We start from the raw sequence: 115,343 nt of genomic DNA on the forward strand, positions 1-115,343 counted from the left end.
TAAGAGACCTGGTCGTTCACGATCACCACGACCGAGCCCGCGGTCGTCGGCAACGTTGTGGCTCAGGGCAACGGCGCATTCTTGACTTCCTGCGGCTGCGCATTGACATCAAGGTAGTTGATGGTCGCCACCGCCCCCGGCGCGCCGAAGACTTCCAGCACCACGTGTTTCGGGTTGAACGGGACGATTTGGTTGGCGAGGCCACTGTTGGCGGACACGTCATTGTGCGATCCGAAGATTCCGTGCAGGCGGTAGATGGCAAATGCCGCGGCTGCGACGACGATCACCGCGACTAACGCCATCCACCCTCGCTTGACCAGGGGCGAAACTGAAAACCTGTTCACCCGTTCACCTTTCGACGGTCGGGCGATTCGGCCACCTGCATGCGGCGCTTCGGGTGTGACCGATGGGTATGACAGTACGGTACTGGACAGTACTGCACAAGAGACGTGACCGTACACTTTACGACCGGGTTGAGGACCGGCGGCATTACCTGGTGCACCGCGTGAGGCCGGGGACGATGAAGTTGTCGACGAGCGTTTGCACCGTGCGACGGGTGGGTGGATGGTCCGGTACGAGGCACCGCCAGATCAAATATCCGGGCAACAGGTCCCACAGGTCGTCGATGACGGCGGACTTGGCGATCTCACCGCGGTCGATGGCTTCTCGAAGGACCTGCTGCATCAAGGCTTTGCGTTGATCGATGAAATTGTGCTGCATCGCGTCGTTGAGCGCGGGGTGCCGCGAGACCTCGACAAGCACCGCACGAATGGTGCCGGCATGCTGCAGGGCTTGCTCGCAGACGACCTCGCCGAGCTTCAGTAAGTCGCCCCTGAGTGTGCCGGTGTTCGGGGGAACCGCGACTTGCCGGATCCCTTCGGTGAAGGCGGCCAGCACCAGTTCGGCTTTCGATGGCCAGCGCCGGTACACCGTGGCCTTGCTGGCCCGGGCGGTGTTGACCACGGCGTCGACCGTCAACCCGTCATAGCCGTGTTCCTGCAGCAGTTGCAATGTCACTGCCAGCAACTCGGCCTCGCGTGGCGACCACGGTGATGCGTCGGCGAACGCGCCGGCAGTCTGCGTCATAGCGCCCACCATAGAACTGCAGCGGTCGTACGGCCGCCTATTGGCTACTCTCCTCCATCGGGGCCGTCAGTCAAAAGCTTTCGGAATCCCTCTTCGTCGAGAATGGGCACCCCCAGCTCAACCGCCTTGTCGTACTTCGAGCCCGGCGAATCGCCCGCGACGACGTAGGAGGTCTTCTTCGACACCGAGCCCGCGGCCTTGCCGCCGCGGGTCACGATCGCCTCCTTGGCCTCGTCGCGGGAGAACCCCGTCAGCGAGCCGGTCACCACGATGGTCAGCCCGGTCAGCGTGCGCGGGATGCTGTCGTCGCGCTCGTCGGCCATCCGAACGCCGGCCGCGCGCCACTTGTCGACAATCTCGCGGTGCCAATCCACGGTGAACCACTCGGTGACGGCCGCGGCGATGGTTGGCCCTACCCCCTCGACCGCGGCCAGCTGCTCGGTGGACGCATTCCGGATGGCGTCGATGTCGCCGAACTCGGTGGCCAGGGCGCGGGCAGCCGTCGGCCCGACATGGCGGATCGACAGCGCCACCAGCACCCGCCACAGCGGTGCGGACTTGGCTTTGCCGAGGTTGGCCAGCAGTCGCTTGCCGTTGGCGGACAAATCGCCGGCCTTGGTCCGGAACAGCTCGGTGCGCAGCAGGTCTTCTTCGGTGAGCGCGAACAGGTCACCCTCGCTGCTGATCACTCCGGCCTGCAACAGCGCGACACCGGCCTCATAGCCCAGCACCTCGATGTCCAGAGCGTTTCGGCTGGCGACGTGAAACACCCGCTCGCGCAGTTGCGCCGGGCAGCGCTGGGCGTTGGGGCAGCGAATGTCCGCGTCGCCCTCCTTCTCCGGCGCCAGTGTGGTACCGCACTCGGGACATGTTGTGGGCATGAGGAATTCGCGTTCGGATCCGTCGCGTAGGTCGACCACGGGCCCCAAGACCTCGGGGATCACGTCGCCGGCCTTGCGGATCACCACGGTGTCGCCGATCAGCACGCCTTTGCGCTTGACCTCCGAGGCGTTGTGCAGCGTGGCCTGGCCCACCGTGGACCCCGCGACTTTCACCGGCGTCATGAACGCGAACGGCGTGACCCGCCCGGTGCGCCCGACGTTGACCCGGATGTCGAGCAGCTTGGTCTGCGCTTCCTCGGGTGGGTATTTGTAGGCGATGGCCCAGCGCGGCGCCCGCGAGGTGGAACCGAGTCTGCGCTGCAACGCCAACTCGTCGATTTTGACGACCACGCCGTCGATTTCGTGGTCCACCTCGTGGCGATGCTCGGCCCAGTAATCGATGCGCTGCTGCACGCCGGACATGTCGTCCACCAGCGTGGTGTGCTCGGAAACGGGCAGCCCCCAGGCCTTCAAGGCCAAATAGCCGTCGTGCTGGGTGGGTGGACGGAATCCTTCCGTGTGCCCCAGCCCGTGACAGATCATCCGCAGTTTGCGGCGGGCCGTGACCGCCGGATCCTTTTGGCGTAGCGAACCCGCGGCGCTGTTGCGTGGATTGGCGAACGGTGCCTTGCCGGCCTCGACCAAGCTCGCGTTGAGCGCCTGAAAGTCGTCCACCCGGAAGAACACCTCACCGCGGACCTCGAGGACCTTCGGTACTGGGTAATCATCACTGGCCGTGAGTCTTTCGGGGATGTCGTCGATGGTGCGGGCGTTGAGCGTGACGTCTTCGCCGGTGCGGCCGTCGCCCCGGGTGGCCGCTCGGGTCAGGCGCCCGTCCCGGTAGACCAGTGACAGGGCGACACCGTCGATCTTGAGCTCGCACAGGTAGTGCGCGCTGTCGCCGATCTCGGCGTGGATGCGGCCGGCCCACGCGTTGAGTTCGTCGCTGCTGAATGCGTTGTCGAGGCTGAGCATCCGTTCGAGGTGGTCGGCCGGCTCAAATTCGGTGGCGAACCCCGCGCCGCCGACGAGTTGGGTGGGTGAGTCGGGCGTGCGCAGCTCGGGGTGCTCGGCTTCCAGCGCCTCGAGCCTGCGCAGCAGTTGGTCGAACTCCGCATCGGTGATGATCGGTGCGTCACGCACGTAGTAGCGGAACTGGTGTTCGCGTACCTCTTCGGCCAGGTCCTGCCACTGCCGCAAGACCTCGGGGCGCAACACGTCGGGCGAGCTCACTCTGGCAGGCTATCGAAGCGCTCCGACAACGTCGTGTGAGGTCGTCACTGCGGCCCCGCGCCCCGCTGGGTCGGGCGTTGACTGTGACCTGACGGCTTTGACTGTGAATTGACGGCTTTCGGTGTGACAGTAGGGCGGGAATCGGCCGCGAAAATTTCCGCCCAGACTTCACACGCAAAGCCCAGACTTCACACCCGAAGCGTCCGCGTACCTCAACCGTGACACCCCTTGCGCGTCAAGCTAATTGATGCATTGGTCGCTCGGAATCCTCAGTCCTCCACATACGCCCGCAGTCGGTCCACTGCGGCATCCCACCGGCGCGACAACTGGGTGAGATAGTCGCTGGCGCGGGCCAGCGGCTCCGTTTGCACGGTCCAGACCCGTTGACGACCGCGCCGGCTGCTGGTCACCAACCCGACCGACTCCAGCAGCAGCAGATGCTTGCTGGCCGCCTGCCTGGTCACCGGAACCACCTGCGTCACTTGGGAAGTCGAACTCGGGCCCGCGTCGCAGAGCCGCACGATGATACGCAGCCGATTGGGGTCGCCGAGCGCGTCGAACAGCGGCGCGCCGACCACAGCGGACGCGCTCACCGGTCCAGATACCTGCGCACGAGATCGGCCTGGATGGCCCAGCCTTCCGAATTGGCCTCGAAGGAGGCGTTGCGGCGTGCTTCGGGGATGGCGTCGAAACCGGATTCGACGATGGTGAGATGCACGCCGTCGGGAGTCTCCGAGAGGGTGAATTCGACCAGCGTGGTCGGCTCCCGGTCGTAGTCGACGTCTGGGTCGATCGCAAACGGATGCCAGCGGTAGGCGAACCGCCGCTGCGGCTCGATCGCGACGATCTGCCAGACGCTTTTCACCCCCGCGTGCGCTTCCTGACGTTCGGCGACGCTTGCGTCGACGGTGGTCGGGACAATCGCGGCGGTGACGGTGCCACCGGCGATGAAGGGGCCGTCGAAGCGCACTCCGAACCACTGCCCGAATTCCTCGGCGTCGCTGATCGCGCGCCATACCCGGTCCAGCGGCGCCCGCAAAATCACTTGCTTCTCGATCCGATCGATGGTCATATGCAACCTCCTGGTTGCCTTTCAGCCAATCATGCCCGACGACAAAACGCAACCTCTCGGTTGCCTATCAGATTGCGTCGGGGTCCTGGCTGAACGCTTCGGCGGCCTTGCGGGCGAGCTCGATCGCGGTGCGTGCCCACCGCGGAGTGGCGCCGGCCAGCCCACACGCCGGGGTGACCCCGATGCGGTCGCGCAGCGCCGAGCGGGCGAAGCCGAGCCGATCGGTCACCGCGACCACGGCGCCGGCCACTTCCTCGGCAGACGGCCGTCGGATCGGGGCGGCGGTGGCCACCAAGCCCAGCATCACGGTGCGGCCCGATTCCACAAATGCGGCAACACCGTCCAGGTCGGAGGCACCCAACGTGCTCGCATCCACCGACACCGCACGGATTCCGCTGCTTTGCAACAAGTTCCACGGCAGTCCGGGCGAACAGCTGTGTAGCAGCACGTCGGCGCCGGCCCCGCTGACACAGGTGTCCAGCAGTGACCGGGCCACCGATTCGTCAAGCGCGGCAACCGGACTCAGTGCGGTAACCCCGGTCAGCCGTCCGTCCAGTGCCGCGGGCAGCGACGGCTCGTCGAGCTGCACCACCACCGGTGTGTCGAGCCGGCGGGCCAGCGCCGCGCGGTGCGCGGCAACGCCTTCGGCCAGTGACGCCGCCAGGTCGCGCACGGCGCCCGCGTCGGTGATCGCCCGATGACCATTGGCCAGCTCCAGCCCGGCGGCCAGCGTGATCGGCCCCGGTGCCTGCACCTTGACCACTCGCCCACCACCGCGCAGGCCGGCCGTCTCCCAGGCCTCTTCGAGGGCGTCCATGTCCTCGTCGAGCAGGCTCACCGCCCTGCGTGTCACCGCGCCGGGCCGCGCGGCGATGCGGTACCCGCGCGGCATCGTGTCGATGGCCACGTCGATCAAGAGCGCACCCGCCCGGCCCAGCATGTCCGCACCAACTCCCCTGGCGGGCAGCTCGACGATGTGGGCCAGCGCATCGGCCAGCTCACCGACGACAACCTCGGCCGCCTGCCGTGCAACGGTCCCGGGCCACGATCCGATGCCGCTGGCCTTCACCGCGAGCGGTGCGAAAACACTCACCTGCCAACCGTATTCGACGTCGTCCGGAACACCGGCCACCAGGGGTGTTTTGCGGTACCAGGCTTGGGTAGGTTCGGGGGGATGGCAGGGTTGGCGCGGTCGCTGCTCTTGTGCGGCGCGGTGTTGGTCACGACGGCCTGCACGCGCGTCGTAGACGGCACTGCCTTGCCCGGATTCGGCCCCGCCGCCAAAGGCATTCAGGGCGTCAACGTCGACCGGATCCTGCTGGAACAGCCCCGGATGGGCGCGATCACCGGCGCCGGTGAGCACCTGACGATCATCCCCACCATGGACGGTCGGTCCCCGGTGGATATCGAGGGACTTGCCCAAACCGCGCCACGGGCGTGCCGGTTCATCTATGCCGAAACCGCGACGTTCGGGCCCGAAGTCGAAGAATTCCACAAGACCACATTCCAGGACCCACCGGACGGCGCCCTGATCTCCGAGGGCGCCGCGGCGTACCGCGATGCCACCACCGCCAGGCGCGCCTTCGACACCCTGGTCAGCACCGTGCACGACTGCGCGGCCACGCCGGACGGCCTGTCCTACATCGGCACCTGGAAGGCAGATACCGATTCGCTGCGTATCCGGCCCGGCGGCTGTGGCCGTGACTACCGCGTCTTGTCGGTGGCGTTGCTCGAGGTCACCTTCTGCGGCTTTCCGCCGTCGGTGTCCGACATCGTGATGACCAACATCGTGGCCAACATCCCGCGTTGAGCTCAGCGCCGCGTGCCGGCGATCGTCGCGCTGCCCAGCACCTCGTCGCCGTCCGGGTCGGGACGGTACAGCACCAGCGTCTGGCCGCGCGCCACCCCGCGCAGCGGGTTACGCAATCCGACGACAAGCTCGTCGCCGACCAATTCGGCTACGGCACTGGCTGTTTCGCCGTGGGCACGGACTTGGACCAGGCACTCGAGCGGTCCCGACGGCGCGACTCCCGCGGTGAAGACCGGGGCACGTCCGGTCAGCTCAGACACGTCGAGGTCTTGTGCGTCACCGACGTGGACCGTCGCGGTGCCGGCATCGATTGCCGTGACATAGCGAGGACCTCCGTCCGGCCCCGGTCCGGCGATGCCCAGGCCTTTGCGCTGGCCAATGGTGAACCCGTGCACTCCGTCATGCTCGGCCAGTATGGCGCCGTCGGCGCTGACGACGGGGCCGCGGCGCACCCCGATGCGCTCGCCCAGAAACGCACGGGTATTCCCGGACGGGATGAAGCAGATGTCGTGGCTGTCGGGCTTGGCGGCGACGGCCAGGCCGCGCCGGCCCGCCTCGGCACGGATCTGCGGCTTGGGAGTGTCCCCGATCGGGAACGCGGCGTGACGCAACTGCTCGGCGGTCAGCACCGCCAGCACATAGGACTGGTCCTTGTCCCGGTCGACGGCGCGCCGCAGGCGTCCCTGCGACAGCCGGGCGTAGTGGCCGGTGGCTACCGCGTCGAAGCCGAGCGCCAGGGCTCGTGCAGCCAGGGCGGCGAACTTGATTCGCTGGTTGCATCGCACGCAGGGGTTGGGGGTTTCCCCGCGGGCGTAGGACGAGACGAAGTCGTCGATCACGTCCGCCTTGAACTTTTCCGCGAAATCCCAGACGTAGAAAGGGATTCCCAGTACATCGGCGACCCGGCGGGCGTCGGCGGCGTCTTCTTTCGAGCAGCAGCCGCGCGAGCCGGTGCGCAGCGTACCGGGCGCGCTGGACAACGCCAGATGCACACCGACCACGTCGTGCCCGGCGTCGACCATTCGGGCGGCGGCGACCGACGAGTCGACGCCGCCGCTCATCGCGGCGAGAACCTTCACCCGGACGACCCCGCGGCGGCCAGGGCGGCACGGCGGGCGCGCTCGACGGCCCCCGGCAGCACCCGCAGAGCGGCATCGACGTCGGCTTCGGCACTGGTGTGGCCCAAGGAAAGACGTAGCGACCCACGCGCGCTGGCCGCGTCTGCTCCCATCGCGATCAGCACATGCGACGGCTGCGCCACGCCCGCGGTGCATGCCGACCCGGTCGAACACTCGATTCCGTTGGCGTCCAACAACATCAGCAGAGCGTCGCCCTCACAGCCGCGGAAAGTGAAGTGCGCGTTGCCCGGAAGTCGCAAGGCGCTGCCTGCGCCGTTGAGACGGACGTCTTCTATTTCGGCCAGTACGCCCTCGACCAGCCGGTCCCGCAGCGACCGCAGCCGCGCGCTGTTGGCCTCGAGTCCGTCCACCGCGATCTGTGCTGCCGCGGCCATCCCGACGGCGCCGGCGACATCGGGCGTGCCGGAACGGATGTCACGCTCCTGCCCACCACCGTGTGACAGCGGCACACAGCTGACATCGCGGCGCACCAGCAGCGCTCCCACTCCCGGCGGGCCACCGAACTTGTGGGCGGCCACACTCATCGCCGAGAGCCCACTCGCGGGGAAGTCGACAGGTAGCTGACCCACCGCCTGAACTGCGTCGCTGTGCATCGGAACACCGAATTCGGCCGCGACAGCAGCGAGTTCGGCGATAGGCATGATGGTGCCGACCTCGTTGTTGGCCCACATCACCGATACCAGCGCGACGTCGTCATAGGCCTCCAGCGCCTCGCGCAGCGCGGCCGCCGACACCGAGCCCTCCGGCGCGGTGGGCAGCCAAGTCACTTGAGCGCCTTCGTGTTCGGCAAGCCAGTTCACCGAGTCCAGCACCGCGTGGTGTTCCACTTCGGTGGTGATGATGCGGCGGTGCCGCGACTCCGCGTCACGGCGGGCCCAGTAGATGCCCTTGACGGCCAGGTTGTCGCTCTCCGTGCCGCCGGCGGTGAAGATCACCTCCGACGGGCGCGCACCGAGTTTGTCCGCGATCAGCTCGCGGGATTCCTCGACTCGCCGCCGTGCTGCGCGACCGCTGGTGTGCAGCGACGAGGCATTGCCGACCGTGCCGAGCGCAGCCGTCATCGCCTCGACGGCAGCGGGGTGCATCGGGGTGGTGGCAGCGTGATCCAGGTAGACCATGACGCGCCCCAGAATACCGGCCGGCCGATACGACCAGCTCGCTCAGGCCACCAGCGCGTGCTCGTGACCCGATTGCCGCGAGATCCCCAGCTGCACCGCGCTCTGGCAACGCCTGGCCAGCTCGCGACGGTCGCTACCCGGCAGCTGCAGGGATTCCACCCGCACCTGCGCCACTGTGCGGCCCGCCGACAGCAGCCGGCCGACGGACCGCAGCAGGCTGTCGTCGCCGACATAGGCCGGGACGGTCGACACGGTTCCGTCGACGTGGTGGTACGTCAGCCGAAGAGGCTGCACCGGACGGCCGGTGTCGATTGCGGCCTGGAACATTGCCGGATAAAAGTTTCCCGACGCCAGACCGCACCAGGTGGTGCCCTCCGGGAATACCACCACGGTCTGCCCGGCCCGCAGCCGGCGGGCGACGGCGTCCACCACCCCGGGCAGGCGCCGCAGACTGGCCCGCTCGATCGGGATGATCTTCAGGACGCGGGCCACGACGCCGGTGGCCGGCCCGGTGAACATGTCGGCGCGGGCGACAAAGGAGCCGGGCAGCACTGCACCGATGGCGAAGCCGTCCAGCCAGGAAATGTGGCCGCTGACCACCAAGACGCCGCTCAGGTTGCGAATCGGGTTGCCCGACACCGTGATTCGAACGCCGAAACAGCGCAGCACCAACCGGCAGTAGGCGCGCTGCACCCGGGTGCGGCCCGGTAGCGGCGCAGCCAGCAACGGCAGTCCCGGCAACAGCAGTAGCGCTGCCACGGCGCGGCGCGCCACCCGCAGATACCACAAGCACCGCCGCCACCCAGCGACGTCGCGAACATCCACGCAGCTCACGTTGCACGAGGCGCGCGGCAGCCAGGCATGGCCGGTGTTCACGATGCCATGCCGCCGGCGATCTTCGAGGCTGCTGACACGGACCGCAGCCGCTTCAGGTACCGGGTGTCGGCGTTCTGCTTGCTCAGCAAGACGCAGAAGTCACCGACGCCGAAATCCGGGTCGTGGGCGGGTTCGCCGCACACCTGGGCACCCAGGCGCAGGTAACCACGCATCAGCGGCGGCACCGACGGCCGTTGCGGCGGCGGAATGTCGTCGAGGGCTTTGCCGTTCACCCGCACCGACCGGTAGGGGCGCACCCGGTACTGGCGCGCAACGGCATGGCGGTTCAGCACGAAGTCCCGCACTCCGCGCAGCTCGGCGCCCGGATTTTGGCCATTACCGCCGGCGTCGATGGGCACCGACACGCACCCTGTGACGTAGTCGTAGCCGCAGTGGTCCAGGTAGGCCAGGATGCCGGCCCACATCAGCAGCACCACACCGCCGTTGCGGTGGCCCTCCCGTACCGCGGCGCGGCCCATCTCGACCAGCGAGGGGCGCAGCGGGTCGAACGCACGGACGTCGAATTCCGTGGCCGTATAGAGCCCGCCGGCCGCGATGGCGCCCGTCGGCGGCAGCATCCGATAGCAGCCCACCAGCTCACCGGTGTTGTCCTCGCGGACCAGCAGGTGGTCGCAGTATTCGTCGAAGCGGTCTTCATCCCGTCGCGTGTCGCTTGCCAGGGTGAAGCCGGGTGCGCTGCTGAACACCTGGTAGCGCAGTCGCTGCGCCGCCTCGATCAGGCTGGGGTCGGTTGACAGCAGCAGGGAATAGCGCGGCCCGTCAGCCGACCCCGAAGGGGAAGCCGACGAGCCGCAGGGTTTGTCGCCGGCTATGAGAACAGAAGCAATGCTCATAAGCACCAACGTGTCGCAATCGATGATCTGGGCGGCATCGATGCGCTGACATGTCGGTGCACGTCAGATGACTATTTATGCGGGCCGAATCCGGGGGATCCGTGATGCGTTCGGCAAAACCTCGCCGGTGTGACGGAGATCGCTCTCCGCTGTTTTCCTACGGGACGATCCGCAGCGGGCAACCTGGTGTTTCTCTGGCTGGATGCTCGGCGCCGGCTGTTGCCATAAGCCATTCCCTTGAAGATCTGCTCTCAGCGTGTTCAGACGGCTTTCAGTGTGAACTGACGGCTTTGCGTGTGAATGCAGGGCTTTCAGTGTGACTCTGCGGCGGTGATCGACGCGAATCTGCGCCAAGCATTCACGCCCAAAGGCCTGAGACGAACAATGCCGGCGCCACGACACGAACCTCTTTGTCCGGCTCGCAGCGACAAATTGCTTGGCGCGCAGTACTTGTCGCTACGAGACAGGAGAACTCGCGCAGGAAACGCTAGCCCTTGCGAGCCTTGATCGCCTCCGTCAGCTGCGGGGCCACCTTGAACAGGTCCCCGACCACGCCGTAGTCGGCGATCTCGAAGATGGGCGCCTCTTCGTCCTTGTTGACCGCGACGATGGTCTTGGAGGTTTGCATGCCGGCGCGGTGCTGGATCGCCCCGGAGATGCCCAGCGCGATGTAGAGCTGCGGCGACACCGTCTTACCGGTCTGGCCCACCTGGAACTGGCCGGGGTAATAGCCCGAGTCGACCGCGGCACGTGATGCGCCGACGGCCGCACCCAGCGAGTCGGCCAGCGCCTCGACCACGCTGAAGTTCTCCGCGCTGCCGACGCCACGACCACCGGACACCACGACCGTGGCCTCGGTGAGCTCCGGCCGGTCACCGGCGACCGCGGGTTCGCGGGCGGTGACCTTGGTGGCGTTCTCGGCAGGCTCCGCCACCTCGACCGTGACCTGCTCGCCCGCGCCGTCAGCCGGCTCCGCCTCGACGGCGCCGGCCCGCACCGTGATCACCGGGGTGTCGCCGTTGGCTTGCGCCTCGACGGTGAACGCGCCACCGAAGATGGAGTGCACGCCTTTGCCGCCCTCTTTGACCTCGACCACGTCGACCAGCAGGCCCGACCCGATCCGCGCCGCCAGCCGGCCGGCGATCTCCTTGCCGTCGGCGCTGGCGGCCAGCAACACCGCAGCCGGAGCCGACGATTCGGCCAGCCCGGCCAGCACGTCGACCACCGGGGTGATCAGGTACTTGTCGACGGTGTCGGACTCGGCGACGTAGATCTTGGCGGCCCCCGCCGCCTTGAGCCCGTCGATCAGCGGGGCGGCGGTTCCTGGCGCACCGGCGACGACGGCAGCCGGCTCGCCCAGTGCGCGGGCGGCGGTGATCAGTTCGGCGGTGACCTTCTTCAGCGCACCTTCAGCGTGCTCGACGAGCACGAGTACTTCAGCCATGGGTTATTCGCTCTTCTCGTCTTGGATGGATCGTCTTGGGGATGGATCGTCTTCGGGAATCGACTTGGGAGGCTCGTTCAGATGATCTTCTGGCTAACCAGATACTGCGCGATCTGATTGCCGCCTTCGCCCTCGTCGGTGACCTTCTCACCGGCTGTCTTGGGCGGTTTCGGCGTGGACGACAACACCGTCGACCCGGCGTTGGCCAGCCCGACCTCGTCGGATTCGACCCCGATCTCGGCCAGGGTCAGCACCGTGACCTCCTTCTTTTTGGCGGCCATGATGCCTTTGAAGGACGGGAAACGCGGTTCGTTGATCTTCTCGTTGACGCTGACCACGGCGGGCAGGGTGGCTTCGAGGGTGAAGACGCCGTCGTCGGTCTCGCGCTCGCCGGTGACCTTGCCGCCCTCGACCGACAGTTTGCGCAGGTGGGTGAGCTGCGGTAGGCCCAGGTATTCGGCGATGATGGCCGGCACCGCGCCGCCGGTGCCGTCGGTGGCCTCGTTGCCGGCAATGACCAGCTCGGTGCCCTCGATGGTGCCCAGCGCGCGAGCCAAAGCCCAAGCGGTTTGGACTACGCAGGAGCCGTGCATGCCGTCGTCCTTGAGGTGGACGGCCTTGTCGGCGCCCATGGAGAGGGCCTTGCGGATCGCCTCCGTGGCGCGCTCCGGACCGGCGGTCAGTACCGTCACCGACCCCTCGACACCGTCGGCGGCTTCTCTCTCGCGGATCTGCAGCGCCTCTTCCACCGCGCGCTCGTTGATTTCGTCCAGCACGGCGTCGGCGGCCTCGCGGTCCAGCGTGAAGTCGCCGTCGGTCAGCTTGCGCTCCGACCAGGTGTCTGGGACCTGCTTGATCAGGACCACGATGTTCGTCATGAGTGTGGTTCGTCCTCCTCGAAGGGCGTCCCGCAGCGGTCGGCTGCAGGACCTCGGTCAGGCATTCAGCAACCGCACGTCCCGGTTACTAGCGGGTAACTTTGCGCGGTTCGCCTTCACACCATAGCGGGTCGCATCTGCCGAATTGCCCGCTGCTCCTCCGTCCGGCGCCCCGGAAGGCTGGAATGGATCGGGGTCGCCGGGCGGCGAGTTCTGTCACCTGGATTCACTGTCCGGTTCGCGAATCGCCCGGTAGGGGTTAGCCTGCCTATGCAATGAGCGCATTCGTCCCCGATGTTCCCCGCCGGACCCTCGACGACATCTCGTCGGCGGCCACCCCGGCGGTCCCGGCGGCGTTGACGCTGACGGGCGAGCGCACCATCCCGGATCTGGACATCGAGAACTACTGGTTCCGCCGCCACCAAGTGGTCTACGAGCGGCTCGCGCCGCGCTGTGCCGGCCGGGTCGTGCTGGAAGCCGGCTGTGGCGAGGGTTACGGCGCCGACCTGATCGCCGACGTGGCCAGCCGGGTCGTCGCAGTGGACTACGACGAGTCCGCGGTGGCCCACGTCCGCAGCCGCTACCCCCGGGTGGAAGTAACGCAGGCCAACCTGGCCGACCTCCCGTTGCCCGACGCGTCGGTAGATGTAGTGGTGAACTTCCAGGTGATCGAGCACCTATGGGACCAGGGCCAGTTCGTCCGGGAGTGTCTGCGGGTGTTGCGCCCCTCTGGCCTGCTGATGATGTCTACCCCGAACCGGATCACCTTCTCACCGGGTCGCGACACCCCCGTCAACCCGTTTCACACCCGTGAGCTCAACGCCGACGAGCTCACCGAGCTGCTGGTCGAGGCGGGCTTTTCCGACGTGTCGATCAGCGGGGTGTTCCACGGTCCGCGGCTGCGCGAGATCGACGCCCGCCATGGCGGGTCGATCATCGACGCGCAGATCGCCCGCGCGGTGGCCGACGCACCCTGGCCCGCCGACCTGATCGCCGACGTCGCGTCGGTTACCACGGCCGACTTCGAAATCGAAACACGCGATATAGACAACAGCCTCGATCTGATCGCGATCGCGGTGCGCCGGTGAGCACGCCCACCGCATCCTCGAGCCCGGTACCGGGCCTGTTCACCCTCGTTCTGCACACCCACCTGCCCTGGCTTGCACACCACGGCCGGTGGCCGGTCGGCGAGGAGTGGCTCTACCAGTCGTGGTCGGCGGCCTACCTGCCGCTGCTGCGCGTGCTGCGCACCCTGGCCGACGAGGACCGGCACCGCTTGGTCACACTGGGCGTCACGCCGGTGGTGAACGCTCAACTCGACGACCCGTATTGCCTCGACGGCATGCACCACTGGCTGGCCAACTGGCGGCTGCGCGCCTTGGAAGCCACCACCGTAGCTGCCAGCGTCAGGAAGGCTCCCGAGTCGAAGTCGGCCGGCTATTCAGCGTGTGCGCCAGAAGCGTTGCGGGCGTTCGGAATTCGCGAAAGCGCCGAAGCCGACCAGGCCCTCGACGAGTTTGCCACACTGTGGCGGCACGGCGGCAGCCCGCTACTGCGGAGCCTGATCGACGCCGGCACGGTCGAGCTCCTCGGCGGCCCGCTGGCGCATCCGTTCCAGCCGCTGCTCGCGCCGCGGCTGCGCGAGTTCGCGCTGCGCGAAGGTTTGGCCGACGCGGCGTTGAGGCTTGCGCACACCCCGACCGGGATCTGGGCGCCCGAATGCGCCTACGCCCCGGGCATGGAACACGACTACGCCGCCGCCGGAGTCACGCACTTCATGGTCGACGGCCCGTCGCTGCACGGGGACACCGCCCTTGGCCGACCGGTCGGTGCCACAGACGTGGTCGCTTTCGGCCGTGACCTGCAGGTCAGCTACCGGGTGTGGTCGCCCAAATCCGGCTACCCGGGTCACGCCGCCTACCGCGACTTCCACACCTACGACCACATCACCGGCCTCAAGCCGGCCAGGGTAACCGGCCGCAACGTCGCCTCGGAGGCCAAGGCGCCCTATGACCCCGAACGCGCGGACCACGCGGTCGACGTGCACGTCGCCGACTTCGTCGACGTGGTCCGCACCCGGCTGCTCGCCGAGTCCGAGCGCATCGGGCGTCCCGCTCACGTCGTCGCCGCTTTCGACACCGAGTTGTTCGGCCACTGGTGGTACGAGGGACCGACGTGGCTGGCGCGGGTGCTGCGGGCCCTGCCCGCCGCCGGCGTGCGGGTAGGTACCCTGAGCGACGCGATCGCCGGCGGGTTCGTCGGCACCCCGGTCGAATTACCGCCCAGCTCTTGGGGTTCCGGCAAGGACTGGCAAGTGTGGGCGGGCGAGAAGGTGGCCGATCTGGTTCAGCTCAACACCGAGGTCGTAGATACGGCGCTGAGTACCGTCGACAAGGCGCTGACCCAGACGGCGTCACTGGACGGGCCCATCCCCCGCGATCACGTCGCCGACCAGATCCTGCGCGAGACACTGCTCACCGTGTCCAGCGACTGGCCGTTCATGGTCAGCAAGGACTCCGCCGCGGGCTACGCCCGCTACCGCGCCCACTTGCACGCACACGCCACTCGGGAGATCGCCGGGGCGCTCGCCTCCGGGCGGCGCGACAACGCGCAGCGACTGGCCGACGGCTGGAACCGCGCCGACGGACTGTTCGGCGCGCTGGACGCCCGTAGGCTGCCGCGATGAGTTGCTTCTCGTGCCGCGAGCGTGCGTGTTCGTACAACGACACGCCGGTGTGCGTGGCATTCTGTGCACCCTCGCGCAGGGGGTGGGCCCGGGCATGAAGATCCTGATGGTGTCGTGGGAGTACCCGCCGGTGGTGATCGGCGGCCTTGGCCGGCATGTGCATCACCTGTCCACCGCACTGGCCGCGGCCGGCCACGACGTCGTCGTGCTATCCCGGCGCCCGACGGGCACCGATCCCAGCACCCATCCGTCGTCCGACGAATTCAGCGAGGGTGTGCGGGTGGTCGCGGCCGCTCAGGACCCACACGAGTTCACCTTCCGCAAGGACATGATGGCCTGGACCCTGGCGATGGGCCACGCGATGGTCCGCGCGGGGCTGTCCCTGAGGCAACACGGCAGCGACCGTCCGTGGCGGCCCGACGTCGTGCACGCACACGACTGGCTGGTTGCCCACCCGGCCGTTGCACTCGCCGAGTTCTACGACGTACCAATGGTTTCCACGATTCACGCGACTGAGGCCGGACGGCACTCGGGCTGGGTTTCCGGAGCGCTCAGCCGCCAGGTACACGCGGTCGAATCGTGGCTGGTTCGGGAATCCGATTCGCTGATCACGTGTTCGGCATCGATGAGCGACGAGATCACCGAGTTGTTCGGTCCGGGCCTGGCCGAAATCACCGTGATCCGCAACGGAATCGACGCGGCACGCTGGCAGTTCGCGCTTCGGCGTCCCCGTACCGGACCACCCGAACTGCTCTTCCTCGGCCGGCTGGAATACGAGAAGGGTGTGCACGACGCGATCGCCGCGCTGGCCCGGATCAGACGCCATCACCCCGGTACCACGCTGACGATTGCCGGAGAGGGCACCCAGCAGGACTGGCTCGTCGAGCAAGCGCGTAAACACAAGGTGCTCAAGGCTACTCGGTTCGTCGGGCACCTGGGCCACGCCGAGCTGCTGGCCATGCTGCATCGGGCCGACGCCGCGGTACTGCCCAGCCACTACGAGCCGTTCGGGATCGTCGCCCTGGAGGCGGCCGCCGCAGGAACTCCGCTGGTGACCTCGAACATCGGCGGTCTGGGCGAAGCGGTGATCGACGGCCAGACGGGGGTGTCCTGTCCGCCCCGCGACGTTGCGGCACTGGCCGCCGCCGTGTGCAGTGTGCTCGACGATCCCGCCGCCGCGCAGCGGCGCGCGCGTGCCGCCCGCGAACGCCTCACCTCGGACTTCGATTGGCACACCGTTGCGCAGGAGACCGCCCAGGTGTACCTGGCCGCCAAACGCGGCGAACGCCAACCACAGCCGCGGCCGCGCATCGTCGAGCATGCATTGCCCGATCGCTGAGCGTTTACCGGCACCCCGACGGGTAGCCCGGTAGCGTCGTGAGATGGGGATCAAATACTGGAGCGTTGTCGACGCGCCGCGCGACGAAGTCTTCGCGTGGCACGCCAGGCCTGGGGCATTCAACCGCCTGTCTCCGCCGTGGCAGCCCATGCGGCTGGTCACCGAAGCGGCCTCACTGAAGGACGGGCGTGCCACGCTGGCGCTGCCCGGTGGTCTGCGCTGGGTCGCCGAACACCAGCCCGACGGCTACGATCCGCCACGCCGTTTCGTCGACACCATCGGCAGCGACGGGCCGGCTTCGCTGCCGGCACGAATCGTGGTGCGTTGGAGGCACGTCCATGAATTCGAAGATGTCCATGAATTCGAAGACGTCGCCGCATCCCAAACCCGGGTCATCGACCGGGTTGACACACCGGTTCCCGCGTCGGCTTTGCGACCCATGTTCGTCTACCGGCACCGGCAGTTGGCCGACGATCTGGCTGCGCACCGAGTGGCGGCCGAGCATGGTCTCGCTCCGGCGACCGTGGCGGTCACCGGGTCGTCGGGGCTGGTCGGTTCGGCATTGACCGCATTTCTGAGCACGGGCGGCCATCGCGTCGTCCGGCTGGTACGCCATACCCCGCGCACCCCGGATGAGCGGCAGTGGAGGCCCGACGACCCCGACCCGCAACTGCTGGCCGGCGTCGACGCGGTGATCCATCTGGCCGGCGCCTCGATCGCCGGACGCTTCACCGACGAGCACCGGAAGGCGGTGCGCGACAGCCGGATCGGCCCGACGCGGCGGCTGGCCGAACTGGTGGCTAGTACTCCCGTCAAGGCGTTCGTGTCCGCTTCGGCGATCGGATACTACGGGTACGACCGCGGCGACGAACCGCTCAGCGAAGACAGCGATCGCGGCGACGGATTCCTCGCCGACGTCGTCGCGGATTGGGAGGACGCGACCGCCCCGGCGCAGCAGGCCGGTGTGCGGGTGGTCCGGGTGCGCACCGGCATCGTCCAGTCGCCACGCGGCGGAACGCTTCGGTTGATGCGTCCGCTGTTCAGCGCCGGATTGGGTGGGCGGCTCGGGGACGGCCGGCAGTGGTTGTCCTGGATCGGGATCGACGACCTGGTGGACATCTATCACAGGGCGGTGTGGGACAGCGCATTGTCCGGCGCGGTGAACGCTGTTGCGCCGCAACCGGTCCGCAACGTGGATTACACCCGCACCCTGGCTCATGTGCTGCGCCGTCCCGCGGTGTTGCCGGTGCCGCCGCTGGGGCCGCGGCTACTGCTCGGTGCGCAGGGTGCCCGCGAACTCGCATGCGCCAGCCAGCGGGTTGTCCCAGGCCGCCTCGACAAAGCCGGGCACCGGTTCCGTCAGCCAGACCTCGATCGGGCGTTACGCCATCTTCTGGGTCACTGAGGCGGCCACGAGCGGCCCGTGAGAGGCGTTGTCGGTCAACCGCTTAACTCGCGTCCCTGCCCTCGCGGCTGCGCTGGTAGGCGCGCGCTCGCAAATCGGCCAGCCATTCCGGGTAGAGCTTCAGTCCGGGCGCTGTGTTGACGACCGGGTCGAACGACACGTCCTCGCCGTACTGTCCGTCGAGAACACGAGTGAGCGTCAGTCGGGCCAGCAGTACGAAATCGGATGTGCCACAGGCCTGATCGAGCACCACCTCGACTCCGCCCTGTTCGATCCGTTCTCGGAGCGCGTCCAGCGACACGCCCGGTCCTGGAATTTCGGTGGTGATCCGGGCCCGCAGCCACCAGTACTTCCCGCCGTAGCGCAGCGGCATCAGGGTGGTCATGTGCTGCCCGGTCCACGACGTCACCGGCCGTAACGCCAGCGTCCGGCCGAGAACCCCAGATCCGGCCGACACCAGCAGGACGTCCCAGGGTGTCGCATCCGCCGGAACGCGGAGAGCCAGGCCGATGAAGTCGGGCAATGCTGCTGGAGTCCCGGTGGCTTTGGACAGCCGGGCGACGACACCTGACGACGGGATCGGCAGCCCGTCGGCCGCCGGCGCGATGCGTTCGACAGTTCCGTCGGCAAGCACACCAATCGGATGGAAGAACCGTTTGCCTCGAATGGCGGATCCCCAGCCGAAGGGGCGCGCAAGGAGATCGGAAAGGTTCACTGGCGGCGAATTCCCGTTCTGCGCGGGCCGAAACCAGATCGCTGGTCGATGAATCAGATGACTTAACTGTCAAATTTCTTAACTGAAGCTCACCCTGTCCTGTATCTTCCGGAAGATCCCGGACTCACCGCAGCACCGCCAGGTCACTCGCCGCCTTGACAAGCGCCGACCCGAGGTTGGCCGCCCCCGCGTGAGTTTCGCCGATAAGCTGATCTGCGAATCGCTAAGAAGGATGCGGATCAAGTGACCAAGCGCGGCGCCGCTGAGCGACGACCAGACCGAGCCGAACTCGAAAAGCTGATGTCGGCTGACCTGCGGGCTCTTACTGCTCAAGCCGACCGCATAGGACGGCACTTCGCGCGCGGACACGACGTCAGCGGTAGCGATTTCCACGCCTTGCTGCACATCATGGTCGCCGAGTCGGCCGGAACGCCGTTGACGCTGGCCCAGTTGCGACAGCGGATGGACATGTCGGCTCCCGCGATCACCTACCTGGTGGATCGGATGATCGACTCGGGACACATCAGGCGCGAGGCTGACCCGGCCGACCGGCGCAAGTCCCTTCTTCGCTATGAGAAGTCCGGCATGGCGCTGGCCCGTGCCTACTTCACTCCGCTCGGCGGCGAAGTGCGCTCCGCCATCGCCGAGCTGCCCGATCGCGATCTGGCCGCCGCGCATCGAGTTTTCACGGCAATGATCGCAGCGATGACAGCGTTCGAAGCAAAGGCCGCCAAACAAGCCGAATCGTCATCGACGGGTGCCAAGCGCGCCCCGGTCAAGGCGCGACGCCGCGTAGTTCGGTGAAAGCTGGTGCCGCAACGTACTCATCCGGGCCCAGACCCCGCGACGGGCGGCACGTCCGGCTCGGTTGGCACAGCAGTGCCCGTGTTGCCGTCAGGCCGGCGCTGAGCGGAGCGCTGCCATAACTTCCACGCCGCGACCACGCCCACGACAGCCAGCGTTATGACGGCCGGCCAGAGCGCCAACTGGGCAAGCCACAAACGTCTTTGAATGCGTAACACTTTGCGTTCGGCACGCAGCACACGTCCCGACGCCGCTCGCACGTCCACAGGGCGCAAATACCCAGACGCCAAGGGTTCAAAACGGCCAATGAGTCCGCTTTGAGACGACGCTCACTCGGTGCGCAGCTCCCGCCGAACGATGTTTGACGAACAGTGCCCAATGGGAATGGTGAGTTATCGGCGGGCGAGCCGACGCCGCCTATGGGAAATATCGGGGCATGTCGAGAGGCATCAGGAGGTAGAAGTGGCAGAGCGAAGTGGACCCTTGGAGGCCGTCAGCGGCATCGTCGAGGGCGTGAAGGGAAAGGTCAAGGAAGTCGTCAGCATCGTGACCCGTAACGACCAGCTGGGTCGCGAGGGCAGGGCGCAGCAGGACAAAGGCGAGGCGCAACGCGACGCGGCCAAGAGGGAAGCCGAGGCGGAGTCGGCCCGAGCCAGTGCCAAAGCCGCTGAGGAGCGGCAAAAGAGGAACCAGTAGCTCACTCTTACCCGTGATGGGCCCAGCCGGTTTTCCGGCTGGGCCCATCACGTTTGTTTTGCCGAGGCACGTGCCCTCTGGACAGCGCATCACACTATTCAGTAAGTTAACGTTTAAGATGCTGAACTTATGCTGCGGCTCAACGGTCAGACGACGGCGCAGGCTCAAAGCGGATCGTGCGAGCCAGACGTCCGGCGTTTAGCGCTGCCGGGGCAGGGTATGACGGCGGGTGTTCGAGCGATTCAAACCGTGCCGCCCAAGCCATTCGAAAGGGGGTAGCGGGGTAAATGCGTGCTGCGTCACCGAGGATGGGGCTGGTCCCCACGCCGGCGGGCTGGTCGGTCGCTGACGACTTCGGCGCTTGGCGTTCGAGTGTGCGAAGGGCTGTCCTCGCGGCACTCGCGGACTTTGTCGCCTCACGCCGCGCCGCCGATCTTGACGCCGTGTGCATCGATGCTGTCGGCGACGTGTTGGCGGAGTTCGTCCGTGGCGGCAAATGCCTGCGATCCACCTTTATGTACCTGGGGTGGTTGTGCGGCGCGCCGCCGAGTGATGCGGCGTTACGCGCCGCGGCGAGCTTGGAGTTGCTGCACACCTTCGCGCTCATGCACGACGACGTGATGGATGATTCGGCGCAACGGCGTGGCCGGCCCTCGGCGCACGTTAAATTCGCGATCTGGCACCGCGAACGCGGCTTGCCCGGCTCGGCCCGGCGGTTCGGCGAATCGTCGGCCATTCTGCTGGGCGATCTCTGTCTGATCTGGGCCGAGAAGATGCTGCGGGAAAGCGGTGTCGACCCGCGGTGTCTACAGCGAACCTGGTCGCGCTACGACGCCATGCGCATCGAGCTTGCGGTGGGCCAGTTCGCCGACTTGACGTCCGATGTCCGTCAGATGCCGACCCTGAAGGATGTGCTGGACGTGGCACGGCGCAAATCCGGCAACTACACCGTGCGCCGCCCGCTGGAAATCGGCGCGGCGATGGCCGGCTGCGACGATCGCACCTTGTCCAGCCTTGGCCGCTACGGCGTCGCGGTCGGCGAAGCGTTTCAGCTTCGTGACGACCTGCTGGGGGTCTTCGGCTCACCCGAGCTAACCGGAAAGCCTTGCGGTGGAGACCTAATCGAACGCAAGGCGACCAGCGTCATCGTGGCCGCCCACCAGATGGCCGAGGGGCCGGCCCGACGAGAGCTGGCCGAACTTGTGAACAGCGACGTGCTCGACAACGCAGCGGTGGAGCGCTGGAAAGCAGCGATTTTCGCAACCGGGGCAGTGCAGTGGATTGAAGACATGATCAGTCGTCGCGTGGTGGCTGCCCGGAAGGCGTTGAGCGACATGGCTATCGACGACGAGATTCGCACCGCGTTGGCGAATATGGCCGTCGCCTGCACGGAACGCCGCGAATGACAATGCGAACAATTGGCGGACGAGGCGACCACGTCGTCGTGATCGGCGCGGGCCTGGCGGGCCTCTCGGCGGCGCTGCACCTGGCCGGCCGGGGCCGGCAGGTCACCGTGGTAGAGCGCCACCCATGGCCGGGCGGACGGGCCGGCCGGCTCGATATCGACGGCTACCGGATAGACACCGGCCCAACCGTGCTCACGATGCCCGAGGTCATCGACGAGGTATTCGCGGCCGTAGGCGAGACCATGTCCGACCATCTGGATCTGCTGCCGGTCGATCCCGCTTACCACGCCGTGTTCGCCGACGGCAGTTCCCTGCGGGTCCATGCTGATCCCGACCAAATGGCAGCAGCCGTCGAGGAATTCGCGGGTCCCCGGCAAGCCGCGGGCTACCGGCGGCTGCGCGGATGGCTGGAGCGCCTGTACCGCACCGAATTCGACGGTTTCATCGCCGCCAACTTCGACTCCCCGCTGTCCTTGCTCAACCCGCAGTTGGCGCGGCTGGCCTCGATCGGCGGCTTTCGCAAGTGGGACCGAATGGTCAACCGCTACATCTCCGACCCGCGGTTGCAGCGGGTCTTCACTTTCCAGTCGCTCTACGCCGGGGTGGCGCCGCGGGACGCCCTGGCGGTCTATGCGGTCATCGCCTACATGGACACCATCTCGGGTGTGGTGTTTCCGCGCGGCGGAGTGCGGGCACTCCCCGAAGCACTCGCCGCTGCCGCCGTCGGCGCCGGCGTCAGGTTCTGCTACAACACCGCAGTTTCCGGGCTGGAAAGCGGCGGTGGGCAGGTCAGCGCCGTGCACACCGACAACGAACGCATCCCCTGCGACGCGGTGGTGCTCACCACCGAACTGCCGCAGACCTATGCGCTGCTCGGTAGAACACCACGCCGCGCGGTCGCACTGCGTCCGTCGCCATCGGCCGTTGTGGTCCATGCCGGATGTCGCAGCACCGTACCGGAAACAGCGCATCACACCATCTTGTTCGGTGAAGCGTGGAATGACACGTTCACCGACATCATTCGAGACGGTCAGCTCATGCGGGATCCATCGTTGCTGGTGACCCGTCCGACCGCGACCGACGCAACGCTGGCGCCGGCCGGACGCGATCTGCTGTATGTACTGGCACCCGCGCCCAACCTCACCCGGGGCCGCATCGATTGGGACGGGGCCGGTAAACCCTACGCGGACAAGATGTTCGAGTGCGTCGAGCAACGGCTGATACCCCGCTTGCGGGAGCATGCAAAAGTACTCGACGTCGTCACACCTGCCGACTGGGCCCGTCAGGGCATGGCGGCCGGCAGCCCATTCGCGGTTGCTCACACCTTCGCGCAGACCGGTCCGTTCCGGCCGGCGAATATGGTCCGCGGGATTGACAACGCGGTGCTTGCCGGGTCGTCCACCGTGCCCGGCGTCGGCGTGCCCACCGCGCTGATCTCGGGGCGACTCGCCGCCGATCGCGTCACGGGCTCAGCCCGATCCGCCACTCGCGCACAGACGCACCTCGATCTGAAGGCCGGACGATCGTGATCCGCAGCGAGTTGGACGCCGCAGGAATCGACGATCCCCGGCTGCGAGACGGCTATCGCCGCTGCCGGGAAATCAATGCCGCCCATGGCCGTACCTTCTTTTTGGCGACCCGGCTGCTCGCCCCCGATCAACGGCCGCCGGTACACGCGCTCTACGGATTCGCGCGTTACGCCGACGACATCCTCGACGACCTCGATCCGGACATCGGCGGTGAAATACGGGCCCGACGGTTGCAGCAGCTTGCGGACCAGTTCTTCGAAGACGAAGAACACCAAGCCAATCCGGTACTCGTCGCGGTGTCCCACACCGCGCGCCGCTACCAGATCAGCACCGAGTTGTTCGACGACTTCCTGGCGTCGATGCGAATGGACCTCACGGTCACCGACTATCCCGACCGCCGGGCGCTCAACGTCTACATGCGTGGCTCTGCCGAAGCCATTGGCCTGCAACTACTTCCGATACTGGGCACGGTGTGCGCCCGCGAACAGGCCGCACCCTATGCGGCCGCACTCGGCAGGGCGTTTCAGCTCACCAATTTCCTGCGCGACATCGACGAAGATCTGCTACGCGGCCGGGTTTATCTGCCTGCCGACGAATTGTGCGCTTTCGGCGTCAACCGCGACCTACTGATGTGGTGTCATACGCAGCGCCGCACCGATCGGCGGGTCCGGCAGGCGTTGGCAGCCCAGCATGAAATCGCGCGGGAGGCTTACCGGTTCGCTGCAGCCGGAATCGGTACGCTCACGCCACGCTCGCGACCCTGCGTGGCGACAGCGACCGCGCTGTATTCGGAAATCCTGGATTGCATCGAAGCAAGCGACTTCGCAGTGTTCAGTCACCGGGCAACCGTCGGCAGAGCACGACGGCTGCAGGTGGCCGGCGCCGGCCTGATGCGTGCGTGGCGGGCACGAAACGGCGCCGCATGAGCGATCGTTGGCAATACCTTCTGGTCCTGGCGGCATGCCTGGTGATCACCGCGCCGCTGGAGCTTTTCGGTGCCGGCGTCTACCGCAGATGGCGGCGCGCCGCCCGGGCCGTTCTGCCGGTGGCTGTGCTGTTTCTCGTCTGGGACGAGATCGCGGTCGCAGGACATGTATGGAACTACGACAGCCACTACCTCACTGGCGTGAGCATCCCGTTCGGAGTGCCGATCGAAGAGGTGTTGTTCTTCCTCGTCATTCCGCTGTGCGCGCTGCTGACCTACAACGCGGTGAGCACCATCCTCGGTCGGTTCAAACGCCGATGACCGGTCTCGGCTACACCGTTCCGGCGGCCGCGGCCGTCGTGATTGTCTGCACATCAGAACTGATGCTGTTGCGTACCGGTCTGTTTCGGCGTCCGGCCTACTGGCTGTCGATGCTGATCGTGCTCGGCTTCCAGATCCCGGTCGACGGCTGGCTGACGAAACTGAGCTCCCCCATCGTCAGCTACGACCAGCGCCATATCATCGGTCTGCGGTTTCCGTTCGACATACCGATCGAAGATTTCCTGTTCGGGTTCGCATTGGCCACCGCGGTGCTGCTGTTATGGGAGCGGCAACATGGGCGTCCATGAAGCGCGCTTGCGCCTCGGCGGCCTGTCGGATGCGTTCGACGTCGGCGCCGCCGCATACGACCGATTGGTCGGCGCCAGTCCGGGCTACCATGCGGATTTGTGTCTCTCGGCGCGGCGCATGCGAATCCCGTTACGCGGCAGGGGTTTGCGGCTGCTGGACGCCGGATGCGGGACCGGCGCATCGACTGCCGCATTGCTTGCAGTCGCACCCGAAGCCGACGTCATCGCGGTCGACGCGTCACGCCGAATGCTAGACATGGCGCTCGCCAAGAACTGGCCCGCCTCAGTGCGATTCGTGCATGCATCCGTAGCGGAACTCGATGCGCACGGCATCACCGGACCGTTCGACGGTATCTTTGCCGCCTACCTGGTGCGCAATCTGGCCGACCGGGACAGCCAGCTGCGCAGCTTTTTCAGGCTGCTACGGCCGGGTGGCACTTTGGCAGTCCACGAGTATTCGGTGCGTGATTCGCCTGCGGCAGCCGGAGTTTGGCGGGCGGTCTGCTGGGGCATCATCATCCCGGCCGGCTGGTGGTACACCCGCGACACCACACTTTATCGGTACTTGCTGCGTAGCGTTCTGACATTCGACGGCGCCGCACAGTTTCGCCGGCGGCTCGCCGATGCCGGGTTCACCGCCGTGCACAGCGAAACGATGCCCGGCTGGCGGACCAACATCGTGCACACCTTTCTGGCGGATGCGCCATGACGAGCGTCCGCCGGAGTGACCGTCGCCGCCAGAGTCATTTAGCACCAGCGGGATTCTTCAACCCAAGTCGGCTGCCGGCGCGGCCCCGGGCCGTCGTGGTCGGTGCGGGGATAGCCGGGCTGACCGCCGCCACCGGACTGGCTGAACGCGGTGTCTCCGTCGAGATCGTCGAACGCGAGCCATACCTCGGTGGGCGCGTCGGCGGCTGGACCGAGCAGCACGACGGCGCGGCCTTTGCGATGAACCGTGGGTTCCACGCGTTCTTCCGGCAGTACTACAACTTGCGAGAGCTGCTCCGGCGCGTCGATCGGCGACTGCGCATGCTGACCCCTGTCGACGACTATCCGCTGGTCGACGGTGCCGGCCGGCGCGACAGCTTCCGCGGCCTCCCCCGCACCCCGCCGTGGAACGCGCTGGCGTTCGCGGCACGCAGCCCGACCTTCCGGCTTCGTGACTTCGCGCGTATCGCCGCTCGGGCTGCCGCGCCGCTGGCCGCGGTGTCGGTGCCGGAAATCTATCGGAGGCTCGATCACCTCGACGCCGAAACCTTCCTGAAGAGTATTCGTTTCCCAGAGGCGGCCAGGCATCTCGCGTTCGAGGTGTTTTCCCGCAGCTTCTTCGCCGACCCGGCCCAGCTGTCGGCCGCCGAGTTGGCAACGATGTTCCACATCTACTTCCTGGGCTCCAGCGAAGGACTCATCTTCGATGTCGCCAACGCGAACTTCGACACCGCCCTCTGGCAGCCACTGCAAAGCTATCTCGAGGAGCGCGGCGTGCGGTTCCGGCTCGGTGCCAGCGCGCTGCGTGTCGACGAACGCGGGACGAAAGGCTTTCGGGTACATACTGATTCCGCCGGACATCTCGATGCCGACGCGGTAGTACTGGCCACGCACGTGGCGGGGCTACAGCGCATCCTTGCGGCTTCGTCAGGTTTGGCCGACGACACCTGGCGCGCACGCATAGCAGCTATGCGCACCGCGCCCTCGTTCGCAGTGCACCGGCTCTGGCTCGACCGCCCTGTCGCGACCGGCCGGCCGCCGTTCTTGGGCACGGCGGGCCACAAACCGCTGGACAACATCAGTGTGCTGGAGCGATACGAACGCGAAGCGGCGCAGTGGGCCAGGGCGCACCGCGGGTCCGTCGTCGAACTGCACTCCTATGCCCTCGAATCCGCGCCATCCACCGCGGCCGCCAGACGACAGCTGCACCGGCTCTATCCGGAAACCGCGGCGGCGCAAGTGGTTTTCGAGCAAGTCCTGCATCGCAGCGACTGCCCGCTTTTCGCGCCCGGGACGTATGCGGACCGGCCAGGGGTGGTCACCCCGGTAGACGGCCTGGTACTGGCCGGCGACGGGATCCGAGTCGATCTGCCGGTGGCACTCATGGAACGCGCCGCAACCACCGGCTGGTGCGCCGCCAACCGATTGTTGCGGCGATGGGATCTGGCCGGACACCGGTTGCAAACGGTACCCAACCACGGCCGCGTGCCACTGCTGCGCTGGCTCGCCACCCGTGAAGGATCGGATCGACGATGAATCTTCTGCAACGCCTGGGCCAACGACTGCCCAAAGACCTGCCATTGCAAGCGGTCCCGCGAATACCTTGGGCCGATCAGCGCCCGACCTATCGGGAGGCACAGCCTTCGATTATCGACGCCGCGCTGAGGCGATCCCAGTCCAGGCCCACCGGCAATTGGTACGCGTTCGCGGCAAGTCGCTCCATCCGAACCGGTCGGCCGTTCGGGTCCTGTGTCGCCGGAATCGAGGTCGTGGCCTGGCGCGACGCGCAGGGCCGTTTGCGCGTCGGTCCCCGAAGTTGTCCGCACCTCGGTGCTGATCTGGCCACCGGCACGGTGCACCGCAGCTCGCTGATTTGCCGCTGGCACGGACTGGCCTTGAGCGGCACGGCATGCGAATTGGGCTGGAAGCCGCTGCCCAGTCACGACGACGGCATCCTCGCCTGGGTGCGCCTTGACCGGGTCGGCGGAGAGAAGCCGTTGGACGAGCCGGTGATCCCGGTCAGACCCGGTGGCGGCACGATCGCTGCCGTTACCCGGCTGGTCGGTGTGTGCGAACCACCGGACATCATCGCCAACCGACTCGACCCGTGGCACGGCGCATGGCTTCACCCCTATTCCTTCACCCGGCTCGAGGTTCTCACCACACCCACCGAGCATGCCGATCGATTCCTGATAGCGGTGACCTTCCGAATGGGCCGGGTGGGCGTACCCGTGATTGCCGAATTCAGCTGCCTCGATGCGCGCACCATCGTGATGCGGATCGTGGACGGCGAAGGAAGCGGCAGCGTGGTCGAAACCCACGTCACGCCAATTGGTTCGGGGCCGGACGGTCGGCCGCGTACCGCCGTACTGGAAGCGACCATCGCGCATTCCGACCGTCCGGGTTTCAGACGGGCATGCGGAGCGGCCCCGCTGGTCGCACCGCTGATGCGCTATGCGGCCAGCAGACTCTGGCGCGACGACCTCGTCTACGCGGAACGGCGTTTCCACCTGCGCTCCGGCGAAAGACATGCTTAGCCCGGCGCATGAAGGGGTAGACACAACCATGAAAAGTCGACCTTCCGTTTCAGCCAAGCGGAGCTCCGAATCCGATTCTGTGGCTGGCACATCGAGAACCGGGGCTTCACCGTTTAGCAGGCTCTCGGCGGCCTGGTGGGCGGTTGTGGTCGGGTTGCTGATCCTCGTCGTCTTGCTCATATTCGTGGCGCAGAACACCGAGTCCGTCGCCGTGCACTTCCTCGGATTTCAGTGGAGTTTGCCCGTCGGTGTTGGCTATTTGTTGTCCGGCGTTGCCGGGGGGAGCATCACGGTGCTGATCGGTGCGGCGCGAATGATTCAACTGCGCCGGGCGGCGAAGCGAACCATCCGGTCGGTCTGAACGTTTGGCCCGGAATACAACGCGTCGTCGCAACGTGGTTCCGGAATACTACACAAGCCGTCGCTTTCTTCGCGGCTGCCGTGTCATGGGCGGTACTCGCCTCATGGCGAGGCAATGAAAGGTGCTGCGCGGCAACCAATCATGGAAACAGCCTGCGGAGCATGGCGGCCCTGGCCGGCTCGCGCGGTTTCATATTACTCACTTAACTATTAACCTAATGAATAGCGCACGTCCCGGGGGTTCGGCTCGCTCGGGGGACCATACGACTCCAACCGGGAGGAAAGCGATCACGATGGATACACCGCAGCGCGCCACCGTTCGGTTGAGCATCAAGCGCAATGGCGAACACGCAAGTCAGGCAACCGAAGACGCGCAGGCACGGGATGCCGCGGTGCGGGCGGCCGGCAAGATGTCCGAGGCGCTCGAGACGATCGAGCGGGCGCGTGGCCACCTGTACGCGTTTCACCAGCTGACCGGCCGTGCCGACCTGCAACTCGATGCAGTGGTGGAAGAGCTGTGTGAAATGGGACAGGACGACTTGGCGGAGCGCATCAGCCACGAGCTGATCGGTCGCAATGTCCTGCCCGGGCGATGGAGTTTCCAGGTCGTCGATGATTACGACGACGGCTACTACCAGTGCTTTCAGGAAATTGAACGGCTGACCCGAGCCCGGCTCACCGGGGGGCGGCGCCACGTGTTCGAAGCCGAGATGAAGGAGCGCCGGCGCACTGCGGGCCACCCCGCCCATACCGCGGCGCCCGATGACCACGCCAAGGACTAGTCAGCGCGACGCCGGCATCGTTGGGTCAGCAGACGCCGCTCGACAGGCGCGCGCCGCGGTCGGCCCGTAAGCCAGGATCACCGACATCCCCGTTTTCTACGTGATCGGTGTTGCACCAAAGCCGTGCAGTGTGCGCAGATCGCGCGCGCCGCACCCGTGCAGACACACACGAAGCTCGTCGATGAACTGCCGCAACCACGCGGTTGCGGCGGCAGCGGACTCGACCGCGGCACCGAGCAATGGTCGCGAAACCGCCACCACGTCAGCGCCGAGGGCGATCGCTTTGGCCGCGTCCATACCGGTCCGGATTCCACCGGAGGCCACCAGCGGAATGTTTGGCAGCGCGGCACGCACGTCCAATATCGCTTGGGCAGTGGGTATCCCCCAGTCGGCCAGATCCGGATAGCGCACTTCGCCGTAGCGCACCAGTTGCTCGACCCGCGACCATGACGTGCCACCCGCGCCCGCGACGTCTATGCCCGCCACTGGCGGCTCACCCGTATACCGCAACAATTCAGCGACGGCGGCGGCGCCAATCCCGTGGCCGACCTCCTTCAACAGCACCGGATAGCCGAGCATGGGGGTTACGTCGTGCAACCGGTCCAGCGAACCGCCGAAGTCGGTGTCACCGTTGCGCTGCATCGCTTCTTGCAACGGATTAGTGTGCACGGCAAGGGCATTGGCGCCAACCCGGTCGAGTGCGCGGACAATGTCGGGCACCGCGTCCTTGGTCAATTGGGATAGTCCGAGGTTGCCGAACAACAACACCTCGGGTGCGACATCACGGACGGCGAAGCTTGCGGCGGCCCTTTCGCCTTGCGCGCTGTCGAGCATGACGCGCTGCGACCCGAGCATCATCCCGACACCGAGCCGCTGCGCTGCGATGGCCAGATTCCGGTTGATAGTTCCGGACAGCTCCGCCCCGCCGGTCATGGCGCCGATGAGAACCGGCGCCCCCAACCGTGCACCGAAGAATTCGACGGAAAGGTCGACGTCGTCGAGGCTGGTCTGGGTCAGTGCGTTGTAGGGCAGCCGGTATCGTTCCAGGCCTGTCGTGAGACGGTGATAACCCACGTCGCCGTCGAGGCACACGTCGATATGGCGGAGCTTGCGAGTTGTCAGCGCGCCGCGATCATCCGCCATGATTGTTACCGATCCGTCGATTTGGTGTTCCGCCGAGCATTCGCACCTTAGTTAAGCATATGAATGATTCATTGACTTAACTAGTCCTGCCCTACCGAAAACTGCGCCCCCGCCAGTCGGGCTGTCTCAGGCCGTATTTCGCAGGCAAACTACTACCGGTGCTGATGCCCGTTCCACGACGCTATGCGCACCGGACCCCTTCCAGGAGACTGTCCGTCGATGTACAGCTGCTGCATGACGGCCTGCCAGGACTCCGCCGTCGGACCCGAACCCGCTGTGCCCTCGTACAACCCGACGATCACGGCATGGTTGTCGTCGGCCAGGGTGTATACCGGTCCCCCGGTGTCGCGTCCGTCCGAAGCCACCCCCGTGATGCCGAACCGGTTGTTGTTCACCGTGCCCACGCGGCCACAGGTCTCACCGGTAGAGATTCCGAAGTGGCACACCCAATCGCCTTGCTGCGCGCGCGCTCCGGGCTTGGACTGCAATTGACGTCCGGTAGGCAGCACATCCGACGCCTTCACGTCGTCGGCCAACTTGATCACTTCGTACTCCACATCTGACGACGCGCCGTCTCCGGCCGGGGTGGCGGCGTCGTGACGCGCGGTGACCACTCCGCCGAGCACGTTTCCGTGATTGTCGGTCACCACCGACCCGCCGTCGCATTGACCGGTGGCCAGCGCAATCCGCAGCGTCATCTCAACCATTCCCAGCGTGCATATCGTGCTGCCCTGACGAATTTCCATGCCGGGAAACACGTTCGCAACAGGGTCGGCGTGTGCCGGGCCGGTGACACCCAAGGAAGCGGCGGCGAATGCGCTTGCCAAACAGCAGAAAGCCCGGTGCACCGCCTTCATTGATCCGCACCGTCCCTCGCGCTGAAAAGGATGAACTCCAAACTTGTCATTCGGGCCACACATGCCATCCGGTTCACGCCGAATACCCGGTACTCACCGGCCCAAACCGCCGACAGATAGACGAATTCGAAACTGATTCCCCAAGGGTACCGAAGAATGCGGTTTGCCGACTCTTTTCACGTATATGCCGAGCGTGTCAGGATGCGTGGGCCACACCGAAGATCGGAGCCGCAGGATGACCCCACAAGACGAAAACGGCCGCTACTTTCCCTATCGTTACGATCCCCGGCTGGCTCCGATGTGGCTACCCTTCCGGTGGCCGGGGCGGCAAGGCGTGATCCTCACCGACGATGGCCGTTTCCTCGCCCGCTACGGCCCATTTCGTGTCGAGGCTCCCCTGTCTTCGGTGGTCGACGCCCATGTCGCAGGTCCGTATCGGTGGTGGACTGCCGTCGGCCCCCGGCTTTCGATGGTCGACGACGGGCTCACATTCGGAACCAATGCAACGGCGGGCGTGTGTGTCCATTTCGACCCCCGCATTCGTCGTGTCATCGGGCTGCGTGACCACTCGGCGCTGACCGTCACGGTCGCCGATACCGCAGGGCTGGCAGCTGCCCTCAAAGGCAGTAGTTAGCGGGCCCATCCGGCGTCGAGGCGCCGAGTTCGGCCTGGAATCGGCGCATGGCGGCGATCAGCGCGGCGAAGACCCGGTGGGCGGCCGCCAAATCGTCGTCGGGGAGACCCTCTAGCTCGACTTGGGTCAGGATTCTCAGCGGATCGAAGAACGACCGTGCTGTCTCGAGTCCGGATTCGGCATAGCGCAGGATGACCTTGCGGCGATCGTCGGGATGCGAGTCACGCCGCACATGCCCGGACTCGATCAGCCGGTCCACCAGGTAGGTGATCGCGCCCCCGGACAAACCCATCCGCTGGGTGAGATCACCCGAGGTCATCGGCCGCCCGGCGGTTTCGGCGACCATGATATGCAGCAGCGCACGGAAATCGGTGGGCCGCACGCTATGCGCCGCCGCGAACAACCGGCCGATCTGGTCAGATTCGGCGGATATCTCGCGCACGTCGGCCGAGATCAGCGACTCCAGCTCCACCCGTTCCTCAGGGTTCATAGCGTCTTGCAGCATATCCGCATCTGGTCGATCATTTAAGTTGATTAATGTTTTATTTATTGAAATGCTTACCGGCGTGTGGGATCGTCTCGCAGCGTCCGTGACGGGCCGGCGCTCGTGGCTGTGGGCGGTAGGGGTAGTGCTGCTGGCGAGCGTTTTCATGGTGTTGATCGGCGGAAACGCGGCCGCGGGTCAGCCACCGCCGGAACTGCCGGCCGGCTCCGATACCGCGCGAGTCGAGGCGCTGGCGCGACAATTCCCCGACGGCGACCGGGCTCCGCTGATTGTGGTGGTCACGCGCACCGATGGCGCGATCCTCAACTCCACCGATGTCACGAGCGCCAAAGGAGCCCGCGACCGGATGCAGGCATTGGCGCAGCGCGCCTCGGCGTCCGGTCCGCCGATTGTGTCCGCCGACGGCAAGGCCGCGATCGGCATGGTGAACATCAGCGCCGACTTGACTGGTCTGGCCCTCAACAACTGTGTCGCCGAGTTGCGCAACGCCGCACACAGCGACCTTCCGACCGGCCTCGACGCGCATGTCACCGGCGGACCCGCATTTGGTGCCGATATCGCCAACGCGTTCGCGCACGCCGACATCACCCTGCTGGCGGTGACGGCGTCGGTGGTCGCGCTGTTGCTGATCGCCACCTACCGTTCACCGGTGCTGTGGCTGCTGCCGCTGCTGGTGATCGGATTCGCCGACCGGACCGCGGCCGCGGTGGGCACCGCGGTGGCATCGGCAACCGGCCTGAGCTTCGACGGCGCCACCTCCGGCATCACCAGCGTGCTGGTGTTCGGCGCGGGCACCAACTACGCACTGCTGCTGATTTCCCGCTACCGCCAAGAACTTCGGCGCCTCACCGATCACCACGACGCGCTGCGGCGCGCCGTGCGGATGGCCGGACCGGCCATCGTCGCCAGCAACGCCACCGTGGTGCTGGCGCTGCTGACCCTCACCCTGGCCGCCAGCCCGAGCACCCGCAGTCTGGGTGCGCTGGCCGCTTGTGCGCTGGTGGTTGCCGCGGTGTCGGTTCTGGTGGTGCTGCCGCCGCTGCTGGCACTGTTCGGCAGGCGGCTGTTTTGGCCCTTCATTCCGCAGCCGGACAGCGAAGGTGCCGCAGTGGAGGCGGGGCTTTGGCACCGCGTCGCCGAACGGGTGGCCCGGCGTCCGGCCCTGGTCGCCGCGATTGCGATCACCGTGCTGGGCACACTGGCGACCGGCCTGCTGGGAGCCGAAATCGGTCTGTCACGCACCGAGCAATTCCGGGTTGCGGCCGACTCGGTTTCCGGATTCGACGTGCTGGCAAGGCATTTCCCCGCCGGCTTGACCAACCCGACGGTGGTGGTCGGTGCGAGCGCAAGGGCTCCGCAGCTGCAGAATGCCATCACTACCACTCCCGGTGTGGTCTCGGCGGCCGAGACCGGCCGGTCGACCTCCGGGCTGACAAAATGGTCGGTAGTGATCGACGCGCCGCCGTCATCCGGCCAGGCGTTCAAAACGATTGCGGCGCTGCGTCGTTCGGCTGCCAAGGTCTCTCCCGACGCGCTGGTGGGGGGGCCTGACGCGCAAGCGCTCGATGTGCGCGATGCGGCGCAACACGACCGTCTGCTGCTGATCCCTGCGATTTTGGCCGTCATTCTGGTTGTCCTGTATGCGCTGCTGCGGTCGGTGTTGGCGCCGCCGACCCTGCTGGGCGCGACGATCCTGGGTGCGCTGGCCGCGCTCGGAATGGGTAGCTGGGCCAGCGTGCACATCTTCGGTTTTCCCGCCCTGGACCAGAGCACGCCGTTGTTCGCGTTTCTGTTCCTGGCCGCCCTCGGCGTTGACTACACCATTTTCCTGGTGACTCGCGCCCGTGAGGAAGCCGCGGACCACGGCGCCTCCCAAGGCATGATCCGTGCGGTGTCGGCCACCGGAGGCGTGATCACCAGCGCCGGAATCGTTTTGGCTGCGGTCTTCTGCGTGCTGGGCGTATTGCCCCTGATCGTGCTGACCCAGTTGGGCATCATCGTCGGCCTGGGCATCCTGCTCGACACATTCGTCGTGCGCACGCTGGTGATCCCTGCCCTGTTCGCCCTGATCGGTGACCGCATCTGGTGGCCCAATGACCCGACCAAAGCCAAACCCGTTGAGCAGCAAGCGGAACCAGCCCAAACCCAACCTCACCGGAGGCCGTCATGAACAAGTCCACCTTGGCCGGCACCGCCCTGGCGGTCGCCGCGGCTGCAGTCAGCGGCAGCATTGCCAGCCCGAGCCGCACACCCGGCTGGTATGCGCTCGTGCGCAAGCCGTCGTACCAACCACCCAGCACCGCCTTTCCCATCGTGTGGACCACGCTGTACGGCGACATCGCGGCCACTTCCGCGGTGGCCATCGACCGATTTCGTGCGTCGGGCCGACACGACAAGGCACGGCGCTACATCACCGCGCTGAGCGTCAACCTGGCGCTCAACGCCGGGTGGAGTTGGCTTTTCTTCCGCTACCACAAACTCGGTGCGTCCGCGCTTGGCGCCGCGGCGCTGACAGCGAGCAGCGCCGACCTGGCCAGGCGGGCTGCCGAAGCGGACCCGCGGGCCGGAGCCGCGCTGTCGCCCTACCCCCTGTGGTGTGCATTCGCGACGGTGCTGTCCACCCACATTTGGCGCCTGAACAGCCACTGATCCTATGCCCACACTCTTGTGGTTTCGACGCGACCTGCGGCTGCGGGATCACCCTGCGCTGGCGGCCGCGGCCGACGGCGAGGAGGTGCTCGCCTGCTTCGTCCTCGACCCGCGGCTGGCGGCTTCGTCGGGTGAGCGGAGGCTGCAGTTTCTGGGTGATTCGCTGCGGCAGCTGCGCGACGACCTCGATGGGCGGCTGTTGGTGACCCGTGGGCGACCCGAAGAGCGAATTCCCCTCATCGCCAAGGAAATCAGCGCTTCCTCGGTGCACGTCTCGGAGGATTTCGCGCCGTTCGGGCGGCGTCGCGACGAACGGGTGCGCGCGGCGCTGGGTTCGGTGCCGCTGGTCGCCACCGGGTCGCCGTATCTGGTGTCCCCGGGCCGCGTCATTAAGGACAACGGCACCCCGTACAAGGTGTTCACACCGTTTCTCCGCTCCTGGCGCGACGCCGGATGGCGAGAGCCGGCGCGATCGGGCGTCCGTTCCGCACGCTGGCTGGACCCGGCCGACCTGAGCGTCGACGGGTGCGAAATCCCCGATCCCGGAGCCACTCTCGCGTTCCCGGCCGGCGAGAGGGCGGCGCGCTCGCAATGGGCGGCGTTCGTCGCCGACGGACTGCACCGCTACGCCCAAGGCCGTGACCGGCCCGACCTCGATGCCACCAGCGGCATGTCGGCGCATCTCAAGTTCGGCACCATCCATCCGCGCACCATGGTCGCAGACTTGGACCTGCGTCATATCGGCTCGCAGAAATACCTGCGGGAGTTGGCCTTTCGCGACTTTTACGCGGCGGTGCTGTACCACTGGCCGGACAGCGCATGGCGCAACTGGAACAGCGACTTCGACGCCATCCAAACCGACACCGGCGCGGAGGCGAAACGGCGTTTCGAGGCTTGGCAGGCCGGCCGAACCGGGTTCCCGATCGTCGACGCCGGGATGCGTCAGCTTCGTGCGACCGGTTTCATGCACAACCGGGCACGGATGATCGTCGCGTCGTTCCTGGTGAAGGACCTGCATCTGCCGTGGCAGTGGGGCGCCGGCTGGTTCATGGATCAGCTCACCGACGGCGATCTGGCCAGCAATCAGCACGGTTGGCAGTGGTGCGCGGGATGCGGCACCGACGCCGCGCCCTACTTCAGGGTGTTCAACCCCGCCGCACAAGCCGAAAAGTTCGACCCTTCAGGGGATTACATTCGGCGCTGGGTTCCCGAGCTGAGGGGCGCGAGCGACGTCTTCCTGCGCAAAGGTGAACGCCCGCAAGGGTATCCGCAGCCGATCGTCGACCATCGCGCCGAGCGGGCCGAGGCGCTGCGCCGCTACCACAGCCTGGCCTGAACCGCTGCTATCGGGACGCCTTCTTGCGTTCGATGTCGGCCAGCGCGGCGGCCAGTTCGGCGCGCTGTGCTGCCGAGCTCTCCCAGGACAGTTTGCGGTTCTTGACGATCTTGGCCGGTGCGCCGACCGCGATCGAATAGTCGGGGATGACGCCGCGGACCACCGCGTGCGATCCCAATACGCAGCCCCGTCCGATCGACGTGCCGCGCAGGATGGTCACCTTGGTGGCAATCCAGGTGTCCGGCCCGATCCGCACCGGGGATTTGACGATGCCCTGGTCCTTGATCGGGACGTTGATGTCGTCCATCCGGTGGTCGAAGTCGCAGACGTAAACCCAGTCGGCCATCAGCGCCGAATCGCCGAGTTCGATGTCGAGATAGCAGTTGATGACGTTGTCACGCCCGAGCACCACCTTGTCGCCGAACCGCAGCGAGCCCTCGTGGGCGCGGATGGTGTTCTTGTCGCCGATGTGCACCCAGCGGCCGATCTCCAGCTGCGCGAGTTCCGGCGTGCAGTGGATCTCGACGCCCTTGCCGAGGAACACCATGCCGCGGGTGATGATGTGCGGGTTCTTCAGTTTGAACCTCAGCAGTCGCCAATACCGGACGAGGTACCACGGGGTGTAGGCCCGGTTCCTCAGCATCCACCTCAGCGAAGCCAGAGTGAGAAACTTCGCCTGACGCGGATCCCGTAGCCGCGAGCCACGCCAGCGGCGATGCAGCGGCGCCCCCCACATGCTCGTCATGGCCGGAAAGCTTAGCCCGGCGACGATGCGCGCCGAAACGGCGGGCTAGCGCCAGTCGATCAGACTGCGGCCGACCTTAACGCGTTACCCTCACCTGTACTCGATAGCTGCTCATGACGAAGCGTGTATCGGAACCGATACGAAAGGAATTTCGGAACCCTGCGAAGGCAAGAGGGGCTTGCGCGACGTCTGCTGGTGGCCGGTGTCGCGGTCGTGCTCGTGATCGGGCTCGGCGGATGCGGCAACACCGACGCGTGGGTCGACGCGGCGCCCGCGCAGGGCTGGTCCGCACCGTACGGCGATGCCGCCAACAGCAGCTACACCACGACGAACGGCGCCACGAGACTGGCATTGCGGTGGACGCGCTCGGCCAAGGGCAGCCTGGCGGCCGGACCGGCGCTGAGCGCGCGCGGCTATCTGGCGCTCAACGCGCAGACCCCGGCCGGATGTTCGCTGATGGAGTGGGAGAACAACGAGAACGGACGGCAACGCTGGTGTGTCCGGCTGGTCCAGGGCGGCGGCGTGGGCGGCCCTTTGTTCGACGGGTTCGACAACCTGTATGTCGGTCAGCCCGGAGCGATGGACTCCTTTCCGCCGACCCAATGGACCCGCTGGCGCCAACCGGTGATCGGGATGCCGTCCACCCCGAGATTTCTGGCGGGCGGTCAGCTACTCGTCACCACGCACCTCGGACAGGTCCTGGTTCTCGACTCCCACCGCGGTATGTCGGTCGGCCCGCCGCTGGATCTGGTGGACGGCGTCGACCCCACCGACGCCACCCGCGGCTTGGCCGACTGCGTACCGGCGAAACAGGGCTGCCCGGTCGCGGCAGCTCCGGCGTTCTCCGCGGTCAGCGGAACGGTGGTGCTGGGTGTCTGGCAGCCGGGCGCACCGGGCGCGGGTCTGGTGGGACTGAAGTACCACCCGGGGCAGACGCCGCTGCTGACTCGGGAGTGGACCGGCGACGCCGTTACCGCCGGTGTTTTGGCCAGTCCCGTGTTGTCCGCCGACGGGTCGACCGTCTATGTCAACGGCCGAGACCAACGGCTGTGGGCATTCCGCGCCGCCGACGGGAAGACGAAGTGGTCGGTGCCGCTCGGGTTTCTGGCGCAGACGCCGCCTGCGGTCACTCCGCAGGGCCTCGTGGTGTCCGGCGGCGGCCCGGACACCCGGCTGGCAGCGTTCCGGGATGCCGGAGACCACGCGGACCCGGCCTGGCGCCGCGACGATGTGACCCCGCTATCGACGTCGAGTCTGGCCGGGAGCGACACCGGCTATGCCGTCGTCAGCGGCCCACCGCGGGACAACGCGCCCGGCATGTCGTTGCTGGTGTTCGATCCCGCCAACGGCCACACCGTCAACAGCTATCCACTGCCGGCGGCCACCGGATATCCCGTGGGGGTTTCGGTCGCCAAGGATCGCTCGGTGGTGACCGCCACCAGCGACGGACAGGTTTACAGCTTCGCGCCGGCCTGATGGCGAGCCCTTAAATCGCCAGTGGCGGAATGGAACTGCGCGGCACCTGGGCCTGAGTTGCGCCGGCGAACGACGGCAGCAGCTCACCCGGCGAGAAGTAGAAGATCAGCGCGTCGTCGGTGATGGCGAAGTTCTGGTAATGCGATGAGTCCAGACCCGACGACGGCAGTATCGCGGCGCCCAGCGCGTTCTCGTGCTCCAGCTCGCGCTGGACGATGGGAAAGATGCTTTCCAGCGGAGCGGTCCCGGGCGCGAACAGCGTGTCGAAGGTGATCGGCTGCTTGGTCCCCAGGTTGTAGTTGAAGGCCTTGAACCAGGTGGACGGCCGCGTCCCACCGAGATCCTGGAAGAACTTCAGCACCACACTGCGAGTGTTGTGCGGGGGTTGGCCGGAGCTGTGCTGCTCGCTGGTGGCGTCCATCTGGTAGGGGTGATCGCGTGCGCCGGAGCCCTCCGCGACGTTGACGAATCCGTCGCGATTCTGCGTGATGTAGTCGGTCAGCGCCTGCTCGTCGGGATAGTCCGTCGGGAACGTCATGTTGAGCGTGTACGTCGGACCGGAGGCATGCACACGGCAGGTCTGCGCAGCCACGACGGTTCCGCCCAAGCCGGCGCACGACGGCGGCTCAGCGGCAGCCGGACATGCGGCCCAGACTGCGAACGCCAGCAGCGCGGCCGATATTGAATAACGCATTGTCGAGTTGTCCTCGCAGACTCGAGGGGTGCCTGGAAGAGATTGCCGTCAGCTTACCGGTCGCTACCGCGAGGGCTGGCAGACGAAGACGGTGGCATGACCTGCGGGCCCCGAACCGATGCGAGTGACCACTGCGGACAGCTGCCGGTCGCCCCGCAGCCGCAGGCGCCGCCGCAGCGCGTCGGGGTCCACCCGCACACCGCGGACCAGGACTTCGAGCGCACCGCACTCCAACGCTGTCAATGCCTGCCGCAGCCGGCGCTCGTCGAAGGCCAGCTGCTCGAGCACCTCGAAGCCCCGCACCCCCGGCGGCAGCCGGTCTCCGGACAGGTAGGCGATGTCGGGGTCGAGCTGCCACAGCCCGTGCCGCGCGCCGTAGTGGCGGACCAGGCCCGCGCGCACCACGGCGCCGTCGGGGTCGACGATCCATCGCCCGGCGGACCGCACCTCGCAGTCGTCCGAGTCGGCGTCGGTGATCTGCTCGTCGCCGTCCAGGATGCTGGCCCGACGGCGCACACCACGCGCGGCCAGCCCCGCTGACCACAGGCATGCCTCGCGGACCGAACCGCGAAACGACGTCACTTCTATCTCGCCGTCGAATTCCAGCCGCTGCAGGTGCTCGAAATCGATTCCGGGGGAACACTTTACGACCAAGTCCCGGCCGCGGTATCGGTCCATCAGCTCCCCCAGGCCAGGCTGATAGTCGTCGGGGTTGAAGCGCCGCCGCCCGCCGCTGCGACGTCCAGGGTCGACGACGATCACGGTGTCGCGGGTCACTGGGGCCAGCGCGTCGGCGCGACACAGGCCCGCCGCCGACCCCAGGTTGTGGCGTGCCATCGCCAGCCGCACCGGGTCGATGTCGCTGCCTACCGCGCGGATTCCCGCGGCCAGCAGCGCCGCCAGTTCGGTGCCGATGGAACAGGTCGCGTCGTGCACCCGACCGCCGTGTCGGGCCAGCCGGCCGGCCCGGTGCCGGGCCACCGGCGCCGCGGTGGCTTGCTGCAACGCCTCGTCGGTGAACAGCCAATTGGTCACGTCGTAAGGCGGGCCCAGCTCGCCCAGTTTGGGTACCGCGCGGCGGCGCAGCAGCGTCGTCTCCACAAGTACCGCCGCCCGTTCGTGGAACCGGGCGCGCGCCGCGGCGACATCGGCGATTCGGGTGACCTGCGTCAGCGGGAATTCAGCGACCTCTTGCAGCGCCGCGGCACCGGTCTCGGACCGCAGGTACTTGACGTCCTCCGTGCTGAAATGCAACGGGGTGGCTCAGGACGGCTTGACCCCGGTGATCATCACGTTGTAGAACCAGCCCTTCGGCACCAAGTGACGCCATACGTTCGCGTCCACCCAGCTCAGCGTCTTCCAGCTGGTGAAGGCAAACTTCGCCCAGCCCCAGCCCAGCTTTCCCGGCGGCACCGTCGACTCGAAGGTGCGCAAGGGCCACCCGAGCATCGCGGCGGCGAACTCCTCGGTGGCGGTGTGGACCTGCACGGCGCCGGCATTGGTCGCCATCGTTTCCAGGTCTTTCGGATCAAAGGTGTGCAGGTCGACCACCCACTCGAGGGCTGCCGCACGAGAGTTCTCGTCGATCTCGGCCTGTGGCCGGCGCCAGGCGCCCAGCCCGGGCAGCTTTACCGCGCGGATGGTGACATTCCAGGTCAGGTCCGCAAGCGCACGGGCGTATCCATTGCCGACGTTGGTGGGCTCGCCGGCGAAGACAAACCGGCCGCCGGGCTTCAGCACCCGAAGCACCTCACGCAGCGACAGCTCGACGTCGGGAATGTGGTGCAGCACCGCGTGCCCGACCACCAGGTCGAAGGTGTTGTCGTCGTACGGGATGCCCTCCGCGTCGGCGACCCGGCCGTCGATGTCCAGCCCGAGCGACTGCCCGTTGCGGGTCGCGACCTTGACCATTCCGGGTGCGAGGTCAGTGACAGACCCGCGCCGCGCCACCCCGGCCTGGATCAGGTTCAGCAGGAAAAACCCACTCCCGCAGCCCAGTTCCAGGGCCCGGTCGTAGGGCAGCTCGCGAATGACCGCATCTGGCACGACGGCGTCGAAGCAGTGGCGAGCGTATTCCACGCACCGCTGGTCGTACGAGATGGACCACTTCTCGTCATAGCTCTCGGCTTCCCAGTCGTGGTAGAGCACCTGGGCCAGCTTGCTGTCGTGCCGTGCGGCTTCCACCTGTTCCGCGGTCGCGTGCGGGTTGGGGGCGGCGTCGGCGGGGATTTTGGAACTCCTCGTCATGCAGGGCAGCCTAACGGCCGCCCGGATCGCCCGCGTCGGCAAGGGCCTGACCAGCGGCGAACACCTCGACATAGCGGTCGCGTTCGGCGGCCAGACGCGCGGCTGAATCCAGCTCCCAGATGTCGTTGATCCCGGCCTTCGCGGCGGCCAGCGCGTGCGGGGGTCCGTCCAGGAAGCGGCGCGCCCAGGCCGCGGCGCCGTCGTACACGTCGTCGGGAGCCACCATCTCGTCGATCAGGCCCAGCGCCATCGCCTCCTTGGCGTCGAAGAAGCGTCCGCTGAACACCAACTCCTTGGCCCGGCTCGTCCCAGTGGCGCGGGTCAGGCGGGCCATCCCGTCACCACCGGGAACCAGGCCGGCCAGGATCTCGGTGGCGCCGAACTTCACGTTGTCACCGCTCACCCGCCAGTCGGCGGCCAGCGCCAGCGTCAGGCCGGCGCCCAGTGCGTATCCCGTGATCGCGGCGACGGTCGGTTTCGGGATCGCCGCGACGGCGTGGATGGCCGCGCGCCGGACCCGGTCGGCGACACCGGCCTCCGCGGGGCTAAGCGTCCGCAATTCGGTCATGTCGTCGCCGGCCGAGAATATCTCGTGGCCGCCGAACAGGATCACCGCGGCCACATCGTCGCGCCGGCCCAATTCGTCTGCCGCAGCGGCGATTTCGCGGTAGACCTGGCGGGTCATGGCGTTGGTGGGCGGTCGCGACAGCAGCAGCATCGCCAGACCGGCGTCCTGTGAGCCGTCACTGACCACGACGCTGACGAACTCGCTGACGGTCACAGCGGCCACCCCATGGTTCCGCCCTTCTTGCGGGCAGCGTGGTAGCGGTCGGAGTCGAAGAACTCGAAAATCCAGTTGTCGCCCTGGATTTCCAGATGCGGTTGTACCGCGACGATCTGACGCTCCACGGCCAGGATGTCGGCGACGGTGCGGCCGGCCAGCGAATCGAGCTGCGTCCAGGTCGGCGGCAGCAGGAAGTTGCGGCCGGCTTCGAAGTCCGCGATGGCGTCCTGCGGCGTCACCCATTCGGCACGGTCGGATTCGGTGTTCTCGCCGTCGGCACGCTGGCCTTCGGGCAGCGCTCCGACGAAGAAATAGGTGTCGTAGCGACGGGTCAGCTCGGCCTCCGGGGTGACCCAATTCGCCCACGGCCGCAACAGATCCGAACGCAGCACCAGGTTCTCCCGGCGCAGGAAGTCCGCGAACGACAGCGAGCGGTCGGCCAGCGCCTGCCGGGAATCGCGGTATACCGAGGCATCGCGGACGATACTGTTCGGTGCCGAGACGGCCTGGTTTGCCGGCCCGGCGAACAGCACCCCGGACTCCTCGAACGTCTCCCGGGCCGCGGCGCAGACCAGCGCCTCGGCCAGGCCGGGTTCGATGCCGAACCGCTGCGCCCACCATTCCGGCGGCGGCCCGGCCCACGCGATATCGGCGTTGCGGTCGCGGTCGTCGACGCCGCCGCCGGGAAACACCATCACCCCGGCCGCGAACTCCATCGCGGAATGCCGCCGCATCAGGAACACGCTTACGCCTGCTGCGGCATCCGGCTCGGCGTCGCGGACCAGCATCACCGTCGCGGCCGGTCGCGGCGTAAGGGGCTCCTGCGTTGGGTTCATGACAGCCTCCGGTGAGCTGCGCGGGTGCGGACCCGCCTGGCGAAATAGCGTCCGTCGACGACGTCCAGGGCGATCGACTGACCGAAGGCGATGGACAGGTTTTCGGCGGTGAGCACGTCGGGCAGCAAACCCGCGGCAACCACCTGGGCCTCCGAGAGCAGCATGCAGTGGCTGAAGCCCGGCGGCACCTCCTCCACATGGTGGGTGACCAGCACGAGCGCCGGCGCGTCGGGATCGGCGGCCAGGTCGGTCAGCCGCGCCACCAGCTCCTCGCGGCCCCCGAGGTCCAGGCCGGCGGCGGGTTCGTCGAGCAGCAGCAGTTCAGGATCGGTCATCAGCGCCCGGGCGATCAGCACCCGCTTGCGCTCGCCTTCCGACAGCGTGCCGTAGGTACGGTCGGCCAGGTGCTCGGCACCCAGGCTCTCCAGCATGTCGACCGCCCGGCGGTAGTCGACCTCGTCGTAGCGCTCCCGCCATCGGCCCAGCACCGCGTAGCCCGCCGACACGACCAGGTCGCGGACCAGCTCGTCGTCGGGCACCCGTTGCGCCAGCGCCGACGAGCTCAGCCCGATCCGCGCGCGCAGCTCGGAGACGTCGACGCGGCCGAGCCGTTCGCCGAGCACATAGGCGGCTCCCGACGACGGGTGTTCGGTGGCCGCGGCGATGCGCAGCAGCGACGTCTTGCCTGCCCCGTTGGGGCCGATGATCACCCACCGCTCGTCGAGTTCGACGGTCCAATCGACGGGCCCGACCAGAACGCGGCCACCGCGGCGCAGCGAAACGCTTCTGAAATCGATCAGCAGATCCGGGTTCACGGTTTCACGGTCGGTTTCGGGGCCGGTTTCGGGCACCCGATCATCGTGCCGTATGCCGGGCGAGCTTGAGCGGCCCCCCCGGATCCGCGAGCGTGCGTGTCTGTACGACGACACGCCCGTCTCAGGCGTACATCTACGCACCTTCGCGTTAGCTGCCAGGCGGGATCTCGACGCGGCGGACCACTCCGTCGACCGCGTCTGCGGCCTCGATCTCGCCGCGAGTGACACCCAGCAAGAACAGCACCGTATCCAGGTACGGATGGCTCAACGACGCGTCGGCCACTTCGCGCAATGCCGGCTTGGCGTTGAAGGCCACTCCGAGGCCCGCCGCCGCCAGCATGTCGATGTCGTTGGCGCCGTCGCCGACGGCGACCGTCTGCTCCATCGATACCCCGGCCTGCTCCGCGAAGTCGCGCAGCGCCTTGGCCTTGCCGGCCCGGTCGATAATCGGGCCCGCCACCCGGCCGGTCAGCACGCCGTCGACGATCTCCAGCTCGTTGGCGGCGACGAAGTCCAGCATCAGCTCGTGCGCCAACGGATCGATGACCCGCCGGAATCCCCCGGACACCACGCCGCAGCGAAAACCCAAGCGCCGCAACGTCCGTAACGTGGTACGCGCACCGGGCATGAGCTCCAGCTGATCGGCGACCTCGTCGAGCACGCTGGCCGGCATGCCCGCCAAGGTGGCTACGCGCTGCACCAACGACTCGGCAAAGTCCAGCTCGCCGCGCATCGCGGCCTCGGTGATCGCCGCGACCTTGCCCTGGGCGCCCATCCGGGCTGCCAGCATTTCGATGACCTCACCCTGGACCAGCGTCGAATCCACATCGAACACGATGAGCCGCTTGGCGCGCCGGTCCAGCCCGTAACTCTCGACCGCCACGTCGACCTGTTCCTCGGCGGCGACCCTGGTCAGGGCGGTCTGCAGGTCGCCACCGACCTCCGGAGGTGCCGACACGCGCAGTTCCAGCCCGGTAACCGGGTAGTCCGATACGCCACGGATCAGGTCGATGTTGACGCCGAGCGCGGCTACTTCGCGTGCCACCGCGGCGAACGCCTCGGCGGTGATGGGCCGGCCCAGCACCATGATGATGTGGGTCGAGGGCTCCCGGATGATCGGCAGGTCGTCGCTGCGCTCGATCGTGACGTCGAGGCCCACCTGGTGAATCGCGGCCTCGACATCGCGCCGTAGCGCGGTGTCCTCGGCGACGTCCGTGGCCACCGACACCAGTACCCCTAGTGTCAGGCGGCCCCGGATCACCACCTGCTCGACGTTGAGCAACTCGACCTTGTGCTGCGAGAGCACGTCGAAAAGCGCGGACGTCACACCTGGCTGATCCGCGCCGGTGACGGTGATCAGCACCGACACCTTGGGTGGCGAGTTCACTCGCGGCGGCCGCCGCTACTGGTCACTGGTGGAGCGATCCGGTTCTGTCCGCGGGCCGAATCCCTTTGGCGACTCACCGGCCGTGGCGTGGCGCCCGACGTGCGCTTCGGCGCGAAGTCGTTCCACCATGTGCGGATAGTGCAGCTCGAACGCGGGACGCTCGGAGCGGATCCGGGGCAGCTCGGTGAAGTTGTGCCGCGGCGGCGGGCAACTGGTCGCCCATTCCAGGGAATTGCCGTAGCCCCACGGGTCGTCGACGGTCACCACCTCGCCGTAGCGCCAGCTCTTGAAGACGTTCCACACGAACGGCAGCATCGACGCGCCCAGGATGAACGCCCCGATGGTCGAAACGACGTTGTACGGCATGAAGCCGTCGCTCTTCAGGTAGTCCGCGTAGCGGCGCGGCATGCCCAGGTCGCCGACCCAGTGCTGCACCAGGAACGTGGTGTGGAACCCGATGAACGTCAGCCAGAAGTGCAGCTTGCCCAACCGTTCGTCGAGCAGGCGGCCGGTCATCTTGGGGAACCAGAAGTAGATCCCGGCGAACGTGGAGAAGACGATGGTGCCGAACAGCACGTAGTGGAAGTGGGCGACGACGAAGTAGCTGTCCGTCACGTGGAAGTCCAGCGGCGGGCTGGCCAGCAGCACACCGGTCAGACCACCCAGCAGGAAGGTGACCGCGAAGCCGATCGAAAACAGCATCGGCGTCTCAAATGTCAACTGGCCCTTCCACATTGTGCCGATCCAGTTGAAGAACTTGATCCCGGTGGGGACCGCGATCAGATACGTCATGAAGGAGAAGAACGGAAGCAGGACGGCACCGGTGGCGAACATGTGGTGCGCCCACACCGCGACCGACAAGGCGGCGATCGACAGGGTCGCGTAGACCAGCGTGGTGTAGCCGAAGATCGGCTTCCGGGAGAACACCGGGAAGATCTCGGAGACGATCCCGAAGAACGGCAGCGCGATGATGTACACCTCGGGGTGGCCGAAGAACCAGAACAGATGCTGCCACAACAGAACTCCGCCGTTGGCGGCGTCGTAGACGTGGGCCCCGAGGTGGCGGTCGGCGGCCAGTCCGAACAGCGCGGCGGTCAGCAGCGGGAATGCGATTAGCACGAGGATCGACGTCACCAGGATGTTCCAGGTGAAGATCGGCATCCGGAACATGGTCATGCCCGGGGCGCGCATGCAGACCACGGTGGTGATCATGTTGACCGCGCCCAGGATGGTGCCCAGACCCGCGACGATCAGACCCATGATCCACAGGTCGCCGCCGGCGCCGGGCGAGTGGATGGCGTCGGTCAGCGGGGTGTAGGCGGTCCATCCGAAGTCGGCGGCCCCGCCCGGCGTGATGAAACCGGCTGCGCCCATCGTGGCGCCGAACAGGAACAGCCAGAACGAAAACGCGTTCAGCCGGGGGAATGCCACGTCGGGGGCGCCGATCTGCAGCGGCAGCACCAGGTTGGCGAAGCCGAAGACGATCGGGGTGGCATAGAACAGCAGCATGATCGTGCCGTGCATGGTGAACAGCTGGTTGAACTGCTCATTCGACAGGAACTGCAGGCCAGGAACGGCCAGCTCGGTCCGCATCAACAATGCCAGCAGCCCGCCGATAAAGAAGAAGATGAAGCAGGCGACGCAGTACATGATGCCGATCAGCTTGTGATCGGTGGTCGTGACCAGCTTGTAGACCAGGTTCCCCTTGGGCCCCGTCCGGGGCGGGTAGGGACGGACGGCTTCGAGTTCTCCCAAGGGGGGCGCTTCGGCTGTCAACAGCTCCTCCAAACATCCGTCCAGGGCAGAGGCCCATAAACCAATGGGGCCCAAAAAACCAAATGAGGCCCAAAAACCAACACTGCCCAGAATCTTAGCCTTCGATCAGGCCAGTGGAAGGTTTGGTCCTACAAACTGTCGTAATTGCTTCTGACGTGCATTCGGCCCGTTTCGGCGGGCAGGCCCGGGGCGAGCGGATGTTACCGTCGAAGCCGTGCGTTTCGGCCGGATGCGACTCACTGTGTCCGCAGCCTCGATAGCCGCGGCAGTCGCGATTCTGACGTGCAGCGCATGCGGGTCCGATCAGCCTCCCAAGCCGTCGCGGTCGGTGCCCACCCCGACGACCCAGATCGCGGGGGCCGGCGTGCTGGGCAACGATCGCAAGTCCGAGGAATCGTGCGCGCGCGATGCCGCCGCCCCGGACCCGGGACCGCCGACCCGTCCGGCCCACAATGCCGAGGGCGTCACGCCCGACGTCGTGCAAGTGCCGTCCGACCCGCAACGCATCGTGGTGCTCTCCGGCGACCAGCTCGACGCGCTGTGCGCGCTCGGCCTGCAGTCGCGGGTCGTGGGCGCCGCGCTGCCGGACGGCTCGTCCGGTCAGCCGTCTTACCTGGGCAACGCGGTGCACGGGCTGCCCGGCATGGGCTCCCGCAGCTCCCCCGACCTGAACGCCATCAAGGCTGCCCACCCCGATCTGATCCTCGGCTCGCAGGGCTTGACGCCGAAGTTGTACCCGCAGCTGGCGGCGATCGCACCGACGGTGTTCACCGGGGCCCCGGGCGCGGGCTGGCAGGACAACTTACGTGGCATCGGGGCGGCCACCGCGCGCGGCGCGGCAGTCGACGGGCTGATCGGTGGCTTTTCCCGGCGGGCGAGCGAGGTCGGGGCCAAGCATGACGCGGCGCACTTCCAGGCATCGATCGTCGAGCTGACCGACAACACCTTGCGTGTGTACGGGTCCAAAAACTTCCCGGCCAGTGTCCTGGTCGCGGTCGGGGTGGACCGGCCCGCGTCGCAGCGGTTCACCGACAAGGCCTTCATCGAATTCGGCACGACGGACGCCGACCTGGCCAAGTCGCCGGATTGGTCGGCCGCGGACGCCGACATCATCTACGTGTCCTGCGCGTCATCTGCCGTGACGGAGCGCGCCGCAGGCATCTTCGACAGCGACCCGTGGCGCAGGCTCTCCGCGTATCGCGACAACCGGGTCTTCGTCGTCAACCACGAAATCTGGCAGACCGGCCAGGGTTTGATAGCGGCCCGCGGCATCGTCGACGACCTGCGCTGGGTCAACGCGCCGATCAACTAGCGTCGATCGGCCGGCCTGCCACTCGGGGTTACCAGCGGCTTCGAGATTCACTGGCTTTCCGAAAAGCGGGTATGGCAGCGGTCGTCATAAGCTGACAAACAGGCCCCAACCTGGGCGGCTGGAAAAATAACTTTAACCTAACTAAACTTTTCTGCGACTCCCTAGACGAAGAGAAGAAGGCTGTGATGAGCACTGTTTCCGCATACGCCGCGACTTCGGCCACCGCACCGTTGACCAAGACCACGATCGACCGCCGCGACCCGGGTCCGCACGACGTGGCGATCGACATCAAGTTCGCCGGCATCTGCCACTCCGACATCCACACCGTCAAAGCCGAGTGGGGCGTACCTAACTACCCTGTCGTCCCCGGCCACGAGATCGCCGGCGTAGTGACCGCGGTGGGCTCTGAGGTCACCAAACACAAGGTGGGCGACCACGTCGGCGTGGGCTGCATGGTGAACTCCTGCGGGCAATGCCGCAGCTGCAAGGCCGGGCTGGAGCAGTACTGCAAGCCGGGAGCGACGTTCACCTACAACTCCATCGACAAGGACGGCACCCCGACGCAGGGCGGCTACAGCCAGGCCATCGTCGTCGACGAGAACTTCGTGGTGCGAATCCCTGATTCGCTGCCGCTCGACGCCGCGGCGCCGCTGCTGTGCGCGGGTATCACGCTGTACTCGCCGCTGCGGCACTGGAAGGCCGGGTCCGACACCCGTCTGGCCATCATCGGCCTGGGCGGGCTCGGTCACATGGGCGTCAAGCTGGGCGCCGCGATGGGCGCCGAGGTGACGGTGCTGTCCCAGTCGCTGAAGAAGATGGAAGACGGATTACGTTTGGGTGCAAGCAATTACCACGCGACGGCCGACCCGGACACCTTCCGCAAACTGCGCGGCAGCTTCGATCTGATCCTGAACACCGTGTCGGCGAACCTGGATCTGGGCGACTACCTGAACCTGCTCGACGTCGACGGCTCCCTGGTCGAGCTGGGCATCCCCGAGCACCCGATGCCGGTACCGGCGTTCGCGCTGGCACTGGCGCGGCGCAGCCTGTCCGGGTCCAACATCGGCGGGATCGCCGAGACCCAGGAGATGCTGGACTTCTGCGCCGAACACGGCGTGACGCCCGAAATCGAGGTCATCACACCGGATTACATCAACGAGGCCTACGAACGGGTGCTGGCCAGCGACGTGCGCTACCGCTTCGTCATCGACATTTCAAAGTTGTGACGAAGCGCGTGCCTGCCACGCGACCTCTTCGGCGGCCTCCCCGTCCTCGTCACCCGGGATCACCTCGCTGACGTCGATGCCGGCCAGCGGCCAACCGGCTGCGGCCAGTGTGGCGGCTACCCGCCGGACGTTCTCCGGGCCAGGATCGTGGTTGGTCAACTCGGCGATGTACTCGGCGATCTCGTTGCCGTCGATCACGCCGTCGGCAACAGCGGGCGACCCCGTGGCGGTGAGGTTGCCAACCACCTCTTTGAGCTGCTCGGAGGTAAGCGGCGTGCTGCGCAACAGGGCCAGCAATGGCACCCGATCGGGCCCGGGCACGCCGTCGGGATAGCCGGCCTGCAGCCAGCGCACTACCGACCGCACAAAGCTGGGGTGACTACGAGGGGAACCAGATGTCATCACCCCATCAGTGTCACGGCTGTTGATTCACCCCCGCTCGTCCGATCCAGACAATTCATGCGCCGTTCATTCTCGAAGTCCAATTGGCCAAGCGGAATCGGTGCGCGACTACTGGGAAATGAACAGTTGCGCGATCCCGATGAGCACGAGCAACCCTATGACCGCGCCGCTGATAGCTATACCGGCGATCGCCATGCCGCGACCGTCCTGACCGGTCTGCTTGATCTGGCCCAACGCGACGAAGCCGAAGATCAACCCGAGGATGGGCCCGATGATGCACATCCAGCCGACCAGGGAAGTCACCAACGACGCGATGGCCATGCTGTTGGTACCGGCGCTGCCCTGCTGCGGATAGCCATAGCCGCCCGGCGCCGGCGGGGGATACCCGTAGCCACCCGATGCGGGCGGGTACCCGTGATCACCCGGCGGCGGCGGAGGCGGGTAGCTGGGCGGTTCCGACACGGCGACCTCCTTCGGGACCAAGCGAAGTTAGTACTTTACCTCGCGAATTGTGCTATTCCCGGGTTCCTTATGCCGCACGACATTAACGTGCGCAAATCCGTTGCGGCGCTTCGCATGTGAGGCCCTAAACTCCTTAGGTGAAGAAATGGTCCGGTCCGGAGGCTCGTACGTTGGAGGGTCAGTCAGGGTGCTTGCCTCAATTGAATAGTGTGCTTCCACGTCCCTGTTCCGTGTCCGCAAGCTGGCACCGTGTAGGTGACTTTGGCTGTGCCTGCGAGCGTATTTGAATCCCAGGAGTAGTGGATGTCCTGGGCGCTGGGAACTTGAGTACCGTCTCCGCAGTCGGCAGCGTCACCTGCTACATCCATTACCCATTGACCGTTCGTGAATCGCGCTTGGGAACTCATTCCGTTGCCGAGGTCTACGTTCGCGCATTCGTCACCGCACGGCGTGAAGTACCAAGTCGACGTGGTGCTTCGGCCTGCCGAGCTGGTATCTGTCGCAGAATAAGGACCGCTCATCGTCGTCTCAGCCCACCCGTTGCCAGCTGTATCGACAGCTAACCCGGCGAGCACGGCGGTTACGGCGAACACTCGTTTGATTGCCAATTTCTTTGAACCTCCGCTGAGCTATGTATGCCGAGTCACCAGCGAGCAAATTCGGAGAATAGCATCGGTGGATTCTCGGCAAATCCACAAGAGTGATAGCCCGCTAATGTCGGCGGGCAAAGCCGCAGATAGCCCCGGTCGCCGGCAGCCTCAGAAGTCCCAGTCCTCGTCCTCGGTGACGACGGCCTTGCCGATCACATACGACGCCCCGGAACCGGATAAGAAGTCGGTTCTACTCAGGTGTGGACGATCCAGCCCGCTTCGGTGTAGGGAGCGAGTTGCTCGGGATCATTGATCGTGATGTACAGGTCGCCTGCCGTGGGCATAGCGAAGCCGACGAATCCATGTGCGGTCTGTCCGTCGTGAAGGCCGCCCGCTTGCAGCGGGGGCATCTTGTCGAGCCTCTGGTAGTCGACCGCAAGCGTTGCAGGCTGGGGCGCATCGTCGGGATGGGTCCAAGGCTGATTGCCGCCGCCGTATCCGGCGAATATGTAGCGCTGGTCGAACTGGAAGAATCGATGGGACGTCGCTGTGATGGTCAGTTCCACCACGTTGCATGCGGAGCCATTCGTCGGATTCGCAAAATGAGAGGTGCACCCCGGCGGTAACCACGTTGCACTGTTGACAGTGATGTCGGCGGTCGCGCCGCCGGCCGCCCGCGCGTGCAGGGGCACGCCCATCTGACCGATCGGGAACGGTGGACCGTCGGACGTGGGGTCAGCCGAACTGGTGGGACACGAGGATGCGGCGATGACCACGGCGACCGCGGCCGCCGCAATTACAGATTGCGCGCGCACCCCGGGAGGTTACCCGCAGCGCTGCCGCGAAAACGCGCGTCATCCGTGAGCGATCGGGTTGCCCTGCTGGATGAACGCCGCGAGCTGGCCGCTACCCGGTTTCGACCACCGTGGCACCGAGTGCGTTGGTCTGCACCGACTTGATGCGACCCTAGCCACCTGCTCGTTTCGTTGCGACGGTTTTCTCAGTCATGTTGTCTCCCACAATCATTAGTTAGCTGCCGTTCAGATTGGTCACGATGCAGATTGCGGATCTAGAGGCCGTAGCAACCGCATTAGATCAGGGTCGGTCACAGGAAATTGTGCGTCTGACCAGCGACCTCAGAAGTCCCAGTCCTCGTCTTCGGTGACGACGGCTTTGCCGATCACGTAGGACGACCCGGATCCGGAGAAGAAGTCGTGGTTCTCGTCGGCATTGGGTGACAGCGCCGAAAGGATCGCCGGGTTCACGTCCGTTTCGTCGCGCGGGAACAGTGCTTCATAGCCCAGGTTCATCAGCGCCTTGTTTGCGTTGTAGCGCAAGAACTTTTTGACGTCTTCGGTGAGCCCGACTTCGTCGTAAAGGTCCTGGGTGTACTCCACCTCGTTGTCGTACAGGTCGAAAAGCAGCTCGTAGGTGTAGTCCTTGAGCTCGGCGCGCTTGGCCTCGTCGACCAGCTGCAGGCCGCGCTGGAACTTGTAGCCGATGTAGTAGCCGTGTACGGCCTCGTCGCGAATGATCAACCGGATCATGTCGGCGGTGTTGGTCAGCTTGGCCCGGCTCGACCAGTACATCGGCAGATAGAAGCCGGAGTAGAAGAGGAAGCTTTCCAGCAGCGTGGAGGCCACCTTGCGCTTCAGCGGTTCGTCGCCGCGGTAGTACTTGAGCACGATCTCGGCTTTGCGCTGCAAGTTCGGGTTCTCCTCCGACCAGCGGAAGGCGTCGTCGATCTCGGCGGTCGAACACAGTGTGGAGAAGATCTGGCTGTAGCTCTTGGCATGCACCGATTCCATGAACGCGATGTTGGTGTAGACGGCTTCCTCGTGCGGGGTCAGCGCGTCGGGAATGAGGCTGACCGCACCCACGGTTCCCTGGATGGTGTCCAGCATGGTCAGACCGGTGAAGACGCGCATGGTCAGCTGCTTCTCGCCGGCGGTCAACGTGCCCCACGACGGGATGTCGTTGGACACCGGCACCTTCTCCGGCAGCCAGAAATTACCGGTCAGCCGGTCCCAGACTTCGGCGTCCTTTTCGTCTTGCAGCCGATTCCAGTTGATCGCCGAAACGCGGTCGATCAGCTTCATGTTCTCGGTCACCGAAACCCCACTTCACACGCTCGATTTGGCTGCCGGATTGGTTGCCGTGCTTGGACTTCAAACACTACCCCTGGGGTCCGACAAGGCGAGGCAACACAAGAAGTTGTGTCTGCCGTGTCGCTTAGGGCGCCCAGCACGACGTGGCGCGAGCAGACGGAAAAGCGCCCAATTCGGCACTGAACCGGGGGCTTTTGCGTCTGCTCGGCGGGACTAACTGGCGGCCAGCGCGCGCTGATCGGCCTGTGCGCTCTTCCCCACCCCGAAGAACTGGTACTCGGCGGGCTTGACCCCGCGGGTCGCCCTCCAGTACTGCCAGGTGTAGCCGCCCCACAGCACGGTGTTCTTGCCGTGTTCGTCGAGGTACCAGCTGCTGCAGCCACCGCTGTTCCACACCGACTCCGACAGCTTGGCCTGCAGCTCGTCGTTGAATCGGTCCTGCGCCGCGCGCGTCGGGGCCAGCGCCTGGGCGCCGAGCTTGTCGCAGGTAGCGATCGCGTCGGCAACGTAGTGGATCTGCGATTCGATCATGAACACCACCGAGTTGTGCCCCAGACCGGTGTTGGGCCCGAGCAGGAAGAACAGGTTGGGCATGTCCGCGACGGTGATCCCCCGGTGTGCACCGATGCCTTCGCGATTCCAGCGGTCCACCAGGTCCTCGCCGTGGCGGCCCTTGATCTGGACGTAGGTGTAGGAGTCGGTGACGTGGAAGCCGGTGGCATACACGATCAGATCGGCCTTGTGTTCGGTTCCGTCGGCGGTAACGATGCCATCGCGGGTGATCCGGGTGATCCCGTCGGTGATCAGTTGCGTCTTCGGGTCCGCGACGGCGCCATAGTAGGTCGAGGAGTTCAGAATGCGCTTGCAACCGATGCGGTACTTCGGGGTCAGCTTGCGGCGCAGCTCGCGATCCTTGACCGAGCGCCGGATGTTGTATTTGCAGTAGGCCTCAATGAACTTCAGCGCGTTCGGCCGCTTCGTCATACCGTAGGCGAGCGCCTCCTGGGCCCAGTAGATACCGAGACGCGTCAGTGCTCGCAGTCCGGGGACGTTCGCCATGGCCCGACGCAGCGAGAGCGGCAGGTCAGGGTTGGAGCGCGGCACCACCCACGGCGGGGTGCGCTGGTAGAGCTGCAACTCGGCGACCTGCCCGACGATCTCCGGCACGATCTGGATCGCGCTGGCGCCCGTCCCGATGATCGCCACCCGCTTGCCGGTGAGGTCGACGCTGTGGTCCCACTCCGCAGAGTGGAACGCCGGACCTGCGAATTCCTCACGACCCTCGATGTCGGGGAAGGACGGAATGTGCAATGCGCCGGCCCCCGAGACCAGGAACTGAGCGACGTATTCGCGCCCGTCGGTGGTGAACACGTGCCAGCGGTACTCGTCCTCGTCCCAGTGAGCACGGTCGACCAGGGAGTTGAACTCGATGTAGCTGCGCAGCCCGTACTTGTCGGTGACGCCCTTGAGGTAGTCCCAGATCTCGGGCTGATACGAGAACGGATTCTTCCAGTCCGGCTTCGGCTCGAACGAGAACGAATACAGGTGCGACGGGATGTCGCATGCGCAGCCGGGGTAGCTGTTGTCCCGCCAGGTACCGCCGACGTCGTCGGCCTTCTCCAGAATGACGAAGTCCACACCTTGGCGCTGCAGCGCGATCGCCATGCCCAGGCCGGAGAATCCGGTCCCGATTATGACGACGCGGGTGTGCACCGGCGTTTGGGAAGCGTGGGAAGGCGCGGACTCCGTCTCGGTGAGGGGGGTCGCAATGTCAGTCATTGATCGGTCTTCCTATTGAGGCCTGTGTTTCGGCTGGGGCGTTTGCTGGCGCGTCTGTGGCTGTAGACGCGGGCCTTGCAACTACCGAACAAATACCCAGTACCCAGGGTATCGGTTAGGAGGAATGTTATCGAATGCCCCGAGTATGTCAACGGCGATCGAGGCGGCCCGTGGCTCAACTCACAGCGGGTTTACTCGGTACCACGTGGTGGATCGGCTGGTCAGGATCCATGGAAATCCCCAGCGTCTCGGCGGTGCCGACAATGACGCCCATCATGATGGTCGTCAGGTGTGCGACGAACTGGTCGGCCGGCATGCGTCGCGGGCTGTCGGGTTCCGGGCCCAGCCACCACTCGGTCGCCGACGCGGCCGACCCGAACGCGGCGAACGCGGCAAGTTCCAACGCGTCGCGGCTCAGCTCCATCTCGCGCAGCTCGTTGTTGAACATTTCGGCCATGGTCAGGGTGATCTCGCGGCCTTCGTTGAGCGTGCGCACAGCGGCCCCGGACTGGGCGACAAAGCGGCCCTGGATGAAGACGCGCACCACGTTGGGGTGCTTGTCGACGAGGTTGGCGTACTCCTGGACGCTGCGCCGGATCACCTCGCGGGCCGAGTCGCGGGTGAGGTCGATGTTCGGGAAAATCGCGCCCCATAGCATGTCGCGCAGGCGTTCCCCGATCGCCTCGAACAGGTCGGACTTGTCGTGGAAATGCCGGTAGATCTTGGGCTTGGCGGTGCCGGCCTCCTCGGCGATCTCCCGCACGCTCACATCTGGGCCCGAGCGTTCGATCGCGCGGAAGGCGGCCTCGACGATTTCGCCGCGCACCTTCTTGCGGTGTTCACGCCAGCGTTCGCTGCGCGCGTCGACCTTCACTCCTGGCATCGGGGCGGAGTGGTGCGGTCTAGCAGGTCGAGGGATTCTCACCACGCCAAGCACCTTACCGCGCTGCGCTGACTGACCTGCGCAGACTGGCGCCGGGCCGTGGCTCCTCGCCGAGAGTGAATCTGACGACTAGACACGCCGCCCAGCCGTCGTCTGATTCACACTCGGCGAGCGCGGTGGATTGATATTCGCGCCCGCTGCGCCCCGCGAACGGGTCGAACGCTGCGGGTGGATGATCAACGCCATGCAGACAGATGGGACCGGTCGAGATCGCGACGTCGAGGTGCCACCTGACCTCCTAAGCGCCCTGAACGCACTCATCGAACGGCTCCCTGCAATCGACGTCGGCACCGGGTGGACCGACGGCGAGCGGTGGGCTGCGCGGCTCACCGCCAGTCGACGGCGGATAGCCCGCGGAGACCCGTACGGAGTCAACGACCTGCTAGCTGCATTCGGCGGGATGGGCAGCTTCAGCGACCTCTACCTTGACGATGACCTCGACGGGCTGCGCTCGCGCGTGGCCGCCATCGCCTATGAGACGGCTCGACGACTCGGCATCCAGGCCTGACCAACCCACCAACTCCGGCGTCCTGGCCTCCACACCTTGCAGGCCGCAACTGGGCCGGGTCAAGGGACATGCGGACGGTGAGAACGCAGGTGAAAAATGGCGCCGCCGAACTCAGTGGAGCCCAACTCAGTGGAGCCGAACTCACAGCATGCAGGACACGCAGCCCTCGACCTCGGTGCCTTCCAATGCCATCTGCCGCAGCCGGATGTAGTACAGCGTCTTGATGCCCTTGCGCCAGGCGTAGATCTGCGCCTTGTTCACGTCGCGGGTGGTGGCGGTGTCCTTGAAGAACAACGTCAACGAAAGCCCTTGGTCCACATGCTGAGTGGCCGCGGCGTAGGTGTCGATGATCTTCTCGTAACCGATTTCGTACGCGTCCTGGTAGTACTCCAGGTTGTCGTTGGTCATGTAGGGCGCCGGGTAATAGACCCGGCCGATCTTGCCTTCCTTGCGGATCTCGACCTTCGACACGATCGGGTGGATCGACGACGTCGAATGGTTGATGTAGGAGATCGACCCCGTTGGTGGCACCGCCTGCAGGTTCTGGTTGTAGATGCCGTGCGCCTGCACCGACTCCTTCAGCCGGCGCCAGTCGTCCTGCGTCGGGATGCGGATGTCCGCGTCCGCGAACAACTGACGGACCTTGTCGGTCTTGGGTTCCCACACCTGCTCGGTGTACTTGTCGAAGAACTCCCCCGACGCGTACTTCGATCGCTCGAATCCCTTGAAATGCGTGCCGCGTTCGATGGCGATGCGGTTGGAGGCCCGCAGCGCGTGATACAGCACGGCATAGAAATAGATGTTGGTGAAGTCGATACCTTCTTCGGAGCCGTAGAAAACGCCCTCGCGGGCCAGATAGCCGTGCAGGTTCATCTGCCCCAAGCCGATCGCGTGGGAGTCGTTGTTGCCCTGCTCGATCGACGGCACCGACGTGATGTGGGTCTGGTCGCTCACCGCCGTCAGCGCGCGGATCGCCACCTCGATGGTCTGGGCGAAGTCCGGCGAGTCCATCGTCTTGGCGATGTTCAGCGAACCTAGGTTGCACGAAATGTCTTTGCCCACTTTGGCATAGGAGAGGTCGTCGTTGAAGACGGACGGCGTGGACACCTGCAGGATCTCCGAGCACAGGTTCGAGTGCGTGATCTTGCCCTCGATGGGGTTGGCCCGGTTCACCGTGTCCTCGAACATGATGTACGGGTAGCCCGACTCGAACTGCAACTCGGCGAGCGTCTGGAAGAACTCCCGCGCCTTGATCTTGGTCTTGCGGATGCGCGCGTCGTCGACCATCTCGTAGTACTTCTCGGTCACCGAGATGTCGGCGAATGGGAGGCCGTAGACCCGCTCGACGTCGTAAGGCGAGAACAGATACATGTCGTCGTTGCGCTTGGCCAGCTCGAAGGTGATATCCGGAATGACGACGCCGAGCGACAGCGTCTTGATCCGGATCTTCTCGTCGGCGTTCTCCCGCTTGGTGTCCAGGAAGCGATAGATGTCTGGGTGATGCGCGTTCAGGTAGACCGCCCCGGCGCCCTGGCGCGCGCCCAGCTGGTTGGCGTAGGAGAACGAGTCCTCGAGCAGCTTCATGATCGGGATGACACCCGACGACTGATTCTCGATGTTCTTGATCGGCGCGCCGTGCTCGCGAATGTTGGTCAGCAGCAACGCAACTCCCCCGCCGCGCTTGGATAGCTGCAGGGACGAGTTGATCGACCGTCCGATCGACTCCATATTGTCTTCGACGCGAATTAAAAAGCACGAGACCGGCTCTCCCCGTTGTTTTTTGCCCGAGTTCAGGAACGTCGGTGTGGCCGGCTGGAACCGGCCGTCGATGATCTCGTCGACCAGCTTCTCGGCCAGCCCGGTGTCCCCGGCCGCCAACGTGAGCGCGACCATGACGACCCGGTCCTCGAAACGCTCCAGATAACGCTTCCCGTCGAACGTCTTGAGTGTGTAGGAGGTGTAGTACTTGAACGCGCCGAGAAAAGTCGGAAACCGGAACTTCTTGGCGTAGGCACGGTCCAGCAGCGTCTTGACGAAGTTGCGTGAGTACTGGTCGAGAACCTCACGCTCGTAATAGTTCTCGCGGATCAGGTAGTCGAGTTTCTCGTCCTGATTGTGGAAGAAGACGGTGTTCTGGTTGACGTGCTGCAGGAAGTATTGGTGGGCCGCTTCCCGGTCCTTTTCGAACTGAATCTTGCCGTCCGCGTCGTACAGATTCAGCATCGCGTTGAGCGCGTGGTAATCCGTTTCGTCGGGCAGCGCGTGGGCGGGGGAGGTTACAGGCTCTGCAGTGACGGTTGGTGGCACGTCTCTTCCTTCCAAAATTGCGCCAGGCCCACACGGACGGCGTCGACGTCGTCGGGAGTTCCCATCAGTTCGAAGCGGTAGAGGTACGGAACGCCGCACTTGCGGGAGACCACGTTCCCCGCATAGGCGAATTCGGCACCGAAGTTGTTGTTGCCCGCAGCGATGACGCCGCGGATCAACGACCGGTTGTGCTCGTTGTTCAAGAACGCGATGACCTGCTTGGGGACATAGCCACCGTCGTTGACGTCCGGCGTGGCGCGGCCGCCGCCGTACGTGGGCAGTATCAGCACGTACGGCTCGTCGACCTCGATTCGGCCATGCAGCGGTATCCGCGTGGCGGGAACACCCAGCTTCTGGACGAAGCGGTGGGTGTTCTCCGACACGCTGGAGAAATAGACCAGGTTGCGCGAGTGCACCGCAACCTCCTTACCAATCGTCTGCCGCTCAGGCGCTCAGCGCGGCCGCCGCGAGCGCCTTGATCCGATCCGGCCGGAAGCCCGACCAGTGGTCGTCGCCTGCCACCACGACGGGAGCCTGCAGATACCCCAGCGCCATCACGTAGTCCCGCGCCTCGGGGTCCAGGGTGATGTCGACCGTGTCGTAGGCGATGCCTTGCTTGTCCAGCGCCTTGTAGGTGGCACTGCACTGCACACATGCGGGCTTGGTGTAGACGGTGATGCTCATCGGAGATGCCGCTCCTTTGCGGGAAGATGGCGGAACTGGTCGGGAACTGTCACGAACTGGCAACTACTCTGGTGATGCGTCTGCGCTGTATTCAGCGGCCCGTCAAGCCCCCAAATTCCCATCCTGCGACCATCCCGTCGAAGCCGTGGCTGCGAACTGTTCAAGCCGATTCCGGGAGTTCCACCAGGCCTGGCTGGCTCGGTGCTGCTGGGTTCTGCCGGCCCTCGAAACACTACACCTAGGGGGTGACAAGTTGTCGAGATACAAGATGTTCTGAATAACATTTTTGAAATTCCCTGGTCGGGAGGCTGTCTGTCGTGCGGCGCCCGGCGTGTCGCAGATCACATCTCTTCCGGGCGCTGCGTGTACATACCGGTATATCAGCGGCCACCGACAAACACCGCTGCACACGTTCCGCAGACCAGGCGCCAGCAAAGTCCCCGCGACTACCGCTGTCAGCCGGCTTCGGCGGCGAGTTTGCCGACGACGTCGCGCACGTTCGCGGAAAGTTCGGCATTGTCCGCAACGGCATTGCCATCCAGCGTTTGGAAGGGAACCGACAGCTTGATGGCATCGATCACGCGGGCGCCGGCGATGCCGAACGACTTACGGGTTTCGTCGTGCGCCCACACCCCGCCGTAGCGGCCCATCGCGCCGCCGATGACCGCTAGCGGCTTGTCTTTCAGCGCCGCATCGCCGAAGGGCCGCGAGAGCCAGTCGATCGCGTTCTTGACCACCGCGGGGATGCTGCCGTTGTACTCCGGGGTGACCACCAGCGCCGCATCCGCATCGGCCGCCGCGGCACGCAGAGCAGCCACCCCGGCCGGCGCCGCTCCGGCAGCGGCATTCATCGCCGGGTCGATGTCCTCGTTGTAGAACGGCAGCTCGCCCAGCCCTTCGAAGACGGTGACGACGACGCCGTCCGGAGCCACCGCCGCCGCCAGCTCCGCGATCTGGCGGTTGATCGACGCTGCGCGCAGGCTGCCCACGAGCGCCAAGACTTTGATGTCGGCCATATCCGGTTCCCTTCGTAGTTGCTCTACATCTTTGCACGACCAAACCGGACTATAGTCCGCTTTATTCCATTCGCGTTACAGTGCTGATGTGGACGAGCGGTTGACTGAGTTGCTGGTGTCCGCTCCGCAGGAGCTGACCCACGAACGTCCAAAAGGGAGAAGCGACGCGGCGCGCAATCGCGAACTGTTGCTGAAGGCGGCCCGCGACCTGGTCGCCAAACGCGGCGCGGACGCGGTCACGATGGACGACATCGCCGCGGCCGCCGGCGTCGGCAAGGGCACGCTGTTCCGCCGCTTCGGCAGCCGGGCCGGACTGATGATGGTGCTGCTCGACGAGGATGAGCGGGCCAGTCAACAAGCTTTCCTGTTCGGCCCGCCGCCCCTGGGCCCCGACGCGCCGCCGCTGGACCGGCTGCTGGCGTTCGGCCGCGAACGGATGTGCTTCGCGCATGCTCACCACGCGCTGCTGTCGGCGGCCAACCGCGCCCCGCTGAGCCGTTACGGACCGGCCGCGGCGGTGACCCGGACACACGTGCGGGTGTTGCTGCAGTCGGCCCAGACCACCGGTGACCTCGACGCACAGACAGACGCACTGCTGGCGCTGCTCGACGCCGACTACGTCGAACACCAGCTCACCGACGGCGGTCACACCCTCGAGACGCTGAGCGAGGCGTGGGGAAGCCTGGCGCGCAAGCTCTGCGGTCGATGAGTTCCGTAACAACCGGGCCGGCACCGCCCTCGATCCTGCACATCGACCTGGACCAGTTTCTGGCGTCCGTCGAACTGCGCCGTCACCCCGAACTGGCCGGCCTGCCGGTCATCGTCGGCGGCAACGGCGACCCGAACGAACCCCGCAAAGTCGTCACCTGTGCCTCGTACGAGGCTCGCGAGTTCGGGGTGCGCGCCGGCATGCCACTGCGACAGGCCGCACGCCGCTGCCCGGACGCCACGTTCTTGCCGTCCGATCCCGCTGCCTACGACGAGGCGTCCGACCAGGTGATGGGATTGCTACGCGACTTGGGACACCCGGTCGAGGTGTGGGGCTGGGACGAGGCGTACGTCGCCGTGGCGGCTCCTGCCGATCCCGCCGAAGTTGCCGAACAGATCCGCACCGTCGTGTCCACCGAGACCGGGTTGTCCTGCTCGGTGGGTATCAGCGACAACAAGCAGCGCGCCAAAGTCGCAACCGGCTTCGCGAAACCGGCCGGGGTGTTTGCCCTCACCGACGCGAACTGGATGACGCTGATGGCCGACCGTCCCGTCGACGCCCTGTGGGGCGTAGGTCCGAAGACAGCGAAAAGGCTTGCCGCCCTGGGCATCACAACTGTCTGGGAACTGGCGCACAGCGACGCCGAGCTGTTGACGTCGGCGTTCGGCGCGCGCACCGGACTGTCGCTGTTGCTGCTTGCCAAAGGCGGCGGCGACACCGATGTGAGCGCCGAGCCGTGGGTGCCGCGCTCTCGCAGCCACGTCGTCACCTTCCCGCGGGACCTGACCGACCGAACCGAAATGGACTCGGCCATAACCGAATTGGCACGACGAGCACTCGAGGAAGTAGTCGCAGCGGGACGTATTGTCACGCGGGTGGCGGTGACCGTACGCACCGCGACGTTCTACACCCGCACCAAAATCCGCAAGCTGGCGGCGCCCACCACCGACCCGTCCGTGATCATCGCGACCGCGCTGCGCGTCCTGGACCTGTTCGAGTTGGACCGGCCGATCCGGTTACTGGGCGTGCGGCTGGAGCTCGAGATGCCTGACTAACGCCGCGCCGGGCTGGGTCGAAGCGCTCGGGAGAACAAAACGTTGACCTGCCGCATCGCCACGCTGTACGGCCACCACGCCAGCCGTTTGAAGGCGTACAGCGCCCGGATGTCCGGCGATGTGTAGATCAAGTATCGGTTCTTGGCGACTCCGGCCACGATTTTCTCGGCCGCCCTTTCCGGCGATACCGCGTGACCGCTGAACCGGTCGATCCACCGGCTGACGTTGGGGTCTTCGCGATCCACGCCGGCGATTTCCACCGTGTTGACCAGGGGTGTCTTGACCGCCCCCGGCACGACGACCGACACCCCGATGCGGTGCCGCGCGAGGTCGAAACGCAGCACCTCGGAAAGCCCGCGCAATCCGTACTTGCTCGCGCTGTAGGCGGCATGCCAGGGCAGTGCGACCAGGCCCGCGGCGGACGACACATTGACCAGATGTCCACCCCTGCCGGCTGCCACCATCGGCGGCAGGAATGCCTCGATAACGTGGATCGGGCCCATCAGATTGATCGAGATCATCCGCTTCCACTGGTCGTGCGTCAGCCGGTCGACGGTCCCCCAGGCCGACACGCCCGCAATATTCATCACGACGTCCATGCTCGGGTGGGCGGCATGGATGTCATCCGCGAACGCGGCCACCTCGTCGTAATCGGAGATATCCAGAGCGCGGTATTCAGGCACTTCCGCGCCCAGCGCGCGGGCGTCGGACACGGTCAGTGCCAAACCCTCTTCGTCGCGGTCGGTCAGGTACAGCTCGGCGCCCTGCGCCGCCAGCCGCAATGCCGTGGCCCGGCCTATGCCACTGGCCGCACCGGTGACAAAACACCGCTTTCCGGTGAAATACCGCTCCTTAAATTGCCCAGCCGTCTGCGCCATGCCGGTGACCATACCGGCGGTATCGATTACGGCTTGGGTGAGCCGCCCCATAGCGCGGTGAGCCACAACTGTTCGAGCACCCGAACGCGTCGCTCCAGGTCGCTGTCGCGACCGACCAGGAGATGGTCGCCGGTCAACATCAATGCGGTGGTGCCGGCCAGCGTTCGGATCAGCGTCGGCAGGTCATCGCTGATCGGGTTGGCGGTCCCGGCTTTCACCTCGGCGTCGACAATGGCGACGATCTCCTGCAGCACCACTTGGAACTGCTGTTCGAGAATGTCGCGGATCTCGATATCGGTGTGGCGGGCGGTATTGCACGCCATCATCACCGGATCGTTGTGCGCGTAGACGGCTGCTGCGCTGCCTACCATCCGCTTGGCGAACTGCTCCGGCGACTCCCCGGGCTGGCGGGGAGCGAAATACTGCGTGCGTTCTTCAAGCTCTTCGGCGGCCTCGGCCAGAATCTGCGCCAGCACCGAGTACTTGGAGTCGAAATAGAAGTAGAAGCCGGATCGGGCCACCCCGGCTCGCAGGCTGATGGTGCTGACGGAGAGCTCGGCGAACGGTCTTTCCTGGACTAGTTCCCGCACCGCCTGCAGGATCGCCTGGCGCTGCTTGTCACCACGCCGCCGCAGCGCCGGCGCGGACTCCTCCTGGTTGATGGCGTTGGCGGCCTGGCTATCCACCCTTGATCACACCCTGACCTTGCACCAAGACGATCGAAAAGCAAACTTGACAGCCGTCAAGTTTATCCGAAGTATAAGTGAAATAAGTGACACCGCTCACCCGTAGCGGAAGCGCAAAGGAGCGTTAATGGTCGCCACGATCAGCACCCCGCAATACCTGCTCGACCAGGCGCGGCGCCGTTTCACCCCGTCGATCAACAACTTCCCCGGCATGGGATTGCTGGAGCGCAGGCTGCTCAGCACTGAGTTCCCGGAGAGAAAGCTGGCCGAGCCGCCGGAGGGCAGCGGACTCAAGCCGGTTCTCGGCGATGCCGGTCTACCGGTCATCGGGCACATCATCGAGATGTTGCGCGGCGGGCCGGACTACGTGCTGCACCTGTACCGCACCAAGGGACCGGTCGTGTTCGGTGACTCGCCGGTGTTGCCGGGCGTCGCGGCGCTAGGTCCGGACGCCGCGCAGATCATCTACTCCAACCGCAACAAGGACTACTCCCAGCAGGGCTGGGTACCTGTGATCGGGCCGTTCTTCCACCGCGGCCTGATGTTGCTCGACTTCGACGAGCACATGTTCCACCGGCGGATCATGCAGGAAGCCTTCGTCCGCTCCCGGCTGGTCAGCTACGTCGAGCAGATGGATCACGTCGTGTCCCAGGTGGTCGCCAAGGACTGGGTGGCCAACGATGCGCGTTTCCTGCTTTATCCCGCGATGAAGGAGCTCACCCTGGACATCGCCTCGATGGTGTTCATGGGTCACGAGCCCGGCACCGACCACGAGCTGGTCACCAAGGTGAACAAGGCGTTCACCGTCACCACCCGGGCGGGCAACGCGATCATCCGCACCAGTGTGCCGCCGTTCACCTGGTGGCGGGGCCTCAAGGCCCGCGAGCTGCTGGAGAACTATTTCCGCGAGCGAGTCAGGGAACAGCGCGGAAAGCAGGGCAACGACCTGCTGTCGGTGCTGTGCCAAACCGAGGACGAGGACGGCAACAAGTTCTCCGACGAGGACATCGTCAACCACATGATCTTCTTGATGATGGCGGCGCACGACACGTCGACGTCCACCGCGACCACGATGGCCTATCACCTTGCCGCCCACCCGGAGTGGCAGCAGCGCTGCCGGGACGAGTCCGACCGCCTGGGCGATGGTCCGCTCGACATCGAGTCGCTGGAGAAGCTGGAGTCACTCGATCTGGTGATGGATGAGTCGATCCGGATCGTGACGCCGGTGCAGTGGGCGATGCGGCAGACAGTGCGCGACACCGACCTGCTCGGCTACTACATCCCCAAGGGCACCAACGTGATCGCCTATCCCGGGATGAATCACCGGCTGCCAGAACTGTGGACGGATCCGCTGAAGTTCGACCCGGAACGGTTCCTCGAGCCGCGCAGCGAGCACAAACGACACCGCTACGCGTTCGCACCGTTCGGCGGCGGCGCGCACAAGTGCATCGGGATGGTGTTCGGCCGGCTGGAGGTCAAGACGATCATGCACCGGTTGCTGCGGCGCTACCGCCTGGAGCTGCCGCGGCCCGGTTACCAGCCGCGCTGGGATTACGGTGGCATGCCGATACCGATGGACGGCATGCCGATCGTGCTGCGTCCGCTTTAATTGCGCGAGCAGACGGAGAAGCCCCCGATCTCTCCATGAGATAGGGGCTTTTCCGCGTGCTCACCGTAGGGAGGGGTTAAGGATGGCAGTGTTGCGAGCCGGGCTGCGCTCCAGGCGCAAAAACGGGGTCAGGCGTCCACGCAAGACAAGCCCGTCGCCATTTACACCGGACTGGACGCCCAGACCGGCGACGTACGGCGTGGGGGTTCGGCACAACGTCGCGGTGCCGATGAGCGACGGCGTCGTACTTCGTGCGGACATCCACTACCCCACTGTTCCGGAGACCGGACAGCCCGCCGCCGGTCCGTTCCCGGTACTGCTGTCGATTACGCCCTATGGCAAGAAAGCGCCACCGCCGGCCGCCCAGATCGGCGGCGGCGCCACCCCGTACCTGGTCAAACGCGGCTACATCGAGGTGATGGTCGACGTTCGGGGTACCGGCGCGTCGGGGGGTTCCTTCGAGATGTTCGGCGATCGGCAAGCGCAGGACGGGGCGGAGCTAGTGACCTGGGCTGCCGCGTTGCCCGGCGCCAGCGGGCGAGTCGGCATGTTCGGGATCTCCTACCTGGCGATCAACCAACTGTTCACCGCGGCCGCGGTCGGCGCGGACTCGCCGCTGAAAGCGATCTTTCCGGTGATGGCCGCCCGCGACTTCTACCGAGACGCTGCCGCGATGGGTGGAGTGCCGCACCTGCGCACGGTACGCGCGTACGGGGCCGTCTACCGGTTGCTCAACGTGGTGAACCCGACACTGGAGTTGTTCACCCGCGGCGGGCACACGCGACCACGGTCGGGTGGCTTCGCTGCCGTGCGCCAGCGCGGGCGCGACCAGCGACAGTACTTTCGCCCGCTGATCGCCAACGCGATGTCGGGCGGCGAGACCGCCTGGGACGGGCCGTTCTGGGATGCACTGCGACCGGGCCTGGTGCTGCCGAAGATCGCCGCCAACGGTGTGGCCGTCTTCCTGGTCGGCGGATGGCACGACGCGTTCCAGCGTGGCGCGCCGCTGAACTACGCGGCGCTGCAGAACGCGTTCGCAGGCCTGCCCGGCGAGGCGCCGATGCAACCTGGCCAGCCGCTGTCCGATCGGGTGCGGCTGATGATGGGCCCCTGGTATCACGTCTCGGACTTCGGCGGACTACACCTCAATGCGCTGCAGTTGCGCTGGTTCGATTACTGGCTCAGAGACGAGCCTGCCGCCGAAGTCTCCGGGCCGCCGTTCGTCTTCCAGGCGATCGGGAGCTCGCAGTGGTACCGCACCGACGGCTACCCCCTGGCCGAAGCGACGCCGACCCGCTTCTACCTGTCCGACTCGGGCCGTCTGAGCCAGGACGCCTCACCGGACACCACGACGGCGACGCTCGACTATCTGGTTCGGGGCCCACTGTCGGGGCGCAGCCTGGAGCAGTGGACGCTGGGAATGAACAGCTACATGTTCTCCCGCGGAGGCCGGGTCATTCGCTACGACCAGGACAACCGGCGCCTGCAACGCGATGCGCTGACCTACACCACCGAACCGTTCACCGATGCGCGTCTGGTCGCCGGGCCGATCGCGCTCACCATCCACGCGACGGCTACCACCACCGAGACCCTGTGGGTCGCCCATCTCGACGACGTCGCCCCCGACGGCGCCAGCCGTCCACTCACCCAGGGAGCGTTGCTCGGTTCACATCGCGCGCTGGACCCCGAGCGCACCTGGTACCTGCCCGACGGCACCGTGTTGCGGCCCCATCACTACAGCACCCAGTCGGCGGCGCTGCCCGTCGTCCCCGGCGAGCTCACCCGCTACGACCTGGAGATCTTCCCGACGGCCGCGCTGATCGCGCCCGGCCACCGACTGCGCCTCACTGTCACCACTTACGACTTTCCGCATCTGGTGCCCCCAAGGCCCGCGCGCCGCGCCCTGGTTGGCGGTCGCTACCAACTGCATCAGGGTGGCGCGTCGCCGTCGCACATCGTCATCCCACTGGCCGATCCGGACGCGCTTTAGCTGGCCGAGCAGACGCAGAATCGCATGCGGGAGTGCGGATTTGTGCGATTCTGCGTCTGCTCGGCATACCTAGGTGAGCAGGCGGTTGGCGCAGGCGATCAGTGCCCGCAGCGCGGACTGGGTGGGATCGTTCGACCAGCCCATCGCCCACTCCGCACGGTCGCCGTTCGTGCCGCGGATGAAGGTGGCGATATCCCTGTCCGACCGCATCTGATGGAACTTCAACGTCTCGATCTTGATCCCACGCTCATGCAGCATCGCGGTGAGCGCCGCGATCGGCCCGCTCGCCGAGGCCGTCGAGGTGTTGATGGAATCGCCGACGGCGATCATGGCCCGGAAATGGCGGGCCTGCGGACCCAGCCGTCCGGCGGACCGTTCCGCGTCGGTGCAGGCCCAGTGGCCCAGCCGGAGCGGCCCGGCGGTGTGGCCATAGGTGGCGACGAAGCTCTCCCACGAGATCGCCTCGGCTTGCTCGCGCAGACCGAGCGGCAGCGCAGCGCCGAAGCGCTCGCCGAACCAGGCGCTGGCGCTGCACCGACATGCCGCATCACTCGGGGTTCGAGGTAGAGGTGCCATGGTGCCGGGTCTTCTCTGGTCAAAGGGGTGACCGACGGCAGTAGCATCCGACCCACAGCGGGGGGTCGGTCTGGATCAGACCCCGCTGCGGGTGCTGGCTACTACGGCACGCTCAAGAAGACGCACGAGGTCCGAGGCTAGCCGTCGAGGGGCGGCCGTGCAACTGTCTTTCGCGACTTCTGCGCCCGCTACCAGCGCTAACGCAGCTTCAGCACGAAGCCGGCCAAACAGACCACCGTGAGTATTGCTGAGAACGCCACATTGATACGGGTCGGCAGAGCGGTGCTCGATGCGTCTGCGCGCAACAGCTCAAGGCCCAACCTGCCAATTCCATACGCTGCGGCCGAACCCAGAAACAACAGTCCCGGGCGATCGGACGGAGTATATAAGCACAGTCCGACGCCCAAAATTATCGCTGACCAAGCAGACTCGAAGAGTTGCGTCGGATAACGACGCTTCCATTCGCCACGCTCATCGGGTAACCACCATCCGATGAGTCCATGAGTTTCGCGTCCCGAACAGCAACCATTCATCAGGCAACCGATACGCGTGACGGCCATCCCGACCAGCATGATAATTCCCGTACCGTCCCAGACCCGCCAGAACTCCAACCCCATAAGCCGCAGTAGCGGCCAAGACACCGCGAAACTGAGCACCAAACCGCCGTAAACTCCGGCACCCGCGTTTGTTAAGCGCACGCTACCGGTCCGGTCGGTGACATATTTCGGATGACCGATGAGGAACCAGATCCTCGCACCGGCCAGCGCAAATACGAGAAGGATTACGGCCGATACCGCGAAACGCGAGTAGCCGAGGCCCGTTTCATATCCGCCGAGTATCACCCCGCAGGCGAAACCGAGGTACAGCAGTGCCGCGAAGGTCGGAACACGCAGTCGCCCAACGCGAAACAGGTACCGCCGCCCCAACCACCGCGACGACCGCGTCGACGTCGGTGTGCTCACGTCAGCCCGCTCGCTGACCAGATTGCTGCTCGGTATGCAATCAGATCAATCATGTAGCTCATGCCGCCGATCGCGATGTCTTCCGGGACAAAGGTCAAGATATCGCACAATCGCGACCCGAATCCCAAATCGCGCGATCTGCCTTAGCCAACTGCCGGTGTCGTCAAGCTGGGCGGCTGCGGGCGGACACTGTCTACGGCTCTGCGGGGAGATCGACCGTCAATGCTCGCGCACAATGCACGCCGTGCTGCAAAGTTATCCAAATGGGGCGAGTAGCACCGACCCCGGGCGCTGAACCTAACGACACTCGGAGCCTTGCGTCCACGTCCATTTCATGGAGACGCTGCTAGCCGGAATGGCCGCATTCACGCCCGGCGCGGTGGGTATATCCAACGCGGGCGATCAGGCCGATTAAGTTATTGGACTCAAATAGAATAAAGCATTCCCCGATGCCGCGTAAAGGGATAGCATCCATGGGTGGTCATAGCTGCAAATGTGGCCATTCGCCCGCAATTGAAAGGCACTACCGTGAACGCAAAGCGCAAGAGGATTCTGACGGCCGCCGCGACAATCGCGGCCGGACTGGTCGCGATGTTGCTGCCGACCGGGTGCCAGGAACAAGCGCCGGCGCCGGAAATAGGTGCCCAGGGATCACCTGACACAGTCATATCCTCGCCCGCGGTCGACTGATCGATTGAGGCGCGGTTCCTAGACGGTCGGGCCGGCGGAGACTTCCTGAAGTGCTTCGTCGAGCAGGCCGCGCACAGCGTCGGCGATCTCGTTGAGCCCCGGCTCGTCGGTCACGTCGGCCATCAGTTTGGGGTCCATCGCGTCGACGATCACCGAATCGGGTGCGTCCGGGTCTTTACGGACAACGACATTGCATGGCAGCAGCACGCCGATAGGCCGGTAGATGTTGACGGCTTTCTGCGCGAACGAGGGGTTGCACGCGCCCAGGATCAGATAGTCCTCCATGTCTACCCCGAGCTTTGCTTTCAGCGTCGCTTTCATGTCGATCTCGGTCAGCACGCCGAAGCCCTGTCGGGCCAGCGCCGCCCGGGTTCGCTCGACGGCCTCGTCAAACGACGTATGCAGGGTGGTCGACAGCGAGACGCCCATCGTCTTCTCCCATTGCGTCTTAGCCGACTGGCCCAGGCGACGGTTCGAACCGGAGATACGCCTGGATGGTCGTGCCGTCGGCGGTGGTGTGGGTACGCACCAGATCGGCGATGGCGTTGACGAGGAACAGTCCGCGGCTGGCCACGCCTTCGGCGCCCGGTGGACGGCGTCCGGTCAGCGGATCGTCGAATCGTCCGTTGTCGCGTGCTTCACACACCAAATGGTTGCCGTGTCGCCAGAAAGCCAGCCGACAGGCCCCCGGCGTGTACATCAAACTGTTCGTGGCCAGCTCGGTTGCGATCAACTGCAGGTCCTCGGTGCCGCCCCGGGACAGTCCGACCCAGTCGGCATAGTCGACGGCGAACGATCGTGCCGGACGCAGGTCCGCGCTGTCTCTGACCATGTACGTGACGGCGCCCGGATTGGAAGGTAACGGTTGATTGCAACGCGCCACCACTTGATGCGGCGCATAGTCGGCGCTCGGGTGCGCCGACCCGCCCCGCCATAGCATCGGGTGGGTGGCGCACGCATCCGCCAGAACATCGGCGTCCAGTCCGCTCGCGTCATACAGGCACAACTGCGTGATCAGGTCGCCCGACAAATCCACGTTGATCAACGCCTCGTGCTGCGCGCAGGCGAGACGTTCGTCCACGCTGCGGCCGGGCCATACGACCTCGCTGACCACCCGCACCCGCCGATCCGGATATTCCTCGGCGAAGGAACTCGCAAGCGTCAGCAGCCGGCTGGGGTTGCGGGCCACCTCGTTGATGTCGACCAAACGCAGATCGGCGGGCAGTCCGTCACAGGTGCGCCACAGCCAGCCGGCCAGCAACGCCAACTCGTCGCCAGGCACGGCCACCAGCACCGGCTCACCCGCCCTCAGGCCGTCCACCACGAAACCCACCACGAAGTCCACGTACTCACGCCGAGAGCGGTACAGCAGCGCCGAGTGAACGAAGTTTCGTTGCGTGGTCTCGGTGCACTCGATGGTCAACGTCATTTCAGCGTCCCCGCCCTTGGTGTACGCCGGCGCGATTCTGCACCGGCACTTATTGTGTGCGGGTACCCCAAGCGGGCATTCGATATACCTCTTAACGTCCCGGGCCCGACGAGAATCACATTCGCCGGCCAACCAACCCCGGCGCGCTGGACCGGCCCTATAGCCACCAGGAGGCCGCGGCGTCCAGATGACGGCGGATGCGGTGGCGGGCCAGGCTTTCGTCGCCGGCGGCGATCGCGTCGAGAATCCGGGAGTGAGCGTGCTCGACGGCGACGACGTCGCTCCACGTCGGCGGCGCCTGCCCGGTACTGGCCCAATGCCGCCGGAACAGCTCGACGATTATCCGCAGGAACAGATCCAGTACCGCGTTGCCCGCCAGCTGCGACAATCCGCCGTGGAACCGATACTCCTCGACAGCGGCCTGACGGACGTCCCTGGTGGCTTCTTTTGTGGTGGACTCGAAGTCGGCGTTGCGCGGCTCGCGAGCGGACTCGAGGAAGGCCGCTACCTCAGGTTCGGCAACCTCGGCCACCATCGCGGTGACTTTCGACACGTTGTCGATTTCGATCGCGTCGCGGACACAGCGCAGGTCCTCACGGCTCGGCTTGCGGTATTGCAGGTAGAGCGCGATGGTGTCGATGCTGGCCTGCGCCTGGGGTTTCGCCACGATCAAGCCGCCGCCGGGCCCGCGGCGCATGTGCGCGACGGCATGAAATTCCAGCAATCGCACCGCTTCACGAAACACCGCTCGGCTCACCCGATAGCGTTCCAGCAGGGCCGTCTCGGTACCGAAAACCGAGCCCACTTGCCAGCCGGCGGCGGCGATCTCGTCGCCGATGGCCGCCGCCAGGACCTCGGCCAGCTTTCCGCGGGGTGCGTCGGCATAAGGAACCCGCCGTGGCTGCCGTGCCCGCGCCGCGCCGGTCGGTGCGCCGGAGCTTTGGAACCATGCGCTCACCGATTCAACGTGGTGCTCGGTGAGCGTCTTGGCCCCAGCGAAATCACCGGCGGTGACGGCGGCGACGATTCCCGCATGGTCTTCCGAACAGCGCCGGCGCATCCGGTCGATCGCTTCAGCGGCTGCTCCGCTGCCCCGGTCCCGCAGGTAACGCCGGGTCATGCGCATCAAGACGTCGACGAACAACTGCAAGACAGGGTTTCTGGATTGCTCGGCCAGCGCAACGTGGAATTCGTCGCGCGGCGCGGGTTGACCGGGTTGCCAGTGCGCTTCCGCGCGCAGGACAGCTCGTAGTCGCGCGATCCCGGGTTCGTCGAGGTGTTCGGCGGCAAGAGAGGCCGCCAGGGGCTCGAGCACAAGCCGTGCTTTGAGCACTTCTTCGATAGTGGTGCCCAGGTGCTCGAGGTAGATGACGACGGCGCGGGTCGCCGGGCCGGCGTCCGGCTCGCAGATGAGCAGTCCGCCGTTGGGTCCGCGCCGCATCCGCGCGACCTGGTGGTGTTCGACGAGGCGAACGGCTTCCCGCAGCACCGACCTGCTCACGCCGTAGCGCTGTTGCAGGGATTGTTCGGAGCCCAGCGATTCGCCGACGGTCCAGCCGCGGCGGACGATGTCCGCCTCGATGCTGCGGGCGATCTGCGAAGCTCGCTTATCACCTCGCCCGGTGACCGGCTGGACGCTCAATTAAATGCTCCCGCAAGCGCTTTCAGCATGTGAGCAACATGCATCCCGCGACGGGACCACCGCCCACGGAAACCACGCCGACCTCCGGTCGTTGCGACACTTGCCGCTCACCCGCCTCGCCACGCAACTGCAGGCAGCCCTCGTGCAGCGCCCAGTAGCCGTGCATGCGTCCGGCTGACAACTGCCCGCCGTAGGTGTTCAGCGGCAGTTGACCCTCGCGCGCGATGCGCGCACCGCCTTCGACGAACGGGCCGGCCTCCCCATCGCCGCATATCCCGAGGGCCTCCAGCCAGGCGAGGGAAAGAAACGTGAATCCGTCGTACAACTCGGCGACGCCGACGTCGGCAGGTTGCAGCTCCGTTCGGGACCACATCTGCGCCGCCGCATCCGACATGGCCATCTTGGGATAGTCGTCGCGGTGGAACCATCCGCCGGCCCCGTCGGACCCGCCGATCGCCTCCACCGCCACGGCGCGGTGCGGGCAGTCGGGTCCGTATTCCGAACTCGAGACGACCACCGCGATCGAGCCGTCGATGGGGACGTCACAGTCGAGCAGCCCGAACGGCGTCGATACCGGCCGCGCGCCCAGATAGTCGGCCATCGTCATCGGCTCGCGGTAGACCGCAAGCGGATTCAGCGCGGCGTTGCGCCTGCCATTGAGCGCTACCCAGCCCAGCTGCTCTTTGGTGGTTCCATACAGCTCCATGTGCCGGCGACAGTTCAGCGCCAGCCAGTTTGCCGCGGAATAGGCTTGGGCCGCAACGAGATCCGTGACATCGTCCATTGCACCGACCGCCGGTCGCGGGGCGCCCTCGGGGGTTTCGAACATACGCGCAAGGGCTGGGGCGGGCGCGTTCTCTTCCTGCTTCACCGGGACTGTGCCGCCCAGCATTTGGATCGTCCGGTAGATCACCACATGGCGGGCCCGGCGCTCCGCGACCGCACGGCAGGCCGACATCACCGGACTGAGCAGGCCGCCGGTACCGAATCCGCTTCCGCAATCGGCAGCTTCGATGCGCAGGGCGGCGTTGACCTCACCGGGCGGTGTGTCACCGAGGGTGGCGATGCCGTCGACGTCGGCGACGGCCAGGCCGGCGTCCTCAATGGCGGCCCGCACCGCCTCCATGGTCAGGTCGAATCCGGGAATGCCGGTGCGACGGCCGATTCGCGAGATGCCAATGCCGGAGATGATCGCGTCTTTTTCGAAATAGCTCATCGCACCCGTCCGTGAGACCCGGATCCACCCAAACTAATAGAGTGTACTGTATTGGTCGTGTCTGCCGAGCCGACGTCTGAGCTACTTGTCGACCACTGCGACGCATGCGAGCACTGGGTGCATCCTTCCGCCGGTGAATGCCGCGACTGCGGAGGTGCGTTGGTGGCCCGCCCGGTATCGGGACGCGGCACGGTGTTCACCTACACGATCAACTACCACCCGTACAACCCGGACATCCCGACTCCCTATGTGATCGCCATCGTCGAACTCGCCGAACAGCGCGGGCTCCGAGTTGCGGCCAATATCGTTGACTGCGAACCTGATTCGGTGAAGTGCGGGATGGCGGTGGACGCCCGGCCCGAGCGCGGCGCCGGCGGCGCGCCATTGTTCGCGCCGGCTTGATGGCTTGGTGACTTTGCCGCGAGTCCGCTTATAGTTGCGCGCACGCTTGCGTGAGTGTGCATACTGTTCCCCAATGACCGATCGGGGCCGGCCGTGTGCGGCTCCTGCTCACCGGCGCTTGCCCGCTGTCTTGCAGTGTGCACATCAGAGGTTGGAGAAAGGGCGTCCGCGCTTGATGAACACGTTGACGTTGATGATTCCGAGTGACGGTTATGTCCGGTTTGCGGCGGTATCCGCGGTTTTTCTCGTCATTTTGGGCGCCGTCGCCGCCTGGGTTTACCTGGACGCCAAAGAGCGGGCGCAGCGGGGAAACCCGGTTGTGTACTCGATGGAGTCATTCGAAGTGCGTACGCCGGCCGGGTGGTCCGTGTGCTGTCTGTTGTTGGTGGAGCTCTTCTTTCCGCTTTACCTGGACAGCCGGAGCATGACGGGCTAGACCCGCCGGCTTACCGCTTTCGCGCGGTGACCAGTAGGAACTCCCAATCCATCGCAGCTGTCCCGGCCAGGTACCGGTCGCCGAGTTCGGCCAGCTCAGCATCCAGCGCATCGACCCGCTCCGGGTTGCCCTCGAGCCCACGGTAGGCCGCTATCGTCGGCCCGTAATTCGCCTTGAAGTAGTCGCGGAACGCCGCTCCGTCGGCGAACCGGTCCACCCGCAGCTTGTGGCGTTCAGCGATGAAGTCGGTGACCCGGTCGCCGAGTAGTCGGCGCACGTGGTCTGGGCTGCCCCACAGCGGTGGCGGCTGCGCACCCGGCGGCGGTGCGGCCATGAACGGCTTCATCGTGGCGAACATCTGGCCGATGAAGCCTTCCGGCGTCCAGTTGATCAGCCCGATGAGCCCACCGGGCCGGCATACCCGAACCAGCTCGTCGGCAGCGTCCTGGTGGTGCGGGGCGAACATCACGCCGACGCAGGACAAAACCGCATCGAACTGGTCGTTCTCGAACGGCAACGCTTCGGCGTTGGCCTCTTGCCAGGTCAGGCGCGCGCCGCGGGCTTCGGCGATCGCGCGGCCGCGCTGCAGCAGATCCGGGCACAGGTCGCTGGCGATTACGTCGGCACCGGTCAGCGCCGCGGGTATGGATGCGTTCCCGGAGCCGGCAGCGACGTCGAGCACGCGGTCGCCCGCGCCGATTCCGCTGGCCTGCACCAGCATCGGTCCCAGCGGTGCCACGACTTCGGCAGCGACATTGGCGTAATCACCCAGCGCCCAGAGCGCCCGGTGCTTGCTTTCATATCCCCGATCGGCGGTCGCCGGGCCGGTCCCTGTAGCTGCGGTCATGTCGAGATTCCTTCCGTGTGGCGGCCACGATTCGTCTGGCTCGCCGATGAATCAATTGCACTGCCAAAAGTGAACCAGCGGAAGTTCAACATCTGTACTAGTGAATCTCGCCGCCACAGCGTCTACTGGACGCAGTCCGAGTAAGAGGTGGTGATATGTCGACATACAGCCAGTTCTGCCCAGTGGCCAAGGCCATGGAGTTGCTCGACGAGCGGTGGACGTTGCTCGTGGTGCGCGAGTTGCTCAAAGGCAGTACGCATTTCAACGACCTCCGGCGGGGGCTGCCCAAGATGTCGCCGGCGCTGCTGTCCAAGCGGCTGAAGTCGCTGAGCCGGGCCGGCATCGTCGAACGCAATGAGCACGACGGTCGCACGTCGTATGCGCTGACTGTCTGCGGCCAGGAACTCGCCGGTGTGGTGAACGCGCTGGGCGAGTGGGGCGTTCGCTGGATCCCCGAGATCGGCGACGACGACCTGGATCCGCACCTACTGATGTGGGACATTCGCCGAACCGTGCCCGTCGAAGCCTGGCCAAGGGCGCGCACAGTGGTGGCATTTCGGTTGACCGGCGTCGCGGCCAAGGCCTCGCGCTGGTGGCTGATGGTGTCCGAGGGAACGGCGGACGTCTGTGATTTCGACCCGGGCTATGAGGTAGCCGCGACGGTCGAGACCAGTCTGCGCACGCTGACCCAGCTGTGGCGCGGCGACGTGTCGTGGTCGCGCGCGATGCTCAACGGCAGCGTGACCGTTCACGGTGCCGCCGATGCCCGACGGGCGATTCCGCGCTGGCTCGGCCAATCGACCTTGGCGGCGGTTCCCCGCCCGGCTTAGCGGGCCGAGCTGCGTTCAGTGTGCGCTGATCGCGTACAGTGTGAACTGACGGCTTTCATTGTGAGCTAACGGCTTTCGGTGTGAATGCAGGGCGGGAATCCGCGTGGATTTTCGCCCGGGCTGCACACTCAAAGCCCACGATTCACACTCAGGGCCCGCGATTCACGCTCAACGCCAACGATTGTCGCCGCGGGCCGCCTCGCAACGACAATTCGCTTGACGCTCAACGGCTGTCGCTGCGCGGACAATGCCTTTGATCCGCGGGACCTCGGAATGAAGGCGCACGCTTAATTGATCAGCGGGTCGCGGGGCATGCCCAGAATCCGCTCGGCGATTTGATTGCGGGTCACCTCCGACGTGCCCCCGGCGATCGCCATGCCGCGGGCGCCCATGATCATCCGCCCGGCCAGCGCGCCGGGCCCGTCGGTCAGTGCAAGCTCGGGACCCAGCAGGGCCGCCGAGATCGCGGCGCCTTCGATCATGTGATCAGCCAGCTTGAGTTTGGTGATGTTGCCCTCGGGACCCGGACCCGCTCCTTCGACGCTGCGCGCGGCGCGGCGCAGGTTCAGCAAGCGCAGTGCGTTTTCCTCGGCGAGGTAGCGGCCGACGCGAATCCTGGCACCGGCCAAGTGATCTCCACGCTGCGTCGCCAGCTGCACCAGTTGTGGCGCCAACCCCTCGTAGAAAGACCCACTGCCACCGATACTGACCCGTTCGTTGCCCAGGGTCGCGCGCGCCACCGTCCAGCCGGAGTTGGGCGCTCCGACGACATCCTCGTCCGGGACGAACAGATCGTTGAAGAACACCTCGTTGAACTCCGCACCGCCGGTGATCTGCCGCAATGGCCGCACCTCGACTTCGGGCGCCTTCATGTCGACGATCACGGTGGTGATACCGGCATGCTTGGGAGCCTCCGGGTCGGTGCGGACGGTGGCCAGCCCGCGCGCGCAGTACTGCGCCCCACTGGTCCACACCTTCTGCCCGTTGATCTTCCAGCCGCCGTCCACCCGGGTGGCGCGGGTCTTGACCGACGCGGCGTCCGAGCCCGCGTCGGGTTCGGAGAACAGCTGGCACCAGACCTCGTCCTTACGCAGCGCCTTCTCCACGAATCTTTCGATCTGCCAAGGAGTTCCGTGCTGAATCAGGGTGAGGATCACCCAACCTGTGATCCCGTAGTCGGGGCGCTTGATGCCCGCGGCACGGAACTCTTCCTCGGTCACCAGTTGCTCCACCGCATCGGCCGCGCGGCCCCACGGCTTGGGCCAGTGCGGCATCAGATACCCCGTTTCGATCAGCTTCTCGCGCTGGGCCGTCTTGTCCAGGGCAGCGATCTCGGCGGCATCGGCACGGATGCGGGTACGCAATTCTTCGGCCTCGGGCGGCAGGTCCAAACTGTTTTCCCGGGTGACGCCTGCCGCGGTGCGATCGAAGACGTCGCCGACCGGCGCGTCTCCCCCGAACAGGGCGGTGAGCACCAGCGCCCGACGCAGATGCAGATGCGCGTCGTGCTCCCAGGTGAAGCCGATACCGCCGTGTACCTGAATGTTGAGTTCGGCGTTGCGCGCGTAGGCGGGGAATGCCAGCGTCGCCGCCACCGCGGCGGCCAACTGGAACTGCTTCTCGTCCTCCCCCGCCGCCCGCGCCGCGTCCCATACCGCCGCGATACCCGATTCGGCGGCAACCAGCATGTTGGCGCAATGATGCTTCACCGCCTGGAAAGTGGCGATGGTGCGCCCGAATTGCTGGCGCACCTTGGCGTAGTCGACGGCGGCTTCGACGCAGTCGGCAGCCCCCCCGACGGCCTCGGCGGCCAGCAACGTCCGCGCGCGGGCCAGGGCGGACTCGCGCGCCCCGGGCAAGATGTCGTCGGCCGTCACGGTGACCTGCTGCAGACGCACCCGCCCGGAGCGCCGCGTCGGATCGAAATTGTCGGGAACCTCCACCGACACGCCTTCTCGATCGCGTTCCAGCACCAGCACGTCATTCCCGGCAACGATCAGCAGCAGGTCAGCCAACCCGGCGCCCAGCACGATCCCGGCCTCGCCCTCAGCTATGCCGTCCGACACCAGCACGCCCCCGTTGAGACCGATGCCCGCCGCGACCGTTCCGTCGACCAGGCCGGGCAGCAGCCGCGACTTCTGTTCAGGGGCACCATCTTTGGCGATCACCGCCGAGGCGATCACCGTCGGCACGAACGGACCCGGCGCCACCGTGCGACCAAGCTCCTCGATCACCACCACGAGTTCGGGCAGCCCGTAGCCCGAGCCGCCGTACTCTTCGTCGACGTGCAGCCCGAGCCAGCCCAACTCAACCAGGTCGTGCCAGAAGCCGGGCCGGGCTTCCTCGGCGGCATCGAGCAGCGACCGCGCCGCCCAGCGCGCTTTTTGCGAGGTCAGGAACCCGCGCGCAACCTCCGCGAGTTCACGATGGTCGTCGGTCAGTGCGATACCCATCGGGGCCTCCTCGCGGCTGTACACGGCCGGCTTCGTTGCCGGGCTCGGTAGATCGCCCCGCTCCTCCTCAGGCCGCTTGGCAGCCCGCATCGTCGTCGGGGCGGTTTGGAAAGAGTGTACTTATTCCGCTCGAGCGCGAACCCGGCCCCCGGCGCACCAGGCCGGTCACCCAGCCGATTAAGGCGTCTTACTTGGGAGCGAACCGCTGCCCGGCGTCCAGTCGCAGGCACTGGCCGTTGAGCATCGGGTTGTCCACGATCGCCGCCACCAGCTTCGCGTACTCGATGGGCCGGCCCATCCGCTTGGGGAATGCGGCGTCCCGGGTCAACATGGCCGCCATCTCCTCGGGAACCATCTGCGTCAACCCGGTGAGGAAAAGGCTGGGGGCGATGGCCAGCACCCGGATGCCCAACGAGCCCAGGTCGCGAGCCATCGTCAGACACATGCCGGCGATCCCGGCCTTGGCTGCGGTGTAGGCGACCTGCCCGATTTGGCCCTCGAAGGCGGCGATCGACGCGGTGTTGATGATGACGCCGCGCTCGCCGGTTTCTTCGGGGTCCTCGGGCTCGTTCTTGCTCATGTGCGCGGCCGCCAAGCGGCTGATGTTGAAGGTGGCGATGAGGTTGAGGTCCACCACGGACCGGAAGGATTCGAGGTCATGGGGACCGGACTTGGTCATCGTCCGCTTGGCGATGCCGCCGCCGGCGGTGGTCACCACCACGTGCAGGCCGCCCAGGTCGTCGACCGCGCTCTGCAGGGTCTCCTCGGTGCCGGTGAAGTCGGTGACGTCGACCGGGTAGAACTTGCCGTCGATACCATCTGCGACGGTCTTGCCGTCCGAATTCTCGCGGTCGAGCACCGCGACCTGCGCGCCACGTTCGTGCAGCAGTTCGGCGCTGGCGCGCCCCATTCCCGAAGCGCCGCCGATGACGACGACCTTCTTCCCGCTGATCTCCATCCGGACCTCCTCAATTGGCTTGTCAGATTCCTAGGAATTTGTAACGTTACGTAGGCACGCTAGCGTGTCCGGCCCGACGAGTTGTCACCGAGCCGTGCCAAGCTTCCAAATGTGCTCCTCCTCGACGTGGCGACCACGTCTGTTGACGTCGGTGGCACCTCGTCGCGCCTGACCAAGGTCGCGCGCATCGCCGAGCTGTTGCGGCGCGCGGCGCCAGATGCGGCCCTGGTCGCGATCCTCGTGGCCTGGCTCTCCGGGGAGCTGCCGCAACGCACCATCGGGGTCGGCTGGGCGTCGTTGCGGTCACGACCGCCCCCGGCTGGGCAGCCGTCACTGACCGTCGCCGCCGTGGACGCCACCTTCACCGAGATCGGCGCGCTATCCGGCAAGGGCTCCCAGGCCCGGCGCGCCGAACTCGTCGCGGCCTTGTTCGCCGCCGCCACCGAAACCGAGCAGACCTTCCTGGTGCGGCTGCTCAGCGGTGAGCTGCGCCAGGGCGCACTGGCCGGCATCATGGCCGACGCGGTCGCCAAGGCCGCCGAGATTCCCAATGCGGCGGTGCAGCGTGCGGCGATGCTCGGCGGAAATCTGCCGGCGGTGGCGGCAGCGGCGCTGTCCGGCGGAGTCCCGGCGCTGGACGCGTTTACCCTCCGCGTGGGCCGGCCGGTCGGACCGATGCTGGCGCAGACCGCGACCAGCGTCGAAGATGCACTCGAACGCCACGGCGGCACAACAATTTTCGAAGCAAAGCTGGATGGCGCGCGGGTACAGATCCACCGCGACGGCGGCGACGTCACCGTGTACACCCGAAGCCTCGACAACGTCACCGCCCGGCTGCCGGAGGTGGTGGAGGCGACGCTGGCGTTGCCGGTGCGCAGCCTGGTCGCCGACGGCGAGGCGATCGCGCTGCTCCCGGACAACCGGCCGCACCGCTTCCAGGTCACCGCGTCGCGATTCGGCCGATCGGTCGATATAGCGGGGGCCCGTGCCGCGCAACCACTTTCGGTGTTCTTCTTCGACATCCTGCACTCCGACGGCGTCGACCTGCTCGACGCGCCCACCACCCAGCGGCTGGCCGCGCTGGACACTCTGGTACCGCCGCGCCACCGCGTCGACCGGCTGGTCACGTCCGACGAGTCGGCCGCCGCCGGGTTCCTGGACGCGACGCTGAAAGCCGGCCACGAGGGTGTCATGGCGAAGTCACCGTCCGCGCCCTACCAGGCGGGCCGTCGCGGCGCGGGCTGGCTGAAGGTGAAGCCGGTGCACACGCTGGACCTGGTTGTGCTCGCCGTGGAGTGGGGATCGGGGCGGCGGCGCGGGAAACTCTCCAACATCCACCTGGGCGCGCGCGATCCGGTCACCGGCGAATTCGTCATGGTGGGAAAGACTTTCAAGGGCATGACGGACGCCATGCTGGACTGGCAGACCGCCCGGTTCACCGAGCTCGCCGTTGGCGGTACCGACTCATACGTCGTCCGACTGCGTCCAGAGCAGGTGGTCGAGGTGGCGCTGGACGGCGTGCAAGCGTCGCCGCGCTACCCGGGCGGACTGGCACTGCGGTTCGCCCGCGTGGTGCGCTACCGCGACGACAAGAGCCCGGCCGAGGCCGACACCATCGACGCCGTGCGCACGCTGTATTGAGCCCGCGCGCGAGTGAATCCCACGCCACGACGCGCATCAGGCGTAAGTAGATTCATTCGCTGCCGCCGGGAAACTACAGGCGGGCGAATTTCGCTTTGTCATCGGCGAATGCGGCCAGGATCGCAGCCGTCAGCGTCGGCCGGACATCGGCGATCGCCGTTAGATAGTCCTCTGTGGCGGCAGGCTCTCCCCGGCCACGCGCCATCTCGCGATCGAACGCCACCTGAGCACCTTTGCGGGCGGCGAACTCGATGTCGGCCGGAGTGAACAGCTCCGTCGCATCCACCAGCCGGTCCACGTCGATCCCCGAATCGGCCTCGCGAAGATAGCGTTTCCACACCGCCTTGCGTGCCGGCGGGTCCGGCGGGCCAACCGGAATGACGTAGTCGAACCGCCCGGGCCGCAGAAACGCCGAGTCCAGCGACCGCACCGAATTGGTGGCGCAGACCAGCAGGCGCCCATCGTGCTCACGGAACGACGGAATCAATTTCAGCAACTCGTTGGTGACACCGGTTTCGGTGATGCTGGCCCCTGCCCGGGCCAGCGCGATCTCCTCGACCTCGTCGATGAACAACACCAGCTCGTCCAGCGCGGCCAGCTCTCCGAAGACTTCCCGCAGCGACGCCGCCAGGCCGCCCTGTGCCGTCGCGGCCAGCCGGGACGGAAACAGCTCTACGAAGGGCCACCCCAGTCGTGACGAAATCGCTTTGGCGAAGCTGGTTTTTCCGGTTCCCGGTGGCCCGAACAGGATGACCGCCTTGGGTGGGCGCACGCCATAGCGCTCAGCTACGTCGAGGTGGGTCAGCGGTGCGATGATGCGCTGCTCGATGATCTGCTTCTCCTGCTCCATCCCGGCCAGTTCCTGCCACAGCCCCGGTGGCAACAGCCGCCCGCCCAGCTCCGCCAGCACGTTGGCCTGTTCCGGTCGCAGGTGTTCGATCGTCTCGTAATAGATCATCCCGCTGCGGCGCGTGTAGCCGGAATTGTCCAGCGCCTGCGAGCCCGTCGCGCCCTCCGGCAGAATCGTGCAAATCTTGCGGACCCCCGCCGAGCGCAGCCGCCGTTCCAGATCGGCCAGCAGCGCGCTGCCAATACCGCGATGGCGCCACCGCGATGCCAGGGCGATCAGCAGCACCCACGCCCGCTCGCCGTCGGTCCGCGCGACCGCCATGCCGACCACCTCGTCGCCGACCGCGGCGATCACAGCCGGCTGGCCGGCCCGCGCCGCCGCCATCACCTCGGCGACGCTGAATACCGGCTCTGCAGATCCCGGGGTTCGACTTTGATCCCAAACTTGGATCACCTGGTCCAAGTCGTCATCGTCGTAGTCACGCAGTCGCCATAACGGCATCACCTCACGGTAATCCCTCGTTCGGGTCCGGACATCGCCGTCGTGCGAGGACGCCGGAACGAAACTATGCGTAGGCACGCCGGGTGCTGAGTCGTACCGAACTCCCCGGCGTGGCCCTAGAATCGAGCGGGATGAGAGTCGGTATCGACTTCGGCACCACCCACACTGTCGTTGCCTTGGTCGACCGTGGCAATTACCCGGTCGTCTCGTTCGACGGCGCCGATACCTGGCCTTCGCTCATCGCCGCCAGCACCGCCGGGGAGTTGCGTTTCGGCGCGGCCGCCGCGGCCGTCCGCCACCATCCGGGCTGGTCGGTCCTGCGTTCGTTCAAGCGCCTTCTCAACGACGCCGGACCGCAGACCGAGGTGGGCCTCGCCGGCCGCAACTACCGGCTGGCCGAGCTGCTGACCGGCTTTCTGGCTGCGCTCAGACGCGAGCTGTACGACTGCTCGAACGCCGGCCTGGAGCCGGGTGAAACCCTCGAGGCTGCCGTCGGCGTTCCGGCCAATGCCTCCAGCGCCCAACGCCTTTTGACCCTGGATGCCTTCCTGGCGGCGGGATTTCACGTCGTCGCGATGCTCAACGAGCCCTCCGCCGCGGGCCTCGAATACGCCCATCGGTACCGCTCGACCATCACCGCCAAACGCGAGTATGTCCTCGTCTACGACTTGGGCGGAGGTACCTTCGACGCCTCCCTGCTGAGAATGACCGGGCCGCTGAACGAAGTCGTCATCAGCGAGGGCATCCAGCGCCTCGGCGGCGATGATTTCGACGACGCGATCGTGCGCCTCGTGCTAGACAGATCGAAGCTCAGCGCCGACTTGACCACACAAGACCTCCTCAAAGAAGAGTGCGCGGTCCGCAAGGAGGCCGTCGGGCCGCAGACCCGCCGTTTCCTCGTCGACCTGAGCGCCGTGGACCGGCCACCATTCTCCTGCGGCATCGACGACGTGTACTCGGCGTGCGCGCCGCTCGTCGATCAGACGATCGCACTTCTCGATCGTGTCCTGCGCGACCCGACCCGAGGCGGCCGCGATGTGCCGTGGTCTGAGGTGGCCGGCACCTACGTGGTGGGCGGCACCGGCGGGTTTCCGCTTGTCTCCCGGATGCTGCGCACAACCTTCGGAGAAAAGCGCGTGAAGCGCTCGCCGTACCCGTTCGCCGCAACGGCCATCGGTCTGGCGGTGTTCCTCGACAAAGAAGCCGGTTTCGAGTTGTCCGAACGCTTTTCGCGCCACCTCGGAGTGTTCCGCGAAGCGCAGGCCGGCGCCGACGTCGTCTTCGACCCGATCGTGCCGAAGGACGCGTCGCTGCCCGCCGACGGACGTAGTCCCCTTGTCGTCAGGCGGCGGTACCGGGCGGCGCACAACATCGGCCATTTCCGGTTCGTGGAGTGCAGCAGGCTGGTCAACGGCCGCCCCGATGGCGACGTGACGCCCTACGATCCTGTCCTCTTCCCCTTCGACCCGGAGCTTCGTGAGCGGGAGGATCTCGGACGCCAGCCCATCGGCCGGTGGAACGACGGCCCGGACGTCGAAGAGCGCTACATCGTCGCCCCCAGCGGCGCGGTCGAGGTGACCCTCACGACGCAGCCGGCCGGATTCGAGCGCACCTTCCGGCTCGAGCGGCGCGCCCCGGGCGGGCGGTAAGACGTCGACCATGGAGCTCTACGACGTCATGCGAACAACGTTCGCGGCGCGTGAGTTCACCGGGGACGACCTGCCCGACGACATGTTGCGGCGGATCTTCGACAACGCCCGGTTCGCCCCGAGCGGCGGCAACCGTCAAGGCGCCCACATCACCGTGGTGCGTGACGCCGACGCCCGTCGCCGGTTGGCCGAGTTGGGCGCCGGTGCCGCCCGTCGCTACTTCGCCCAGCTGAATGCCGGTGAAAAACCTTGGAACTCAATACATCCCAGCTCAGTTTCGCAAGGCGTCATCGATACCACGGAGATTCCCGAAGCGTTCGTTGCGCCGTTCTTGCATGCCCCGGTGGTGCTCGTCGTCTCCGTGGACCTGGGCGTCGTGGCGGCTATCGATCAAGAACTGGACCGCGTCGGACTGGCCGCCGGCGCGTCGGTGTATCCCCTGGTGTGGAACATCTTGTTGGCCGCCCGAAACGAGGGCTATGGCGGCACCATCACGACGATGGCGATCGCCGAGGAGGCGCAAGTTCGTCAACTGCTGGGAATCCCTGACACGCACGCGGTCGCCGCGTTGGTACCGCTCGGCAGGCCTGCCCGGCAGCTGACCAAGTTGCGCCGCCAGCCGATCGGGCAGTTCGTCACCCGCGAACGGTTCGACGGCGCCGCATTCGACGACTGATGCAGTCCGTGGCGCTGATAGCTTAAATAGATGAAAGAGATAGATCTGGAAGCCCTTTCGACGCCGGAACACGGCTACACCGTCATCGACGAGGACGAAGACGACCCGGTCTTGTGCGACCAGGACGGCAACAACATCGACACGTGGCGAGAGGGATATCCCTACGACCACAGAATGCCGCGCGACGAATACGAACACGTGAAGCGGCGGCTGCAAATCGAGTTGCTGAAGCTGCAGAAGCACAGCCAGGCCACCGGCACCCGGCATGTGGTCGTGTTCGAGGGTCGTGACGCGGCGGGCAAGGGCGGCACCATTCAGCGGTTCATGGAGCATCTCAATCCACGCCACGCCCGGGTGGTGGCGTTGGAGAAGCCCAGCGAGCGCGAACAAACGCAGTGGTATTTCCAGCGCTACATCACCCATCTGCCTGCCGGCGGTGAGATCGTACTGTTCGACCGGTCGTGGTACAACCGCGCGGGCGTCGAGAAGGTGATGGGATTCTGCACCGACGATCAATACCGCGAATTCATGGAGCAGGCACCAGAATTCGAACGGATGCTGGTCGACAACGGCATCAGCCTCACCAAGTTCTGGTTCTCGATTTCCCCCGCCGAGCAACGCACCCGGTTCGCCGTCCGATTGGTCGACCCGGTTCGGCAATGGAAGTTCTCGGCGATGGATATCGAGTCGGTGAACAGGTGGGACGACTACACCGCGGCGAAAGAAGCCATGTTCGAAGCGACCGATACCGACGTCGCACCCTGGATTGTGGTCAAGAGCAACGACAAGAAACGAGCCCGGATCAACGCCATGCGCTACGTCCTCGCCAAATCCGACTACGCCGACAAGGACGATGAGGTTGTCGGCGAGCCGGATCCACGAATCGTGGGCCGGGCCTTGGCCGACTGAGAGTCAGGCGTCCCAACTGGTGAGGTCGCGGGTCGGGATGCCGTTGTCCGCGCAGTAGCGGGTATAGCGATCGATGGACGTCTTGGGGTTTTCCTGCCAGAGGATCTTGTTGTCCTGATCGAGAAAGAGCAATTCCCCGACCATGTAGAAGAAAACCTCTGTGTCCTCGAAGCTTTCGGGAGTGTGTGAGGATCCCGCAACTTCGTAGAGGGTGTCGCCGGCACGCGAGATCCAACTGCTTTCCTTGTAGCGCCAGGCTCCGCTGACTGTGTGCGCCACGACAATGCCGGTATGGTAATGCGTCCCCAGTTCCACGTCGGCGGGAATCTTCATCGAGACGATGATCTCCGCACGCACCGGGTCGATCTTCCAGTATTTCAGGAAGACTCGGTCGCTGAGTGGCGTAAACGGTACCCACGGGTTATCGGCGCCGCTCATGTAATTGACGTCGAGCTCTTGCAGAGTTTCCATGAACCTTCTCCTCGTCTCGGTGTGGCCCACTAAGGGCTGGTCCCAGACGTTAGGAGAGGCGGTGGCGAATACGCTCGGGGCCCCGCAACAAAGTTGGGCCATCCGCTTGTGCTGTGCGCACAGTTCCTCACCGCTGCGTCGTCAGCCCGCGCATCGCGGGTAACAGCGCTAGCGCGACCGACAGGTCGAGGGAATTGGTGTCGATCGGGCGGCCGAGAAGTTCTTCAGCCTGGTGGACCCGGTAGCTGACGGTGTTGGCATGCACCGTAAGCCGTTGCGCGGCTTTGGCGGGACTCCGGTTTTCCTCGAGATAGGCCGCGAGGGTGGTCGCGATCCGATACGTCCCTTCGTCATTGGCGGCCAACGGACCCAAGATGCGTTTGACGAACGCCACCGCATGCTCGCCGTCTGCGCTGGCGAGCGCCGCGACGGCGACATCGCGGTAGCGTGTCACCGCGGGGGCGCGGTCGCCGAGCAACAACGCCACCCGGTGAGCGTGCGAGGCCTCGAAGTGAGTGCGGCGAAAACCGCCCATCCCCCATCCAGGTTCACCGATGGCCACCGAAACGCCTTCCGGTAGAGAAGTTTTGCTGCAAATGTGCGCTACATCCAAGTCGTTGGTGGTAAACGGCTGTGGCCGGCTGAGCCAGGCCGCAATAGCGATGGCACCGGCTGGGTGGACCAAGTTGCTTTGTGCAGCGACGGTACGCGTGAGCTGGGTCAGCGCCTCGGTAAGCGTTTGCGCGTCATGGTCGTCACGCGCCGTCTCCAGCCACGCGCTGACGCCGACATGATGGCGATTAATGTCGTAGCGTAACCGCTTCGACGCCCGCTGCGGGTCGTCTTCGCGTTCGGCGAGAATGTCGTCAACCGCCCCGGCGCGCGCAGCGGCGGCACCTCGCAGCCACGCCTCCCGTTCGGTTTCGTAGAGATGTTCAGCCTGAACCAGGAACGCGTCGCAATAGGCGAACAGCAAGTTGGTTGCCAAATCGAGCGCCCTGGGCTGCGCGGCCATCGGCGAGTTCGCGGTTATCCGCTCGAACAGCCATTGCCACGTGTGCTGCTGCCCCAGACGCACGGAACGAAGGAGCTCGTTGAGCGGAGTGTTCCGTTGCACGCCAGAGCGGGCGATGACGGCGGTTGGCGGCGCAATGTCGAATCGACGCGGGTCGTCGCCGATTTCGATGCACTGAGCGATTTGGCGGAGAATGGCTTCGACGCTGGCGAGCTGTTCGGCCACGGCCGACGCGTCGGGAACTATCTTCGGCAGCTCAGCCTGTAAGCGCTCGACTATGCGAACAGCCAATTGCGGTGCGCACGTTTGCAACTCAGCGGCGACGGGCTTCAGCACCTCGTTCCATGCATCGCGGGCGATCGGATCCTGCAGGGGTGGCCACCGGGGCTCCATGTCGGCAAAATCTAATCTGGTTGTGCTGCCGGCACAACGACCGCGGGCCCCCGACTGGAAGGACTAACGCCATGTCCACCTGGCTCATCACAGGCTGCTCGACCGGACTCGGCCGCGCGCTGGCCGAAGCCGTGATCGACGCCGGCCACAACGCCGTCGTCACCGCCCGCGATGTCAACAAGGTGGCAGACCTAGCCGACAGCGAACCCGAGCGGGTGCTCGCCGTCGCACTGGACGTCACCAAACCCGATCAGATCACTGCCGCCGTGCAGCAGGCCGAAGACCGGTTCGGCAGCGTCGACGTGCTGGTCAACAATGCCGGGTACGGGTACCGGGCCGCGGTGGAAGAGGGGGACGACGCGCAGGTCCGCGAGTTGTTCGAGACGCACTTCTTCGGCACCGTCGCGATGATCAAGGCGGTCCTGCCCGGAATGCGGGCCCGCCGCAGCGGCGCCATAGTCAACATCTCGTCGATCGGCGTGCAGCTGACCCCGGTGGGATCCGGCTACTACTCGGCGGCCAAAGCCGCCGTCGAAAGCCTCAGCGGAGCCCTGTGCGGCGAGCTGGCGCCGCTCGGTATCTCGGTGATAGTCGTTGAGCCGGGCGCATTCCGGACCGACTTCGCCGGACGCTCGCTCATCGAGTCGCCGACGAGGATCGACGACTACGACGGCACCGCCGGAAAGCGGCGCAAAGAGAACGACATCATGCACGGAACTCAGTCCGGCGACCCCGCCAAGGCCGCCGCCGCGATCATCGGCGTGGCCGAGGCAACCGATCCGCCGTCATTCCTGCTGCTGGGACCCGACGCACTGATTGCCTACCGCTACATCGCCGATCGCCGTGCGAAAGAGATCACCAAATGGGAGGCGGTCACCACCGCCACCGACTTCGACTGACACCAGGCAGACGCTTCCGTTGAGGGATTAACGCGCGCACCATGGAGGGGTCCGCGATCTCACAGGATCGAGAAGGGAGCGGGCGATGAAGGCCCAGGTCGGCGATTTCCTCGTGGTCAAAGGCACGACCACGGAACGACACGATCAACATGCGGAAATCATCGAGGTGCGTTCGGAAGACGGTTCGCCGCCGTACGTCGTGCGGTGGCTGGTGACCGGGCACGAGGCGACGGTGTACCCCGGCTCTGACGCGGTCGTCGTGACCGCCGCCGAACACACCGAGTCCGCGCGGCGTGCCGCGGCGCGGGCCGGGCACGGGCCGAAATAGCGTCGCCTCGCCAGCGCCGAACCCACAGAACGGGACATCCCGGTAATCAATTCGCCCGGTCGGAGAACACTATTCTCCTCAGACGAGAAACATATTACGATCGCTTCTGATCCATGGACGGCGATGCAAGGAGATCGGTCGTGTGGGACACAGTCGGTCTCGACCGATCGCGCGACGGCGTCGCCATGCTGCAGCTCAACCGGCCAGAGCGTCTCAACGCCATCAACGAGGCGATGCAGGGCGAATTACGGTCAGCCTTAAGCGATTTGGCCGCCGATCGGTCGGTGCGTACCGTCGTCTTAACCGGCGCCGGCCGCGGCTTCTGCGCCGGCATCGACCTGCGCGATTTCGGAGCCAGTGCCCCGGAAGCCACCGCGCCCGCACTGGATCGGATGCGCTTCCAGGAGAGCATGGCGGCCCTCACCGAGGCCATCCGTCAGCTGCCGCAGCCCGTCATCGCCGCGGTCAACGGTCCGTGCGTCGGAGCCGGATTCGCGCTGTGTCTGGCATCAGATATCCGGATCTGTTCGGCGACAGCGTCTTTCGGCAACGCGGCCATCCTCCTCGGTCTCTCGGGCGCCGAGATGGGGATGAGCTATCACCTGCCCCGCATCGTCGGCACCAGCGTGGCCGCCGACTGGATGCTTACCGGCCGGACGGTATCGGCGCAGGAAGCCGATCGCCGTGGTCTGGTCAGCGAAATCGTCGAGCCCGACCGGTTGATCGACCGTGCGGTGGAGTTGGCGACGCTGGTCGCGGGTCTCGCTCCGCTGGGTGTGCAGCTGACCAAGCGGGCCCTGCAAGTCAACACCGACGCGGCCAGCCTGTCGTCCGCGCTGGAACTGGAGAACCGAAACCAAGTGCTCTCCCATGCTACCGACGACGCTGCCGGACGCCGCAAGAAGTGGTCTTCATGATCAGAGAGGACGACAGATGTCGTGGGATTTCTCCACTGACCCACAATGGGCGCAGCAGCTCGAGTGGGTGGAAGACTTCGTGCACACCGAATGCGAGCCGATCGACCTGATCGTCAAGGAATCTCACGACCTCGACGACCCGGTTCGCCAAGCCCTCATCCCGCCGCTGCAGGAGATCGTCAAAGAGCGTGGCCTATGGGCCACCCACCTCGGGCCGCATCTGGGTGGTCCCGGCTACGGCCAAGTGAAGCTGGCGCTGCTCAACGAGATTTTGGGCCGCTCGGAGTGCGCGCCCATCGTCTTCGGCTCGCAAGCACCAGATTCCGGCAACAGCGAAATCCTCGCCCACTACGGCACACCCGAGCTCAAGGAGCGTTACCTCGAGCCGTTGCTGGACAACCGCATCGTGTCCTGCTTTTCGATGACCGAGCCGCAGGGCGGTGCGGACCCGAAAGTATTCCGCACCAACGCCGTTCAAGACGGCGACCACTGGATCATCAACGGCGAGAAGTGGTTCTCGTCGTTCGCCTCGATGGCCTCGTTCATCATCGTGATGGCCATGACCGACCCGGAGGCACCGCCGTATCAGCGCTACTCGATGTTCGTCGTGCCCGGAGACACCCCGGGTATCAACGTGTTGCGCAACGTCGGACTCGGGTATCAGCCACTCAGCGGCGGTGGCCGTGAGGGTTACGTCCGCTACGAGAACGTCCGGGTGCCAGACGATCACATGCTCGGTCCGCGCGGCGGGGCGTTCGTCGTCGCGCAAACCCGCCTGGGCGGCGGCCGAATTCACCACGCCATGCGGACGGTCGGGCTGGTACGGCGCATCTTCGACATGATCTGTGAGCGCGCGGTGTCGCGCTATACCCAGGGCGAGGTACTGGCCAACAAGCAACTGGTGCAGGAGATGGTCGCCGACTCCTGGATGGAGATCGAGGCCTTTCGCCTGCTGACCCTTCAAACAGCCTGGAAGATAGACCAATTCAACGACTACAAGGCGGTTCGTGCTGACATCTCGGCGGTGAAGGCGATGATGCAGAAGGTGCTGCACGACGTGTCGTCACGTGCGCTGCAACTGCACGGATCGCTGGGTACCACGCACGAAATGCCCTTTGTGCAGTACCTGGTGGAGTCGTTCGTACTCGGCCTGGCCGACGGTCCGACCGAGGTGCACAAGGTGACGCTGGCCCGCCTGCTGCTCAAAGACCGCCCCGCTGCGCCGGATCTGTTTCCCTCCGAACACCTCCTGCGGTTGCGCGAGGCTGCGGAAGCGAAGTTCGCCGACAAGCTGGCGGGCATTGCCCGGCAATAGTCGGCTCAGACCGCCTTGGTGACACCGACATAGGACAGCACCACGTCGGATTGATCGGTGATTCGAGTCAGCGTCGCATAGGAGCGAATGAACGACTGGCCCACACATCCGTCGATCTTGATGTGGAAGTTGGAGATCATGACCCAGGGGTCGGGGCCCTTGAACTGTTTCTTGACCACCGGCACCGCGATCACGAGGCCGGGTTTCATGCCCACGGTCATCACACCGTTGACCGGCGTGGTGACAAACGGCAGCAGCGGCGGCAAGGTACCGGTGGTGTCGAATGTCGGCGTGACGCCCGGGGCGACGCCGGCGTTACCACCCATCGTGACACCGTTGGAGGTGCTCATGTCGATTCCACAGCCGATTTGGTAGCCCACCTCCAGCGAGCCCCGAGCCAATTCTGGTCCCCTCAGCGACGCGACGAATATTCCGCTGGACAGGTATTCCCGGGAAGATACCGCAGTTGTCAACGGCGCAACGGGAACCTGCATTTCATCCTTTGCTCCGAGCGCCAAGGTCCATCCGTCGGGAGTGTTGACGGTTGCCGGCGGGTTGGACGCCACTCGCCCGTCGGCCGGCAATGCCGCATCCGGGGGCGCGGGCGCAGAGTTGGGGTCAGCACCGGTGCAAGGCGCCGTTGCCACCGACATGACGAGGCAAACGGAGACAACCAGAGCACGACGAACGACCACGTGAATCGGCCTCACGGCGCCACCGTATGCACTGTCCGATTCGCGGCGCGAAATTTGCTGGCTAACAAACTGAAGTTGTTGCGCGTTCGTAATAGGTACGCGATATGTGTGCCGAATGCTTGGGACGGGCGGCCTTGCGTGCCTGGCCAGCAATCTTTCGTCACTCCGATTGCCGAGGCGTAGAATCGTGGCATTGATGCACGGCAAACGAAGAAGGCGACGATGAAGTCTCGTGCGTGCGCTCGCGGACTGGTTGCCGGTGCGATCGGTCTGTTCACCTTCTTAGGCGGCACCGGCGTGGCGCGAGCCGACCCAGACATCGACCCTATGCCGGGCCCGGATCCAATCGAGCAGCTGGTAGCGGAGACTCCGGCACTGGTGGTGGATACACAGGACGAAGGCGGTCCTGGACTGGACTGGGACGGTGTCGGAATGTATTGCCAGAACCTCTTCGTCCGCTGCCGGTGAGTCGCCGATCTCATCCGTTCGGTTTCGACCAGCCCACTTCGGCAAGGAACGACTGGGTGTGCGCGATGCGCCCGGTCATCGTCTTCGGATCACAGGTGCACAACCGCAGAGCGGTCTCGGTGATCAGTTCGATGTCTTCGGTGTCGGTCTTGGCCAGATCGAGGGTGCCCGCCCCGGGAGTGGCTACCGGATTCGACGGCGCGGCGGCGTTGACCGCGATCCCGTCGTCGTAGAGTTCGGCGGCAAGGCTTTTCGTCAAGCGGTTGAGTGCCGCTTTGGCCGTTCCGTAAATGCCGAACCCGGCGGTGCGGTCGAAGTCGGAGAACGGTGGCCCCGGCGGCAGATCGCCACCCACGGAGGTGACGTTCAGAATCCAGCCCCGGCCGCGGTCGCGCATCTTCGGAATCGCCAACTGGATCAAGTGCAATGGCCCGAAAAGATGCATCTCCATCATCAGCCGGACACGCCGGTCCGGGAACTCGTCAAGCGGACGCAGGAATGTCACTGCGGCGTTGTTGACCAGAATGTCGGGGGCGCCGACTGCGTTGACCACTTCGGCGAAAAGCCTTTCACGCTCTTCGGCCTTGGATAGGTCCGCCTGGATGGCGACGGCCCGGCCGCCGGCGGCGGTGATCTCGTCGACGGTCTGCTGCAGGGAACCCTGATATTTGGGATCGGGGTCCAGGGTGCGTGCGGTCAGTGCCACCGTGGCGCCGCGTGCGGCAAGCCGCGCCGCGATCGCCTTGCCCAGCCCGCGACTGCTTCCGGTGACCAGTGCCACCTTCCCGTCACACCGATCGTCACTCAACGTCTGGCCTCCTTGTCAGCGGATGGATTCCCTAAGGCATTGCGAAGCAAGGAGTTTCGTCAGGCTCGCAACGTTTTCCGGGTGCGCACCATATCGATCGAATAAGCGCCCGGACCGATGAAGACCAGCAAAAAGAAACCGAAGCAGAAGAGTATCGCCAATGCCCCGCCATTGCCGCCCGGCGGATCACCGATCGGCCACAGCGCCCGAGGTTGATGAATCCAGAAGTAGGCGACCGCCATTTGTCCCGAGGCAATGAACGCGGCCGCCCGGGTGAACAAGCCGCCCGCGATCAGAAGGCCAGTGATCAGTTCGATCAGTCCGGCATACCATCCCGGCCAGGATCCGACTTCGATTGCATACGGAGGCGGCACGGGCCAGTCGAAGATGATGTTCGAGCCGTATCCGGCGAACAGCAGGCCGTAGACAAATCGGAACAGGCTGATCACGGCCGGTGTGTAGCGGGCTACGCGTGGTGTCAGAGTTTTGATCACGATCCAACTTTAAGGGCTGCGAAATACCCGGATCCGGTGCGGCTATTCCGTACACTCTTGCCAACTTTCGGGCAGCAACCCCCTCCCCGGGCAGGCGGTCCGCCACAGCGCGCTTGGATGAGGACACACCATGATGGGCACCGGCATCAGGACCGCGGGCCTCGCGATCGCCACAGCGCTGGGACTGGGTTTGGCGCCGGGCACAGCCCACGCCGGGCCCTACTCGCCGAGCCCAGCGGAAGCCAGGGGCACGCTCTACGGCGATCCCGCAGCGGCCGCCCGGTTCTGGCGGCACCAGGAGTACGACGACGACTGCGTGCCGATGGCGGTCGCCGACGTGGTGGGTCAGCTGACTGGCGACCAACCGACCGAGGAGGCGATTGTCGCCGTCGCGCACTCGTCTCCCAGCACGGTGCACAAGGGACCGATGTATACCAAGCCCACGAAAAACCGGCCCGCGCAAGGCACTTCGTTTGCCGATGAACCGGCGCTGCTTGCCCACTACGGCATCCACGCCGTGAACTCCTACATGAACGACGGCCCGAAGGGCGGTGCTCCCACGGGGATGGATGTGCTCGAACAGGCCCTGGCCAAGGGCCGCAAGGTGATCGTCGCAGTCAACGCCGAACTCATCTGGGGCAGGCCCGTGCAGACCAAGACCCGCAGCGGCGCGCCCGACGCCAACCATGCCGTCGTGGTGACCGGCATCGACATCGCGGCGGGCACTGTGCACCTCAACGACAGCGGCAGCGTCACGGGCCGCGATGAGCAGGTACCCATCGACGTCTTCGCCCGATCATGGGCCAGCAGCGGCGACCAGATGACAGTCACCGACTGACTGCGCTTACCGTTCCCGTCCAGCCGAGCAGCGGGCGCCACAACTGGTGCCGGCTGGACGACATGCTGTGGCAGTGCGCGCTGCCGTCCAGGATGACCGTGGTGATCTCGGGGCTGCAGGAATACAACCCGGCCTCGGCGCGTGGATCTGGTGAGACATCAATCGGCGAAACCGAAGTCGCGCAACGGTTTCGAGCTCTCTCCGGTGCCCAACGAATCGATGGTCAGGACGGCGTAGCCGTTCTCGGTGGCGAATTCGGCGAAGCTGTATCCACGGTGTCCCGCAACGTTGAGGTCCCAGTAGTCGCGGCGGTAGGTGCCGCTGGGCAGGCAGACCAGTACGGCGCCGACGGGACCTTGAGTGCGCGCCGAATAGTAGGTCGCCGCCAACGATGCTTCCTCGCCGACCACGTCGCTGACATCGAAGCGCATCGACGATCGGCGCAAGACACCAGGAGTCATAGAGCGAGAATAGGTTGCCGCGCTGCCAAGAAGACGGGTGTGCCCGGCCGGGTTCGCCGGCACCCGTCGACAGCGAAACCGTCCCCAAAGCTTTGGTTTGCTGTGTATCGTCACACCCAGTCAACCTGACAACATACCCGCTCGTCAGCGGCTCGCGCCGCAGGACAAAGGAGTTAACAATGAACAGCTCGGCCGCACCCACCGCAGGCATACTTCGGCTACCGTCACGGGTCCGGCGGCCGAGAGCATTGGCTGGTTTGCTGGCAGCAGCCGCCTTCGCTGCGGCCGCCGCACCGCAGAGCATGTTGCCCACGGCCGCCGCCGACTCGCATCACACCGTGACCTATCAAGTCACCGGCGCCGGTGACGCTTTCTCGATCATCCCCGACCCCGGGACTCCGGTGTATCCGGCGAACACCAACACCTGGGTGCCGCTGCCCTGGTCGCAGACGGTGAAGGTGACCGGAAGCCCATATCTGGCGTTGAACTGGACCGACCACAACGGCACCCACGACTGCGTGATCACGGTGGACGGCAAGCCTGTCCCGCTCACCGAGCACTCGCCGGGTCGGTGCGCATACCAGATTCCCGGCTAGTCGCGCGCCAGCGCTCGCTGCGGCCCTTCAGCGTCTTCTCAGCAGCCCACCGGCAAACTGAGGGCAGAACTGCTCGGGAAGGGCCCAGCACGTGAACGTGTTCGTACGTCTACGGCCGCGCTATTGGGGCATTGCCACCCGCGCAGCGGCGGTATCCGCGGCGGTGGTCCTTGCCGCGCTCGCCTTGGCAACCGCCGGCCTGCTGGCCTTGCTTTACTTCTTGTTGCTTTCCGGCGTCGACGACGCCACGGGCGCCCGGGTCACCGATATCGTCACCGCTCTTCGAGTAAAAGCTCCCGCTCAGCTCGACGAGAGCCTCATGACCACGAACCAGCGGGTGGCGGCGGTGCAGGTTGTCGACGGCGACGGGCACGTGGTGCGCAGATCGTCGGGGGCGCCGACCTCGGCGTTGGCGCCCGCGGGACTATTCGGCCCCACACTTAAATCAGGCCTGCCCGACGATGTTTCACCGGGTGATGACATGCGCCTGGCCGGTCAGACCGTTGGCACCCCTGCCGGCACTTACACCGTCGTGGTGGGCGGTGCCAGCGAAGCGGTCGAAGGCATCGTTCGCACGGTGGCGATTCTGCTGGCGGCGGTTTCCCCACTCATGATCGCGGTGGCGACCTTTGGCAGCTATGCGCTCGTCAAACGCTCGCTGCGCTCGGTGGATGCGATTCGTAGTCGCGTCGCCGAAATTTCGGTGTCGGATCTGTCCGAGCGCGTTCCGGTGCCCGAAAGTCGTGACGAGATCGCGGCGCTGGCCGGGACGATGAACGCGATGCTCGAGCGTGTCGAGGCAGGTCACCTGGCGCAGCGTCAATTTGTCGGCGACGCTTCCCATGAGTTGCGCAGTCCGCTGACCACCATCATCTATGCGCTCGAGCTCGTCGAATCACATCCCGAGCTGCTCGACATCGACATGGCCACAAGCACTTTGCTGCCCGAGGCGCATCGGATGAAGGTGCTGGTGGAGGACTTGCTGTTATTAGCCCGCGCTGACGAGATAGGTTTGGCGATACCCACCGAGGAGGTGCGCCTCGCCGACATCGTCGAGTCGGCGGCCGCGCGGCTGCGCCGCGAAACCACGCTGGCGATCGACACCGACATCGACGGGCGCACCCGGGTGATCGGTGACGAGGCCGCGCTGGCACGCATGGTGCGCAATCTCGCCGACAACGCTGCCCGTCACGCCGCTTCGCGAATCGAGCTGTCGGTACACGAAGCCAACGGCGTCAAAGGCCAAGTCGTGTTCGTCATCGCCGACGACGGCCCGGGCATACCGGAGGCCGAGCGCAATCGGGTGTTCGACCGCTTCGTGCGCCTCGACACGGATAGATCACGCCAAAGCGGCGGCAGCGGCCTCGGGCTGGCGATCGTCGCGGAAATCGTCCGCGCACACCACGGCAGCATCACCATCAGCGATCGGCCGGGTGGGGGCGCCCGCATCACCGTTACGATCCCGTCAGGGCAATAGCCGGTATCCGACGCCCCGTATCGTCTCAATACTGTTGGTACCGAACGGGGTATCGATCTTGCGCCGCAAATAGCCAACGTAGACTTCCACCACGTTGGCCGGCCCACTGTAGTTGACGTCCCACACGTTGGCCAGGATGTCGGATTTGGTGAGCACCACGTCCTTGTTGCGGATCAAGTACTCCAAGACGCCGAACTCGCGTGCTGTCAAAGAGATCTCAGTGCCATCGCGGGTGACCAGGCGCCGGGACGGGTCCAGCGACAACCTGCCCGCGGTGAGAACCGTCGGGCGTTCCGGCGCACCGCGCCGCACCAATGCCCGCAGCCGGGCGACCAGGATCTTGAATGAGAACGGCTTGGTCAGGTAATCGTCAGCGCCCAAGTCGAATGCGTCGGTCTGGTCGTACTCGCCGTCCTTGGCGGTCAGCATGATGACCGGAGTCCACACCTTGGCGCGGCGCATCCTGCGCAGTACTTCGTAACCGCTTTGGCCGGGCAACATGATGTCCAGGAGTATGACGTCGAAATCGTTCTCCAGGGCTTCGTGCAGGCCATCGTCGCCATTTGCGGCAGTGACCACGACAAAGCCTTCGGCGCGTAGGCCCTTCGCCACCATGGACGACAGGCGGTCCTCGTCCTCGACGAGTAGAACCTTCACCGCGCCACTCCTCGATTCTCCGGCGCACACGCGCTGCGACGCATGATCTGATTCTGCAGCGCCTGCCCTCGGCGGAGAACACCGAACCCGCGAGTTTTCTCAGCGACGTCTCAGCGAGGCTCTCCTACGCTGGCGCTGCCATGTTCAGAAGGGCCCGCCCCCGGATCGCATCTGTCGTTGCCCGTCAGCTGCTGGACTGCAAGGCGCGTCCGTTGGTAGAGGTTGAAATCGCTACCGACACCGGCCATGTCGGTCGAGGCGCATCGCCGACCGGCAGTTCGGTCGGCTTGCACGAGGCGTTCGTGCTGCGCGACGGCAACAGCGCAGAGTACGACGGGCTGAGCGTGCACCGCGCCGTCTCGGCAGTGCGCGACGAAATTGCTTGCGCTCTCGTGGGCGCCGAGCTCGACGATCCGCGAACTCTGGATCGGATCATGATCGAACTCGACGGCACGCACGACAAGCATCGGCTCGGCGGAAACGCGATCTACTCCACCTCGGTCGCGCTGCTGCGAGCGGCATCCGCGGCGGCGGGCATGCCCACCTACTCCTACGTCGGCGCACTGCTGGGACGCGAACGGCCGACCACCGTGCCGGTGCCCACTTTCAACATGATCAACGGTGGCCGCTACGGGGAGACGTTCCAGGCCTTCTCAGAGTTTCTCGTCGTGCCGTACCGCGCCGGCTCGATCGAGTCGGCGGTCGAGCTGGGGGTGCGCTTGTTCAGTGTCCTGGGTGATGTGCTCACCGACCGCCTCGGCCGGCCGCCGCAGCTCGCATCGTCGTACGGCTATGTCGCACCGTCCAGCGACCCGCGGGTGGTCATGGAGGTGCTTTCCGAAGCCGTTGAGCGCGCCGGCAGCGCCGACGTCATGGCGTTCGCGCTGGATTGTGCGTCTAGCCAGATGTACGACAAGCGCACACACACTTACCCACTCAACGGACAGCGGGTGACGGCGGAGGCATTGATCGACTACGCACGGACACTGTCAGAGGACTTCCCGATGGTGTTCATCGAGGACCTGCTCGACGCCGACGACTGGGACGGTTTCACCAAGGCGGTCGAAACCATCGACCGAGCAATCATTCTCGGTGACGATCTGATCGTCACCAACCGCGATCGCCTGCAACGGGCAGTGGAGCTTTCCGCCGTCGACGGGTTCATCCTGAAGCCCAATCAAGTGGGCACCATCGCTGAGGCGCTGGATTGCTTCGAATACGCTTCGGAGAACGGTATTCTGGCGATCCCGTCGGGCCGGTCGGGCGGTGTCATCGACGATGTCGTGATGGACCTGGCGGTGGGATTAGGGACACCGTTTCAGAAAAACGGCGCGCCACGATCCGGCGAGCGCATCGAGAAGCTCAACTTCCTGTTGCGGGCGGCCGAGCGAATCCCGAACTGCGGGCTGGCGGATGTGCCGGCCTTGGTGCGATTCTGACCCCGCGTGCAGATCCTTCACGTTCGACGCGCTCTAAGCTAGCAGGGCGGCGACGCACACCGCGAAAACGATCGAAAGTGCCAGCCAATCAGCGAATTTCGGGCGCGATGGGGCAGCCGAGAGCTGACCGGCACCGCCGCGGGCGGTGATCGCATCGCCCATCTCGTCCGCGCGCCGCAATGTCACGGTGATGACCGCGACGACCAGGTCGATCACTTCTGCGACCAGCTGCCGCAGACGGGCCCTGCGGCTTCCCGGTGTCTGTTTGGGCCGCATCCGGCGCACAGCGTAAAGCACCCGAAATTCGTCGATAAGCATCGGGAAGGTGCGCAGCGCGAGCGCCAAGGCAACAGACCAGTCGTCGATCGGGATCCGCAGCGGCCGCAGACGGCGCCCCAAAGTGGCTACCGCCGGCGCGATTTCGGCGACGTTGGTGGTCCACGACACCAGCGCGCCCAGGCCGAGCAACACGATCGACAGCGTGCCGATGCGCAGGAAGTCCAGCAGGCCGCCGAGTCCGAGCGAGAGCGGGCCCAAATGTATCTGCGGACTGCCGCCGGCGAATGCCGCAGTGGTACCGACGATGGCCAGCAGAATCCACAACCAGCGCGGGACCGAGGGCAGGGCCCCTCGGGGAATCCTGGCGACCCACACTCCGGCCAGTACCAGCGCAGCCATCAGCCCGATCGCCACCCAGCCCGGGTTGACCGTCAAGAACGCCGAGATGCCCAGTGCAGCAAGCAATTTAGTTCCTGCCCACAGCTGGTGAATACGGGATCGCCCGGGCACCGGGCGCAGCAACACGATCGGGCGCGGCGAGCGGCGGGCCGGGTGTTTGGCCGGCGCGGTCGCGGCCACGTCATGGCTTCGGGCCTGCCCCCCGGCAAGAGCCGGCGGCGGCACCAGCATGCCGTCACGCAGGTGCAGGGTGCGCGGGCAAAGCTCCTCGAGCCCCGCGAAGTCATGCGAAATGACCACCACGGTCAGACCGGTCGCGCGGCGCCGAGCCGCTAGCAGCCGAACAAGACCGCGCTGGCTGGCGGCGTCCAGTCCGGCCAGCGGCTCGTCGAGAATTAACACCCGAGGCGACCGCGCCAGCAGGCCGGCCAGGACTACGCGGCGCATCTGGCCGCCGCTGAGCTGATCGATGGGCCGCTTCGCCAGCGCGGCATCCAGGCCGACGGCGGCCAGCGCTGCTGTCACCCGGACGTGGTCGTCAGGCGAAAAGCCCGCCGCCGACGCCACTTCCAGGTCGACACGGCTGCGCATCAACTGCAGCCGGGCCGCTTGGAACTGTAGCGAGACGGCGCCGACCTGCTCAGCGGCGAGCCGCCCGTCGAGGAGACAGGTGCCGGACGTGGGCATGGTCAACCCCGCCATTATCCACGCCAGCGTCGACTTACCGGAGCCGTTGCCGCCGTGGATCAGCAGCCCGTCGCCTTCGTACACAGTGAAGCTGATACCACGCAGCGCGGTCTGCGCCCATGGGGTGCCGCTGCCGTATTCGTGGGCCACGCCTGCCAGTTCGAGCACCGGCGCATGGGACTGGCGGCCCGTCGCAACGGTCGGCGCCGGCGCGGCCGCGGTCTCGACCATGGCGGTGTTGTCGAGCGAGTCGCTGAGGTTGATTGTGCGGTCGGCGTAATTGGCTTCGTTGTTGTAGTGGGTGATGTGCACCAGCGCGGTCTGATGACGGTTGGTCAGGTTGGACAGCACGTCGAGCAGAGCGTCCCGGCCCCGCTGGTCGATCATGCTGGTCACCTCATCGGCGATGAGCAGTGCCGGCTCCCGCGCCAGCGCCGCGGCCACGGCCAGGCGCTGCAGTTCACCGCCGGACAGGCCGCCGGTGTCGCGGTCGGCGAGGCCGTCCAGCCCAACCTCGCGGAGTAATCGGTCGACATCCGTGGTCTTGCCGGGCGCTAGGCCCCAGACCACGTCGTCGGCAACTCGCGTGCCCAGTACCTGGCTTTCCGGGTGCTGCATGATGACGGCGGTGCCACCGATCTCGCCCAGACCCACGGCGCCGAGCCGCTCCACGGCGCCCGATGTCGGTTCGCGGCCGGCGAGCACCAGCATCAGTGTGGTTTTCCCCGACCCGTTGGCACCGGTTATTGCGACGTGTTCGCCGGCGCGCAGGTCCAGGCTGACGCAGCGCAGTGCGTCGTGGTCGGTGTGGGGGTAGCGCAGGCGTACCTGGTCCAGCCGCACCGGGACCGGCTGAATTGGCCCGCTGCCAACGGACGCGTCGAGCTTGTGCACATCGGGAACGACGCGGAGCCGTTCCAGCGCCCGGGACAGCGTCCACCAACCGATCATGGAGGCGCCCACGATCGCGACGACGGCATATCCGAGCACGAGCCACTGCCAGTAATTGAGTCCCTCGGCGAAGAACCGCTTGAGCTCCTGCGCGATCGTCTGCAGGTGGGGCACCCGCGCGACGAGCGTCGCGACTCCATCCACCGTGGCGGTGATCGTGTGGAATACCAGCTGCCGGAGCTTGGTCAGGACGGTCAATGCGACAACCCCCACGGCACCGACGACAGCACCGGCGCCGACGGACACCGCGAGCACGGTGGGCGTGCCGCGACGGCGTCGTTTCACGATTCCGGCCAGCCCGCCGACATAGGCGCACAGCGCGACCGCGCCGAAGCCGCTCACACCGACTACCAGGAAGCCGATCACGCCGGCGGCGACGGTCGCGGTAATCAGAACGCGGATTCGATACCGATAGGCCAGCAAGCCCATCGGCACGGTGCCCAGCAGTCCCAGTCCGCCTGCGTGCGGGAGGACGACGGTGATGATCGCGATGGCCGCGCATAAGGCGCCCATCACCGATGCCTGCGCCAGTTCGTTGGGTGGTAGCGACCGAGCCCGGCGAAGTCCGTCCGCCGGTAACGCGCGACGGTCCTCGAGATCATCCCGATAGCACGCCGAAATCGTTTGCCGCATCGCTTAATCGACCCCCAACCGGTTGTGCCTGCTGGAAAAAGAAACCCCTCTCAGGCATGGGAGCGCCAGTGTATAAGCGGGTCGCTGAGACGCCGCTGAGAAAGAAGGCGGCGCGGTCCGCGCCCGCAAAGTTCTTTGGCGGCTAGGCCAGGCTGAGCCAAAACCTGGGCACCGAATTTGCTGGCGGGGTCTAATGGGTGGATGGAATTGATGGTGCCCACCGACTCGCTGTATCTGATCGCCGAATCACGTGAGCACCCCCTGCACGTGGGCGGCTTGTCGTTGTTCAAGCCACCGGAGGGTGCGGGTCCGGAGTTCGTCCGGAATTTTACTGGCGCCCTGATTGCCGACGAACCAATCCAGCCCACCTTCCGTAAGCGTCCCGCCAGGATCGTGCCTGGGCTCGATATTCTGGCGTGGACCTACGACGACGAGATCGACGTCAACTACCACGTGCAGCGGGTGGCGCTGCCGTCGCCGGGTCGAGTGCGTGACCTGCTCGAGCTGACCGCCAAGCTGCATTCCACCTTGCTCGATCGGCGCCGTCCGCTGTGGGACGCGTATGTGATTGAGGGGCTCAACGATGGTCGCTTCGGCGTGTACATCAGGGTGCACCACTCTCTGATCGACGGCGCCGCGGGAGCGAAACTATTGGAGCGCGCATACTCGGCCGACCCATTCGAGACCCAGGTGCGGGCGATGTGGACCGTGCCGCAACTCGAGCGCCCCCCGACAGATCGCTCGTCCGTACTGGGCTCGCTGAGCAAAATGGCGGGATCTGTTGCGGGACTTCCGTCTTCAACGTTGAAGCTCGCCCGTGGGGCCCTCGTCGAGCAACAGTTGACCCTGCCCTTCGCGGCACCGCGCACCATGTTCAACGTCAAGATCGCCGACGCCCGCCGGTTCGCAGCTCAGTCGTGGTCGCTGGAGCGTGTGCTGCGGGTCAAGAAAGCCGCCGGGGTGAGCCTCAACGACGCAGTGCTGGCGATGTGTGCCGGAGCGTTGCGGTACTACCTGCTCGAGCAGGAGGCGCTGCCGGACACGCCACTGATCGCCTTGGTCCCGGTGAGCCTGCGCCCGGCGGCAGACGACGGCAGCAGCGGCAACAAGGTCGGCGCCATCCTGTGCAATCTGGCGACCGACATCGATGACCCCGCACAACGGATTGAGATCATCGCCGCGGCCATGCGGGGCAACAAGAAAGTACTGGGCGAACTGCCCCGCGCGCAGGTTGTGGCCTTGTCGGCGATGAGCATAGTTCCACTGGGCCTGGGAGATGTGCCGGGCTTCGTGTCGACGACGCCGCCACCCTTCAACCTCGTCATCTCGAATGTGCCAGGACCTGTTGAGCAAATGTATTCCGGCGGCGCCCGACTGGACGGCAGCTATCCGCTGTCTCACCTCACAAACGGGCAGGCTCTTAACATCACCTTTATCAACAGGGCCGGCCACCTCGATTTCGGTTTGCTGGCCTGCCGCCGCAGTGTGCCGCATCTTTCGCGGCTGCTGGAGCACCTGGAGTCGTCCCTCAAAGATTTGGAGCGTGCCCTCGGGGTGTGAAAACACGTTGCGGCACTAGCTCACGTGGTGCACGTCCTGCAAGCCGTACACCGGCGTGGGGATGCCTTCGTAGCGGGCCTTGAGTTGCAGGGCGAGGAAGAGCGAGTAGTGCCGTGATTGGTGCAGGTTGCCGCCGTGGAACCACAAATTCTCCTGCTGGGTCGGCTTCCACAGATTGCGCAACTCGCCTTCCCACGGTCCCGGGTCTTGCGAGGTGCCCGAGCCGAGGCCCCACACCTTGCCGACTTTGTCGGCCACGTCCTGCCCGATGAGATCGGCCACAAAGCTATTCATCGATCTGAAGCCGGTGGCGTAGACAACGAGGTCGGCGGGCAGTTCCGTGCCGTCGTCCAGAATGACCGACTGCTCGGTCAGTCGTTCGACCCCGCCGTGGCATAGCTTGATGCTGCCGTCGCAAATCAGGTCGGACGCACCGACATCGATGTAGAAGCCGCCGCCGCGGCGCAGGTACTTCATGAATTGGCCGGAGTCGTCGTCGCCGAAGTCCAGGCGGAAGCCGGCCCTTTCCAAACGATCGTATAAATCCTTGTCCCGCAGCCGCATTGCGTCCGATATCGGCCGCTGGAAGTCCGCGATAATTCGGTACGGCAGCGATGCGACCGTCAGGTCAGCCTTCTCGGTCGTGATACCGGCGGCCGCCGCTTGTTCCGAGTAAAGTCCACCGAGCCCGATTTCCAGAACTGCGTCTGACGTGACGACGAGGGTGGACGCGCGCTGCACCATGGTGACGTCGGAGCCGTTCTCGTACAAGGCTTTACAGATGTCGTGCGCCGAGGTGCCGGAGCCGATCACCACGGCGCGTTTGCCCGCGAAGCGGTCCGGGCCGGGGTGCTGGCTCGAATGATGCTGATCTCCGCGGAAGACGTTCTGGCCGGGAAGCTCTGGCACGTTTGGCTTGCCGGCCATTCCTGTCGCCAGCACCAGGTGGGTGGGCCGCAGGGTGTGCCGTTCGCCGTCGCGGTCAACCTCTACCGTCCACTGCTTTGCCTGGTCGTCGAATGACGCCGACAGGCACGTCGCCGAGGTCCAGTACGGGATCTCCATGACGCGGGTGTAGAACTCCAGCCAGTCGGCGATTTTGTCCTTCGGCGAAAACACCGGCCAGTTCGGGGGGAACGGCAGATACGGAAAGTGGTCGTACCACACCGGATCATGAAGGCACAGCGTCTTGTACCGTTTGCGCCAATGGTCGCCCGGACGGGCGTGCTTGTCGACGACGATGGCGGGGATCCCGAGCTGGCGCAGCCGAGCACCCAACGCGATGCCGCCCTGCCCGCCACCGACGACCACCACGTAGGGCTGCTGCGAATAGCCCAGCGACGCCTCCTGTTCCGCACGCTTCTGCGCCCACGACCGGCCGTCGTGGTCGGGGCCGTGTACGGCGCCGCGCAAGCGACGAGAACCCACCGGCTCCTCGTGGCCCTTGAGCTCGTCGAGCGCGGTCAGCAGGGTCCATCCGAGATCGCCCTTGAGCCGCAGATGCCCGGTACCCCGGCCGACGGCGGTCTCGAATTCGATGAACGCCGAAGTCACGCCGTCGCCGTCGTCGGCTGGCGTTTCCCGAATGCGGAAACCCATCGGGTCGGTGTCGGCGAGCCGCGCGCGCAACATGTCGGCGATGCCGTCGCGGCCTTCCACGGTCTTGATGTTCCAGGTGAACGTCACCAGATCACGCCAGATGCTGTCCGGGACGAACTTCGCCACCACGCGGTCGACGTCGCGGGCCGCGCACGCGGACTCGAATTCGTCCAGCCAGGCCTGAACACGGGCCTCTGGTGATTGCGCGACGGCCGCCGCATCCAACTGCCGGGTCATGTGCAGCACGCTACTCGCGGGACCACCTGCCGTCGGCAATTGGCGCTCACGGTTCCGGAGCACTAATTTCCCTGGGGTGATGTTCTCAGCTGCTGGTGCCGTCGCGCGGTGGATCGCTCCCCTCCTGACAATTGCTGCCGTTGCCGCCACGAGTCCTCTTGTCGGTCCCGCCCCGACGATGCGCTTGGTCGACGAAGCCAACCCGTTGGCCGGCATGCCCTTCTACGTCAACCCGACCTCGGCGGCTATGCGCGCCGCGCAGCATGCCAATCCGCCGAGTCCCGAGCTGACCGCCGTCGCCAACACGCCGCAGGCGTACTGGATCGTGCCGGGCGCTTCGGCAGGCACGGTCGGGAAGTACACCGGCGACGCGCAAGCCGCCGGCGCCATCCCGGTGCTGACGATTTACGGTATCCCCCACCGCGACTGTGGCAGCTTCGCTGCGGGTGGGATGGCGACGGGCGACGACTACCGCGCGTGGATCGATGGCATCGCATCCGGGGTGGGCGGTTCGAAGGTGGCGATCATCGTCGAACCCGATGCGCTCGCCATGGCCGACTGTCTATCTGCCGATCAGCGCCAAGAACGCTTCGACTTGATTCGCTACGCCGTCAATACCTTGACGCGTAATCCGGCCGCGGCGGTGTACATCGACGCTGGTCACTTGCGTTGGCACAGCGCGGAGGACATGGCCGGCAGGCTCAAGAGCGCCGGCGTCGATCATGCGAGGGGTTTCAGCCTCAATACGGCGAACTTCTTCACCACCGAGGATGAAATCGGTTACGGCGAGGCCATTTCGGGGCTCACGAACGGTTCGCACTACGTGATCGACACATCGCGCAACGGCGCCGGACCTGCGCCCGACTCCGCGCTCAATTGGTGCAACCCCGGCGGCCGGGCACTGGGCACTCCGCCGACCGCGTCTACCGGGGGCGCACACGCCGACGCCTACCTGTGGATCAAACGTCCAGGTGAATCCGACGGGTCCTGTGGCAAAGGTGATCCGCCGGCGGGCACCTTCGTGGATCAGTTCGCTATCCAGCTCGCGCGCAAGGCGAGCTAGTAGGACGCTCGGCGCTCCTGGCGCTGACTCTGCGCTGACGGTGCCGCTAACTCGCATTTTTGCGCCGCAGACCCACAGTCAACAGCCGGAAGTGGAGTCCTGAACAGGGCTTTGTGTGACATCCTGTGCGGGTGGCCACGGGGGTTGCCCCGACCGGGGTGGTGACCTTTTTGTTCACCGACGTGGAGGGCTCGACCCGTCGGTGGGAAGCCGACGCCGATGCCATGCGCGCCGCGCTAACGCCCACGATCAGGTATTGCGTACCGCGATCGAAACCCACGGCGGCTGGCTGTTCAAGCACACCGGTGACGGGGTGTGCGCGGCGTTCGCCTCGCCCAGGTCAGCGGTGGATGCGGCGGTGGCCGCGCAGCGGGCACTGGACTTGCCGGTGCGGATGGGCATCGCCACCGGCGAAGCCGAACTGCGCGACGGCGACTACTTCGGCACGGTGCTCAACCGTGCGGCGCGGGTGATGGCCGCCGGCCACGGCGGTCAGATTCTGGTGGCCGACTCGACGGCGGGTCTGCTCAGCGGCATCGAGCTGATCAACCTCGGACCGCGCCGACTGCGGGACCTGGCGAACCCGATCGCGATCTTTCAACTCACCGGGCCGGGCTTGCGGACGGAATTCCCGCCGTTACGGACGATCGATTCCAGTCACGGGAATCTGCGACCGTCGGCCACGAGGCTCATCGGTCGCGACGACGAAGTCGGAGACGTCGCATCGGCGCTGCGATCGCACCGGCTGGTCACGTTGGCGGGAGTAGGCGGCGTCGGTAAGACGCGATTGGCGCTCGAGGTTGCGACCGTGCTGGCTGACGAATTTCCTGACGGAGTCTGGGTTTTAGAACTGGCTTCGGTGGCCGATCCGACGGCGGTTCCCGATGCCGTGGCCGCGGTACTGGGGGTCATGCAACAGGCCGGCATGACGATGGGTGAGTCGATCGCGGCCGCATTGGAGGGCAGGGTCCGCCTCCTGGTGTTCGACAACTGCGAGCACGTCGTTGACGCCGCGGCGGATCTGATCGACCTCATCCTCGCGTGGTCCGCCACGGTGAAGATCTTGTCCACCAGCCGTGAGGGACTGGGACTCCCCGACGAGCGGTTATGGCGAGTTCCCTCACTAGAAGTCGTCGCGGCCATCGAGGTGTTCGCGGATCGAGCGGTGAAGGCATTATCAGCCGACGAATCCACAGCGGTGGAGGAGATCTGCCGCCGACTGGATGGCATCCCACTGGCGATCGAGCTGGCCGCCTCGCGAATGGAGTCGATGACCGCGACCGAGATGCGCGACCGCCTCGACCATCGATTCCAGCTGCTCGTCCGCTCGAGGCGTGGGCTCGAACGTCACCAGACGCTACGCCAGGCGGTGTCCTGGTCGTATGACCTCCTGGCAGAACCGGAAAAGGCGCTGCTGGAACGGTGTTCGGTGTTCGCCGGTGGCTTCGACGTCCAAGGTGCTTGTGCCATATCCGGATCCGAGCATGCGGACGAGTTCGCGATCCTCGATCTGCTGGACTCGCTGGTGCGCAAGTCCTTGCTCGTCGCGGATCGATCGACGGGTAAGACCCGGTTTTCGATGCTGGAGACCATCCGCCAGTTCGCCGAGGAGAAACTCGTCGAACGTGGAAAAGCGGCCGAAGCGAGTTCGGCCCACGCACAGTATTTCGCGGACCGCGAGACCGACATCCTCGCGTTGTCGGACAGCCCCCGCCAGCGGGAGGCATATGACTGGTTCGCCACCGAACTCGCCAATCTGCGCACCGCATTTCGGTGGGCCGCCGACCGCGGTGACCTCGACGTTGCCGCGTCCATCACGACGTACGCCTGGCTTCTCGGTTTCTTCGGCGTCCAGAACCTCGAGCCGGTTTCGTGGGCAGAAGAGCTGATCGAACCCGCGCGGATGATTGGGCACCCCCGGCTGGCGAGCCTGTATGTAGCCGCATCGCTGTGCTGGATAACCGGTCGGGTCGATCAAGCGCTCGCGTACATCGACAGCGGTCAGACCGTCTTGGCGAGCAGCCCGCAAGCGCCGCCATACGGCTTGGAAGGCGGGCTTGGCGGAGCATATATGGCCGTCGGGCAACCTGAGCGGTGGGCGGAGCTGTGCCGCACTCAGCTCGAGCGCCGAGGCGACAACCACATTGGCATTCGTACCTGCCGCGTCTTTGCATTGGCTTTCGCCGGCTTACTCGAGGAGGCGAGAGCAGCCGCCGACGGACTGATCGAAGCGACTGCTGCCGGCGATAACCCGTATATGCATACGTTCGCGATCGCCGCCCATGCATACTGTCTGAGTTCAGCGGGTTCCGAACGCGACCTCGCGCTTTGCCGGCAGGGGTTGGCGCTCGCTCAAGACAGCGGCAATCGGTATATCGAAGCGATTCTCGCGACAGCTTTAGCTCGACTCGATTCCCAGCCGGTAGTTACCGTAGCGGCGCTCGACCATATGAGGCTAGTTATTCAAAGTTGGCACGACTCTGGGAATTTCGGGAATTTGGTCGGCCCCCTCGCGACCCTCGGTGCGTTACTGGATCGCCTTGGGCGGTTCGAAGCCGCCGCGACGATAGCGGGCTTTGCATGCGACCCCGTATCGCTGGCGTCGGTCCCCGAATTGGCCCCCACCATCACGCATCTCCGCGAGGCGCTCGGCGATCAGGCCTACGAATCGTTCGCCCGCAATGGCGAGGCAATGACCACCGCCGCCATCGTCGCCTACGCCTATGACCAAATCGACCAAGCGCACGCGCAGCTGGAAGCGGTCTCGAGTGAGGAAGGACAAGTGTCCGAAAAGTGGAGCTAAGGGGACTCGAACCCCTGACCCCCACACTGCCAGTGTGGTGCGCTACCAGCTGCGCCATAGCCCCGAGAAGTTGTGCCCATCGAAGCTACACCACTGTCAGGAAGCGTTCAAAGTCGCAGATGAGCGACACCGTGCTAGCGCATGTGCTGGCACATTCGAAGCTCGGACATACCGTCCCCCGCAGGGACTGATGTGACTGTTGTGGCGAACCAGCCGGTCCCTATCCGATGACCTGGTCGACGACCTGCTGCGCAGACTTCTGCACCTCGGCCAGATGCTCCGGGCCGTCGAACGACTCGGCGTAGATCTTGTACACGTCCTCGGTGCCCGACGGCCGGGCGGCAAACCACGCGTTGGCCGTCGTCACCTTGAGACCGCCCAGCGGCGCACCGTTGCCGGGCGCCGTTGTCAGCTTCGCAGTAATCGGCTCCCCCGCCAGCTCGGTGGCGCTCACCTGGTCGGCCGACAGCTTGGCCAGCCGCGCCTTCTGCTCGCGGTCCGCGGGCGCATTGACCCGCGCGTACCACGGTGTCCCGTACTCCCCGGCCAACGCCTGATACCGCTGGGACGGCGTCTCGCCGGTGACGGCCAGGATCTCGGCGGCCAGCAGCGCCATGATGATGCCGTCCTTATCGGTGGTCCACACCGAACCGTCGCGCCGCAGAAACGACGCCCCCGCCGACTCCTCGCCCCCGAAGCCGATGGTGCCGCCGATCAGGCCGTCGACGAACCACTTGAACCCGACCGGGACCTCGACCAACCGCCGGCCGATGCCGGCCACCACCCGGTCGATGATCGAGGAACTGACCACGGTCTTGCCCACCGCGATGCCCGCCGGCCAGGACGGCCGGTGCGTATACAGATAGTCGATGGCCACCGCCAGATAGTGATTGGGATTCACCAGGCCCCCGTCGGGGGTGACGATCCCGTGGCGGTCGGCGTCGGCGTCGTTACCAGTGGCGATCTGATAGTGCTGTCGGTTGGCGATCAGCGAGGCCATTGCATCCGGCGAGCTGCAATCCATCCGGATCTTCCCGTCGCTGTCCAGCGTCATGAACCGAAACGTCGCGTCCACCAGTGGGTTGACGACGGTCAGATCAAGATCGTGCCGCTCGGCGATCGCACCCCAGTAATCCACGCTGGCCCCACCCAGCGGGTCGGCGCCGATCCGAACGCCGGCTTCGCGGATCACGGCGATATCAACGACGTTAGGCAGGTCGTCGACGTATTTTTCGAGGTAGTCGTAACGGCGGGCGGCCTCTAGGGCGCGGGCAAATGGCACGCGCTTTACCGCAGACCTGTCATGCAGAATTGCGTTGGCGCGCTTGGCAATTGCGTCGGTCACGTCGGTGTCCGCCGGACCGCCGTTGGGTGGGTTGTACTTGAAACCGCCGTCCGCAGGCGGGTTGTGCGACGGGGTCACGACGATCCCGTCGGCCAGCGCGTCGGTGCGGCCACGGTTGTAGGTGAGGATGGCGTGGCTGATCGCCGGCGTCGGCGTGTAGCGGTCTCTCGAGTCGACCATGACCGCGACGTCGTTTGCGGCGAGCACCTCGAGCGCCGTCACCCATGCCGGCTCCGAAAGGCCGTGTGTGTCACGGCCAATGAACAACGGCCCGGTGATGCCGTGGGCGGTGCGATGCTCGACGATGGCCTGCGTGATGGCCAGGATATGGGCTTCGTTGAACGCTCCGATCAAAGCCGAGCCGCGATGGCCCGAGGTCCCGAACGCCACCTGCTGGGCGACGTCGTCGGGATCGGGTTCGATCGCGTAGTACGCAGTCACTAGATGGGGCAGATCAACGAGATCCTCGGGCTGGGCCGGCTGACCGGCACGCGGGTTGGCCACCATGACTAACCATTCTGCCCGTGCGCCAATCGTGCGTCCCGCTACGCTGCGAAGCGCACCACCGGCACATCGGAGGGATTCGATCTGTGGCAAACCACGACTATCGGGAATTGTCCGCGATTTTCGCCGGCGGAGCGTTGGGTGCGCTGGCCCGAGGGGCGCTCGCCACACTGACGGTCTCGGACCCGGCGCGCTGGCCGTGGCCGACATTCACCGTCAACATCGCCGGCGCCGTCCTGGTCGGTTATTTCACCACCCGACTACTGGAGCGATTGCCATTGTCCAGCTATCGCCGGCCCCTCCTGGGCACCGGCTTGTGCGGTGGGCTGACCACCTTTTCCACGATGCAGGTCGAGACACTCAGGATGATCCAGCACCACCATTGGGTCCTGGCCGCGAGCTACACGATCGTCAGCATCGTGGTGGGATTGCTTGCCGTGCATCTGGCCACAGCGTTGACCCGCCGGGTGCGGATCCGCTCATGACGGCCTTGCTGTGGACCGGTGTCATGGCCATCGGCGGGTTCGGTTCGGTGGCACGCTTCCTGGTGGACCGGGCCGTCGCACGCCGGATGGCCCGGACCTTTCCATTCGGCACGCTCACTGTGAACATCAGCGGCGCCGCGCTGCTGGGATTCCTGGGCGGCCTGGCACTCGGTCGGGATGCCGCCCTGCTGGCGGGCACCGCATTCGTCGGCGCGTACACCACGTTCTCCACCTGGATGCTGGAAACCCAGCGGCTTGCCGAGGAGCGCCAAGTGCGGCCGGCACTCGCCAATATCATCGTCAGCGTCATCCTCGGGCTGGGCGCGGCGCTACTCGGACAATGGATGGCGGAGCAGCTGTGAGCCAGCCGTGTTTGAAGTTGACGACCTACTTCGGCGAGCGGCAACGAGCGGTCGGCGGGGGCCGCGGCTTCCTGGCCGACGCGATGCTGGACCTTTTCGGCGCCAGCGAGGTCGCGACCAGCGTAATGCTGCGTGGCATAGCGAGTTTCGGCGCAAAGCATGAACTGCGCAGTGACGTATCACTGAGCCTGTCCGAAGATCCGGCGGTGGCAGTAACTGCCGTCGACGTCGAGTCGAAGATCCGTTCTCTGGTCGGCGACGTGACCGCACTGACCGGCAATGGCCTGGTAACGGTGGAACGCGCGCGGCTCGTCACCCGGTTAAGCCCGCGCGGCCTGGACGAATACAACGACAGGCGGGAGGGCGAAGGGGCCAAACTCACCGTGTACGTGGGGCGCCAGGAGCGGATCGACGGGAAACCGGCTTACCACGCAATATGCGCCCTGCTGCATCGCCACGGATTCGCCGGAGCCGTAGCACTTCTCGGCGTCGACGGCACCGCGCACGGCGAGCGTTGCCGGGCCCGCTTCTTCGGTCGCAACGCCAATGTTCCGCTGATGATCATCGGTGTCGGGTCGACTACTCAGGTTAGTTCTGCCGCAATGGAACTCGCCACCATTGTGCCCAACCCGCTGCTGACCGTCGAACGAGTGCGGATGTGCAAGCGGGACGGCGAACTTTTCGCGCGCCCACAGGAATTGCCGCCGACCGATGACCAGGGACGCCCCCTGTGGCAGAAGCTGATGGTGTACACCACCGAAGCAACGCGGCACGACGGGCTGCCGATCCATCGGGCCATCGTCCAGCAACTGCTGCGATCAGGGGCGGCCCGGGGTGCGACGGTCCTGCGCGGCATGTGGGGATTCCACGGAAACCATAAACCCCACGGCGACAAACTATTTCAAATGGCACGAACCGTGCCGGTGACGACGATCGTCATCGACACGCCGGAGAACATCGCGCGCAGTTTCGACGTCGTCGACAAGCTCACGACCCGTCACGGCCTGGTAACCAGCGAGATGGTCCCAGCCGCGGTTTCACTCGACGGAACAGGGCACTCCGGCGATACCGCGCTGGCCCAGTACGACTACTAGTAGGGCGAGCAGACGCAAAATCCCCCGAATGATCGGCGTTTCGGGCGATTTTGCGTCTGCTCGCCACTGAGCCCAAGTCCATCACCGACCTTTCAGGACCTTTGCGAGGACGGCCGCGTGGCTGCCGTCCAGGTCGCGGACGGCGGTGACCAGCGTGACGACGCCCCGCTTGGTCAGCTTTCGCAATTCGTCCAAAGCGGGATTGTCGGTCAGCTCGGCTTCGTAGCGTGAGGCGAACTCGTCGAACCGTTCGGGTCGATGGTCGTACCACTCGCGAAGCTCTTTCGACGGCGCGACGTCTTTGAGCCAGATACCCACCCGCGGATCGTCTTTGCGTATGCCACGCGGCCAAATGCGGTCGACGAGGACGCGCTGACCGTCGTCGGGATCGACATCCTGGTAGATCCGGGCTATTCGGATCCGACGCTTGGCTGCCACAGGATAACGATAGTCACTCAGCGGGACGCCTGAACACATGTTTGGCCCGCACGCGGTCGAGCCTGACGCTTCGCGGGCGTTTAGGCTCGCCGCCGCGCGGCGAACCATCGCAAAAATACCCACAGCCCGGGGCGCTGGACGCTAACCTCTAAAGGCCTCAGGAAGGTGGCGAAATGAGGATCAGGACGCTCAGCGTAAACACAGTAATGTTTGTCGGCATTTCGATCGTTCTCGCAGCCCCGGCGCAGGCAAACTATTTCGAGGGCAAATACGACGTCGCCTCATCTGACCACACCGTGTCAACATGGTGGGTGACTCCGTGCGGTTCAGGATGCGTCCATATCGCCTCATCAACCGGGTTCATCAACCAGGACGCCCACTTGCAGAATGGCAAGTGGGTCTGGAACAGCAGGAATCCGAGAGGCATAAAGTGCGCCGACGGAACGGCGCTGCCAGCGAACGAGTCGTATTCTTTAGACGCGATCACGTTGAATGGGACGATCCACGGTGTCAGCGTCGGACCCGCATGTGGACTCCCGTCGGTGGAAGCTGACCAGACCATCAGCCTGCTCCAAATCGCTGCCACTCCCTGACACACGCACGGGTCCAGGACCGACATTTCGAAGTCCGAACCGGCACCGCAATCGCCCGGCACGCCGCCTAGCCAGAACTGCGGCCGGTGGTGAGGTTTTCGACGTCGACAATCTCACCGCGGTTGATGCTGACCCAATCGCGCCCGTCGAGGTAAGGACGCAAATGCTTTCCGATGAGCTCAGCGTCGGCCTGCGATTTCGGCCGCTGAAGTTCGTAGACGTGCGGCAGCTCGGCCATGCCGGTGACGACGTCCCACAGTCTCAGGGCGGCCGGGCCGGTTGGCGGGTCAACCAGCACCGGACCGAACAGGCATTGGCCCGACATGAACAGCGTCGGGACACCGTAGCCACCCGCGTCGACCACGCGCTGGTGCTCCGCACGAATCTCGTCGTGGGTGGTCGGATCGCCCAGCGCCGCATCGACAATCGCCTCGTCGATGCCGATGTCGCTCAGCAGCCGCCGCGCCACCATAGGGTCGTGCGGTTTGCCCCCCAGCGTGTGCAATTCATGTCCGATTGCGGCATACCACTTGTCCAGCAACGACATATCGGTCCGGCGCAGCAGAGCCCCGATCCGCATCAAAGACCAGCCGTACGACCACGCTCTCTCCCAAGGATGCTTCTTGCCTTCGACGCGGTTGATCTCCTCGAGGCTGAAGAACCGCCAGTTGACGGTGATGCCGAGTTGCTCGCGGACATCGCGGATCCACAACGACGTTTGATACGCGAACGGGCACATCGGGTCGAAGTGGAAGTCGACTGCCAAGTCAGAGTCCGCCGAAGTGTTCATCGTGCCTCCTGACTCAGTAGTGATAGGTGTCGCTCGGGGCGGGGCTGTGCACCCGTTCGTCGTCGAAGTCGGACACTTCGATGCCGTAGGCACGGGCCAGGTCAAGGATCTTGGTGGCCCGAGCGATGCGCGGCAGGTCGGACCCGTTGCGAATCTCTCGTCCATCGCGTTCGAATTCGGCGAAAAACTCTTTGGCCCAAGAGATTTCGTCTTGTGAAGGTGACAGTCCCTCGTTCACCACCGAGCATTGGTCGGGGGTAAGGCAGATCTTGCCGGTCATCCCGAATTCCGTGGAGACCGCCGTGGCTTCAATGAGCTTCAATGCGTTGGAACCGATGGTCGGTCCATCGATCGCGCTTGGCAGGTTGGCCGCTTTCGCAGCGATGGTGAACCGTGATCGCGCATAGGCCAGCGTGGCTGGCTCTTCCCCGAACCCGGTGTCTCGGCGGAAATCGCCGATGCCGAATGCCAGGCGAAAGGTGCCTTTGGCCGCGGCGATCTCGGTAATGCGCTCCAGCCCTCT

At 65.8% G+C, this 115,343-nt stretch carries 109 protein-coding genes, 1 tRNA gene and 3 pseudogenes (1 of these 113 running past the window's edge); 51 read left to right on the plus strand and 62 right to left on the minus strand.

Features of this window, described 5'->3' with window-relative positions:
- Positions 1–65 precede the first annotated feature (65 nt).
- From A5791_RS18755 to A5791_RS18780, 6 genes and pseudogenes are all read right to left on the minus strand, one after another.
- Positions 66–302, minus strand: a pseudogene (locus tag A5791_RS18755) (MmpS family transport accessory protein); the annotation flags it as partial.
- Between the two features lie 187 nt (positions 303–489).
- Positions 490–1,098 (minus strand): TetR/AcrR family transcriptional regulator, encoded by a 609-nt coding sequence (locus A5791_RS18760; RefSeq protein WP_197504726.1) that lies wholly within the window; start codon positions 1,096–1,098, stop codon positions 490–492.
- A gap of 32 nt (positions 1,099–1,130) precedes the next feature.
- Positions 1,131–3,200: an NAD-dependent DNA ligase LigA gene (gene ligA, locus A5791_RS18765; protein WP_067240078.1), complete on the minus strand. Its 2,070-nt coding sequence runs from the start codon at positions 3,198–3,200 to the stop codon at positions 1,131–1,133.
- A gap of 269 nt (positions 3,201–3,469) precedes the next feature.
- Entirely contained in the window at positions 3,470–3,793 is a 324-nt protein-coding gene (locus tag A5791_RS18770; protein ID WP_067240080.1) for a helix-turn-helix transcriptional regulator, read from the minus strand.
- On the minus strand, positions 3,790–4,272 hold the full coding sequence (locus A5791_RS18775) for an SRPBCC family protein (protein ID WP_067240082.1): 483 nt from the start codon (positions 4,270–4,272) through the stop codon (positions 3,790–3,792). The genes A5791_RS18770 and A5791_RS18775 overlap by 4 nt, the downstream gene beginning before the upstream one ends.
- 67 nt (positions 4,273–4,339) lie before the next feature.
- Entirely contained in the window at positions 4,340–5,365 is a 1,026-nt protein-coding gene (locus A5791_RS18780) for a methionine synthase (protein ID WP_067240502.1), read from the minus strand.
- An 81-nt stretch (positions 5,366–5,446) separates the two neighbouring features.
- Between A5791_RS18780 and A5791_RS18785 the strand changes: the two genes are divergently transcribed.
- Positions 5,447–6,082, plus strand: a complete 636-nt coding sequence (locus A5791_RS18785; RefSeq protein ID WP_067240084.1) for a sensor domain-containing protein — start codon at positions 5,447–5,449, stop codon at positions 6,080–6,082.
- A gap of 2 nt (positions 6,083–6,084) precedes the next feature.
- Here the strand turns inward: A5791_RS18785 and mnmA are convergent, their stop codons facing one another.
- The 6 genes from mnmA to A5791_RS18815 all read right to left on the minus strand — a co-directional run bounded on the left by mnmA (position 6,085) and on the right by A5791_RS18815 (position 12,391).
- Complete coding sequence (gene mnmA, locus A5791_RS18790) at positions 6,085–7,161, minus strand: tRNA 2-thiouridine(34) synthase MnmA (protein ID WP_067240085.1); 1,077 nt, start codon at positions 7,159–7,161, stop codon at positions 6,085–6,087.
- Positions 7,158–8,339, minus strand: a complete 1,182-nt coding sequence (locus A5791_RS18795; RefSeq protein WP_067240087.1) for a cysteine desulfurase family protein — start codon at positions 8,337–8,339, stop codon at positions 7,158–7,160. The genes mnmA and A5791_RS18795 overlap by 4 nt, the downstream gene beginning before the upstream one ends.
- A 42-nt stretch (positions 8,340–8,381) precedes the next feature.
- Entirely contained in the window at positions 8,382–9,218 is an 837-nt protein-coding gene (locus A5791_RS18800) for a lysophospholipid acyltransferase family protein (RefSeq protein WP_369828106.1), read from the minus strand.
- The gene (locus tag A5791_RS18805) at positions 9,212–10,069 is read right to left on the minus strand and encodes a GNAT family N-acetyltransferase (protein ID WP_067240094.1); all 858 of its coding nucleotides are present in this window, start codon (positions 10,067–10,069) and stop codon (positions 9,212–9,214) included. The genes A5791_RS18800 and A5791_RS18805 overlap by 7 nt, the downstream gene beginning before the upstream one ends.
- A 487-nt stretch (positions 10,070–10,556) precedes the next feature.
- A complete protein-coding gene (locus A5791_RS18810) occupies positions 10,557–11,513 on the minus strand; it encodes an electron transfer flavoprotein subunit alpha/FixB family protein (RefSeq protein WP_067240095.1) in 957 nt (318 codons plus the stop codon).
- A 77-nt stretch (positions 11,514–11,590) separates the two neighbouring features.
- A complete protein-coding gene (locus tag A5791_RS18815; protein WP_067240097.1) occupies positions 11,591–12,391 on the minus strand; it encodes an electron transfer flavoprotein subunit beta/FixA family protein in 801 nt (266 codons plus the stop codon).
- A 275-nt stretch (positions 12,392–12,666) separates the two neighbouring features.
- Between A5791_RS18815 and A5791_RS18820 the strand changes: the two genes are divergently transcribed.
- From A5791_RS18820 to A5791_RS18835, 4 genes are all read left to right on the plus strand, one after another.
- Entirely contained in the window at positions 12,667–13,479 is an 813-nt protein-coding gene (locus A5791_RS18820) for a bifunctional 2-polyprenyl-6-hydroxyphenol methylase/3-demethylubiquinol 3-O-methyltransferase UbiG (protein WP_067240099.1), read from the plus strand.
- Positions 13,476–15,077 carry a glycoside hydrolase family 57 protein gene (locus A5791_RS18825; protein WP_067240100.1) on the plus strand — a complete coding sequence of 534 codons (1,602 nt, stop codon included), beginning with the start codon at positions 13,476–13,478 and terminating at the stop codon, positions 15,075–15,077. Before A5791_RS18820 ends, A5791_RS18825 begins: the two co-directional genes overlap by 4 nt.
- 94 nt (positions 15,078–15,171) lie before the next feature.
- Positions 15,172–16,416, plus strand: a complete 1,245-nt coding sequence (locus A5791_RS18830) for a glycosyltransferase family 4 protein (RefSeq protein ID WP_067240504.1) — start codon at positions 15,172–15,174, stop codon at positions 16,414–16,416.
- Positions 16,417–16,459: 43 nt separating this feature from the next.
- Complete coding sequence (locus A5791_RS18835; protein ID WP_067240101.1) at positions 16,460–17,821, plus strand: TIGR01777 family oxidoreductase; 1,362 nt, start codon at positions 16,460–16,462, stop codon at positions 17,819–17,821.
- 43 nt (positions 17,822–17,864) lie between these two features.
- Here A5791_RS18835 and A5791_RS18840 read toward each other — a convergent pair whose 3' ends face one another.
- On the minus strand, positions 17,865–18,536 hold the full coding sequence (locus tag A5791_RS18840; RefSeq protein WP_067240102.1) for a phosphodiesterase: 672 nt from the start codon (positions 18,534–18,536) through the stop codon (positions 17,865–17,867).
- A 243-nt stretch (positions 18,537–18,779) separates the two neighbouring features.
- Between A5791_RS18840 and A5791_RS18845 the strand changes: the two genes are divergently transcribed.
- The 12 genes from A5791_RS18845 (at position 18,780) to A5791_RS18900 (ending at position 28,912) form a co-directional block, all read left to right on the plus strand.
- Entirely contained in the window at positions 18,780–19,340 is a 561-nt protein-coding gene (locus A5791_RS18845; protein WP_067240103.1) for a MarR family winged helix-turn-helix transcriptional regulator, read from the plus strand.
- Between the two features lie 462 nt (positions 19,341–19,802).
- On the plus strand, positions 19,803–20,036 hold the full coding sequence (locus A5791_RS18850) for a CsbD family protein (protein WP_067240506.1): 234 nt from the start codon (positions 19,803–19,805) through the stop codon (positions 20,034–20,036).
- 287 nt (positions 20,037–20,323) lie between these two features.
- Complete coding sequence (locus tag A5791_RS18855) at positions 20,324–21,442, plus strand: polyprenyl synthetase family protein (RefSeq protein ID WP_067240104.1); 1,119 nt, start codon at positions 20,324–20,326, stop codon at positions 21,440–21,442.
- Positions 21,439–22,971 (plus strand): phytoene desaturase family protein, encoded by a 1,533-nt coding sequence (gene crtI, locus A5791_RS18860; RefSeq protein ID WP_197504727.1) that lies wholly within the window; start codon positions 21,439–21,441, stop codon positions 22,969–22,971. Before A5791_RS18855 ends, crtI begins: the two co-directional genes overlap by 4 nt.
- Positions 22,968–23,897 (plus strand): phytoene/squalene synthase family protein, encoded by a 930-nt coding sequence (locus A5791_RS18865; protein WP_067240106.1) that lies wholly within the window; start codon positions 22,968–22,970, stop codon positions 23,895–23,897. Before crtI ends, A5791_RS18865 begins: the two co-directional genes overlap by 4 nt.
- On the plus strand, positions 23,894–24,217 hold the full coding sequence (locus A5791_RS18870) for a lycopene cyclase domain-containing protein (RefSeq protein ID WP_067240108.1): 324 nt from the start codon (positions 23,894–23,896) through the stop codon (positions 24,215–24,217). The genes A5791_RS18865 and A5791_RS18870 overlap by 4 nt, the downstream gene beginning before the upstream one ends.
- Entirely contained in the window at positions 24,214–24,525 is a 312-nt protein-coding gene (locus tag A5791_RS18875) for a lycopene cyclase domain-containing protein (RefSeq protein WP_067240110.1), read from the plus strand. The genes A5791_RS18870 and A5791_RS18875 overlap by 4 nt, the downstream gene beginning before the upstream one ends.
- A complete protein-coding gene (locus A5791_RS18880) occupies positions 24,512–25,234 on the plus strand; it encodes a class I SAM-dependent methyltransferase (RefSeq protein ID WP_067240115.1) in 723 nt (240 codons plus the stop codon). The genes A5791_RS18875 and A5791_RS18880 overlap by 14 nt, the downstream gene beginning before the upstream one ends.
- Positions 25,231–26,769, plus strand: a complete 1,539-nt coding sequence (locus A5791_RS18885) for an FAD-dependent oxidoreductase (protein WP_067240116.1) — start codon at positions 25,231–25,233, stop codon at positions 26,767–26,769. Before A5791_RS18880 ends, A5791_RS18885 begins: the two co-directional genes overlap by 4 nt.
- Positions 26,766–27,770 carry a DUF5914 domain-containing protein gene (locus A5791_RS18890; RefSeq protein WP_067240117.1) on the plus strand — a complete coding sequence of 335 codons (1,005 nt, stop codon included), beginning with the start codon at positions 26,766–26,768 and terminating at the stop codon, positions 27,768–27,770. The genes A5791_RS18885 and A5791_RS18890 overlap by 4 nt, the downstream gene beginning before the upstream one ends.
- A gap of 145 nt (positions 27,771–27,915) precedes the next feature.
- Complete coding sequence (locus A5791_RS27310; RefSeq protein ID WP_231995957.1) at positions 27,916–28,131, plus strand: lipopolysaccharide assembly LapA domain-containing protein; 216 nt, start codon at positions 27,916–27,918, stop codon at positions 28,129–28,131.
- Between the two features lie 409 nt (positions 28,132–28,540).
- Positions 28,541–28,912 carry a hypothetical protein gene (locus tag A5791_RS18900; protein WP_067240508.1) on the plus strand — a complete coding sequence of 124 codons (372 nt, stop codon included), beginning with the start codon at positions 28,541–28,543 and terminating at the stop codon, positions 28,910–28,912.
- Positions 28,913–29,008: 96 nt separating this feature from the next.
- On the opposite strand, the gene fni is transcribed toward A5791_RS18900, so the two are convergent.
- Both fni and A5791_RS18910 read right to left on the minus strand, forming a co-directional pair.
- On the minus strand, positions 29,009–30,055 hold the full coding sequence (gene fni, locus A5791_RS18905) for a type 2 isopentenyl-diphosphate Delta-isomerase (RefSeq protein WP_067240120.1): 1,047 nt from the start codon (positions 30,053–30,055) through the stop codon (positions 29,009–29,011).
- A 152-nt stretch (positions 30,056–30,207) separates the two neighbouring features.
- A complete protein-coding gene (locus tag A5791_RS18910; protein WP_067240121.1) occupies positions 30,208–30,912 on the minus strand; it encodes a hypothetical protein in 705 nt (234 codons plus the stop codon).
- A gap of 235 nt (positions 30,913–31,147) precedes the next feature.
- Here A5791_RS18910 and A5791_RS18915 point away from each other — a divergent pair, with 235 nt between their 5' ends.
- Positions 31,148–31,546, plus strand: a complete 399-nt coding sequence (locus A5791_RS18915; protein ID WP_067240122.1) for a hypothetical protein — start codon at positions 31,148–31,150, stop codon at positions 31,544–31,546.
- Here the strand turns inward: A5791_RS18915 and A5791_RS18920 are convergent.
- Positions 31,530–32,051 carry a MarR family winged helix-turn-helix transcriptional regulator gene (locus A5791_RS18920; protein WP_082967014.1) on the minus strand — a complete coding sequence of 174 codons (522 nt, stop codon included), beginning with the start codon at positions 32,049–32,051 and terminating at the stop codon, positions 31,530–31,532. The two genes, A5791_RS18915 and A5791_RS18920, sit on opposite strands and share 17 nt — an antisense overlap.
- Before the next feature lie 61 nt (positions 32,052–32,112).
- Here A5791_RS18920 and A5791_RS18925 point away from each other — a divergent pair, with 61 nt between their 5' ends.
- The 3 genes from A5791_RS18925 to A5791_RS18935 are packed head-to-tail and all read left to right on the plus strand — an operon-like array spanning position 32,113 to position 36,036.
- Entirely contained in the window at positions 32,113–34,221 is a 2,109-nt protein-coding gene (locus A5791_RS18925) for an MMPL family transporter (RefSeq protein WP_369828100.1), read from the plus strand.
- Complete coding sequence (locus A5791_RS18930; protein ID WP_067240125.1) at positions 34,218–34,700, plus strand: TspO/MBR family protein; 483 nt, start codon at positions 34,218–34,220, stop codon at positions 34,698–34,700. Before A5791_RS18925 ends, A5791_RS18930 begins: the two co-directional genes overlap by 4 nt.
- Before the next feature lie 4 nt (positions 34,701–34,704).
- On the plus strand, positions 34,705–36,036 hold the full coding sequence (locus tag A5791_RS18935; RefSeq protein WP_067240126.1) for a deoxyribodipyrimidine photo-lyase: 1,332 nt from the start codon (positions 34,705–34,707) through the stop codon (positions 36,034–36,036).
- 7 nt (positions 36,037–36,043) lie between these two features.
- On the opposite strand, the gene A5791_RS18940 is transcribed toward A5791_RS18935, so the two are convergent.
- A complete protein-coding gene (locus tag A5791_RS18940; RefSeq protein ID WP_067240129.1) occupies positions 36,044–36,781 on the minus strand; it encodes an acyltransferase in 738 nt (245 codons plus the stop codon).
- A gap of 195 nt (positions 36,782–36,976) precedes the next feature.
- Between A5791_RS18940 and A5791_RS18945 the strand changes: the two genes are divergently transcribed.
- Positions 36,977–38,257 (plus strand): PQQ-binding-like beta-propeller repeat protein, encoded by a 1,281-nt coding sequence (locus A5791_RS18945; RefSeq protein ID WP_369828101.1) that lies wholly within the window; start codon positions 36,977–36,979, stop codon positions 38,255–38,257.
- Between the two features lie 10 nt (positions 38,258–38,267).
- Here A5791_RS18945 and A5791_RS18950 read toward each other — a convergent pair whose 3' ends face one another.
- The 8 genes from A5791_RS18950 to ctaD form a co-directional block, all read right to left on the minus strand.
- Entirely contained in the window at positions 38,268–38,951 is a 684-nt protein-coding gene (locus A5791_RS18950) for an esterase (RefSeq protein WP_067240130.1), read from the minus strand.
- Positions 38,952–39,014: 63 nt separating this feature from the next.
- A complete protein-coding gene (locus A5791_RS18955) occupies positions 39,015–40,205 on the minus strand; it encodes a class I SAM-dependent methyltransferase (protein ID WP_197504728.1) in 1,191 nt (396 codons plus the stop codon).
- 9 nt (positions 40,206–40,214) lie between these two features.
- Complete coding sequence (locus A5791_RS18960) at positions 40,215–41,198, minus strand: class I SAM-dependent methyltransferase (RefSeq protein WP_067240134.1); 984 nt, start codon at positions 41,196–41,198, stop codon at positions 40,215–40,217.
- A 10-nt stretch (positions 41,199–41,208) separates the two neighbouring features.
- A complete protein-coding gene (locus tag A5791_RS18965) occupies positions 41,209–41,988 on the minus strand; it encodes an enoyl-CoA hydratase (protein ID WP_067240135.1) in 780 nt (259 codons plus the stop codon).
- Complete coding sequence (locus tag A5791_RS18970) at positions 41,976–42,818, minus strand: NUDIX domain-containing protein (RefSeq protein WP_067240136.1); 843 nt, start codon at positions 42,816–42,818, stop codon at positions 41,976–41,978. Before A5791_RS18970 ends, A5791_RS18965 begins: the two co-directional genes overlap by 13 nt.
- The gene (locus A5791_RS18975) at positions 42,815–43,687 is read right to left on the minus strand and encodes an ABC transporter ATP-binding protein (RefSeq protein ID WP_156661517.1); all 873 of its coding nucleotides are present in this window, start codon (positions 43,685–43,687) and stop codon (positions 42,815–42,817) included. The genes A5791_RS18970 and A5791_RS18975 overlap by 4 nt, the downstream gene beginning before the upstream one ends.
- Before the next feature lie 94 nt (positions 43,688–43,781).
- On the minus strand, positions 43,782–45,020 hold the full coding sequence (gene serB, locus A5791_RS18980; RefSeq protein WP_067240139.1) for a phosphoserine phosphatase SerB: 1,239 nt from the start codon (positions 45,018–45,020) through the stop codon (positions 43,782–43,784).
- A gap of 15 nt (positions 45,021–45,035) precedes the next feature.
- The gene (gene ctaD, locus A5791_RS18985) at positions 45,036–46,796 is read right to left on the minus strand and encodes a cytochrome c oxidase subunit I (RefSeq protein ID WP_067240517.1); all 1,761 of its coding nucleotides are present in this window, start codon (positions 46,794–46,796) and stop codon (positions 45,036–45,038) included.
- Positions 46,797–47,025: 229 nt separating this feature from the next.
- Here ctaD and A5791_RS18990 point away from each other — a divergent pair, with 229 nt between their 5' ends.
- Positions 47,026–48,108, plus strand: a complete 1,083-nt coding sequence (locus A5791_RS18990) for an iron-siderophore ABC transporter substrate-binding protein (RefSeq protein ID WP_082967026.1) — start codon at positions 47,026–47,028, stop codon at positions 48,106–48,108.
- 185 nt (positions 48,109–48,293) lie between these two features.
- Positions 48,294–49,334 carry an NAD(P)-dependent alcohol dehydrogenase gene (locus tag A5791_RS18995; protein ID WP_067240144.1) on the plus strand — a complete coding sequence of 347 codons (1,041 nt, stop codon included), beginning with the start codon at positions 48,294–48,296 and terminating at the stop codon, positions 49,332–49,334.
- Here A5791_RS18995 and A5791_RS19000 read toward each other — a convergent pair.
- The 7 genes and pseudogenes from A5791_RS19000 to A5791_RS19025 all read right to left on the minus strand — a co-directional run bounded on the left by A5791_RS19000 (position 49,323) and on the right by A5791_RS19025 (position 55,603).
- The gene (locus A5791_RS19000; RefSeq protein WP_067240146.1) at positions 49,323–49,736 is read right to left on the minus strand and encodes a DUF3349 domain-containing protein; all 414 of its coding nucleotides are present in this window, start codon (positions 49,734–49,736) and stop codon (positions 49,323–49,325) included. The genes A5791_RS18995 and A5791_RS19000 overlap by 12 nt on opposite strands.
- 108 nt (positions 49,737–49,844) lie before the next feature.
- Complete coding sequence (locus A5791_RS27565) at positions 49,845–50,198, minus strand: DUF4190 domain-containing protein (RefSeq protein ID WP_156661504.1); 354 nt, start codon at positions 50,196–50,198, stop codon at positions 49,845–49,847.
- A 758-nt stretch (positions 50,199–50,956) separates the two neighbouring features.
- A pseudogene (locus tag A5791_RS27770) lies at positions 50,957–51,034 on the minus strand (hypothetical protein); the annotation flags it as partial.
- An 8-nt stretch (positions 51,035–51,042) separates the two neighbouring features.
- Entirely contained in the window at positions 51,043–51,603 is a 561-nt protein-coding gene (locus A5791_RS19010) for a hypothetical protein (protein ID WP_067240150.1), read from the minus strand.
- Positions 51,604–51,924: 321 nt separating this feature from the next.
- Positions 51,925–52,899 (minus strand): class 1b ribonucleoside-diphosphate reductase subunit beta, encoded by a 975-nt coding sequence (gene nrdF / locus A5791_RS19015; protein WP_197504729.1) that lies wholly within the window; start codon positions 52,897–52,899, stop codon positions 51,925–51,927.
- Positions 52,900–53,109: 210 nt separating this feature from the next.
- Positions 53,110–54,675 carry an NAD(P)/FAD-dependent oxidoreductase gene (locus tag A5791_RS19020; RefSeq protein WP_067240154.1) on the minus strand — a complete coding sequence of 522 codons (1,566 nt, stop codon included), beginning with the start codon at positions 54,673–54,675 and terminating at the stop codon, positions 53,110–53,112.
- 175 nt (positions 54,676–54,850) lie between these two features.
- Positions 54,851–55,603 carry a TetR/AcrR family transcriptional regulator gene (locus A5791_RS19025; protein WP_156661506.1) on the minus strand — a complete coding sequence of 251 codons (753 nt, stop codon included), beginning with the start codon at positions 55,601–55,603 and terminating at the stop codon, positions 54,851–54,853.
- Between the two features lie 199 nt (positions 55,604–55,802).
- Here A5791_RS19025 and A5791_RS19030 point away from each other — a divergent pair, with 199 nt between their 5' ends.
- Positions 55,803–56,126 (plus strand): hypothetical protein, encoded by a 324-nt coding sequence (locus A5791_RS19030; protein WP_156661507.1) that lies wholly within the window; start codon positions 55,803–55,805, stop codon positions 56,124–56,126.
- 141 nt (positions 56,127–56,267) lie between these two features.
- Here A5791_RS19030 and nrdE read toward each other — a convergent pair whose 3' ends face one another.
- The 4 genes from nrdE to A5791_RS19050 form a co-directional block, all read right to left on the minus strand.
- Positions 56,268–58,433, minus strand: a complete 2,166-nt coding sequence (gene nrdE / locus A5791_RS19035; RefSeq protein ID WP_082967015.1) for a class 1b ribonucleoside-diphosphate reductase subunit alpha — start codon at positions 58,431–58,433, stop codon at positions 56,268–56,270.
- Positions 58,403–58,849 carry a class Ib ribonucleoside-diphosphate reductase assembly flavoprotein NrdI gene (gene nrdI, locus A5791_RS19040; RefSeq protein WP_067240162.1) on the minus strand — a complete coding sequence of 149 codons (447 nt, stop codon included), beginning with the start codon at positions 58,847–58,849 and terminating at the stop codon, positions 58,403–58,405. Before nrdI ends, nrdE begins: the two co-directional genes overlap by 31 nt.
- A 28-nt stretch (positions 58,850–58,877) precedes the next feature.
- Entirely contained in the window at positions 58,878–59,117 is a 240-nt protein-coding gene (locus A5791_RS19045; RefSeq protein WP_067240163.1) for a redoxin NrdH, read from the minus strand.
- Between the two features lie 455 nt (positions 59,118–59,572).
- Positions 59,573–60,133 carry an NAD(P)H-dependent oxidoreductase gene (locus A5791_RS19050; RefSeq protein ID WP_067240164.1) on the minus strand — a complete coding sequence of 187 codons (561 nt, stop codon included), beginning with the start codon at positions 60,131–60,133 and terminating at the stop codon, positions 59,573–59,575.
- Between the two features lie 88 nt (positions 60,134–60,221).
- Between A5791_RS19050 and A5791_RS19055 the strand changes: the two genes are divergently transcribed.
- Positions 60,222–60,842 (plus strand): TetR/AcrR family transcriptional regulator, encoded by a 621-nt coding sequence (locus A5791_RS19055; RefSeq protein WP_082967016.1) that lies wholly within the window; start codon positions 60,222–60,224, stop codon positions 60,840–60,842.
- Positions 60,839–61,897, plus strand: a complete 1,059-nt coding sequence (locus tag A5791_RS19060) for a DNA polymerase IV (protein WP_067240165.1) — start codon at positions 60,839–60,841, stop codon at positions 61,895–61,897. Before A5791_RS19055 ends, A5791_RS19060 begins: the two co-directional genes overlap by 4 nt.
- Here A5791_RS19060 and A5791_RS19065 read toward each other — a convergent pair.
- Positions 61,894–62,775 (minus strand): SDR family oxidoreductase, encoded by an 882-nt coding sequence (locus tag A5791_RS19065; protein WP_067240522.1) that lies wholly within the window; start codon positions 62,773–62,775, stop codon positions 61,894–61,896. The two genes, A5791_RS19060 and A5791_RS19065, sit on opposite strands and share 4 nt — an antisense overlap.
- 26 nt (positions 62,776–62,801) lie before the next feature.
- A complete protein-coding gene (locus A5791_RS19070; RefSeq protein ID WP_156661518.1) occupies positions 62,802–63,437 on the minus strand; it encodes a TetR/AcrR family transcriptional regulator in 636 nt (211 codons plus the stop codon).
- A 151-nt stretch (positions 63,438–63,588) separates the two neighbouring features.
- Between A5791_RS19070 and A5791_RS19075 the strand changes: the two genes are divergently transcribed.
- Together A5791_RS19075 and A5791_RS19080 are read left to right on the plus strand one after the other, a co-directional pair.
- Positions 63,589–65,070 (plus strand): cytochrome P450, encoded by a 1,482-nt coding sequence (locus tag A5791_RS19075; RefSeq protein WP_067240167.1) that lies wholly within the window; start codon positions 63,589–63,591, stop codon positions 65,068–65,070.
- A 199-nt stretch (positions 65,071–65,269) separates the two neighbouring features.
- A complete protein-coding gene (locus A5791_RS19080; protein WP_067240169.1) occupies positions 65,270–67,060 on the plus strand; it encodes a CocE/NonD family hydrolase in 1,791 nt (596 codons plus the stop codon).
- 69 nt (positions 67,061–67,129) lie between these two features.
- Here the strand turns inward: A5791_RS19080 and A5791_RS19085 are convergent, their stop codons facing one another.
- The 6 genes from A5791_RS19085 to A5791_RS19110 form a co-directional block, all read right to left on the minus strand.
- Positions 67,130–67,636: a homocitrate synthase gene (locus A5791_RS19085; protein WP_067240171.1), complete on the minus strand. Its 507-nt coding sequence runs from the start codon at positions 67,634–67,636 to the stop codon at positions 67,130–67,132.
- A 197-nt stretch (positions 67,637–67,833) separates the two neighbouring features.
- Complete coding sequence (locus tag A5791_RS19090; protein ID WP_067240174.1) at positions 67,834–68,598, minus strand: prolipoprotein diacylglyceryl transferase; 765 nt, start codon at positions 68,596–68,598, stop codon at positions 67,834–67,836.
- A 708-nt stretch (positions 68,599–69,306) separates the two neighbouring features.
- Positions 69,307–69,717: a DUF302 domain-containing protein gene (locus tag A5791_RS19095; protein ID WP_067240175.1), complete on the minus strand. Its 411-nt coding sequence runs from the start codon at positions 69,715–69,717 to the stop codon at positions 69,307–69,309.
- A gap of 19 nt (positions 69,718–69,736) precedes the next feature.
- Complete coding sequence (locus A5791_RS19100) at positions 69,737–70,717, minus strand: sensor histidine kinase (protein WP_067240177.1); 981 nt, start codon at positions 70,715–70,717, stop codon at positions 69,737–69,739.
- 157 nt (positions 70,718–70,874) lie between these two features.
- On the minus strand, positions 70,875–72,359 hold the full coding sequence (locus A5791_RS19105) for a FadR/GntR family transcriptional regulator (protein WP_067240178.1): 1,485 nt from the start codon (positions 72,357–72,359) through the stop codon (positions 70,875–70,877).
- 22 nt (positions 72,360–72,381) lie between these two features.
- On the minus strand, positions 72,382–73,575 hold the full coding sequence (locus A5791_RS19110) for a thiolase family protein (protein ID WP_067240179.1): 1,194 nt from the start codon (positions 73,573–73,575) through the stop codon (positions 72,382–72,384).
- 57 nt (positions 73,576–73,632) lie between these two features.
- Between A5791_RS19110 and A5791_RS19115 the strand changes: the two genes are divergently transcribed.
- Positions 73,633–73,977 carry a Zn-ribbon domain-containing OB-fold protein gene (locus A5791_RS19115; protein ID WP_067240181.1) on the plus strand — a complete coding sequence of 115 codons (345 nt, stop codon included), beginning with the start codon at positions 73,633–73,635 and terminating at the stop codon, positions 73,975–73,977.
- A gap of 193 nt (positions 73,978–74,170) precedes the next feature.
- Positions 74,171–74,413, plus strand: a complete 243-nt coding sequence (locus A5791_RS19120) for a hypothetical protein (RefSeq protein WP_156661508.1) — start codon at positions 74,171–74,173, stop codon at positions 74,411–74,413.
- 10 nt (positions 74,414–74,423) lie between these two features.
- Here A5791_RS19120 and A5791_RS19125 read toward each other — a convergent pair whose 3' ends face one another.
- Positions 74,424–75,260, minus strand: coding sequence for a class I SAM-dependent methyltransferase (locus tag A5791_RS19125; protein ID WP_067240183.1), 837 nt, complete (start codon positions 75,258–75,260; stop codon positions 74,424–74,426).
- Between the two features lie 155 nt (positions 75,261–75,415).
- Here A5791_RS19125 and A5791_RS19130 point away from each other — a divergent pair, with 155 nt between their 5' ends.
- Positions 75,416–76,090 carry a helix-turn-helix domain-containing protein gene (locus tag A5791_RS19130; protein ID WP_067240185.1) on the plus strand — a complete coding sequence of 225 codons (675 nt, stop codon included), beginning with the start codon at positions 75,416–75,418 and terminating at the stop codon, positions 76,088–76,090.
- Between the two features lie 287 nt (positions 76,091–76,377).
- Here the strand turns inward: A5791_RS19130 and A5791_RS19135 are convergent, their stop codons facing one another.
- Both A5791_RS19135 and A5791_RS19140 read right to left on the minus strand, forming a co-directional pair.
- A complete protein-coding gene (locus tag A5791_RS19135; RefSeq protein ID WP_067240526.1) occupies positions 76,378–78,543 on the minus strand; it encodes an acyl-CoA dehydrogenase in 2,166 nt (721 codons plus the stop codon).
- A gap of 187 nt (positions 78,544–78,730) precedes the next feature.
- Positions 78,731–79,501 (minus strand): SDR family NAD(P)-dependent oxidoreductase, encoded by a 771-nt coding sequence (locus tag A5791_RS19140; RefSeq protein ID WP_067240189.1) that lies wholly within the window; start codon positions 79,499–79,501, stop codon positions 78,731–78,733.
- A gap of 111 nt (positions 79,502–79,612) precedes the next feature.
- Here A5791_RS19140 and A5791_RS19145 point away from each other — a divergent pair, with 111 nt between their 5' ends.
- Positions 79,613–81,142 carry an ATP-dependent DNA ligase gene (locus tag A5791_RS19145; RefSeq protein ID WP_067240191.1) on the plus strand — a complete coding sequence of 510 codons (1,530 nt, stop codon included), beginning with the start codon at positions 79,613–79,615 and terminating at the stop codon, positions 81,140–81,142.
- Positions 81,143–81,215: 73 nt separating this feature from the next.
- Here the strand turns inward: A5791_RS19145 and A5791_RS19150 are convergent, their stop codons facing one another.
- Positions 81,216–82,571, minus strand: a complete 1,356-nt coding sequence (locus tag A5791_RS19150; RefSeq protein ID WP_255397716.1) for an ATP-binding protein — start codon at positions 82,569–82,571, stop codon at positions 81,216–81,218.
- Positions 82,572–82,624: 53 nt separating this feature from the next.
- Between A5791_RS19150 and A5791_RS19155 the strand changes: the two genes are divergently transcribed.
- From A5791_RS19155 to ppk2, 3 genes are read left to right on the plus strand one after another with little or no spacing between them, the layout of a single operon-like run.
- Positions 82,625–84,142, plus strand: a complete 1,518-nt coding sequence (locus A5791_RS19155) for an Hsp70 family protein (RefSeq protein ID WP_067240193.1) — start codon at positions 82,625–82,627, stop codon at positions 84,140–84,142.
- Positions 84,143–84,152: 10 nt separating this feature from the next.
- Positions 84,153–84,818, plus strand: a complete 666-nt coding sequence (locus A5791_RS19160) for a nitroreductase family protein (protein WP_067240196.1) — start codon at positions 84,153–84,155, stop codon at positions 84,816–84,818.
- A 30-nt stretch (positions 84,819–84,848) separates the two neighbouring features.
- Positions 84,849–85,727, plus strand: coding sequence for a polyphosphate kinase 2 (gene ppk2 / locus A5791_RS19165; protein WP_067240198.1), 879 nt, complete (start codon positions 84,849–84,851; stop codon positions 85,725–85,727).
- 3 nt (positions 85,728–85,730) lie between these two features.
- Here the strand turns inward: ppk2 and A5791_RS19170 are convergent, their stop codons facing one another.
- Together A5791_RS19170 and A5791_RS19175 are read right to left on the minus strand one after the other, a co-directional pair.
- On the minus strand, positions 85,731–86,198 hold the full coding sequence (locus tag A5791_RS19170; protein ID WP_067240200.1) for a 2,4'-dihydroxyacetophenone dioxygenase family protein: 468 nt from the start codon (positions 86,196–86,198) through the stop codon (positions 85,731–85,733).
- Positions 86,199–86,325: 127 nt separating this feature from the next.
- The gene (locus A5791_RS19175; RefSeq protein WP_067240202.1) at positions 86,326–87,606 is read right to left on the minus strand and encodes a CdaR family transcriptional regulator; all 1,281 of its coding nucleotides are present in this window, start codon (positions 87,604–87,606) and stop codon (positions 86,326–86,328) included.
- Between the two features lie 71 nt (positions 87,607–87,677).
- Between A5791_RS19175 and A5791_RS19180 the strand changes: the two genes are divergently transcribed.
- The 4 genes from A5791_RS19180 (at position 87,678) to A5791_RS19195 (ending at position 91,065) form a co-directional block, all read left to right on the plus strand.
- Positions 87,678–88,505, plus strand: coding sequence for an oxidoreductase (locus A5791_RS19180; protein ID WP_067240203.1), 828 nt, complete (start codon positions 87,678–87,680; stop codon positions 88,503–88,505).
- An 85-nt stretch (positions 88,506–88,590) separates the two neighbouring features.
- The gene (locus A5791_RS19185; protein WP_067240204.1) at positions 88,591–88,833 is read left to right on the plus strand and encodes a DUF1918 domain-containing protein; all 243 of its coding nucleotides are present in this window, start codon (positions 88,591–88,593) and stop codon (positions 88,831–88,833) included.
- A gap of 140 nt (positions 88,834–88,973) precedes the next feature.
- Complete coding sequence (locus A5791_RS19190) at positions 88,974–89,750, plus strand: enoyl-CoA hydratase/isomerase family protein (RefSeq protein WP_369828102.1); 777 nt, start codon at positions 88,974–88,976, stop codon at positions 89,748–89,750.
- Between the two features lie 16 nt (positions 89,751–89,766).
- Complete coding sequence (locus tag A5791_RS19195) at positions 89,767–91,065, plus strand: acyl-CoA dehydrogenase family protein (protein ID WP_067240206.1); 1,299 nt, start codon at positions 89,767–89,769, stop codon at positions 91,063–91,065.
- Positions 91,066–91,070: 5 nt separating this feature from the next.
- On the opposite strand, the gene A5791_RS19200 is transcribed toward A5791_RS19195, so the two are convergent.
- The gene (locus A5791_RS19200) at positions 91,071–91,718 is read right to left on the minus strand and encodes an MspA family porin (protein ID WP_067240207.1); all 648 of its coding nucleotides are present in this window, start codon (positions 91,716–91,718) and stop codon (positions 91,071–91,073) included.
- A gap of 264 nt (positions 91,719–91,982) precedes the next feature.
- On the opposite strand from A5791_RS19200, the gene A5791_RS19205 reads away from it, so the two are divergent.
- On the plus strand, positions 91,983–92,228 hold the full coding sequence (locus tag A5791_RS19205; RefSeq protein WP_067240208.1) for a hypothetical protein: 246 nt from the start codon (positions 91,983–91,985) through the stop codon (positions 92,226–92,228).
- A gap of 10 nt (positions 92,229–92,238) precedes the next feature.
- Here the strand turns inward: A5791_RS19205 and A5791_RS19210 are convergent, their stop codons facing one another.
- Entirely contained in the window at positions 92,239–93,036 is a 798-nt protein-coding gene (locus A5791_RS19210; RefSeq protein WP_067240209.1) for an SDR family NAD(P)-dependent oxidoreductase, read from the minus strand.
- A gap of 59 nt (positions 93,037–93,095) precedes the next feature.
- Positions 93,096–93,530, minus strand: coding sequence for a DoxX family protein (locus A5791_RS19215; protein ID WP_067240210.1), 435 nt, complete (start codon positions 93,528–93,530; stop codon positions 93,096–93,098).
- Positions 93,531–93,660: 130 nt separating this feature from the next.
- Here A5791_RS19215 and A5791_RS19220 point away from each other — a divergent pair, with 130 nt between their 5' ends.
- Positions 93,661–94,368: a C39 family peptidase gene (locus A5791_RS19220; RefSeq protein WP_067240212.1), complete on the plus strand. Its 708-nt coding sequence runs from the start codon at positions 93,661–93,663 to the stop codon at positions 94,366–94,368.
- Here the strand turns inward: A5791_RS19220 and A5791_RS27775 are convergent.
- A pseudogene (locus A5791_RS27775) lies at positions 94,358–94,829 on the minus strand (hypothetical protein). The gene A5791_RS19220 and the pseudogene A5791_RS27775 sit on opposite strands and share 11 nt — an antisense overlap.
- A 179-nt stretch (positions 94,830–95,008) precedes the next feature.
- On the opposite strand from A5791_RS27775, the gene A5791_RS19230 reads away from it, so the two are divergent.
- Together A5791_RS19230 and A5791_RS19235 are read left to right on the plus strand one after the other, a co-directional pair.
- Positions 95,009–95,425, plus strand: coding sequence for a hypothetical protein (locus A5791_RS19230; RefSeq protein WP_156661509.1), 417 nt, complete (start codon positions 95,009–95,011; stop codon positions 95,423–95,425).
- Positions 95,426–95,516: 91 nt separating this feature from the next.
- Positions 95,517–96,902, plus strand: coding sequence for a HAMP domain-containing sensor histidine kinase (locus A5791_RS19235; protein WP_067240216.1), 1,386 nt, complete (start codon positions 95,517–95,519; stop codon positions 96,900–96,902).
- On the opposite strand, the gene A5791_RS19240 is transcribed toward A5791_RS19235, so the two are convergent.
- Positions 96,891–97,559 carry a response regulator transcription factor gene (locus tag A5791_RS19240; RefSeq protein WP_082967019.1) on the minus strand — a complete coding sequence of 223 codons (669 nt, stop codon included), beginning with the start codon at positions 97,557–97,559 and terminating at the stop codon, positions 96,891–96,893. The genes A5791_RS19235 and A5791_RS19240 overlap by 12 nt on opposite strands.
- A 140-nt stretch (positions 97,560–97,699) precedes the next feature.
- Here A5791_RS19240 and A5791_RS19245 point away from each other — a divergent pair, with 140 nt between their 5' ends.
- Positions 97,700–98,998 (plus strand): enolase C-terminal domain-like protein, encoded by a 1,299-nt coding sequence (locus tag A5791_RS19245; protein WP_067240218.1) that lies wholly within the window; start codon positions 97,700–97,702, stop codon positions 98,996–98,998.
- A 33-nt stretch (positions 98,999–99,031) separates the two neighbouring features.
- On the opposite strand, the gene A5791_RS19250 is transcribed toward A5791_RS19245, so the two are convergent.
- Entirely contained in the window at positions 99,032–101,827 is a 2,796-nt protein-coding gene (locus A5791_RS19250; RefSeq protein WP_082967028.1) for a DUF2232 domain-containing protein, read from the minus strand.
- A gap of 321 nt (positions 101,828–102,148) precedes the next feature.
- On the opposite strand from A5791_RS19250, the gene A5791_RS19255 reads away from it, so the two are divergent.
- A complete protein-coding gene (locus tag A5791_RS19255; protein ID WP_067240220.1) occupies positions 102,149–103,507 on the plus strand; it encodes a wax ester/triacylglycerol synthase family O-acyltransferase in 1,359 nt (452 codons plus the stop codon).
- Between the two features lie 15 nt (positions 103,508–103,522).
- Here the strand turns inward: A5791_RS19255 and A5791_RS19260 are convergent, their stop codons facing one another.
- Positions 103,523–105,343: an NAD(P)/FAD-dependent oxidoreductase gene (locus A5791_RS19260; protein ID WP_067240535.1), complete on the minus strand. Its 1,821-nt coding sequence runs from the start codon at positions 105,341–105,343 to the stop codon at positions 103,523–103,525.
- Between the two features lie 76 nt (positions 105,344–105,419).
- On the opposite strand from A5791_RS19260, the gene A5791_RS19265 reads away from it, so the two are divergent.
- Both A5791_RS19265 and A5791_RS19270 read left to right on the plus strand, forming a co-directional pair.
- On the plus strand, positions 105,420–106,406 hold the full coding sequence (locus tag A5791_RS19265) for a glycoside hydrolase family 6 protein (protein WP_067240222.1): 987 nt from the start codon (positions 105,420–105,422) through the stop codon (positions 106,404–106,406).
- Positions 106,407–106,662: 256 nt separating this feature from the next.
- Positions 106,663–109,209 carry an NB-ARC domain-containing protein gene (locus A5791_RS19270; protein WP_369828103.1) on the plus strand — a complete coding sequence of 849 codons (2,547 nt, stop codon included), beginning with the start codon at positions 106,663–106,665 and terminating at the stop codon, positions 109,207–109,209.
- On the opposite strand, the gene A5791_RS19275 is transcribed toward A5791_RS19270, so the two are convergent.
- Positions 109,201–109,273 (minus strand) — tRNA-Ala (locus A5791_RS19275). The genes A5791_RS19270 and A5791_RS19275 overlap by 9 nt on opposite strands.
- 156 nt (positions 109,274–109,429) lie before the next feature.
- Positions 109,430–111,061, minus strand: coding sequence for a phosphoglucomutase (alpha-D-glucose-1,6-bisphosphate-dependent) (gene pgm, locus A5791_RS19280; RefSeq protein ID WP_067240225.1), 1,632 nt, complete (start codon positions 111,059–111,061; stop codon positions 109,430–109,432).
- 83 nt (positions 111,062–111,144) lie between these two features.
- On the opposite strand from pgm, the gene crcB (A5791_RS19285) reads away from it, so the two are divergent.
- Genes crcB (A5791_RS19285) through A5791_RS19295 form a run of 3 tightly spaced genes read left to right on the plus strand, consistent with a single transcriptional unit; the run spans position 111,145 to position 112,999 of the window.
- Entirely contained in the window at positions 111,145–111,543 is a 399-nt protein-coding gene (crcB, locus tag A5791_RS19285) for a fluoride efflux transporter CrcB (protein WP_067240231.1), read from the plus strand.
- Complete coding sequence (gene crcB / locus A5791_RS19290; RefSeq protein ID WP_067240235.1) at positions 111,540–111,905, plus strand: fluoride efflux transporter CrcB; 366 nt, start codon at positions 111,540–111,542, stop codon at positions 111,903–111,905. Before crcB (A5791_RS19285) ends, crcB (A5791_RS19290) begins: the two co-directional genes overlap by 4 nt.
- Complete coding sequence (locus A5791_RS19295) at positions 111,902–112,999, plus strand: DUF190 domain-containing protein (RefSeq protein WP_067240236.1); 1,098 nt, start codon at positions 111,902–111,904, stop codon at positions 112,997–112,999. Before crcB (A5791_RS19290) ends, A5791_RS19295 begins: the two co-directional genes overlap by 4 nt.
- A gap of 81 nt (positions 113,000–113,080) precedes the next feature.
- On the opposite strand, the gene A5791_RS19300 is transcribed toward A5791_RS19295, so the two are convergent.
- From A5791_RS19300 to A5791_RS19315, 3 genes are all read right to left on the minus strand, one after another.
- Positions 113,081–113,437, minus strand: coding sequence for a DUF488 domain-containing protein (locus A5791_RS19300; protein ID WP_067240239.1), 357 nt, complete (start codon positions 113,435–113,437; stop codon positions 113,081–113,083).
- Positions 113,438–114,097: 660 nt separating this feature from the next.
- Positions 114,098–114,820, minus strand: coding sequence for a DsbA family protein (locus A5791_RS19310; protein ID WP_067240242.1), 723 nt, complete (start codon positions 114,818–114,820; stop codon positions 114,098–114,100).
- A gap of 13 nt (positions 114,821–114,833) precedes the next feature.
- Positions 114,834–115,343, minus strand: partial view of a CoA ester lyase gene (locus A5791_RS19315; RefSeq protein ID WP_067240244.1) — the 3' portion only. Its footprint extends 408 nt past the window's final position; only the last 510 of its 918 coding nucleotides appear in the window; its start codon lies beyond the right edge, outside the window; its stop codon occupies positions 114,834–114,836.

The sequence above is a fragment of the Mycobacterium sp. 852002-51163_SCH5372311 genome (assembly GCF_001667115.1).
Lineage (GTDB): Bacteria > Actinomycetota > Actinomycetes > Mycobacteriales > Mycobacteriaceae > Mycobacterium.

Excerpts from the sequence above, each read along its gene's own strand:
- A5791_RS18760 (WP_197504726.1), bottom strand. The coding sequence starts at position 1,098 with ATGGTGGGCGCTATGACGCAGACTGCCGGCGCGTTCGCCGACGCATCA.
- A5791_RS18775 (WP_067240082.1), bottom strand. The coding sequence starts at position 4,272 with ATGACCATCGATCGGATCGAGAAGCAAGTGATTTTGCGGGCGCCGCTG.
- A5791_RS18785 (WP_067240084.1), top strand. The coding sequence starts at position 5,447 with ATGGCAGGGTTGGCGCGGTCGCTGCTCTTGTGCGGCGCGGTGTTGGTC.
- A5791_RS18795 (WP_067240087.1), bottom strand. The coding sequence starts at position 8,339 with ATGGTCTACCTGGATCACGCTGCCACCACCCCGATGCACCCCGCTGCC.
- A5791_RS18805 (WP_067240094.1), bottom strand. The coding sequence starts at position 10,069 with ATGAGCATTGCTTCTGTTCTCATAGCCGGCGACAAACCCTGCGGCTCG.
- A5791_RS18810 (WP_067240095.1), bottom strand. The coding sequence starts at position 11,513 with ATGGCTGAAGTACTCGTGCTCGTCGAGCACGCTGAAGGTGCGCTGAAG.
- A5791_RS18815 (WP_067240097.1), bottom strand. The coding sequence starts at position 12,391 with ATGACGAACATCGTGGTCCTGATCAAGCAGGTCCCAGACACCTGGTCG.
- A5791_RS18820 (WP_067240099.1), top strand. The coding sequence starts at position 12,667 with ATGAGCGCATTCGTCCCCGATGTTCCCCGCCGGACCCTCGACGACATC.
- A5791_RS18830 (WP_067240504.1), top strand. The coding sequence starts at position 15,172 with ATGAAGATCCTGATGGTGTCGTGGGAGTACCCGCCGGTGGTGATCGGC.
- A5791_RS18835 (WP_067240101.1), top strand. The coding sequence starts at position 16,460 with ATGGGGATCAAATACTGGAGCGTTGTCGACGCGCCGCGCGACGAAGTC.
- A5791_RS18855 (WP_067240104.1), top strand. The coding sequence starts at position 20,324 with ATGCGTGCTGCGTCACCGAGGATGGGGCTGGTCCCCACGCCGGCGGGC.
- crtI (WP_197504727.1), top strand. The coding sequence starts at position 21,439 with ATGACAATGCGAACAATTGGCGGACGAGGCGACCACGTCGTCGTGATC.
- A5791_RS18870 (WP_067240108.1), top strand. The coding sequence starts at position 23,894 with ATGAGCGATCGTTGGCAATACCTTCTGGTCCTGGCGGCATGCCTGGTG.
- A5791_RS18875 (WP_067240110.1), top strand. The coding sequence starts at position 24,214 with ATGACCGGTCTCGGCTACACCGTTCCGGCGGCCGCGGCCGTCGTGATT.
- A5791_RS18880 (WP_067240115.1), top strand. The coding sequence starts at position 24,512 with ATGGGCGTCCATGAAGCGCGCTTGCGCCTCGGCGGCCTGTCGGATGCG.
- A5791_RS18885 (WP_067240116.1), top strand. The coding sequence starts at position 25,231 with ATGACGAGCGTCCGCCGGAGTGACCGTCGCCGCCAGAGTCATTTAGCA.
- A5791_RS18890 (WP_067240117.1), top strand. The coding sequence starts at position 26,766 with ATGAATCTTCTGCAACGCCTGGGCCAACGACTGCCCAAAGACCTGCCA.
- A5791_RS18900 (WP_067240508.1), top strand. The coding sequence starts at position 28,541 with ATGTCCGAGGCGCTCGAGACGATCGAGCGGGCGCGTGGCCACCTGTAC.
- fni (WP_067240120.1), bottom strand. The coding sequence starts at position 30,055 with ATGGCGGATGATCGCGGCGCGCTGACAACTCGCAAGCTCCGCCATATC.
- A5791_RS18910 (WP_067240121.1), bottom strand. The coding sequence starts at position 30,912 with ATGAAGGCGGTGCACCGGGCTTTCTGCTGTTTGGCAAGCGCATTCGCC.
- A5791_RS18915 (WP_067240122.1), top strand. The coding sequence starts at position 31,148 with ATGACCCCACAAGACGAAAACGGCCGCTACTTTCCCTATCGTTACGAT.
- A5791_RS18920 (WP_082967014.1), bottom strand. The coding sequence starts at position 32,051 with ATGCTGCAAGACGCTATGAACCCTGAGGAACGGGTGGAGCTGGAGTCG.
- A5791_RS18930 (WP_067240125.1), top strand. The coding sequence starts at position 34,218 with ATGAACAAGTCCACCTTGGCCGGCACCGCCCTGGCGGTCGCCGCGGCT.
- A5791_RS18935 (WP_067240126.1), top strand. The coding sequence starts at position 34,705 with ATGCCCACACTCTTGTGGTTTCGACGCGACCTGCGGCTGCGGGATCAC.
- A5791_RS18940 (WP_067240129.1), bottom strand. The coding sequence starts at position 36,781 with ATGACGAGCATGTGGGGGGCGCCGCTGCATCGCCGCTGGCGTGGCTCG.
- A5791_RS18950 (WP_067240130.1), bottom strand. The coding sequence starts at position 38,951 with ATGCGTTATTCAATATCGGCCGCGCTGCTGGCGTTCGCAGTCTGGGCC.
- A5791_RS18960 (WP_067240134.1), bottom strand. The coding sequence starts at position 41,198 with ATGACGAGGAGTTCCAAAATCCCCGCCGACGCCGCCCCCAACCCGCAC.
- A5791_RS18970 (WP_067240136.1), bottom strand. The coding sequence starts at position 42,818 with ATGAACCCAACGCAGGAGCCCCTTACGCCGCGACCGGCCGCGACGGTG.
- A5791_RS18990 (WP_082967026.1), top strand. The coding sequence starts at position 47,026 with ATGCGACTCACTGTGTCCGCAGCCTCGATAGCCGCGGCAGTCGCGATT.
- A5791_RS18995 (WP_067240144.1), top strand. The coding sequence starts at position 48,294 with ATGAGCACTGTTTCCGCATACGCCGCGACTTCGGCCACCGCACCGTTG.
- A5791_RS19000 (WP_067240146.1), bottom strand. The coding sequence starts at position 49,736 with ATGACATCTGGTTCCCCTCGTAGTCACCCCAGCTTTGTGCGGTCGGTA.
- A5791_RS19020 (WP_067240154.1), bottom strand. The coding sequence starts at position 54,675 with ATGACTGACATTGCGACCCCCCTCACCGAGACGGAGTCCGCGCCTTCC.
- A5791_RS19030 (WP_156661507.1), top strand. The coding sequence starts at position 55,803 with ATGCAGACAGATGGGACCGGTCGAGATCGCGACGTCGAGGTGCCACCT.
- A5791_RS19045 (WP_067240163.1), bottom strand. The coding sequence starts at position 59,117 with ATGAGCATCACCGTCTACACCAAGCCCGCATGTGTGCAGTGCAGTGCC.
- A5791_RS19050 (WP_067240164.1), bottom strand. The coding sequence starts at position 60,133 with ATGGCCGACATCAAAGTCTTGGCGCTCGTGGGCAGCCTGCGCGCAGCG.
- A5791_RS19060 (WP_067240165.1), top strand. The coding sequence starts at position 60,839 with ATGAGTTCCGTAACAACCGGGCCGGCACCGCCCTCGATCCTGCACATC.
- A5791_RS19065 (WP_067240522.1), bottom strand. The coding sequence starts at position 62,775 with ATGGCGCAGACGGCTGGGCAATTTAAGGAGCGGTATTTCACCGGAAAG.
- A5791_RS19075 (WP_067240167.1), top strand. The coding sequence starts at position 63,589 with ATGGTCGCCACGATCAGCACCCCGCAATACCTGCTCGACCAGGCGCGG.
- A5791_RS19085 (WP_067240171.1), bottom strand. The coding sequence starts at position 67,636 with ATGGCACCTCTACCTCGAACCCCGAGTGATGCGGCATGTCGGTGCAGC.
- A5791_RS19095 (WP_067240175.1), bottom strand. The coding sequence starts at position 69,717 with ATGGGCGTCTCGCTGTCGACCACCCTGCATACGTCGTTTGACGAGGCC.
- A5791_RS19100 (WP_067240177.1), bottom strand. The coding sequence starts at position 70,717 with ATGACGTTGACCATCGAGTGCACCGAGACCACGCAACGAAACTTCGTT.
- A5791_RS19110 (WP_067240179.1), bottom strand. The coding sequence starts at position 73,575 with ATGAGCTATTTCGAAAAAGACGCGATCATCTCCGGCATTGGCATCTCG.
- A5791_RS19120 (WP_156661508.1), top strand. The coding sequence starts at position 74,171 with ATGATTCCGAGTGACGGTTATGTCCGGTTTGCGGCGGTATCCGCGGTT.
- A5791_RS19125 (WP_067240183.1), bottom strand. The coding sequence starts at position 75,260 with ATGACCGCAGCTACAGGGACCGGCCCGGCGACCGCCGATCGGGGATAT.
- A5791_RS19130 (WP_067240185.1), top strand. The coding sequence starts at position 75,416 with ATGTCGACATACAGCCAGTTCTGCCCAGTGGCCAAGGCCATGGAGTTG.
- A5791_RS19135 (WP_067240526.1), bottom strand. The coding sequence starts at position 78,543 with ATGGGTATCGCACTGACCGACGACCATCGTGAACTCGCGGAGGTTGCG.
- A5791_RS19140 (WP_067240189.1), bottom strand. The coding sequence starts at position 79,501 with ATGGAGATCAGCGGGAAGAAGGTCGTCGTCATCGGCGGCGCTTCGGGA.
- A5791_RS19155 (WP_067240193.1), top strand. The coding sequence starts at position 82,625 with ATGAGAGTCGGTATCGACTTCGGCACCACCCACACTGTCGTTGCCTTG.
- A5791_RS19160 (WP_067240196.1), top strand. The coding sequence starts at position 84,153 with ATGGAGCTCTACGACGTCATGCGAACAACGTTCGCGGCGCGTGAGTTC.
- ppk2 (WP_067240198.1), top strand. The coding sequence starts at position 84,849 with ATGAAAGAGATAGATCTGGAAGCCCTTTCGACGCCGGAACACGGCTAC.
- A5791_RS19170 (WP_067240200.1), bottom strand. The coding sequence starts at position 86,198 with ATGGAAACTCTGCAAGAGCTCGACGTCAATTACATGAGCGGCGCCGAT.
- A5791_RS19175 (WP_067240202.1), bottom strand. The coding sequence starts at position 87,606 with ATGGAGCCCCGGTGGCCACCCCTGCAGGATCCGATCGCCCGCGATGCA.
- A5791_RS19180 (WP_067240203.1), top strand. The coding sequence starts at position 87,678 with ATGTCCACCTGGCTCATCACAGGCTGCTCGACCGGACTCGGCCGCGCG.
- A5791_RS19185 (WP_067240204.1), top strand. The coding sequence starts at position 88,591 with ATGAAGGCCCAGGTCGGCGATTTCCTCGTGGTCAAAGGCACGACCACG.
- A5791_RS19195 (WP_067240206.1), top strand. The coding sequence starts at position 89,767 with ATGTCGTGGGATTTCTCCACTGACCCACAATGGGCGCAGCAGCTCGAG.
- A5791_RS19200 (WP_067240207.1), bottom strand. The coding sequence starts at position 91,718 with ATGTCGGTGGCAACGGCGCCTTGCACCGGTGCTGACCCCAACTCTGCG.
- A5791_RS19205 (WP_067240208.1), top strand. The coding sequence starts at position 91,983 with ATGAAGTCTCGTGCGTGCGCTCGCGGACTGGTTGCCGGTGCGATCGGT.
- A5791_RS19220 (WP_067240212.1), top strand. The coding sequence starts at position 93,661 with ATGATGGGCACCGGCATCAGGACCGCGGGCCTCGCGATCGCCACAGCG.
- A5791_RS19230 (WP_156661509.1), top strand. The coding sequence starts at position 95,009 with ATGAACAGCTCGGCCGCACCCACCGCAGGCATACTTCGGCTACCGTCA.
- A5791_RS19245 (WP_067240218.1), top strand. The coding sequence starts at position 97,700 with ATGTTCAGAAGGGCCCGCCCCCGGATCGCATCTGTCGTTGCCCGTCAG.
- A5791_RS19250 (WP_082967028.1), bottom strand. The coding sequence starts at position 101,827 with ATGGGCGCCTTATGCGCGGCCATCGCGATCATCACCGTCGTCCTCCCG.
- A5791_RS19255 (WP_067240220.1), top strand. The coding sequence starts at position 102,149 with ATGGAATTGATGGTGCCCACCGACTCGCTGTATCTGATCGCCGAATCA.
- A5791_RS19260 (WP_067240535.1), bottom strand. The coding sequence starts at position 105,343 with ATGACCCGGCAGTTGGATGCGGCGGCCGTCGCGCAATCACCAGAGGCC.
- pgm (WP_067240225.1), bottom strand. The coding sequence starts at position 111,061 with ATGGTGGCCAACCCGCGTGCCGGTCAGCCGGCCCAGCCCGAGGATCTC.
- crcB (WP_067240235.1), top strand. The coding sequence starts at position 111,540 with ATGACGGCCTTGCTGTGGACCGGTGTCATGGCCATCGGCGGGTTCGGT.
- A5791_RS19310 (WP_067240242.1), bottom strand. The coding sequence starts at position 114,820 with ATGAACACTTCGGCGGACTCTGACTTGGCAGTCGACTTCCACTTCGAC.